Origin of the sequence: Variovorax sp. OV084 (genome assembly GCF_900111625.1) — a bacterium.
Classification (GTDB): Bacteria; Pseudomonadota; Gammaproteobacteria; order Burkholderiales; family Burkholderiaceae_C; genus Variovorax.
Genome location: NZ_FOII01000016.1, coordinates 1 through 113,665 on the forward strand (window position 1 = coordinate 1; position 113,665 = coordinate 113,665).

The window sequence follows — 113,665 nt, forward strand, 5'->3', positions numbered from 1 at the left end:
GTGGCGCGCTCGACGCGAACCGCAAGGCCACAGGCCAGGGCGGCACGCTGGACAATCTGAGCGCAGACATCCAGTCGCTGGGCAACATGTCCATCTCGATGGCGCAGGTCAACAACCGCGACGTGCATATTCAGTTGGGCACGCCCACCTCGGTCTCGAGCGTATTGGTCGGCGTGGCACCGGTCACGCTCGTCGGTAGCGGCATCGGCCGGACAACCCAATACACGCTCGACGAAGTCAACCTCGATCCGGTCAACGGTTTCGTCTACCGCAAGGACACGGGCGAACTCGTAGGCATCGGCGGCTACGGTGTCTGGACCAACAACATCACCACGGTCACGGACACCGCGATCAACGCCGATCCGGCGCATCTGATCGCGGGCGGAAACATGACGGTCAACGGTCGGCTATACAACCAGGACAGCCAGGTGCTCGCGGGGGGAACGATCACCGCTAACGACTACCAGTCCAGCCAGCTCACCGGCTCGGTCACTGTGTCGGGCCTGGCGAGCGTGGTGAACAACCAGGGGCAGGTGCAGGCCGTCAACGTTCCTTTGGTGGTCCCTCCACGTAGCATCGCACTGGGCGCCTACAAGTACCAACCGAATCTCAATGCAACCACGGGCTACAACGCCGGCACCGCGACCAAAGGGTCCGGCAATGCGACCGGTGGCGGGGCCAGTGGTGCAAGCGGCGGTTCAGGCTCGGGAACCATCGTGGAGGTTGCGGCCAACGTGGGCACGGTCATCGGCACGGGCGGCTCCGGGGCTGGTGCATCTGTCGGCACCAGTGCCGGAAGTACCCGGACCGTCCCGACGGTGGTGCGCACCAGCACGCCAAACCTGAACGTGCCGCAGGCGAGCCTGTTCCGGACGCAGGCTGGCGGCAACTACCTGATCGAGACCGACCCACGGTTTGCGAACTATCGGAACTGGCTCAGCAGCGACTATCTGCTCAACAGCTTCGGGCTTGATCCGAACAACACCCTCAAGCGCCTGGGCGACGGTTTCTATGAACAGAAACTCATCCGCGAGCAAGTCGCTCAGCTGACGGGCTACCGGTATCTGGACGGGTTCAACAACGACGAAGATCAGTACACCGCCCTGATGAATGCGGGCGTGACCTTTGCGAAGGAGTACGGACTTCGTCCAGGAGTTGCACTGACTGCCGCGCAGATGGCACAACTCACCAGCGATATTGTCTGGCTGGTCGAGCAGACCGTCACTTTGCCCGACGGAACGACACAGCAGGTGCTCGTGCCGCAGGTGTACGTGCGGGTGCTGCCGGGAGACATCGACGGTTCGGGGGCGCTGCTCTCTGCCAACGCCGTGAACATCACCGGCAAAGGCAACGATCTCTTGAACACCGGCACCATCGCAGGCCGCAAGTCGGTGACCATCGATGCCAACACCGTCAACAACCTGGGTGGCCGAATCAGCGGGGGCACCGTCGCGATCACCGCGGCCGGGGACATCAACAACATCGGTGGAACGATGGATGCCCGCGACCGGCTGACACTCGAAGCGGCACGCGACATCAACGTTCGGACCACGACGTCCGCCGGGACTCCGGGCAATCAGATCATCGACCGCGTGGCCGGCCTTTATGTGACCAACCCTCGCGGAGTTCTGACGGCCAGCGCGGGCAACGATATCAATCTCGTTGGAGCAATCATTTCCAACGCGGGTACCGGCAAGACCTCGTTCACTGCCGGCAACGACATCAATCTGGGCACGGTCACGACCGCAACGACCGTGACAGCCATCGGCAAGAATGTCTCTGGTATTGCGGTCAATACTGCGGAAGTTGGCACTCGTCTGAGCGGCGCGGGAGATGTGTCGCTCGACGCGCGGCACGACGTGACAGCCCGCGCGGCAACAGTCAGCGCGGGCGGCGAACTGAATGTGCACGCCGGCAACGACATCCTGATCGAATCTGGGCGCGAGACATCGGCTCTTGCCTTCACGGCAATCTCGAATCGGCGCTCGGGGTTGAGCTCCACACGCACCACCACGAATGGCCTCCTGCAGACGGATGCGACCGTGGCCAGCACCTTCAGCGGAAACACCGTCAAGCTGGATGGTGGGCGCGACGTGAACATCGTCGGTAGCGACATCACTGCTCCTGGCGACATTACCGTGAAGGCGGGGCGCAACGTCAACATCGTTTCCTCCGTGGATACCCGACAGGCCGACGTCGAGCAAACCCGCGAGAAGAAGATGAGCGGCCTGGGCGCCGTGGTCAACCTGGGCGTGGCGACGGCCTTCTCGGGAGCCTCCATGCCGGGCGTTGACGGCAAGGGAAATCTTTCCACTTCCGGGGCCAATCAAGCCAGCCTCTATGCGAGCACAGAACGAGCCAGCAACATCAAGAGCACGGGCGGCAACGTTAACGTCACGGGCAAGGAACAGGTCAACGTCTACGCGAGCAACCTGAGTGCTGCCGGCGATCTGAACGTGAATGGCGGCAGCGTGACCGTGATGAGTGGCCTGAATCAGACCAGCGCCGGTACGGGCTCACAGACGCGAACCCAGTCGATAGCGCCCAATCAAATGCCGCACTCGCTTGCGAGCGGATTGAACACCCGCAGCAATGTCACGAACCGTGTAGACCAAACCAGTCTGGCTTCAGCCACTTTGGAGGGGCGCAACGTCAACATCACGGCCAATACGGGCGACCTGAACCTCATTGCTCCGACGATCAACGCAGGGCAAGGTGTGACGTTGAGTGCCCCGGAGGGCAATCTCAACTTCGGCATAGTCAACACGACCACCGAGGTCAGCCAGTCCCGGGGGCAACGCAGCTTGGCGTACCAGCGAACGGCTGACACCGGTGCACATGTCGAAGCGGCCAACTACACCCAGATCAACAGTCCGAATCTGAGCGTCGACGCCAAACAGATCAACGTGCAGGTCGGTCAGAACGCGACCCCCGTATCGGGCCCGAATGGTCAACCGTCGATGTATCTGCCGCAGCAAAGCCTGCAGCAAGCCCTTGCGCAGGTGATCGGAAGCAATCAGCCGGGGACCGAATGGGTCAAGCAGTTGAGCAATGACCGCTCGCTGGACGGCAAGATCAATTGGGAAGGCGTGCCAGTCGCGCAGCGCCAGTGGGCCGAGCATCAGGGCGGCTTGACACAGACGGGCGCGGCCGTGGTGACGGTTGTTGCTTCGGTGTTGTCTTGGGGCTACGGCGCTGAACTTGTCGGCGCGGCGCAAGGCTCAGCAGCCGGAGCGGCGGCCAATGCCGGCCTGTCCGCGTTGGCCAGCAACGCGGCGGTGAGCTTGATCAATAACAACGGGGATATTGGTGCCACATTACGCGAGTTGGGCTCCAGCCGCACGATCAAGGACATCCTGGCGGCCATGGCCACGGCGGGAGCCGTGCAAGGATGGAATATCGGTCTGGGAATACAGGGCTGGAATGCTTCTGGTGCAGCGGCAGGCACTGCGACATGGTCACAGGTTCTTGCGCGCAACCTGCTCAATGGTGCAACCGCGGGAATCGTCGGTGCGGCGATCAACGGCACCAGCGTGGAGGACGCAATCAAGAACGGCCTGCTCAACGGCCTCTTGAACACTGCGGCGTCAGGAAGTGCACAGTGGATTGGTGGAAATGTGCAAGGCTTCTCCAACGCTGTGGCTCACGCGATCGCGGGTTGTCTGGTGGGGGCAGGCAGAGCAGGCGCGGGATACGGTGGCAGCGCGGGTGATGGTTGCTCGGCAGGGGCCATCGGTGCGACGGTCGGTCACTTGACGGGGCAGTTCTACAACCCGACGGATAACCCTGACCTCGCAGCCCAGACCATTCAGTTCGGACAACTGATGGCTGGTATTGCAGGCGCACTGGTAGGGGGCAACCAAGCAAGCGCAGACATCGCTGCTGCGGCCGGCGGCAATGCGGTGGAAAACAATCAACTCGGACAGGTGGCGAGAGCTGTCGGAACAACGTGCGCCAAGTTCCCCCGCTTGTGTATCGGTACGGTGGGCGCCGCGGCTATCCAAGCTCAAATGTCCGCGCGGGTATCCGAGCTTCAGGCCGCAAATCCTGGCCTTAGCGTTGACGGCGCACTGACGGTGGCGCAATCCGAAATCGTTGCGCGCGCTGTTGTCACGGGAGTGATCAGCGCATGGGATGCATTCGTGGGCAATGCCCCTTCTGCGGCTGATTACGGAACAGGGGGGTACGGAGCCGGAGGCTTGCCCAACTATGGATTATCAAATACGGGAAATACAACAACACTTCCCGACTATGGAAATAATACCGGCGGCAACCAGACGATCAATCTCGACTCCACCGGTCACGTGATTGGTGGAGGCTACGGCGCAGGAGATATTCCGTATTACGGCGGCCCAACCATCACACCCAACGATGGACTTATCGGCGCAACGCTTGCGTTGGCGCAAGCCAAAAATATTTGGAACTTGCGGCCGACAGATCGAGGTATTTTGATCGAAGCCAATCTCGCACAAACCGAGTACAAGGATTGGTTCAATATCGGACAGCTGAACAACGGAAAATTTCCGTTGGTTGATTTTCAAAATGGCAATACGTTGGTCAGCTTAAAATCTGTAGACACAAGAGGGGCAACTTGGGTCGAGCGCATGGAACAACACATCTATGAACTCGGCTCAAATGGGGCAACGGTTAATGGAAATCCTGCGAATATGGTTCTCGATATACGCGTTCAACCAGGAGGCGCTTCAGCGGCACAGTCCCTGATTCAATATGGCAGGCAAAACAATGTCACTGTCATTATTAAAGAATATCAGTAAAGGCTTCAAATGGAAAAGCTAAGCATCATTTTTAAGCTGCGACATGTCGCCTCCGTCGAGTCCTTTAAGGGGAAAGGGCTGATTCGAGAGGCTCAAGACGCCACAGTGAAGGATGTGGAGGTGTTCCGTATTATTGCGGCCAAATTGAGGGAACTCAAAATCCCGGATCGTTTTACTACTGCCTCCGGCCTGAGCGACTCTCGGCAGGTGGAAGCGGAAATAGCATCAACGGGAAAATGGAGTCATACCCTAAAGACCGAAAGTCTTGCATTTCGCTTCGGCCACGTCAGCTCGATGGAGCATAGTTTTGTTCTCATCGAGGAATTGACCAATGGTGCTGCAGCAACTTCTTGGGATGACTGGGTGCAGCCTTTCTTAGGGTTTGGAGAGTTTGTGCAAGCGTGGATTTCCGATGTGGAATATGATTTTTGGCAAAATGCATCAGATCCGCTGCAATATCAAGCCGCCGAAAGGACGTACTCTCATCTAAAGCTGATCTCCAACAACTTGCCTCCCCCATTGGAGCAGAAGATCATTGATATCAGCAAAAATCCTGGTCGCTGGTCACTAAGGCAAGGGTATGTTGAGGCGATAGGAAGCACGATGTGGCTTGGGGACGCTTTCTGGGAACGTGTCGGCGAGGATCGGAGAAATCGTGTGAAGGCATCAAAGAGCTTGAATTTCTCTCTTCTCGAAAATGGAATCGTTCGATTGCAGGCGGCGAAAGATTGCTTCAATGATGAGGAGTCAAAAAGGCTTCAAGAAGAATTAAGAGCCATTCTGTACGAATGACTTAATTAAGAAAGCTACCTGGCAAAGCTTGCAGCTTGCTGGGGATGCACTCTACCTTTTGATTAAATTCTCTATGCGCATCAGCTTCTTTGCTTCTCTTCTTGCGTTCAGCGCGTTGGTCGGCTGTGCCCGATCTCCCGTCGCACCTGCGCAGCCGGAGCCGGTGACACGCATCATGGTGATCCCCGTAGCTCCAATCGCCAAGATGTACACCGAGAACAAGAGCATCCCGCTCGGCGTCTTGTGGCAGTCACTGGCCGACCGCATCAAGAGCTCGGACTTCGACAAGCGCATGGAAGCAGTGCGTAAAGACATGGGGCCCAAGCTGACGGCTGCGCTGGTGCGTGAACTGACCGCTCAGGGTTATGACGTGCAGGCGCTCGAAGGGGTTGTGAGACCTGCGGACTCGCCGGACAGCATCGACTATTCGCGCTTGCCGACGAACGATCCCGTCTTGCACATCTATCTCAACGAGGTCGGCATGTATTCCGCTCGTTTCTCGCTGGACTACGTCCCGCGCGTCAACCTGAGCGCTTTCCTCTTGCACCCATCGAGCGGGGATGAGATTTATGGCGAGGACATTCGCTATGGCGCTGACGCGGATGGAAGCACGTCGGGCAGCATTCCGGCAGACCCTCGTCATCACTGGTCGAGTTTCAACGAACTGTATGACCGTCCGCAGCAGGTTGCGCAGAGCTACGACGTCGCGGTCGATGCTTTGGCAGCAAAGATCGCTGCAAACATTAGAGAAAAAACTACGCCGGTGCCCAAGGCCGCGGTCACCGTCCGTTGACTACGTGAGTCTTGGCCATCAACTTGGTCAAGTAGAGAGGGAGTTTGATTTGAAGCGCAACACGTTGGCTGCTGTCATGGCGGCCGGTCCACTGCTAGCCTTGGCCCAGCAGTCTCCTACCACGCCGCAACCCTTCGTCGAACAGCAGCGCCAACAAGAGCGCGAGCGTGCGCTGCGCGAGCAGAACGAGCGCACCGTCGACCAGCGCCCGCAGGCCGCTCCGCCAGCGCCGGTGCAACGCATCCCTGAGACCGAGTCTCCATGCTTCCGCATTGACCGCGTGCTGTTGCTTGGTGAACAGTCCGAATCCTTCCAATGGGCCGTTGCCGATCTGTCAGGCCCCGAGGGCAATAATTCGCCAGTTGGCCGCTGCCTCGGTACGACTGGTGTCAATGTGGTCCTCGCGCGCGCGCAGCAAGCCGTCATCGCACGCGGTTTCGTCACCACCCGCGTTCTCGCTGCGCCGCAGGATCTCTCTGCTGGCACGCTGACCCTCTCGCTGGTGCCCGGCCGCATTGCAGCCATTCGGACAACGCCCGACTCTTCGTCCACGCTGCTCGGCAACTCCGCCTTGCTGGCCACAGCCATTCCCGCACGCCCCGGCGATCTGCTGAACCTGCGCGACATCGAGCAAGGCCTGGAGAACCTCAAGCGCGCCCCCACCGCCGAAGCCGACATCCAGATCGAGCCCTCGACTGCCCCCAACGCCAAACCCGGCGACAGCGACCTCGTCGTCAAGTACGTCCAATCCAAGAAGTGGCGTATTGCACTGAGCCTCGACGACAGCGGCACCGAAGCCACAGGCCGCTACCAGGCCGGCGCCACCCTGTCGCTGGACAATCCCTTCGGCCTGAACGACCTGTTCTACGTCAGCGCCAACCACAACATCAACAACCGCGTCTTCGGCGACCCGGCCAAGGGCACCGAAGGCCAGACCGTTCACTACTCGCTGCCTTACGGCTACTGGCTCCTGGGCTTCACCGCCTCCAATAGCCAGTACCACCAGAGCGTGGCCGGCCTGAATCAGGACTACGTCTACGCCGGCAAGTCAAACAACGCCGAGGTCAAGCTCTCGCGCCTGCTCTACCGCGACCAGAGCCGCAAGACGACGGTGGCGGTCAAGGGCTGGCGCCGCGAGTCGCGCAACTTCGTGGACGACACCGAGGTCGAGGTGCAGCACCGCGTGGTCGGTGGCTGGGAGTTCAGCCTGAACCACAAGGAGTTCATCGGCGAGGCGACGCTCGAAGGCACGCTGGCCTACAAGCGCGGCACCGGTGGCTTCGGTTCGCGCGCTGCGCCGGAAGAAGAGTTCGGTGAGGGCACTTCGCGTCTGAAGCTGTACACGGCCGATGTCACTCTCAACGCGCCGTTCAAGCTCGGCGAGCAGAAGATGCGCTACTCCGGCCTGATCCGCGCCCAGTGGAACCGCACGCCGTTGACGCCGCAAGACCGCTTCGCTATCGGCGGGCGCTACACGGTGCGCGGCTTCGATGGCGAGACGAGCCTGATGGGCGAACGCGGCTGGCTCATCCGCAACGACATCGGGTGGGCCATGGGGCAGAGCGGGGCGGAGCTGTATGCAGGCATGGACTACGGCCATGTTGGCGGACGGTCGACGATTGATCTTCTGGGCCGCAGCCTTGCCGGCGCAGTCATCGGCGTGCGCGGCCAGTGGAGCAAGCTGAGCTACGACTTCTTCGTCGGTGCGCCGATCAGCAAGCCCGAGGGATATCGCACTGCGAAGGTGACGCTCGGCTTCAATCTGAACGCAAGTTTTTAACTAGGGGAATTTCAGTGAGAGCAACGAAGGAAGAGGCGCGCGTGAAAGTTGTTGCCACGCGATTCGCAGGGCTGGGCATTGCGCTCCTGTTGTCCGCATGCGTGACTCAACCACCGCTCAACGCGAGCCAGCCAGGCGAAGCGGCCGCCTCGGCGCCCGCCCTGAGCAGCTATGCGGCGCCCGATGGCATCGTGCCTGTGGGCAAAACGCAGGTGCGTTTGCGTGGCAAGTCCTATCCCGAAGACTTCGAGCCGTTGCGAGTGGTGCGCCGCGATCACACGGGCAATGCCGTTGCCGCGCAGGTGGCGCTTCGCGTCGGTGTCTCGGCCATCGTGGGGAGACCTGTGATCGGTACGGTGCAGGGCTTCTCCAAGGATGATCTGGTCGGTGACCCGGTTCCGGAACTCGTGGGCCAACCATGGGCCACCAACCCGGGCTTGAAGGATTTGCCTGAAGTGCTCGGTGAGGTCGCCACCCGCGTGTATGCAGCCCGGGCGTGGGCTGAATTGGAGCGCGGCCGTCGCGAAAGCGGATGGACGCGTGAAGACATGGAGTCTGCGGCGCAGTTGCCGGCCGAGGCCGATGCACCGATCAATCCTGGCGTGTGGCGACTGGTCTATGAGAATCTGTCGGGCACCGACGAGTTGTATCGCCTGCAGTTCAGCGCCGGGCTGGCCTTGGCGAGCCTGCGGTTCGGCCTTCCGCCAATTCCAGCCAATTGCTCCTATCGTTCCGAGCCGGCAGATTGGGCCGCCTGGCGGGCCGACAATTGGCAGCGCATTCGCGAGGAACGCGCCAAGGCTTTGGCGCAGTGTGTCGATACGCTTGTGCAAACCAAAGCAAGGCTGTGGTGACGGACGCTTCTTCGCACTCCTGCGAGTTTTCGAGGTGTGCTCCGTTTAGTGGGCGGTAGCCGTTGTCATCCGCCGCAGCAGCGGCTGCCTCGCCAACACCTCCTCGCACGGCCCATGGTCAATTGCACGTCCAGCCTCCATCAGCACCACAGTGTCGAACCGCTCGAGCAAACTCAGCCGGTGGACCGACGCGATCAGGCAGGCATCCGGAAACGCATCGGCAATGCGCCCGAGCACGCGGGCTTCTGTGCTGGCATCAAGCGCACTGGTCGGCTCGTCGAGCAGCAGCAGCGAGCTGCCTTGCGCCGCGAGCACGCCGCGCGCAAGGCACAGCCGCTGTCTCTGCCCGCCTGAAAGATTGAAGCCTCGCTCCGACACGGCGGTGTCGAGGTCGCCGTGGTTCGCCTTCAGCACTTCGTCAAAAGTGCTTGTGTGCAGCGCGGCCTGCAGGAGCGTGTCGTCGCGCGGTTGGCCGAAGGCGAGGTTCTCGCGCACGCTGGCTTCGAACAGTTCTGTTTCCTGCGGGATCAGCGTGGCGAGCCGGCGCAGTTGTGCCCAATCGACGGGCTGACCGTCGAGCAGCAGCGTGCCGCTGTCGGGCGGATAGAGCCCGGCCAGCACGCGCAGCAGGGTGCTCTTGCCGCCTCCGCTCGGGCCGACGAGGGCGACGCGTTCGCCGCGGCGCAGTGTCAGCGCCACGTTGTGCAGGCCACTCCGCACGGGCTCGGCAACCCCGGGTTCTTCTTCGGCCGAAGCGCCGCGTGGCGCATAGCGCCATTGCAGCGCCTGGATGCTCAACTGCCGCCACGGCGCATCGGCCTCTATCCGCTCTCGCTCGGGCACCTGCTCGGGCGGCGTGGCCATCGCTTCGTTTCCCGATGGCGCCTGCCAGATCGGCTCGGCGCTGCTGTAGTCCGTGTGCATGCGCGCGAAGAAGCTGAAGTTGGCTGCGACCGAAGTCACGACGCCGGCGGCCTGCTGCGCGTATTGATAAATCATGAACACCGCACCCAGCATCACGGCCTGTCCGGGCGCGCGCGCCTGCCACACATAGATGACCACCAGCCCCCAGGTCAGCGCCAGCCCCATGAGGTCGACGGCGAACCACTTGCCTTCGTTGAGAACCACGGTGCGCTTCAGCGGCAGCGAGATCGCGGCCATGCGTCGCCGCAACAGCAGCCGCGAAGCACCCTGCAGGCGCAGGCCGATCACGGTCGAGGCATTGCCCAGGAAGTCGAGCAGCACAGCCACATAGCGCCGGTCGGCATCGTTCTCGGCGCGCGCGAGCTTCATCAGCGCGCGGTCGATGCGCACGATGACGAGGCCGATCAGCACATACCCCGCGAGCGCTGTCACGCCACTGGTGCGCGACAGCAGCGCCAGCGCGACCAGCGGGCCGACGAAGTTGACGGCGTTGGTGAGCCAGATGAACTGGTTTTGCGCGAAGTCCGACAGCGCGCGGCCGGCTTGATGCACGCGGTGTTGCAGCTCGCCGGAGTGGTGGTCATCGTGCCAGGCGAGAGGTGCGGCTGCGATGCGTGCGTACAGCTGGTCGGCGAGTGTCTCGCGCACCTTCACGCCGACGTTGCGTTCGAGAATGCGGCCCGGGCCGTGCAGCACCCATGCGCCAACGGCCACCCCGACCAGTGCCGCGATCCAGTGGCCGGCTGTGTTCAGCTCGCCGCGCTGCAGTGCGTTGATGGCCTGCCCCGCGAGGTACGGCAGCGTGAGGCGGATCAGCTGCGAAGCTGCAAGCAGCGCAGTGGCCGCCAGCAGCTGTCCGCGCGCGCCTTCCGCAAAGTGCCACAGGGCGGCATAGAGCTCGCGGATGGCGTTGCCGGGGCCGGTCTTCTTGTTCGTCTTGTCGCTGGCCTGCATGCGTGTCAGCCCGCCTTGCGGAATGTGAGGTTGATGCGCGTCGCGCCCAGCAATGGGTGCGGCTCGTCTTTCAGGGGCAGCACGCCGTGGTAGCGCAGCCGGTCTTCGCCACCCCAGGCCACGACGTCGCCGTGCACCAGCGGTACGCGCACCGTCTTGTCGCTGCGCGCATGCCCGCCGAACAGAAAGACGGCGGGCATGCCGAGCGACACCGAGACGATGGGCGCGCCGTAGTCGTGCTCGTCCTTGTCCTGGTGCAGCGACAGCCGCGCGCCCGGCGCGTAACGGTTGATCAGGCAGGCATCGGGTGCGAAGCCGTCGAAGCCGGCCGTCGAGGCTGCCTCGCGCGCCAGTCGCGTGAACGGCTCGGGCATGGCGGGCCAGGGCTTGCCGCTATCGGGGTCGGTGGCGCTGTAGCGGTAGCCGCGCCGGTCGCTGGTCCAGCCGAGCGCACCGCAGTTGGTCAGCGCGACGGACATGGTGAAGCCGCCCGGTGTGACGAGGTGGCGGAAGGGCGCGCGTTCCGCCAGCGTTTCGATGGCCGGCAGGAGCGCGTCGGCGAAGGGCAGGGCGAAACCGGGCAGCACGAAGGCGCCGGGGCCGAGCCGTTCAAGCGCCTCGCGCGGCGGGTCGTCGAACAGTGAAAGGGTGGGGGATCCGCCGCTACGGGAGTTTCGGGAGCTCGTCGTTGAGTTCATGCCCCTCGATCTTTGCCGAAAAGCCGCCTCGGCCCCAATTCGCCGGAGCTCCCATGTTCGGGTGATGTCGTTTGGCGGTGTTGCACTTAGCCTCGGCTCCCCAGTCATAAGTAGTGCTTAGGGTTTCAATTCTTGAAACTGCGCAATAAAAGGAATACGGTGTGCTCATCATGGACAGCGCTCGACTTCCCCTCAGCGTTCCAGAAGGCTGGACGGGTTGGTTCGAACTCATGCGCACGCCGAGCGGCACCTATGCCGGCATTTGCGAGTTGAGTCTGCGCGGCATTCCGCGCTGCGCCCTGGTGATTACCCAGCAGCTGACATGGGACGCGGCGATCGAGCGGGCAACGCTGCGGGCGGACCATTTCGTCAGGCAATGGGGGCCGGCGCGCGAGCATTGAACTGAACGCGTGCGGCGGCACAGCAAGGTCGGCAGGCGCGTGGTAGAAACCGCGAGCCTTTCGATCCACGCTCCAACCCACGCCTCGTCGTTCCAATGCCGAACTCTCCTTGTCGGGCTGCTGACAGACCGCGCGCCCGGTGGCTGTCGTGGCTGCTGCTCGGCATCGTCGCGCTGTGCATGGCCGGCTGCGCCGGACTGCCCGTCGACGTGCAGCGCAAACCCTCCGTCGCAATCAATGACGGCTCGGATACCACGCTCGGCCGCCTTGTGAAGGCGGCTTCTCCGCCCGGCGAGCCGCTGAGCGGGTTCAGGCTGCTGCCGATGCCGCAGTTCTCGCTGCACGCGCGCATCGAGCTTGCGCGTCGCGCGCAGCGCTCCATCGACGTGCAGTACTACCTCGTGCAGAACGACGAGACCGGCCGCTACCTGCTGCGCGCCCTGCGCGACGCGGCCGACCGCGGCGTGCGCGTGCGGCTGCTGGTGGACGACCTTTACACCGCCGGCGCCGACCCGCTCTTCGCCAGCTTCGCCTCGCATCCGAACGTCGAGGTGCGGCTCTTCAACCCGTTCCCCGCGGGGCGCGACCGCTTCGGCACGCGCTGGGCCTGGTCGATCCTCGACTTCGACCGCGTGCACCGCCGCATGCACAACAAGCTCTACGTGGTGGACAACACCATTGGCGTGATGGGCGGGCGCAACATGGCCAACGAGTACTTCCTGCGCGACGGGGGCTCGAACTTCATCGACATCGACACGCTGGTGGCCGGCGCCGTGGTGCCCAAGCTGTCGTCGCTGTTCGACATGTACTGGAACAGCCCTTATGTGTACCCCATCGAGTCGCTGGTGCCGCCCACCGGCGAAACCCCGCGGCAGCTGCGCGAGCGCTTCGACCGGCTGACCTCCGGCCCCGACCAGCTGCACCCCGAAGAGCCCGACTCCACCGACCTGCTGGGCAACAATCCGCTGGCCAAGGACCTGGACGCGGGCGCGCTGAAGCTGGTGTGGGCCCGCGCCGAGGCATACGCCGACCCGCCTGCCAAGGCGCTCGGGCCGACCGAAGAAGCGCGTGGCCTGCCCGCCGACGAGTCGAAGGACAGCGTGCTCTACAACGTGCGGCGCTACGTGCGCGGCGCCGAGAACGAGGTCATGCAGACCACGCCCTACCTGATTCCGGGCCGCGGCGGCATGGAGACGATCCGCCTCGTGCGCGGCAACGGCGTGCCCTACACCATCGTCACCAATTCGCTGGCGGCCACCGATGAGTCGCTGGTGCACATCGGCTACCGCCGCTACCGCCCCGAAATGCTGCGCCTGGGCGTGGAGCTGTACGAGCTGAGCCCCAAGCGGGTGGAGCAGACCAAACGCTTCGGCATGTACGGCTCGGCCAGCGGGCGGCTGCATGGCAAGTCGGCGGTGGTCGATCGCAAGATCGTGTTCATCGGCTCGATGAACTTCGACCCGCGCTCGATGCTGCACAACACCGAGGTCGGCATCTTCATCTTCAGCCCGCAGATTGCGCAGCAGCTCACCAGCCTGATCGGTTTTCTCCGGCTGGACGGCGCCTACCAGCTGCAACTGGGGCCGACGGGCGCCATCGAGTGGGTGAGCCCGGCCTCGGGGGACGCGGCCGACACCATCCTGCACCAGGAGCCCGAAACGGACTTCTGGTCGCGCTGGAAGCTGGAACTGCTGGCGCCGCTGGTACCCGAGAGCCTGCTCTAGCCAGCATCGGCCCGCATCCTCAAAACAGAGGATGGTGAGGAAGGGAGGGGCACAGAAGAATCGCAACGCTCGTGTTACGAGTTGATTCTTTTGTTTGCCCTTTCACCTGAAAAACCATCCATGAAAACAAACTTCGCGACCGCCGAGGCTTCCAGCCCGCTTTTCTTCAAGACGACGCGTTCCGCATGCGCAGTGGCGCTCCTGATCTCGCTCGCAGCCTGCGGCGGGGGTGGGGGCGGCGGTGGCGGCGGGTTCGCCGGCTTCCCGGCCGCGGGCGGCGGCAACCCGCCGGCCAGCGATCCGCCGGCCGCATCCACGCCGGTTACGTTTTCGGGCACCGCAGCCTCCGGCCTGCCTCTGGTGGGTACCGTCACCGTCAAGGACGCCAAGGGCGTTACCAAGACCGTGGCACTGGTCGACGGCAACTACAACATCGACGTGAGCGGCATGACGGCGCCTTTCGTCTTTCGCGCCGAAGGCACGGTGGGCGGCGAGCGCACGGTGATCCATTCGGCCGCGACCGCCGCGGATGCCAACGGCACCATCAACATCACGCCGCTGACCGACCTCGTGGTGGCCAATATCGCCGGCCGGCTGGCCGAGCAGTATTTCGACGGCGGCGAGTTCGCCTCGCTCACGGCCGACGAACTCAAGGCCGAATCCGACGGCCTGAAGGCCAAGCTGCTGCCGGTGCTGCTGGCGCTGGGTGTGGATGCCAGCATCGACCTGTTGCGCACCGCCTTCACGCCGCTGTCGAGCGCGTTGGACAAGGCGCTCGACGTGCTGCGCGTGAGCGTGGACCCGGCCACCAACGTGGCAACCATCACCAACATCGTCACGCAGCAGCAGATTGCCGACGACCTGGCAGTGAAGGCTGCGGCCGAGACCTCCACGACGCCGCTGAGCGGCGACGGCATGGGCACGGCGGCGGACGACATCACGCTGATCCGCAAGGTGCTGTCGGACTTCGTGGGCAAGTTCGCGAACGGGCTGCCCGCGCCGGCCGAATTGCTGCCCCTCATGACCGACGGCAGCAATCCCGCCACCGGAACCTACGGCTTCCGGTCCTCCGACCTGAACGCGGCGCAGTTCGCCGGCGACGCGGCGTCGGACCCCAGCCTCGTGGGCGCGAGCTTCACGGACGTGGTCATCCAGCGGATCAACTACACCATCGACGCGAACAACACGAGCCCGCGCGCGTATGTCGAATTCACGCACAAGGACAAGAACGGCGTCGCCTTCAGCAACAACCAGGGCATGCAGATTGTCAAGGGCACTGACGGCACGTGGCGCCTGCGCGGCGACGGGCGCGTGCTGGACATCAACCCGCACATCCACTCCACCAAGGAGAAGGCGACGGGTTGCGTGAGCAGTTCGCTGCAGTTCGCGATTCAGGACACGAACACCGGCAACAGCGGCAACGTCGCCTCGGTTGTCGTTACCGGGCCGGGGCTGCCCGCGGGCGGCTTGCGCCACATGCGTCCTTCGGGCGGCGGCGATTGGCCGATCCAGGGCTCCCCCAACAACAACTATTACTACCTGACGTCGAACTGCAGCGGCCTGTCGACCGCCGGCCTGAGCGACAGCGCGATCGCGGCGATTTCCGCCACGCCCGAGTACACCTTCACGGCCTACGAAAGCGACGGCTCGACGGTGGCCAAGTTCAGTGGTTTCGACATCGTCTACAAGCATCGCTTCCATGGCCGGCCGATGACGCTGGCGGAGGCGGCAGCCGCAACTTACCCGGGCTTCTCGACCACGCCAGCCCTCGCGTCCTACGCAGGAGGCAGCGACTTCGCCGTCAGCGCCACGGACCTGAACCCCGGCTTCGCCGCGGAGTTCTTCCTGAATCTGGCGTCCGGCCCTTCTGCCGGTGCGCAGGACCGGGCCGACGTCGCGCCGTCGGCTGCGGGTACGGCTTCGAAGACTTTCAATCTGCCGGCGCAGGGTTCCGTCGTCTTCAGGAACATGTACGTCAGTACGTACGACGCCAACTGGCGCGAACTGGCGCTTCGCGACCAGAACTGAGGCCCCGGGGCACCCCTCAAAGCCGAAAGCCCCCGTGAGGGGGCTTTTTCATGGGCACGGCGCCAGCAGGCGGGCTGCTGCGCGGAGGCTACTGCTGCAGCCGTCCGCTGAGGTACGGCTCGGGGTCGACGGCCGTGCCGTTCTTGCGGATCTCGAAGCGCAGCTTCACGCGGTCGGCATTGCTGCGGCCCATTTCGGCGATCTTGTCGCCCTGGCGCACCACCGCGTTTTCCTTCACGAGGATGGTCTGCACGTGCGCGTAAGCGGTAAGGAAGGTCTCGTTGTGTTTCACGATGACCATGTTGCCGTAGGCCGGCAGTTCGCCGCCCACGTACACCACGCGGCCATCGGCCGAAGCGACGACCGGGTCGCCGAGGTTGCCGGCGATGTCGATGCCCTTGATGCGGTCGCCGTCGAAGCGGGCGATGGTTGCGCCGTTCGCGGGGCGGATGAACAGGGCTGCCGGGCGTTGCTGGACCGGTGGCGGCTTGACCGCCGGGGCCGGCCACGGGGTGTTGAGGTCGACCGTGGAGCAGGCCGCGAGGCTCGCGGCAAGCAACGCTGCGGCGCCGGTACGTAAAACAAAAGTCTGAAGGTGCATGGCGCTCTGTTGGAACGGGTTCGTTGCGGAGGGTTCCTGCGGTCTGGCTCGCCGGGCGGGCCAAGCGGCAGATGCTAGCAAACTCATGCGTCGGCGCTCGAAGAGCAACCCGGCGCGAAGTGGCCATTGAAGGCCGGCCGAGGCTATTTCAGCGGGATCGGCGTACCGCGGTCGATGGGCACCGCCGTCACGCTGTTCTTGGGCGAACCGTCGATCAGCAGGTCGGAGTAGGTGAGGTAGACCAGCGTGTTGCGCTTTGCATCGACCATGCGCACCACACGCAGGCGCTTGAAGAGTACCGACAGCCGTTCGCTGTAGACCTCTTCGCGCTTGGGCAGCGGCTGCGTGATGCTCACGGGGCCGACCTGGCGGCAGGCAATGGAGGCCTCCGACTTGTCCTCGGCCACGCCGAAGGCACCGGCCAGCCCGCCGGTCTTGGCGCGCGAGACATAGCAGGTAACGCCAGTGACCTTGGGGTCGTCGTAGGCCTCGATCACGATCTTGTGGTCGGGCCCGATGAGCTTGAATGCGGTGTCGACGTCGCCCACCGTCTCCGCGTGTGCCGTCGCGGCCAGGATGAACCCGAAGCCGAGCGCGGCGCGAAGCAGGGTGGAGCGAAGCGTCATGGGTGTGTGCGGTTTTTTCAAACGATGTCGATCGTGTGGACGCGGTCGAAGCTGCCTCGCCGCCGGTCCTCGAAGTAGTGCTCGAGCGTTTCGCGCACGGTGCGAAAGGCGATCTCGTCCCAGGGAATTTCTTCTTCGGTGAAGAGCTTCGCCTCGATGGTCTCGTGGCCCGGATCGAACTTGTCGTCGAGCAGGCGGGCGCGATAGAACAGGTGCACCTGGCCCACGCGCACCACGCTGATGACGGAGAACAGCCCCTCCATCACGTAGTTGGCACCGGCCTCTTCGTCGGTCTCGCGAGCCGCGCCCTGGGCGGTGGTTTCCTCGAGTTCCATGAAGCCGGCCGGCAGCGTCCACTTGCCCCAGCGCGGCTCGATGTTGCGCTTGCACAGCAACACCTTGTCGCCCAGGACCGGAATGGTGCCGACCACGTTCAACGGGTTCTCGTAGTGGATGGTGTGGCAGGCCGGGCAGACGGCGCGCTGCTTGGTGTCGCCGTCGTCCGGCACGCGGTAGACCACCGCGGTGCCACAGTTCTTGCAGTGCTTGATGGGTACGCGCAGGAGCATGAAACCGGCCGCCGTCTTCAGACGACCTTGACGGTCAACGTCGGCAGGCCCGCGACTTCGCCCACGAGCGTGTCGCCTGCCACCACGGCGGCCACGCCTTCGGGCGTGCCCGTGAAGATCAGGTCGCCGGGCTGCAGCTCCCACGCGGCTGACAGGTGCTCGATGGTTTCGGCTACGTTCCAGATCAGCTTGCTCACGTTGCTGCGCTGGCGGTCGGTGCCGTTCACCTGCAGCGAGATCTCGGCCTTTTCGGCGTCGCCGGCCTGCGCCACGGGCACGATCGGCCCGATGGGCGCGCTCTGCTCGAAGCTCTTGCCGATGTCCCAGGGGCGGCCCTGTTTCTTCATGTCGTTCTGCAGGTCGCGGCGCGTCATGTCGAGGCCGACCGCGTAGCCGTAGATGTGCTTGTGCGCATCGGCGGCCGCAATGTTCTTGCCGCCGGTGCCGATGGCAACCACGAGTTCGATCTCGTGGTGCAGGTTCTTCGTGAGCGTGGGGTAGGCCATGGTGCCGGTCTGGCCCGCATCGACCGCCACCAGCGCATCGGCCGGCTTCATGAAGAAGAAGGGCGGCTCGCGGCCGGTGAAGCCCATTTCCTTGGCGTGATCTTCGTAGTTGCGGCCCACGCAGTAGATGCGGTGCACCGGAAAGCGGGCGGGCTGGCCGGCCACCGACACCGAAACGGTGGCGGGCGGGGCGAAGACAAACTCGGAAGCCATTTCGACGTGTCCTTTTTCAGCGAAACCTAAGCGGGAGACCGGCAGTGTGCCAGAGGCGGGAGGCTCACAATAGGCGCCTGTCTTGTCTTATCTCCCCCGTGCCTTCCCGCATCCGTTCATTTCGACCATGCCCATCCGAATCGGCAAAGCCGGCAAAGCCAACGCCCTCAACGAACTCGGCCGCCAGCGCGACGAGGAGGGCGACCAGGACGGCGCGCTGCAAGCCTATGCCCAGGCCAGCGCCGTGCATCCGTACTGGTCGGCCCCCTGGTACAACGCCGGCCTCATCCACAAGTACCGCGGCGACTGGGCCGCCTCGCTGCAGGCCAACGCCCGGGCCGTGCAATGCGAGCCGCGCAACGAAGGCGCGATATGGAACCTGGGCATCGCCGCCACGGCGTTGGGCGACTGGGCGACGGCGCGCAGCGCCTGGCGGCAGTACGGCATCGAGGTGGCGGACGGCGAAGGCCCGGTCGATCTTTTCATCGGACTCACGCCCATTCGCGTGCACGGCGACGAGGCCAGCGAAGTGGTGTGGGCCGACCGCATCGATCCGGCTCGCGCCATCCTGCGCAACGTGCCCACGCCGGACTGCGGCCACCGCTACGGCGACCTCGTGCTGCACGACGGCGCGGCCAACGGCTACCGCCTGCGCGGCGACCGCGAGGTGCCGGTGTTCGACGCGCTCGAACTGATTGCGCCGTCGGACTATTCGACCTACGAGGCCACCGTCGAGGACGCGACCAGGGAAGACATCGACGCGCTCGTCCAGCGCTTCGAGGCCGCCGGCGCCAGCGCCGAGAACTGGACCACCAGCATGCAGATGCTCTGCCGCGCCTGCTCCGAAGGCCGCCCCTTCGGCGAGGGCCAGCACAACCACGCGGCCGGCGAGGAGCCGGGCACGCTGGGGCCATGGCGCATCGGCATCGCCGCGCGCGAGGAGGCGGCCGCGCGCCGCATCCTCGACGAATGGCGCAACGCCATCTCCACCACATCACCCAAGGCCACGCTGCACGACTTCCGCTGCGTGCTTGCGGCCACGCCCCGCTCCTGAGGGAGCGCTATGCTTGAGAAATCATGAAGCTGCATAACTATTTCCGCTCCTCCGCCTCGTTCCGCGTGCGCATCGCCCTCAACCTGAAGGGCCTCGATTTCGATTACGTTCCCGTGCACATCGCGCGCGGCGACCATCGCACCGGTCCTTATTCCGCCATCTCGGCCGACAGGCTGGTGCCGCTGCTCGAAGACGAGGGCGAGCGCTTCTCGCAATCGATGGCCATCATGGAATACCTCGACGAAGTGCACCCCGAGCCGGCGCTGCTGCCGAGCGACCCGGTGGGCCGCGCCCACGTGCGCGCACTGTCGCAGTCGATCGCCTGCGAGATCCACCCGCTCAACAACCTGCGCGTGCTCAAGTACCTGGTGAAAGACCTGAAGCTCGACGACGAGGCCAAGAACGCCTGGTACCGCCACTGGGTGCGCGACGGCATGCTGGCCTTCGAACGCCAGCTTGCGCAGTACCCCGCCGGCATCTACTGCTGGGGCAACACGCCCACCATGGCCGACTGCTGCCTGGTCCCGCAGATCTTCAACGGCCGCCGCTTCGACTGCGACTTCAGCGGCCTGCCGCGCACCATGGCCGCCTTCGAGGCCTGCATGGAGCTCGACGCCTTCCAGCGCGCGCAGCCCTCGCAGGCGCCCGACGCGGAGGCCTGAGCCTCATGAACGAGCGCTGGCTCGTGCCCGACTGGCCTGCGCCGCCGAACGTGCGGGCCGTGTGCACCACGCGTGACGGCGGGGTTTCGCGGGGGCGCTATGAGAGCCTGAATCTCGGTGATCACGTGGGCGATGAACTCGCGCTCGTGGCAGAGAACCGGAACCGTTTGCGCATGGCCATCGGCGCGCGCCCCGTATTCCTGCAGCAGGTGCACGGCACTGGCGTCGTCGCACTCGATGCCGCACAGGACGTGGTACGCGACGGTACTGCTGCCGATGCCTGCACGGCTACGGCGGCCGGTCTGGCCTGCACGATCATGGTGGCCGACTGCCTACCCGTGCTCTTCACCGATGAAGAAGGCCGCCGCGTGGCGGCTGCGCACGCCGGGTGGCGCGGGCTTGCGGGCGGGGTGCTCGAACAGACCGCCAAGGCTTTCAAGGTGGATGGCGCGGCCCGGGTCATTGCCTGGCTGGGCCCCTGCATCGGCCCCAAGGCGTTCGAGGTCGGCCCGGAGGTCAAGGCAGTCTTTGAAGCGCATGCGCCCGAAGCGGCATCCTGCTTCAGGCCTGCGCCGGCGACCGGCAAATGGCTGGCCGACCTGCCCGCATTGGCACGCCAGCGGCTGCGCGCGGTGGGCATCGAAGCCGTTCACGGCAACGACGGCAGCGACGGCTGGTGCACCGTCGGCAACCCGTCACGGTTCTTTTCGCACCGGCGCGACGGCGTCAGCGGCCGCTTCGCTGCCCTGGTCTGGAAGGTCTGAGCCCGCGCCTTGCGATGCGGCCTCTTCGGCCGCGGCACGCCGGGCGGCTTCCTGCGCTTCGACCTCGCGCTGTTTGATCGCGCGGCGCCGCGCAGGCGTGCCCATCAGGTAAACCACCAGTGCCACCGGCGCCAATCCGTACAAAAGAAATGTGAAGATGGCGCCCAGCACCGTGCCGTTGGTGTTGGTGGCTTCGGCCACCGCCATCATCACGGCGACATACAACCAACCGATGACGATCAGATGGATAAACACGAGAAGTTTCAGTTGGTAAGCAAAGGGGGCGGCGTTGTGAGTGCCTTGTGAATGCAGGATACTCAAAACACGCAAGCCATCCGTATCGTTTCAGGCGAGGACCAGGAGACATGATGAAGCAACAAGCCACGGGGGCCGATGCGTTCGCGCCCTTTCAGCAGGCACTTTCAGAGGGATGGAGCAAGGCGCTGGAGTCGTTCCAGCAGTCCGTCGCACAGGGCACCGTACCGGGGGCTTCGGCCTTCAACGTCGGCGGGACGCCGCTATGGCAATTGCCGCAGGGCGCAAAGATGCCCGAGCTGCCCAAGTTCTCCATCGACCCCGAAAAACTCCAGTCCATCCAGCAGCAGTACCTGGCGGAAGCCACAGAACTCTGGCGCCAGGGCTTCGCCGCCAAGCCTGAAGGCGACAAGCGCTTTGCCGGCGATGCCTGGGGCAACAACCCGCTGTCGGCCTTCTCGGCGGCCGTCTACCTGCTCAACGGCCGCACCATGCTCGGCATGGCAGAGGCCATCGACGCCGACGAAAAGACCAAGGCGCGCATGCGCTTCGCAGTCGAGCAATGGATGGCCGCCTCGGCGCCCAGCAACTCGCTGGCCTTCAATGCCGAAGCGCAGAAGAAGGCCATCGACACGCAGGGCGAGAGCATTGCAAAGGGCATCCAGAACCTGCTGCACGACGTGAAGCAGGGCCACCTCAGCATGACCGACGAGAGCGCCTTCGAAGTTGGGCGCAACGTGGCCACCACCGAAGGCGCCGTGGTGTTCGAGAACGAGTTCTTCCAGCTGCTCGAATACAAGCCGCTCACGCCCAAGGTGTACGAGCGGCCGTTCCTGCTGGTGCCGCCGTGCATCAACAAGTTCTACATCCTCGACCTGCAGCCCGAGAACTCGCTGATCCGCTATGCGAACGACCAGGGCCATCGCGTGTTCGTGGTGAGCTGGCGCAACCCTGATGAATCGATGGACAAGGCCACCTGGGACGACTACATCGAGAACGCCGCCATCAAGGCGATCCACACGGTGCAGGAGATCAGCGGCAGCAAGCAGATCAACACGCTCGGCTTCTGCGTGGGCGGCACCATCCTGAGCACCGCGCTCGCGGTGCTTGCGGCGCGCGGCGAGAAGCCGGCCGCGTCGGTCACGCTGCTGACCACCTTCCTCGACTTCAGCGACACCGGCATCCTCGACATCTTCGTGGACGAGACGATGGTGGCGTACCGCGAAATGCAGCTCGGCAAGGGTGGCCTGCTTCCGGGCGGCGACCTGGCCTCGACCTTCAGCTTCCTGCGGCCCAACGATCTTGTGTGGAACTACGTGGTCGGCAACTACCTCAAGGGCGAGACGCCGCCCCCCTTCGACCTGCTGTACTGGAACAGCGACGCCACCAACCTGCCGGGTCCGTTCTACGCCTGGTACCTGCGCAACACGTACCACGAGAACAAGCTCGCCAAGCCGAATGCACTCACCGTATGTGGCGAGAAGATCGACCTGGGCAACATCGACATTCCGGCCTACATCTACGGCTCGCGCGAGGACCACATCGTGCCCATTGGCGGCGCGTATGCCTCCACGCAACTGCTGCCGGGCAAGAAGCGCTTCGTCATGGGCGCGTCGGGCCACATCGCCGGCGTGATCAACCCGCCGGTCAAGAACAAGCGCAGCCATTGGATCCGCGACGACGGCAAGTTCCCGAAGACGCAGGCCGAATGGCTTGTCGGCGCGCAGGAGCATCCCGGCAGCTGGTGGACCGACTGGGCACAATGGCTCAAGGGGCACGCGGGCAAACAGGTCCCCGCGCCCAAGGCGTACGGCAACGGCAAGGCTTACAAAGCCATCGAACCGGCGCCGGGACGCTACGTCAAGGCTCGCGCCTGACCTTCGCTTCGCTACACCTCGATTTCAAATCACTTCAACGGAGAACCTCATGGAAGACATCGTCATCGTTTCGGCAGCACGCACGGCGGTCGGCAAGTTCGGCGGCTCGCTCGCCGGCATCTCGGCCACGGAGCTGGGTGCGATCGTGATCAAGGAAGTGATTGCACGCGCCAACCTCACGGCCGAGCAGGTCGGCGAGGCCATCATGGGCCAGGTGCTCGCGGCCGGCGCGGGCCAGAACCCCGCGCGCCAGGCATGGCTCAAGAGCGGCGGCGCCAAGGAAACCCCGGCGCTCACCATCAACGCCGTGTGCGGCTCGGGCCTGAAGGCAGTGATGCTGGCGGCGCAGGCCGTTGCCACGGGCGACAGCGAAATCGTCATTGCCGGCGGCCAGGAAAACATGAGCGCCGCGCCGCACGTGCTGCCCAACTCGCGCAACGGCCAGCGCATGGGCGACTGGAAGCTGGTCGACACCATGATCGTGGACGGCCTGTGGGACGTCTACAACCAGTACCACATGGGCATCACCGCCGAGAACGTGGCCAAGAAGTTCGGCATCGACCGTGCCGCACAAGACGAACTGGCACTCGGCAGCCAGACCAAGGCCGCCGCCGCGCAGGACGCTGGCAAGTTCAAGGACGAGATCGTCGGCGTGAGCATTCCGCAGAAGAAGGGCGACCCCATCGTCTTCAACCAGGACGAGTTCATCAACCGCAAGACCAGCGCCGAAGGCCTGGCCGGCCTGCGCCCCGCCTTCGACAAGGCTGGCGGCGTGACGGCGGGCAATGCCTCGGGCCTGAACGACGGCGCAGCAGCCGTGATGGTGATGACGGCCAAGAAGGCCGCCGCCCTCGGCCTGAAGCCGCTGGGCCGCATCGCCAGCTACGCCACCGCCGGCCTCGACCCCGCCATCATGGGCATGGGCCCGGTGCCCGCATCGACCAAGGCGCTGCAGCGCGCCGGCTGGAAGGCCGCCGACCTCGACCTGCTCGAGATCAACGAAGCCTTCGCAGCACAGGCCTGTGCCGTGAACCGCGAAATGGGCTGGGACGTGAACAAGGTGAACGTCAACGGCGGCGCCATCGCCATCGGCCACCCGATCGGCGCGTCGGGCTGTCGCATCCTGGTGACGCTGCTGCACGAAATGCAGCGCCAGAACGCCAAGAAGGGCATTGCCTCGCTGTGCATCGGCGGCGGCATGGGCGTTGCGCTGACCATCGAGCGCTGAGAAGGCGCGAATAAACCTGCTGCGCACCCCGATCTCGCATCTGCGGTCCTCACCGTACCTGGGTACGGCTCCGGTCCTCGACGCGACCTCAGGGCGCTCGCGACGGTTTCTTCACACCTTCTCTGCCGACGGGCCCCACGGCCCGTCGCTCAGCGCGACATCGACGGCCGCTGCGCCATCGCCGCGCGCCAGCGCAGCAACTCGGGGTGCTGTTCCCCGGGCTTGACCCGCACCACGCGGGCGAAGTCCACCGCCACCACGGCGGTGATGTCGGCAATGCTGAACTGGTCGGCGGCGATGAAGTCGCGACCGGCCAGCCGCTCATTCAGCGTCTCGAAGAACTGATGCACCCGTGCCAATCCGCGCTGCGCCAGTTCGGGAATCTGGGCGTAGTTCACCGGCCCGGGCAGCGCCCGATCGGCCATGGCCGGCGAGCCGTTGCGCAGCGTCTCGGCAATGGCCAGCAGGCCTTCGAATTCGATGCGCCAGTTCCAGCTGGCGATCTCGGCTTTTTCCTTTGGCGTGCTGCCCATCAGCGGCGGCTGCGGGTAACGGGCCTCCAGCCAGGCAGCGATGGCGGCGTTATCGGTCAGCAGCAGACCGTCATCGTCATCGGTGCGTAGTGCCGGCACGGTGCATTGCGGGTTGATCGCGCGGTAGGCATCGCCCATTTGCTCACCACGGGCGAGGTCTACCTGCACGGTCTCATGGGCAATGCCCTTCTCGGCAAGCAGGATGCGCGCGCGCCGCGGGCTGGGTGCGGTAGCGCAGTCGTAGAGAATGATCATCGTCCGTCCAACTCCTGGAACTCATCGCATGAATGGCACGACAGCCTACACGCCGCCCACCGTCTGGTCCTGGAACAAGGAAAGCGGCGGCCGCTTCGCGAACATCAATCGCCCGATCGCGGGTGCCACCCATGAGAAGGACCTGCCGGTGGGGAAGCATCCGCTGCAACTCTATTCGCTGGCCACGCCCAACGGCGTGAAGGTCACGGTGATGCTGGAAGAACTGCTGGCGCTGGGCCATACCGGCGCTGAATACGACGCCTGGCTGATCCGCATCAGCGATGGCGACCAGTTCGGCAGCGGCTTCGTGGCGGTGAACCCGAACTCCAAGATTCCCGCGCTGATGGACCGCAGCGGCGACACGCCCATTCGCGTGTTCGAGTCGGGTGCGATCCTGCAGTACCTGGCCGAGAAGTTTGGCGGCGCCTTCCTGCCGACCGAGCGCGCGGCCCGCGCCGAATGCCTGTCGTGGCTGTTCTGGCAGATGGGCAGCGCGCCATACCTCGGCGGCGGCTTCGGGCACTTCTATGCCTACGCGCCCACGAAGATCGAATACGCGATCGACCGCTTCGCCATGGAGACCAAGCGCCAGCTCGACGTGCTCGACCGCCGGCTGGCCGAGAGCCGCTACCTGGCGGGCAACGACTACACCATCGCCGACATGGCTGTCTGGCCCTGGTACGGCGCGCTCGCCAAGGGGCAGCTCTACGAATCGGGCGAGTTCCTGCAGGTGAGCGAGTACAAGAACGTGCTGCGCTGGGCCGATGAAATCGCGAAGCGTCCGGCAGTGCAGCGCGGCCGCATGGTCAATCGCGCATGGGGCCAGCCGAACAGCCAGCTGCACGAGCGCCACGACGCCAGCGACTTCGAGACCCGCACCCAGGACAAGCTCGAAACGCCAACCTGAGCGCAGGAGCAACAACGATGAGCGACAAGATCCTGGTCTTCTACGGCTCGTACCGCTCCGATCGCATGGGCGTGCGCCTGGCGGACTACATCGTCGCCGGGCTTCGCGCGCGTGGCGACGATGCGGAGCTGATCGACGCGAAGGCTGTCGACCTGCCCATGCTCGACCGCATGTACAAGGAATACCCGAAGGGCACCGCGCCCGCGGCCATGGAAGCCCTGGCCGAAAAGATCCGCACGGCAGACGCCTTCGTCTTCGTCACCGGCGAATACAACTGGGGCCCGCAACCCGGCTTGAAGAACCTGACCGACCACTTCCTCGAAGAGTGGTTCTGGCGGCCCGCGGCCGTCGCGAGCTATTCGGCAGGGCGCTTCTCCGGCGTGCGCTCGGGCACGGTGTGGCATTCGATCCTGTCGGAGATGGGCATGGTCGTGGTGTCGAGCACGCTCGCGGTCGGGCCGATCTCGCAGACGCTGGATGCAGCAGGCAAGCCGACGGGGCCTGCGGGCGAATCGCTGGAGCGCTCGTTCGGCCGGTTCGCGGACGACCTGGCGTGGTGGACCGAGGCCGCGCGGGCGCAGCGGGCGCGCAAGGCGCCGCCGTACTAATGTTCATGAGCGTGCGCTGGCAACTCGTTGCCGTTCTTGCATTTCTGCTGTCGGGTTGCGTTTCCTTCCCGACGCGGTATGCCACGCTCCAATGCAGTTGCCGCGCAGATACGGTGCCGGTGCACCGGATTTCATTGAATGTACCAACCGGGACCTGGGCGATCTCGGGCCATAGCGGCTTCCTCTACGGGGAAGTCGCGTGGTTGTCGATCCGGTTGCCCGAAAAGCCAATCGTCCCTGCGCGCTACGAAGCTGGGCAGATTGTTGTCATCGATGAGAGTCCATATCCCTCAGTCACCGTGTTGGTCACGGGCGGCGATGTGCGGGTCGATCCGCAGCAAAGGGAAGTGACGGTCTCGCTTCAGACCGCCGCCGGCGCGTTTTGGGCGAACGGGGTCTACCCCCTTCGCTAGCGGATTTCTGCGGAACCGTCCGTGGCTGGCGCTCGCCCCCGGACCATCTTGTTCACCGCTGAAATTTTGGGCAAAGTGTGGAATCTCATTATAAAACAACAGCTTGCATACCTTTTACAAGGCTCCGCATGAGTTACCCCCAAAGTTGTGCACAGAAAATGGGGACGACATCAGACTTTTCGCAATCGCGTGCAAGTTGCTGATTCAATGACGTTTTCTGCCCACCGGAAATCGCGAAAAAGTTCTCTTCGCAGCCACTTTCGGGCCCATGTGGGCTGTTTTGCCCGCCAAGGTTGTTCACCGCCCAAATTTTGAGCAAACTAAGGAATACCCTTGTAAAACAATGACTTAAATCTGTTTTACAAGGCTCCTCATGAGTTACCCCCAAAGTTGTCCACGGAAAATGGGGACTGGATCGACTTGTTCAGCAAACGCATGCAAGTCGATGTTTTTGGGCACCGCGCTCAGTTCTCTTCGGCCAGTTGCCCGGCGTAGTGCCGGCACAAGGTTTCGACCAGCGCCTGCGCATAAATGGGCAGTGCCGCCCGGTCTCGCACCAGCAGATACCGCTCCCGCACGCACCACGCATCGCTGAGGTCGATCAGCGCGAGCTGCATGCTTTCCTGGTTGCGCCGCGCAGCCGATTCCGGCACCACGCCGATGCCCACGCCGCTGCCGATCATCCGGCACATGGCGTCGAAGCTGCCGAGCTGGATGCGCAGCTTCTGCCGCTTGCCGAGGTTGTCGGTGATCTGCGCCAGGAAGGTCTGCAGCGTGCTGCCCTGCTGCATGCCGATGGCGTCTTCGTCGAGCGTCTCGGCGAATGAAATCTTCCGGCGCCTGGCGAAGCGGTGCTTGCGCGAGGTGACGAGCACCAGCCGGTCGGTGCTGAAGTGGATGGCCTCCAGCCCCAGCGTGTCGACGCGGCCGGCGACGATGCCGATGTCGGCGCGGCCGTCGAGCACGCCGCGCGGGATCTGAGCATTCGGTTTTTCCTGAAGGTCGACGTTGATGCGCGGGTTGTGCGCCAGGAAGCCCGGCAGGATCTCGGGCAGGAAGTCGGTCACCGCCGTGGTGTTGGCGAACACGCGCAGATGGCCGCGCAGGCCGCCGCCGTATTCGAGCAAATCGTCGCGCAGTTGCTCCGTTTGATGCAGCACGAGGCGAGCGTGATGCAGGAAGGCTTCTCCCGGAGGCAGCAGCCGTACGCCGCGGGCCTCGCGCTGCAGCAACTGCAGGCCGGCCTGCGTTTCCAGCGCCTTGATGCGCGCGCTGGCGGCAGCCAGCGACAGGTGCTGGCGCTCGGCGGCCCGCGTGAGGTTGCCGAGTTCGGCCGTGGCCACGAACAGCCGCAGGTCGGTGAGGTCGAAAAGCATCGAGCGATGCTAGACCCTCCCAGGCCCCAAGCCTTCGGAATTCCAGAAGGCTGGGTTCCGAAATCGCAGATTGCGCGCAGGGGGAGGGCGAACGACCATGCGGCCATGGAGACACAACACATCATGAGATTTCGCACCTTCGCACTGCTGGCGTTCGCAGCCGCCGCCGCGGCACTGGTCCAGGCCGGCCCGGCACGCGCCGAGGCTTATCCCTCGCGCCCCGTCACGCTGGTGGTGCCGCAAGCCGCCGGCGGCACCAACGACATCGTCGGTCGCCTCGTGGGCCAGAAGCTCGGCGAAGTAATGAACAACGCCAGCGTGGTGGTCGACAACCGGCCCGGCGCTGGCGGCAACATCGGCACGCAGCTGGTGGCCAAGGGGCCGAAGGACGGGTACACGCTGCTCATGACCATCAGCAGCAGCCAGGCCATCAACCCGGCGCTGTACAAGAACCCGGGCTTCGACCCGGTGAAAGACTTCAAGCCCGTCGGCCTCGTCGGCGCGGTGCCCAATGTGCTGCTGGTCAACCCCACGTTCCCGGCGAAGAACTTCGCCGAGTTCCTGAAGCTCGCGCGGCAGAAGGGCGCCAACTACCAGTACGCCTCGGCCGGCAACGGCACGCTCAACCACCTGCTGGGCGAAATGCTCAACAGCATGGCGGGCATCTCGCTGCAGCACGTGCCGTACAAGGGTGTCGCACCAGCGCTCAACGACGTGCTGGGCGGGCAACTGCCGATCGTGTTCGCGAGCCTGCCTTCGGCTCTTTCGCACATCAAGGCCGGCAAGCTGCGCGCGCTGGCTGTGAGCGGCGACAAGCGCTCGGCCGTGCTGCCCGACGTGCCCACCATCGCCGAGGAGGTGCCCGGCTACAACGGCACGCTGTGGATCGGCCTGTTTGCGCCCGCGGGCGTGCCGGCCGATGTGCTGGCGACATTGCAGGACGCCACGCGCAAGGCGCTGGCCTCGAAGGACCTGCGCGACAAGCTCGACCAGCAGGGCGTCGAAATTGCAGCGCCCACCACGCCCGATCAATTTTCGAAACTGCTGCAGGACGACCTCGCCAAGTGGGCGCGCATCGTCAAGGCCTCCGGTGCCGCAGTCGATTGAATGAAGCAAGACATGCCCAACGAAACTCCCACGACACCCTCCGTGATCGACAGCGAAGCACTGGCGAAGCTGCAAGCCTGGCAAGGCCGCAGCGAGACGCTGGCCGACGACATCACCGCCGCGCCCGTGCGCGCTCTCTCCGCCACGCTCGATCGCGACGATGCCCTGCCCGAAGCCGGCACGCGCCTGCCCGAGCTGTGGCATTGGCTCTACTTCCTGCCGCACCACCGCCAGTCCGAAATCGGCGAAGACGGCCACGCTAGGCGAGGCGGCTTCCTGCCGCCCGTGCCGTTGCCGCGCCGCATGTGGGCCGGGGGGCGGCTTGCCTGGGAGCCCGGCAACCCGCTGCAGGTCGGCGACAGGATCGAGCGCACCTCGACCATCGCATCGGTCACGCACAAGGCGGGCCGTACCGGCGAACTGGTCTTCGTGCTCGTGCGCCACGAGGTGCGCAACGAGCGCGGCCTCGCGCTGACCGAGGAGCACGACATCGTCTACCGCGCCGCCGCGCAGCCAGGTGAAGCGGGCCCGCCACCCACGCCCGCGCCGAAGGACGCCGCCTTCAGCCGCGACATCGTGCCCGACGACGTGCTGCTGTTCCGTTATTCAGCGCTCACCTTCAACGGTCACCGCATCCACTACGACCGCCGCTACGTGACGCAGGTCGAGGGCTATCCGGGCCTGATCGTGCACGGCCCGCTGATAGCGACGCTGCTGGTCGATCTGCTGCGCCGCAACGTGCCGGGCGCGCAGCTCGCGCGCTTCGAGTTTCGCGCGGTGCGCCCGACTTTCGACATCGCGCCGTTCCGCGTGCACGGCAAGCCCGGTGCCGACGGAAAGACATTCAGCCTTTGGGGCGAAGACGCCGACGGCTGGCTCACGATGCAGGCCACGGCCGTGCTGGCCTGAGGGGAGAACCGACACATGACAAGACCCCTGGACGGCATCACCGTCATCTCGCTCGAGCACGCGATTGCCGCGCCGTTCTGCACCCGCCAGCTGGCCGACCTCGGCGCGCGCGTCATCAAGGTGGAGCGCCCCGAGGTGGGCGACTTCGCGCGGGCCTACGACGCCCGCGTGCACGGCGAGGCCTCGCACTTCGTGTGGGTGAACCGCTCGAAGGAAAGCCTCACGCTGGACCTGAAGCAACCCGCCGCGCTCGCCGTGCTGCAGGAGCTGGTGGCCGATGCCGACGTGCTGGTGCAGAACCTCGCGCCCGGCGCCGCCGCGCGCATGGGGCTCGGTGCGCAGGTGCTGCAGGCGAAGCACCCGCGGCTCATCGTCTGCGACATCTCGGGCTACGGCGAAGACGGACCGTACCGCGACAAGAAGGCCTACGACCTGCTGATCCAGAGCGAGGCGGGCTTTCTGTCGGTCACGGGCACGCCGGACGATCCGTGCAAGTCGGGCAATTCCATCGCAGACATTGCGGCGGGCATGTACGCATACACCGGCATCCTCGCGGCGCTGCTCCAGCGCGGCAAGACCGGCAAGGGCTCGCACATCGATGTGTCGATGCTCGAATCGCTCGCGGAGTGGATGGGCTACCCGATGTACTACGCCTACGAAGGCGCGCCGCCGCCGCCGCGCAGCGCCGCTTCGCACGCGACCATTTATCCCTACGGGCCGTTCCCCGCCGGCGATGGCGGCACCGTGATGCTGGGCCTGCAGAACGAGCGCGAGTGGCGCACCTTCTGCGAGAAGGTGCTGCTGCAGGCAGGGCTTGCGACCGACGCCCGCTTCGACAGCAACGCACGGCGCAATGAAAACCGCGAGGCCCTGCGCGCGATCATCGTCGAGACCTTCGGCGCGTTGAGCACGGCACAGGTGCTGGAGCGGCTCGACACGGCGCAGATCGCCAACGCCCGCATGAACGACATGGCTGGCCTGTGGGCGCATCCGCAGTTGCAGGCGCGCGAGCGCTGGCGGCAGGTGGGTTCGCCAGCGGGCGAGATTCCGGCCTTGCTGCCGGCTGGTCGGCAGAGTGCGTTCGACTACCGCATGGACCCGATTCCGGCGGTCGGTGAGCACACCGAGGCGATCCTGCGCGGCCTCGGGCGCAGCGAGGCGGACATTGCGGCGCTGCGCGAGGCGAGGGCGGTGTGAGCGCGCTCGCCCTGGCACGCGCCTTTCTCTTCGTGCCTGCCGACCGGCCCGAGCGCCATGCGCGCGCGCTGGCCACCGGGGCGGGCGGCGTGATCGTCGATCTGGAGGATGCGGTGGCGCCCGAACGCAAGGCGGCGGCGCGCGAGGCGCTCGCCACCTCGTTCGCCGCGCTGCCCGTCGCCGACCGGCAACGCCTGCTGGTGCGCGTCAATGCCGCCGGCACACCGTGGCATGACGATGACTGCGCGCAAGTCGGCGCGCTGGTGGCACAAGGCCTGATTGCGGGCGTCGTGCTGCCCAAGGCGGAGCGAGCGGCCGACCTGTCCCGGTTGGCCGGGGCCGTCGGTCCGCAGGGCGTGCTGGTGCCGCTGATCGAATCGGCCGCGGGCCTGGCGGCAGTCGATGAAATCGCGGCTGGCCTGCAGGTGCTGCGGCTCGCGTTCGGCAATCTCGATTTCCAGGCCGATATCGGCTTGGCCTGCGACGCGGACGAAGCCGAACTCGTGCCAGTGCGCCTCGCATTGCTGCTCGCCTCGCGCCGCGCCAACCTTCCCGCGCCCATCGACGGCGTGACGCCCGACTGGCGCGACGCCCAGCGGCTGGCCGCCGACACCGCACGCGCCCGGCGCGGCGGCTTCGGCGCCAAGCTGTGCATTCACCCCGATCAGGTTGCGCCGGTGCATGCCGCGCTGGGCCCCAGCGCTGATGAACTGGCGTGGGCCCGTCGCGTGGTCGACGCCATTCGAGCATCGGGCGGCGGCGTGGTCAGCCTCGACGGGCGGATGGTCGACGCGCCCGTGGTGCGCCTGGCCGAACGCCTGCTGGCGCTCGAAGACCAGCCGGCGCCCTGACAGAACACCCATAACCATAGGAGACAAAGAAGTGACAGCAACAAAGACGACGAAAACGAAGACCTGGAAATTCAAGACCCTGCTCGCGGCCTCGGCCGGCGCCTGCCTGTTCGCCCTGCAATCGCCCGCCATCGCGCAAGCCGCGTGGCCCGACAAGCCCATCACCATGGTCGTGCCGTACTCCGCCGGCGGCCCGACCGACGTGGTGGCGCGCATGCTGGCCATTCCCATGGGCAAGTCGCTGGGCCAGACCGTGATCGTCGAGAACACCGTGGGCGCGGGCGGCACCATCGCACCCACGCGGGTGGCCAGGGCGGCGCCCAACGGCTACACCATCCTCATCCACCACATGGGCATGGCCACCGCGCCCGCGCTCTACAAGAAGCTCAACTACGACCCGCTGAAAGACTTCGAGTACATCGGCCAGGTGCTGGACGTGCCGATGACGCTGCTGTCGCGCAAGGACTTCCCGGCCAACAACTACCAGGAACTGCTGGCCTACGTGAAGGCCAACAAGGACAAGGTCACGCTGGCCAACGCGGGCGTGGGCGCGGTGTCGCAGCTGTGCGGCCTGCTGTTCATGAACCAGATCGGCGTGCAGCTGACGACCGTGCCGTACAAGGGCGCCGGCCCGGCGCTCAACGATCTCATGGGCGGGCAGGTCGACCTGCTGTGCGACCAGACCACGCAGACCGCGCCGGTCATCAAGGACGGCAACCGCGTGAAGGTGTTCGGCGTGACCACGCCGCAGCGCCTGTCGAGCATGCCCAACATCCCGACGCTGGACGAGCAGGGCCTCAAGGGCTTCGACGTGCGGGTGTGGCACGGCATGTATGCGCCCAAGGGCACGCCACCCGCCGTGATCGAGAAGCTCAACGTTGCCTTGCGCGCCGCGCTGCAGGACGACATGGTCAAGCACCGGCTTGCCGAACTCAGCTCCGAAATCGTGCCGCTGGACAAGCAGACGCCGGAAAGCCTGCGCACGCACCTCGCGGCAGAGGTTGCGAAGTGGGGCAAGGTGATCCGCGCCGCGGGTGTCCAGGCGGATTGATTGTTCAGGCGGGCGGCGGCTCCGGCTGAGCCCGCAGCGTCTCGTCGAACAGCGCGAGCAGGTGCCGCGCGAACACGTCCATGTTCGCCCGCCGGTCGGTGTCGCCGGTTTCGATGGTGCGGCTCACCGTGACCGCGCCGACCACGGCGATGCACACGTGCCCCGGGGCATCGCCGTACGGGCTGCCTGACGGGCCGGCCGCGCCGCTTTCGGCGATGCCCCAGGTGGTGTGGTGGGTGTCGCGCATCCGGCCGGCGACGAGCAGGGCGTAGGGCTCGGTTTCGCCGCGCATGCCGGTCATGTCTTCCGCGGTCAGGCCCAGCAGCGCCCGGCCGGCGCGCCGCGAATAGACGACGGCGCCGCCGCGGAAGTAGGCCGATGCGCCCGGAATGGCGAGCAGCGCAGCCGACACGAGGCCGCCTGCGGAAGACTCGACGACCGAGACCGTCTGGCCCCGTGCGCGCAGCGTTTCGCCGATACGCGCGGCGAGCACCGGTAGCGGTTCGGGAAGCGAGGGTGCGGTCATGGCGCCTGGAAACGGGAGCCGGGCCGTTTCACGTACGCCGGCGCGCGCTCATGGCTCGCCGTGTCTCCGTAGATCGTGTCCGCCGGGTAGTACTCGGCCTGCAGCTGCACCCGGGCCGCGGCTTCCTCGCCCGCGGTGTGGGCGATGAAGGCCAGCATCAGGTCGGTACCGGCCGATACCCCGGCCGATGTCCAGACGTTGCCGTCACGCACGAAGCGCTGCTCGACCACCTTCACGTCGCCCAGCGCGCGCAGGCGGTCCAGCGATCCCCAGTGCGTGGTCGCGGTCTTGCCCGAGAGCAGCCCGGCCGCGTGCAGCACGAAAGCGCCGGTGCACACCGACATCAGCGTCTGGCAGCCCGGTGCCTGGTCGGCCAGGAAGCGCGTCATGGCGGGGTTGTCGACCTCGCGGCGCGTGCCCATGCCGCCGGGCACGAGCAGGCAGTCGAGAGGCGGGCAATCGGCAAAGGACACGTGCGGGTTGATGGACAGGCCCTTGGCGCAGACCACCGGTTCGCGCTTTTCGGCCACGATCAGGCAGTGCTCGGGACCGGCGGCCAGCTTGCTCCACATGGTGAGCATTTCCCAAGGGCCGACGAAGTCGAGTTCCTCGACGTCGGGGAAGACGATGATCCCGAAATTCATACTTTCGAACTCCTTGGGTGTTTCCGCTTGCACGGGCTTGCACAAGAACAGACAGTGCGAGGATAGAGGCTGGGCACGAAGGCCGCTCTTCGTGACAGCTGGTTGCAAGCTTGGCTCAGTGTTTTCCTCAGAGGACGCGGGCTTGAAACTCGCTAGAGTGAAGGCGGCCGTTCAGGCTTTTGCTACGTACACAAAGGAAATCTTATGAGCAAGAAAGTTGCATATGTCACCGGGGGCATGGGTGGCATCGGAACAGCCATCTGCCAGCGTCTGCACAAGGACGGGTTCACCGTGATCGCCGGTTGCGGCCCCACGCGCGACTACGCCAAGTGGCTGGCCGAACAGAAAGCCGAAGGCTTCGAGTTCCACGCGTCGGTCGGCAATGTCGGCGACTGGCAATCCACCGTCGAGGCCTTCTCTGCCGCCAAGGCAGCGCATGGTGCCATCGATGTGCTGGTCAACAACGCCGGCATCACGCGGGACCGCATGTTCCTGAAGATGACGCCCGAAGACTGGAGCGCGGTGATCGAGACCAACCTCAACAGCATGTTCAACGTCACCAAGCAGGTGGTGGGCGACATGGTTGAAAAGGGCTGGGGCCGCATCATCAACATCAGCTCGGTCAATGGCGCCAAGGGCCAGGCGGGCCAGACCAACTACTCGGCGGCCAAGGCCGGCATGCACGGCTTCACCATGGCGCTGGCGCAGGAGCTGGCCAACAAGGGCGTGACGGTCAACACCGTGAGCCCGGGTTACATCGGCACCGACATGGTCAAGGCCATCCGCCAGGAAGTGCTCGACAAGATCGTGGCCACCATCCCGGTCAAGCGCCTGGGCGAGCCGAGCGAAATCGCCTCGATCATCGCGTGGCTCGCCACCGACGAAGGCGGCTACAGCACCGGGGCCGACTTCTCGGTCAACGGCGGCCTGCACATGCATTAAGCATGCTGACCTGCACCTGATCGACAAAACCCGCTTCGGCGGGTTTTTTCATTTGATCGATGCGGGTTCCACGGATAGAAAGCCGCCAACACGCGTCCTACAGTGTCCAACCCTCCGGAGGCAAAAATGGAAAACACAACAAGCACACCCGCCAGAAAGCTCCCGCTCTACCGTTCGCTCTACGTGCAGGTGATCACCGCGGTGATCATCGGCGTGCTGCTCGGCCACTTCTATCCCGCGGCCGGCGAGGCGATGAAGCCGCTGGGCGACGGCTTCATCAAGCTGATCAAGATGATCATCGCGCCGATCATCTTCTGCACGGTGGTGGTGGGCATCGCCGGCATGGAAGACATGAAGAAGGTCGGCAAGACCGGCGGCCTGGCGCTGCTGTACTTCGAGGTCGTCAGCAGCATCGCGCTCATCGTCGGGCTGGTGCTGGTCAACGTGCTCAAGCCCGGCGCGGGCATGAACGTCGACCCGGCCACTCTCGACACCAAGTCGATCGCCTCCTACACCGGCCCCGGCAAGATGACCGGCACGGTCGACTTCATCCTGAACATCATCCCCAACACGCTCGTCGACGCGTTCGCCAAGGGCGAGATCCTGCAGGTGCTGCTGATCGCGGTGCTGTTCGGCTTTGCGCTGCACCGCTTCGGCGGCCGCGGCACGCTGGTGTTCGACGTGATCGAGAAGGGCTCGCACGTGCTCTTCGGCATCGTCAACTACATCATGAAGCTGGCACCCATCGGTGCCTTCGGCGCGATGGCATTCACCATCGGCAAGTACGGCCTGGGCAGCCTGTTCTCGCTCGGCAAGCTGATGGGCACGTTCTACCTGACCTGCCTGCTGTTCATCTTCGTGGTGCTGGGGCTCATTGCAAGGTTCCACGGCTTCAGCATCTGGAAGTTCATCAAGTACATCAAGGAAGAACTGCTGATCGTGCTGGGCACCTCGTCGAGCGAGTCGGTGCTGCCGCGCATGATGGAGAAGATGGAGAACCTGGGCGCGAACAAGACCTGCGTGGGCCTCGTGATTCCCACGGGCTATTCGTTCAACCTCGACGGCACCTCGATCTACCTGACGATGGCGGCCGTGTTCATCGCCCAGGCGACCAACACGCCGATGACGCTCACGCAGGAGATCACGCTGCTGGCCGTGCTGCTGCTCACATCGAAGGGCGCGGCGGGCGTCACGGGCAGCGGCTTCATCGTGCTGGCGGCCACGCTGTCGGCGGTGGGCCACGTGCCGGTGGCGGGGCTTGCACTGATCCTGGGCATCGACCGCTTCATGTCGGAGGCGCGCGCGCTCACCAACCTGATCGGCAATGGCGTCGCCACCATCGTGGTTGCCAAGTGGACCAACGAGCTTGACGAGACGCGGCTGCAGGCGGGGCTCAACAACGAGACTTGGGTAGAGGCGCAAGAGCCTGAGACGTTGGAGGCTGCTCGCACCAGCAAGATGGCCGGCTGATCGCTCGGCACGACAGCCGGGCCCTGGACAAGATGGCCGTGTGAAATAAAAGGGCAGACATCGTTCCTGCAAAATGGAGCGATGCCCCACAGCGTTTCCCTCATCAACACGATTGCCGCCGGCTTGGGGCTGGCGCTGGTGTTCGGATTCCTGGCAGCCAAGCTGCGGCTGCCCGCGCTGGTCGGCTACCTGTTGGCGGGCGTGATCATCGGCCCGTTCACACCGGGCTTCGTGGCCGACGCGGAAATCGCCGCCCAGCTTGCCGAAATCGGCGTCATGTTGCTGATGTTCGGCGTAGGCCTTCATTTTTCCCTCGACGACCTGCTAGCCGTACGCAAGATCGCACTGCCCGGCGCGATCGCGCAGATCGGCGTGGCCACGCTGCTCGGCGGTGGGCTGGCCCTGTGGTGGGGCTGGAGCCCCGGCGCAGCGCTCGTGTTCGGGCTCGCGCTGTCGGTGGCGAGCACGGTCGTGCTGCTGCGTGCGCTCGAAAGCCTGGGCATCCTCGATTCGTTCACTGGCCGCATCGCCGTCGGCTGGCTCGTGGTCGAAGACCTGGCGATGGTGCTGGTGCTCGTGCTGTTGCCGCCGTTGGCGGGCACGTTGGGCGGAAAAAGTGAACACGCCGGGCCGGCCGATCCGCTGTGGCAGACGCTGGGCCTCACGCTGCTGCAAGTCGGCGGCTTCGTGGCGCTGATGCTGGTGGTGGGGCGGCGCGTGTTCCCGTGGATCCTCTGGCAGGTCACGCGGACCGGCTCGCGCGAGCTGTTCACGCTGTGCGTGGTGGCCGCTGCCGTGAGCATCGCTTTTGCCTCGGCGGCGCTGTTCGGCGTGTCGTTTGCGCTGGGCGCCTTCTTCGCCGGCATGGTCATGCGCGAGTCGCAGTTTGCCCACCGCGCCGCGCAAGAGTCGCTGCCGTTGCGCGACGCCTTCGCGGTGCTGTTCTTCGTGTCGGTCGGCATGCTGTTCGACCCCTCGGTGCTGATCGAGCGGCCGCTGCAGGTACTGGCGGTGGTGCTGGTCATCGTGCTGGGCAAGTCGCTTGCGGCCTGCGCGCTGGTGCTGGTGTTCCGCTACCCGCTGGGCACGGCGCTCACGGTGAGCGCCAGCCTGGCGCAGATCGGCGAGTTCTCGTTCATCCTGGCCGGGCTGGGCGTGTCGCTGGGCCTGCTGCCGGTGGAGGGCCAGAGCCTGGTGCTGGCGGGTGCGCTGATTTCCATTGCCACCAACCCGTTGTGGTTCAGCCTGATAGGGCCGATGCAGAAGTGGCTCCATGCCCGTTCGTCCTTCGCGCGCGGGCTCGAATCGCGCGACGACCCGCTGGCCGAACTGCCCATGACCACCGAGGCCAAGTACCTCTCGCGGCAAGTGGTGCTGGTGGGCTACGGCCGCGTGGGGCGCCGCATTGCGGCCGAACTCGACGCGCACGACATTCCCTACGTGGTGGCCGAGCAGAACCGCGAGCTTGTCGAAAAGCTGCGCGAGGCCGGCACGCCGGCCGTGTGGGGCGACGCGGCCGACCCGGCGGTGCTGATCCAGGCCCACATCGCGCGCGCCCGCGTGCTGGTGGTGGCCACGCCCGACGCCATGAACGTGCGCCAGATGATGGAGACGGCGCGCACACTCAACCCTACCATCCAGACCGTGATCCGCAGCCACAACGAGCAGGAGGCCCGGCTGCTCACGCAGGAAACCTCTGCCACCGTGTTCCTTGGCGAGCACGAACTCGCCCAGGCCATGGCCCGTGATGTAGTCCAGCGCGCCGTGTCGATGGCCGTGCCGGCTTGAAGACGCCCGCTTTCCTCTTCTTCTCAGAGGTCTTCGATGACCAGTGTGCGGTAGCGCTGGGCGATGGAATAGGGCACGGTGCGCACCAGTTCCATCAGGCGTTCGGCGGCAGCGCCGTCTCTTGTCCTCACCAGCAGGCCCGTGTGGCCGTCGCGCGCCAACTCGGTATAGGCGCGTACCGTCGCGGCGTCGGTGCCGGCGGAGGGCAGGGGGTTGTCGGATGTCTTCGCGGTCGGGGCGATTTCGGCCAGCACCGTTTGCGCGGGCAGCAGATAGACCTCGTCGCCACTCATGCCTTTTTCGATCAGGCGGTGGCCGATGCGGTCGGCGTCTTCCGCACTCGGAAACATCACCATCGAGTAGCCGGTCGGGTAAAAGGCCCCGCCGATGCTCGATCGCATGCCCGGTTCAAGAGTGAAATGCTTCATGCTGCCTCCTGTTCTTGGAAAGGCTTCTGAAAGGTCCCTGACTACAACATTAGGTCGCACCGGCACCGGGCTCTGTAGGAGAAACCCGAAAGCACTGTCAACCGCGTGCGTACCCCGCCCATTCAAAAAAAGAACCGACAACCTTGTCAGCCACTCTTACCTCCATGCCCTCATCGAGAAACATCGCGCTCACCGTCCATGAACTGGAGGCGGGCGAGTTCTATTGGGTGCTGATGGAGGCGGTCGACGACACGCCTGGCGAGACCTCCCACGTCTATGTGCCGCTGGAGGCAGCCCACGATCCCTATGCCACCTATTCGAACGCGCTGGTGGCGGGCGTGGCCGTGATGCGGCGGCTGTTCGGACCCGACGGAAGGCCTGCCTGAGGCCCATCAGAGGCCTTCGGCGGAAGGCCTCTCCCTATAATCCCGCCGTTCTGGTGCGTTAATTCTTATTAATCCCGCCAGGCAACACGGTTCGAAGGTGCCCCGCACGCCATCTCATGGCCACGGGGTTAAACGGGAAGCAGGTGCGCCGCGTCGTTCATTCTTGATTGATTGACGCTGCAACTCCTGCGCTGCCCCCGCAACGGTCAGCGGATCTGGAAACCCTCACGCTCATGCCTCCCAGACGGCACGGGCAGCCACTGCGCTTCGGCGTGGGAAGGCGAGGGTTTCGGCCGCGGTGTGCATCCATTCATTGATTGATTGGCACGCCGCGGCGCTCCGCAAGCCCGGATACCGGCCTTCGCAACCGCCTTCGGACGCTGCGGGAGTGCGTGTCCGGGCCTGCCACCGCTTCGCGCTCGCGCGTACCGTCGCAGTCCCTTCGCCTCTTCCGCCGCGTCCTCTATCGGTCAGGAGCCTGCGGGGACGCAGGCCGGAGGAGAAGTCACATGGGTCATGCATCGCCAGCGCGCGATCGCACGGGTGCGCCGCTGCGTTGGACGCGCCTTTCGGGTCTTTCACTGGGTCTGGGGTTGGTTTTCGGGCCTTCCGCGGTCTTCGCGCAGTCGTCGGGTGAAGCAGCCAGCAGCAACAGCCAGAGCCTTAAGCCGGTGCAGGTCGAGGCCGAACGGCATACCCCGCTCGCCATCGACGAACCCTCGCACACCGGTAGCCGCCTGGGCCTCACGCCGCTGGAAACGCCGGCCAGCATCGAGGTGCTGACGGGCGACACCATCCGTGCACGCGGCGACGTCTCGGTGATCGATGCCGCCACCCGCGCCACTGGCATCACCGGCACGCCCGGCCCCGGCAACGGCGGCACCGCGATGGCGGCGCGCGGCTTCTCGGGCCACGGCTCGGTGATGCAGCTGTTCGACGGCACGCGCCTCTACGCGGGCGCGGGCACCGTCACCTTCCCGTTCGACACCTGGTCTGTCGACCGCATCGAGGTGCTGCGCGGCGCGGCCTCGGTGATGTACGGCGAGGGTGCCATCGGCGGCGCCATCAACGTGGTGCCCAAGAAGCCGACGCGCGGCCCGATCCAGAACGAGGCGCTGGTCACGGTGGGCTCCGACGCCACCCGCCAGGTGGCCTTTGGCAGCGGCGGGGCGATCAACGACAAGCTCTCCTACCGCTTCGACATCAGCCACCGCCAGACCGACGGCTTCATGCAGCGCGGGCAGGCCGAGAGCCTGGCCGTGGGCGCGGCCGTGCGGCTCGACGTGTCGCCGCAGCTGCAGTTCACGCTGTCGCACGACGAGGGCCGGCAGTCGCCGCAGCGCTACTTCGGCGTGCCGCTGATCGACGGCCGCCTCAGCAGCCAGACGCTGCGCCAGAACTACAACGTCGACGATTCGGAAATCAAGTACCGCGACAAGTGGACCCGGCTCGACGCCCAGTGGACGCCCAACAGCGCCGTCACCGTGCGCAACCAGCTCTACCGGCTGGAGAGCAAGCGCCACTGGCGCGACAGCGAGACCTACACCTACAACGCCACCACGCGGCGCGTGACGCGCGGCGACTACCTGGAAATCGGCCACGACCAGGAGCAGATCGGCAACCGCACCGACGCCACCTTCAAGCACGGCCTGTTCGGCCTGGCCAACCAGGTGCTGGTGGGTTTCGACGCGAATCACATCAACTTCCAGCACAGCAACGATTCACCGTACGGCGGGCGCTCGGTGGTCGACCCCTTCGCCTTCAACCCCGGCTACTACGTGTCGCCCGTGGCCTACACGCCGCGCTACCGGACCAAGACCGACACCTACGCCTTCTTCACCGAAGACAAGCTGGCCTTCAACGAGCAGTGGTCGGTGGTGGGCAGCCTGCGCTGGGACCATGCCAAGGTGGCGCGCACCGACCTGCAGAACGCGGCCAACAACCTCGGCAAGACCTTCGAGTACGCCACCGGCCGCCTCGGCGTGGTGTATGCGCCCGATGTGTCGCAGTCGTTCTATGCGCAGGTGGCGCGCGCGGCCGACCCGCTGACCTCGCTCATCTCCACCTCGGCCACGCAGGTGCCGTTCGAGCTCAGCACCGGCCGGCAGGTCGAGGTTGGCTACAAGCGCCAGCTGGCCGACAACCGCGGGGCCTGGACCGTGGCGGCCTATCGCATCGAGAAGACCAAGCTGCTCTCGCGCGACGCGACCGATCCGACCATCACCCAGCAGATCGGCAAGCAGTCGTCCGAAGGCATCGAGGCCACGCTCGACCTGGCGCTCACCTCGACGCTGCGGCTCGAAGCCAACGTGGCCAAGCTGCGCGCGCGCTACGACGACTTCAACGAAGTCGTCAGCGGGCGCCTCGTCTCGCGCGCGGGCAACACGCCCACTGGCGTGCCCGAAGAGGCCGCGAATCTCTGGCTCAACTGGCGCTTCCTGCCGCAGTGGGAGGCTGACTTCGGCGTGCGCTACGTCGGACCGCGCCAGGTCGATACGGCCAACTCGCGCAAGATCGGCTCCTACACCGTGGCCGATGCGGGCGTGAGCTGGCAGGCGAATCCTTCGCTGAAGCTTGCGCTGCGCGCCTACAACCTGGCCGATCGCCGCTATGCGGTGTCGTTCTCGAACGGCGGCAACCAGTGGTTGCTGGGCCGCCCGCGTTCGTTCGAGCTGTCGGCTCTGGTCAACTTCTGAGCGGCGCTCCCATGACTTCCGCATGGCGCCGCGCCTGGCCGATCATCCGGCACTGGCTCTACTGGACGCACCGGTGGCTGGGCATCGGCGGCTGCCTGCTGTTCGTCATGTGGTTCGTCTCGGGCGTCGTGATGATGTACGTGGGGTATCCCAACCTCACGGACGAAGAGCGACTTGCGGGGCTGGCGCCGCTGCGTTTCGAGCAGGCGGCGGTGTCGCCAACCGCTGCACTCGACGCGCTGCCGCAGGCGGCCCGCGTGCAGCCGCGGCGCATGGTGCTGGAGATGCAGGGCGGCATCAACGCCGAGCCCGTATGGCGCATCGTCGATGCGAGCGGAGGCCGGCACACGGTCTCGGCGCGCGACGGCCATGTGCCCGGCCCGGTCGATGCCGCGCAGGCCGAGGCCATCGCGCGGGCCTTCTCGGGCCATGCGAGTGCGCACTGGGCCGAGACGCTGGAGCGTGATCAGTGGACCGTGCCGCAGGGCCTGAACCCGCTGCGCCCGCTGCACCGCGTCGAAGTCGGCGACGCGGCCGGCACGGAGCTGTACGTGTCTTCGCGCAACGGCGAAGTGGTGCGCGACACCACACGCGCGGAGCGCTTCTGGAACTGGCTGGGCTCCGTGCCGCACTGGATCTACTTCACGCCACTGCGCGCCGATCCGCCGCTGTGGCACGACGTGGTGGTGTGGCTGTCGGCGGCATGCATCGTCTCGGCCGTGACGGGCATCGTCATCGGCATCCTGCGGGTGCGCCTGCGGCGCAGGTTCCGCAATGGCGCGGTCACGCCGTACAACGGATGGATGGCCTGGCACCACATCGCGGGGCTGCTCGGCGGGTTCTTCGTGCTGACGTGGATCATCAGCGGCTGGCTGTCGATGAACCCCAATGGCTGGTTCCAGCGCGGGCCGGGCGACGCGGCTGCGATGGCGCGCTACACGGGTGCCGGTAAGTCGCCGTTCCCCTGGCCGCCAGCGGTGTTGCCGTCAGGCGAGGGCGAGGCCGCACCGCGCGAGGCCGTGCTGCTGTGGTTCGACGGCAAGCCGCTGCTGCAGCTGCGCGACGCGAAGGCGCGCGTGCGGGTTGTCGATGCGGCCACGGGTGGCCCCGCCGTCATCGGCAAGAGCGACATCCTGCGCGCCGCCGCCCGCCTGCGGCCCGGCGCCATCACCCAGGCCACGCTGCAGGCCCGCGAAGACTTCCACTGGTACGGCCACCACCGCGAGCGCACCGTGCCCGTGTGGCGGCTGCAGTTCGACGACCCCGCGCACAGCTGGATCTACATCGACCCGGCCAGCGGGCAGGTCGCCGGCAGCAACGACAGCAATTCGAGGCTGCGACGCTGGCTCTTCAATGCGGCGCACAGCCTCGACTTTCCCTGGCTCATCCAGTACCGGCCGGCCTGGGACCTCGTGGTGTGGCTGCTTTCCATCGTCGGCACCGTGGCCTCGGCCAGCGGCGTCGTGATCGGCTGGCGACGGCTGCGGCGCAAGCCTCGACCATTGGTCATATCGAAGGGGCTTGCGCAAGCAGGCCCATGAACCAACAATCAACTTTCGCACTGCGGTGCATTTCAGGAGGTGCTCGATGCACATCGAACCAGGTCTCGTCGACGGATCCAAGATCTTCCTCAGCTACGCCACGGCGGCAGCTGCTCTCGCCTACACAGGCAAGGTGGCCTTCGATACGGCCGTGAAGGACGGCCTTGCCGCCCTGGCGCTGCGCTCGGCCATTGCCGTTGCGCTGGTGTTCTGCTTCTTCGAGGTGTTGCCGCATCACCCGGTGGGCGTGTCCGAGGTGCACCTGATTCTGGGCACGACCCTGCTGCTGGTGTTCGGCCTGGCGCCTGCGGCCATTGGCCTGGCGGGCGGGTTGCTCATCCAGGGCCTGTTCTTCGAACCGCAGGATGTGCCGCAGTTCGGCATGAACGTCACCACCTTGCTGGTGCCCCTGTTCGCGACTGCCGCGCTGGCACGGCGGATCATTCCCCAGAACGTGGCCTACGTGGACATCAGCTACCAGCAGGCATTCAAGCTGTCGGTGGCCTACCAGGGCGGCATCGTGGTCTGGGTCGGCTTCTGGGCGCTCTACGGACGCGGCACCGGGCTCGAGAACCTGAGCCAGATCGCCAGCTTCGGCGCTGCCTACATGACAGTCGTGTTTGTCGAGCCGCTGGTCGACCTGGGTGTGTTGGCCGCTGCAAAGGCCTGGCGTCGTCTGCAGGGCACGGCCTTCGTCGAGCGCCGCCTGTACAGCGCCATCTGATTCAACCAATGCATCGCCGCGCTCACGAGGTGCTGCCTCGGGGAGCGGCACGGGCGCTTGCGCGCCTGAAAGAACATATCCCATGACACAAGCAAGCAACGCCAAGATCCCCGTCACCATCGTCACGGGCTTCCTCGGCAGCGGCAAGACCACGCTGCTGCGCCACATCCTCGGCAATGCCGAAGGCCGCCGCATCGCGGTGATCGTCAATGAGTTCGGCGAACTCGGCATCGACGGCGAGATTCTTCGTGGCTGCGGCATCGGCTGCGACGACGAGGGCAACGAGCGCGAAGGCGCGCTGTACGAGCTGGCCAACGGCTGCGTCTGTTGCACCGTGCAGGAAGAGTTCCTGCCCGTGATGCTTCAACTGGCCGAGCGCCGCGGCGACATCGATGCCGTGATCATCGAAACCTCGGGCCTCGCGCTGCCCAAGCCGCTGGTGCAGGCCTTCCAGTGGCCGGACATCGCCAACATCTTCACCGTGGATTCCGTGGTCACGGTGGTCGACGGCCCGGCCGCCGCCTCGGGCCAGTTCGCCGAGAACCCCGAGGCTGTCGACGAAGCCCGCCGCGCCGACCCCAACCTCGACCACGAGTCGCCGCTGCACGAGCTGTTCGAAGACCAGCTCTCGGCCGCCGACCTCGTGGTGCTCAACAAGACCGACCTGATGGACGACGCCGCGCGAGCGAAGGTCGAGGCGCTGGTGCGCGAAGAGCTGCCGCCCGAAGTCAAGATCGTGGCTGCCACCGAAGGCAGGCTGCCGCTCGCGCTGCTGCTGGGCCAGGGCCGCGCGGCCGAGGCCACCATTCACCTGCGCGAAAGCCACCACGACCACGAGGAAGACCACGACCACGACGAGTTCGACTCGCTCGTGATCGAGCTGCCGCCCGTGGACCGCGACGGCCTGCTCGCCGTGCTCGGCAGGCTGGTCGAGCAGCACACCATCTACCGTGTGAAGGGCTTCGTCGCCATTCCGGGCAAGCCGATGCGCCTGCTGGTGCAGGGCGTGGGTCGCCGCTTCGACCATCACTTCGACCGCCGCTGGCGCGATGGCGAGGCGCAGCGCACGCGGCTCGTGTTCATCGGCGAAGACCTCGACGAGGCGGTGCTGCGCAAGGCGCTGGAAGAGGTGAGCGCGGTCGCAGCCTGACGGCCTGAACGCATGCATCTGCTGAGCACCCAGCCCGGACGCTTCGTCGAAGACGACAGCGTCGTCACCCGGCTCGACCAGACGCCGGGCGACATCGTGGTGCTCAGCTCGGCCGACACCACGCTGGCGCTGCTCGCGGCGGCGCGCACGGCGCTGGCGGTCACCGACCCCGGCTATCCGTCGCTGCGGCTGGCCAACCTGATGCACCTGCGCCAGCCTGCGTCGCTCGACCTGTACATCGACGAAGTGCTGCAGCATGCGCGCGTGGTGGTGGTCGATCACCTGGGTGCGGAATCGGCCTGGGCCTACGGGCTCCAGCAGCTCGAAAAGCTCGCGAAGCGCAAGGGCCAGCAGCTCGCCATGTTCTCCGGCGACCTGCAGGAAGACGAAGACCTGCTTGCGCGCAGCACGGCGCCGCGCGCGGTGAGCCGCCAGCTCTGGCAGTACATGCGCAGCGGCGGGGCGGGCAATGCGATGCAGTTTTTGCGCGCGGTGGCCTTCCATGGGCTGGGCCACGGCGAAGCGCCGCTGCCGCCGCGCAGCCTGCCGCAGGTTGCGCTGCATGTGCCGCGCGGCATTGACGCTGCGCACACCGTGGCCGGCATCGACGATTTGCGCGCCGGGTGGCATGCGGGCGCGCCGGTGGTGGCGCTGGTGTTCTATCGCTCGCATCTGCTGTCGGGCAACACGGTGGCTTTCGATGCGCTCGCTGCCGCACTGAGCGCAGAAGGGCTGAACCCGTTGCCGGTCGCGCTCGATTCGCTCAAAGACCCGCTGTGCCTGTCCACACTGCGCGAGCTGTGCACCGAGCATGACGTGCAGCTCGTGCTCAACACCACGGCTTTCGCCGCGTTGGGGCAGGGCGCGCAGAACGAAGAGGGCGAAGGCATCGCGCTGGCCGGCGACGCACCCGTGCTGCAGGTGATCGTGAGCGGCGGCAACCGCGAGGACTGGCTGGCCGACAGCCAGGGCCTGCGCCCGCGCGACATCGCCATGCAGATCGCGCTGCCCGAGATGGACGGCCGCATCATCACGCGCGCCGTGAGCTTCAAGGGCCTGTCGCACCGCTGCGAACTTACGCAGACCGAGGTGGTGAACTACCAGCCCGAGCCTGATCGCATAGCTTTCGTCGCCGAGCTGGCGCGCCGCTGGTGCAGGCTGCGCAGCCTGCGTGCCGGCGACAAGCGCATCGCGCTGATCCTCGCGAACTACCCGGGCAGCGAGGGGCGCATCGGCAGCGGCGTGGGGCTCGACACGCCTGCCTCGGTGATGGCGATCCTGCGCGCGATGGCGGCCGAAGGCTATGCGCTGGGCGAGCCCGGCGCAATGCCCGCTGATGGCGATGCGCTGATGCGCAGGCTGCAGGAAGGCATCGCGAACGACCCCGCGCAATGGGCCGCGCGGCCGGCGTGGCAGAGCTACGGGCTGGCCGAGTACCGCGCATGCCTGGCAAAGCTGCCCGATGGCATGGCGGCGGCCATCGACGCGCGCTGGGGGCCGCCCGAACAAGACCCGATGGTGCGAAATAGCCGCTTCATGATCGCCGGCCTGCGGCTGGGCCGCGTGTTTGTCGGCATCCAGCCTGCGCGCGCACTGGGCACGCTGGGCGCAGCCGACTACGCGAGCTATCACGACGCGGAGCTGGTGCCGCCGCACAGCTATCTCGCTTTCTATTTCTGGCTGCGCGAGGCCTTTGCCATCGACGCGGTGGTGCATGTCGGCAAGCACGGCAACCTCGAATGGCTGCCGGGCAAGAGCATCGCGCTGTCGCAGACTTGCTGGCCCGACGCCATCCTCGGACCGCTGCCCAACGTGTACCCGTTCATCGTCAACGACCCGGGCGAGGGTGCGCAGGCCAAGCGGCGCACGCAGGCGGTCATCGTCGACCACCTGATGCCGCCACTCACGCGCGCCGAGAACCACGGCCCGATGCAGGACCTGGAACGGCAGGTCGACGAGTACTACGACGCACTGCTGGTCGATGCGCGCCGCGCCAAGGTGCTGCGCGCGCAGATCCTCGCGGCGGTGCGGGCGCAGCATCTGGTCGAGGAACTGGGCATGCCCGGCGCGGAAGACGATGCGGTGCTCGCACGCGTGGATGCCTACCTGTGCGAGCTGAAGGAAACGCAGATCCGCGACGGGCTGCATGTGTTCGGCGCATCGCCGCGCGAGCGGCTGCGGCGCGACACGTTGCTGGCGCTGGCACGCTATCCGGCTGCCGATGGTGCGGGCGCGAATGCCGGACTGCTCGGCGCGCTGTCGCAAGACCTGCTGCCGGGCGATGCCTTCGACCCGCTCGACATCGACGCGGCCCGGCCGTGGCAGGGCGCGCGCCCCGCGCTGCTGCAATCGGTGAGCACTGAAGCGTGGCGGCATCAGGGCGACACGCGCGAGCGGCTGGAACTGCTGGCGCAGCGTCTGCTGGAAGAGGGCGCATGCCCGCCCGAACTGCCGAAGGCCGCCGCCGTGATGGGCCGCATCGCGCAAAGCCTGGCGCCCGCGCTCGATGCCTGCGGTGCGCAAGAGCTGCTGCAACTCTCCCGCGCCCTGCAGGGCCGCTTTGTGCCGCCGGGCCCGAGCGGTTCGCCTTCGCGCGGCCGGCCCGACGTGCTGCCTACCGGCCGCAACTTTTACGCTGTCGATACGCGCGCCATTCCCACTCCCACCGCCTGGATGCTCGGCCTCAAGTCAGCCGCGCAATTGGTCGAGCGGCACATGCAGGAGCACGGCGACTATCCGGTGGCCATGGGCCTGTCGGTCTGGGGCACGGCCACCATGCGCACCGGCGGCGACGATCTGGCGCAGGCCTTCGCGCTCATCGGCGTGCGGCCCAAGTGGGCGCCGGGCAGCCAGCGCGTGGTCGATTTCGAGGTGCTGCCCACGGTCGGCATCGGCCGTCCGCGCATCGACGTCACGCTGCGCATCTCCGGCTTCTTCCGCGACGCCTTTCCCAATGCCGTGCAGATGTTCGATGCAGCCGTGCAGGCCGTCGCCGCACAGGAAGACGAAGACGCCGAGCGCAACCCGATTCGCGCACGCATCCTCCGCGAGGCCGCCGCGCTGGAGGCGCAAGGTGCTTCTCCGGAAGAAGCGCGCCAGCAGGCCGGCTGGCGCGTGTTCGGCTCCGCGCCCGGCAGCTACGGCTCGGGCCTGCAACCGCTGTTCGACCATGGCGACTGGCAGACCGACGACGACCTGTCGAAGGCCTACGTCGGCGGCAGCGCCCACGCCTACGGCCAGGGCAGCGACGGCGTGCCCGCCGCCGACGCGCTGGTTCGCCGCCTGCGCGCCATGAACGTCGTCATGCAGAACCAGGACAGCCGCGAGCACGACCTGCTCGACTCCAACGACTACTACCAGTTCCAGGGCGGCATGGTCGCCGCCGTGCGCCATTTGAGCGGCCGGCAGCCGGCGATGTACCACGGTGACCATGGCAACCCGCAGGCGCCGCGCGTGCGCACGCTGAAGGAAGAAATCAGCCGCGTCATCCGCTCGCGCGTGGTCAATCCGAAGTGGATCGACGGCGTGAAGCGGCATGGCTACAAAGGCGCCTTCGAGATGGCCGCGACGGTCGACTACCTGTTCGGCTTCGATGCCACCGCGCGCGTGGTCGGCGACCACCAGTACGCGATGGTGGCCGACGCCTATGTGCTCGACGAAGCCACGCGTGACTTCGTGAGCGAACACAATCCGCGCGCGCTGCACGACATGCTCAGCCGCCTGCTCGAAGCCATGCAGCGCGGCCTGTGGCAGTCGCCCGGCAACTACAAGAACCAATTGGAAAACCTGCTGCTCGACCACGAGCAGCAGATGGAAGGAAGCCTGCGATGACCACTGCCGCCCCGATGCCGGTGCCTTTTCCCTTTGCTGCGATAGCGGGCCAGCCGCATCTGCGCCAGGCGCTGCTGCTGGCTGCTGTCGACCCGGGCCTGGGCGGTGTGCTGATCGAAGGGCCGCGCGGCACTGCCAAGACCACGGCTGCCCGCGCGCTGGCCGAGCTGTTGCCGGGTGCCCCCTTCGTCACGCTGCCGCTGGGCGCGAGCCTCGAAAGCCTCGTCGGTACGCTGGACCTCGGGCAGGCGCTGGCCGGCCATGAGCTCAAGTTCGCGCCCGGCCTGCTGGCGCGCGCGCATGGCGGCGTGCTGTACGTGGACGAAATCAACCTGCTGCCCGATGCGCTGATCGACTCGCTGCTCGACGCGGCGGCCAGCGGCGTCAACGTGGTGGAGCGCGACGGAATCTCGCATCGGCACGCCGCGCGCTTCGTGCTGGTCGGCACCATGAACCCGGAAGAGGGCACGCTGCGCCCGCAACTGCTCGACCGCTTCGGCCTGTGCGTGCAACTGCGCAACATCGGGGACGCGGCTGAGCGGCAGGCCATCGTGCGTGCGCGGCTGGCCTTCGATGCCGATCCGCAGGGCTTTCGTGCGAAGCACGCACAGGAAGAGGCCGAACTGGCTGCTGCGCTGGTTCGCGCACGGGCGCTCGTGGGAGATGCAGCGGCGCTGCCGTACGGCGATGCGGTGCACGAGGCGGTCGGTGCGCTGTGTATCGAGGCCGGCGTCGATGGCTTGCGAGCCGATCTCGTGATGCTGCGCTCGGCCCGGGCACTTGCAGCATGGGAGGGCTCGGCTGCCATCACCACCGACCACGTGCAGCGCGTGGCAGAGGCCGTGCTGCTGCATCGGCGCAAGCCTGAAGCCGAGGCTGCGGCGCCGGCCCCCGCGCCCCGAGCCGCAAAGCCCGATGGGAGCAGTAACGGCAAAGATGAAGCAAACAGCGCAGGCGACGAAGACTGGGGCGCCATGCCCCCTGAACCCGTCGGCATCGAGCGCGTGAAGCCGCTGCGCCCGCTGATCGACCGCACGCAGGCCGCCCCAAAAAAAGCCTGAGCCTCCGGGACGCCGCACCCGCTGGCGCACGCCAGGGTGACCGGAGGCAGGGTTCGCAGAGGGACGCATGGCAGGGCCGCTCGCCGCAGGGCGCAGCCTTCGACTGGCCGCGCACCCTTGTGGCACGCGGCGCCGACCGGCTGCGCGCCGGGCACCTGCGCCATCGCTCGCAAGAAGCGCGCAGTGGCGCACTCCATTGCTTCCTGCTCGACTGCTCGGCCTCGATGCGCAACGACGGCAACCTCGCACGCGCCAAGGGCCTGCTGCTCGCGCTGATGCAGGAGGCCTACCAGCGCCGCGACCACGTCGCGCTGCTGTGCTTTGCCGGCGAGGTGGTCGAGCTGCGTCTGCCGCCACGCCGCGCCAGCGCCTGGAACGACGACTGGATCGCGCCTATTGCTGCCGGTGGTGGCACGCCGCTAGCGCTGGGCGTGCAGCGTGCCGGCCAGTTGCTCGCGAAGAGCGAAACGCGGCAACGCTGGCTGTGGCTGCTGACCGACGGCCGCAGCAGCGAAAGCCCTGCGCGGCCCGAGGCCGCCGATGTTGCGTGCGTGGTCGATTTCGAGGCGGCACGAGTGCCGCTGCATCGCGCCAAGCAGCTCGCCGCGCGGTGGGACGCGCGCTACCTCACCGTGTAGGGCTGATCGGCGGTTTTTGCACCGCCGTTGCGTTACCGTGCGGCATGAGCGTCAAAACCTGCTTCCTGGCCCTTGCGTTGAGCGTGACGCTGCCTGCTTTCGCACAACCCGCGGTGCCGCCGGATGGCGCGACTTGCCAGGCGGAGGAGGCATTGCTCGAACGCGACATCGATCTTGCGCGTTCCCGGGGCCAGATGTTGCGGCGGCGAGAGCTTGCCGAGGCATTGAGCGCGCTGCAGCTGCGTTGCAGCAAGACTGCGCCGCCGGCCGAGAGCCGCGCAGCTCGCATCGACAGGCTGGAGCAGGAGGCTCGGGCGCTTCGGCTGGAACTCGATCGCACCGAGGAGCAACTGCGCAAGCTGAAGAACGAGTCGCCCTGACGCCGATGCCGGGGCGCTTACGGAGCGGACGTCTCGGTTTCTTCAGGCGCCAGCATCGTCCCCCGACAGCCCGGCGAGCCGCAATGGCAGGGGTACTTCGACGGCGGTGAGCCGTCGTCCGCCGTCAGCGAGTAGTCGATGAACAACTCGTCGCCCGCGTCCACCGCCACCAGCGTCTGGAACTTGAGCACCAGCTCGCCGCCTTCGTCGTATTCCTCCACCGCTTCGCAGTTCGGCTCGCACGAGTGGTTCAGGTGGCGCGTGGCGTTGCCGCCCTTGGAGCCGTCGATGGTCTCGTGGTTCGTCAGTGTGAACAGGTAGGTGAGCTGGTCGTCCCAGACCTTGGTGGCGATTTCGGCCTTGGTATAGCGGCGGCCTTCGTACAGGCCGAGAAAGGCTTCGGCCGGCAGGTCGCGCGTGGCAAAGGCGCCGAGGCCGTGCACGCCGCTGGGGCCCACCCGGACGAAAGGGGTGGACGAGGTTTGCTTGCGATGCTTCATGGGGGAAAGAAGGAAATGGGGGGCGTCGAGATATCAAGTGATCGGCAGCTTCGCCACGAAACAGGTGCCTTCGTCCGCACAGGACGTGACCTCCAGCGTGCCGCCATGGGCCGAGGCGATTTCCGAGCAGATGTAGAGGCCGAGTCCCAGTCCGCCGCCGGGCTTGCTGTTCTCGGGGCGCCAGTAGGGCTGGAAGATCTTCGCGATGTCGCAGGGAGGAATGGGGTCGCCGCCGTTCGTCACCGACAGCACGAGCTGGCCGTTGCGCACGTCGGCGCGAACCACGATCGGCTGGTCCGGCGCGCCGTGCGCGACCGCGTTGCCGAGCAGGTTGGACAGCACCTGCTGGATGCGGCCCTGGTCGCAGCGCACCACGCCGCTGACCGAGAGTTCGTCGCGGATGTCGAGCGCGGGATGGGCGGCGCGCACTTCGTCGATCACGTCGTTGAGTCCCGAGGCCAGGAATTCGGTTTCGCGGATTGCGAGGCCCATGCCCGAGCCGAGCCGCACGCGCGCGAAGTCGAGCACGTCGTCGATCAGCGCCGACATGCGGCGCGTGCTGGCCTTGAGCCGGGCTCCGAGCTTGACGAGGTCGGGCTCCGCCTGCCGCCGGATCAACAGTTCGGCCGCGACGCCCACCGATGACAGCGGGTTGCGCAGGTCGTGCCCCAGCACGGCGATGAACTGCTCGCGCAGTTCGGCTGCGTCCTGCGCCGACTGCAGGGCCGTTTCGGTGCGCTCCTGCCGGGCTTCGGTTTCGAGCTGGCGCGCGATCAGGTCAGCAAAGGCGGTGAACATCGTCACCACCCGGGCATCGGACACCATGGCTGGGCGCGGGTCGATGGCGCAGAGGTTGCCGAAGTAGTCGCCGTTGCTGTGGATGATGGGCACCGAGATGTAGCTCTCGATGTTGTACAGGCGCGGTGTGTGATGGTTGGCGTAGACCGGGTCGGTGCTGGCGTGGTCGATCACCACGGGCTGGCGGGCCATGCGCGATTCGCTGCACAGCGTGGTCTCCACCTTGAGCTGGCCGCCGGGCTCCAGGCCGAACTGGATGGTGTCTTCCACCGCGCAGGCGGTCCAGGTGCCGTCGGTCACGCGGGCCACGGCGGCAAAGCCCATGCCGGTGTTCTGGCAGATGATCTTCAGCAGCGAGGGCACGGCGCTGATGCGGCCGATGGCGGCCACGTCCCGCGCGATGGCCTCGTCGCTGTCGACGTCGGCGGCAGGCGCGAAGAGGGCGGCAGGCGTGTTCAAGGTGCTGGAATGGTACGCCAGGGCCCGCGAAGTCAAGGCTTGGGCTCGCCCAGCGAGGCCAGGCAGCCAACGATCGCATCGGCCGCTTCGTCCAGCCGCGGGCCGGGGCGCATCATCAGGTCGAAGCGCGCCGACGCAAAGCTGCACACGCGCCCGCGCTGGATGGCCGACATGGCCGACCAGCCGGGCCGCGAAGCCATGGCCGAGATTTCGCCGAGGGCCGAGACCATCAGCACGTCGGGGTTGGCGCGCACCACGAACTCGGGGCTCATCTTCGGGAACGGGCCGAGCGTACCGGGCACGGCGTTGCCGAGCCCGAGGCGGGCCAGCGTCTCGCCGATGAAGGAGCTTTCGCTGGCCGCGGCCATGCCGCCGTGCACTTCGAAATACACGCGCCGGCCCTGCCAGCCGGCGGGCACGCGCGCCTTGGCTGCGTCCAAGCCCGCGTCGAGCTTGCGCCAGAAGGCTTCGCCCGCACCGGGACGGCCGGTGGCGCGGGCCACGGTTTCCATCACGCGGCGCATGTCGGCATGGGTCTTGGCGTCCAGCGCCAGCACCTTGATGCCCAGGCGCTCCAGCGGCTCGGCGGCGCGGCTGCGCGGGCGCAGCAGCACCAGGTCGGGCTTGAGCGCGACGATGCGCTCGATGTTCGCGTCATCGATGCCGCCCACCTGCGGCAGCCCTTTGACCGACGCCGGCCAGTTGGCGTGGCGGTCGATGCCCACCAGCCGGTCGCAGGCGTCGAGCGCGCAGACGGTTTCGGTCAGCGAGGGCATCAGCGACACGATGCGTTTGGCCGGCGCCTGCAGTTCGAGCGTGATGCCGCGGTCGTCCTCGAGGCGGATGCCGGCTGCGTGCGCGTGCATCGCCGCCGGGCCGAGGCCCAGGGCCACGAAGGCCGCGGCCTTGGCGATCCGTCGCGCGGTGGTGGTGGAAAGGGGCGGGCGCGGGGCGGAAGAGTTCATCTGGCGGGCATCGTGAGCCCGCTATTGTCGCGGCGTCTGCATGCGCAGGCGCCGCGCCGCTTCTTCCTCGCGTGCGTCGTCCACCTCGCGCAGCACGTTGCGCAGGTCGACCGGGCCGGTCTCGTGCACGAACGCGCCCGTCAGCTCCGTCTCGGGGCGCAGCAGGCCGCGTTCGTAGAGGTGCCAGATCTCGTCGCCGTAGTGCGTACGCAGCAGCGCGGGCGCGAACTGGCCGAAGAAGTCGCGCAGGTTCCCGACGTCGCGCAGCAGCATGCGCCGCGCGTGGTTGTTGCCCGCGGCGTCCACCGCCTGCGGCAGGTCGATGATCACGGGGCCGTCTTCGGCCAGCAGCACGTTGAACTCCGAGAGGTCGCCGTGCACGATGCCGGCGCACAGCATGCGCATCACTTCCTTCAGCAGGCTGGCGTGGTGGCGTATCGCGTCTTCGGGCGAGAAGGCCACATCGTTCAGGCGCGGGGCGGCATCGCCGTTGGCGTCGGTCACCAGGTCCATCAGCAGAACGCCTTCGAGGAAGTTGTGCGGCGTGGGCACGCGTACGCCCGCGGCGGCCAGGCGGTAGAGCGCATCGACCTCGGCGCTCTGCCAGATGGCCTCGGTCACCTGCCGGCCGAAGCGCGTGCCCTTGGCCATGGCGCGCGCCTCGCGGGTGTTCTTGACGCGGCGGTTCTCGGTGTAGTCGACGGCCTGGCGGAAGCTGCGCTTGTCGGCCTCCTTGTAGACCTTGGCGCAGCGCGTCTCGTCGCCGCAGCGCACGACGTAGACCATGGCTTCCTTGCCGCTCATGAGCTGGCGCACCACGGTGTCGATCAGGCCTTCGTCGATCAGTGCCTGCAGTCGCTGGGGTGCTTTCATGAACGTGTCTCCTGGAGGAAGGTTCTCAGGCTTTCCGTGCCGATCTGGTAGAGCCCATCATGCCTGTGCGCGGCATAGCCGAGCCGGTGGTTGATGGAGAGCATGGGCTCGTTGACCTCGGCGTTGTGGGTAAAGGCCATCGCGACCTCGGGATGGTGCTCGCGCACGAGCTGCAGCATGGCGGCCTTCACGCCCTTGGCCAGGCCCTTGCCACGCCAGCGCCGCGCCACGGCTGTGAGCCGCTGGTGCATGCGGTCGGGGAAGCGCTGGTTCCAGGCGGCGTCGCACACCGCGACCACTTCGTCGCCGTCGAGCAGCAGCACGAGAAAGTGATCGCCGCCTCGGCGGTCCATGTCGGCGTACCAGGGAGGGAAGTCTTCGAGGTCGTAGCGCATCGGTGGCCGTTCGAGATTGGTGGTGGGCGCGTCGTTCAGCAGCGCGGATAGCGGCGCCATCAGCGTCGCGAGCCGTTCGAAGGGCACGCGGCCGGCGTGCACCTCGGCGCGCAGACCGTGGGCGGGTGCGAAGCCTTCGGCACGCCAGCGCGCGAGCGCCTGCCAGTCGAGGCCGGCGAAGGCCATGCGGTTCTCGACGATGCGGTGCTTCTCGACAGCGCCGATAACCTGCAGGAAGGCGTGGCCTTCGGGCAGGTGCGCCTTGATCGTCGCAACGGACTTGCCGTGCGCCTCCATCAGCGCCAGCAATGTGCGAAGCAGTGCGCTTGCCACGCCGCGGCGCCGGTGGGGACGCAGCACGCCGCCCCAGGTTTCGAGGAACGGCACGAACGCCTCGTACTCCGGCGTGCCTTCGCGGCGAAAACTCGCGCTCAGGCTGCCGATGAATTCGCCGTGCTCGCCGACGGCCAGCATGCGATGAACGACATACAGCGGGTTGGGCCGCTGCACGTTGTACCGGGTGTCGGCATCGGGAGCGATGGGGTCGCCGGGAAAGTCTTCTTCGGCGCGCAGGCGCCAGTACGCGAGGAAGTTGCCCCAGTCGGCTTCGCTCGCGCACTGGGGATCGAAAACAGTGGTCACGGTATGCCGCGCGGATGCGGCACGGGTTTCGAGCATGGTCGTTGGCCTTGATTCGACAAATGAACGGGGCGCCGCCGGCACATGCGTGCCGGTGGCGGCGTTTGAATCGGGGCGGCTTGGGGGCGTCGCGACGGCCGGAGGCCGCGCGGGGCAGACTGGCTACGCGATAGACGCGTGAACGATCAGCTGTTCAGATGAGGCCCGACAAACCGCACGTGCATGGGGGCATGAATTACAGCGTCTTCCATCGCGCACCTCCGCTTTCTGTGTGGTTGTCGAAGGAGCGAATGTAGCGGGCTTGCCGCGTGCTGTGAAGTGGCGTGTGGTTTTGGCGCATGCAACGCGTCAGTTCTTCATGCCGTGCACGATCGACGCTAGCAACGAAGACACGAAGACGGCCGCGATGAAGCGCAGCCAGCCGGGCTTGCGCTGCACGAAGTTGCTGATCGCCACGCCGCCCGTCAGCAGCCAGATCAGCGGGCTGGTGCCCGCGAGGAAGACGCTGACAACGTAGAGGGCTTGCAGCATCACGCTGAAGATCCAGCCGAGTTGGGAGGCGAGGCTTGGCACCTGCGCGGCGGCTTGCCCGGATGGGGGCGATGCCGCAGTGGTCGTGCGTGCCGTTGCAGGTGCTGTGGGCTTGGCCGGCTGGGGCCGTGCCGCTTCGCGCTGGGCCTTCTTTTCTTCCGCCAGTTGCTCGGCGGTTTTCTCCAGCACCGGTGCGGGCGCCTCCGTCGGCTGCCACCATGCGGGCCAGGGCGCCTTGCCTGCGGCGGATTGCTTGCGGAACTCACCTGCAGGGAGCTTGCGTTGAGAGGCCTGCGGGACTGCAGGTGTCGCTGTACCGCTTCGTTGGTGCTTGGCAGCCAGCGCACGCACGCGCTGCAGGTACGGCTCGCCACGCGCCGGGTCGGTCATCGCGATGAAGTTCGCGTAGCCGCGCAGCGCGCCGATCACGTCGCTGTTGCCGTTCCATTGCAGGCCCTGCGGTCCGTGCCGCTCCGCCTGGTGCAGTACGGCGCGAAAACGCCGCAGGGTGTCGCGGTCGATCGAGAGCTTGTCGTTCACCACGATGCCCGTCACATGCTGCTGCTGGTGCTTGCGCATGACCTGCTGCTTGTCCGGGTGCACCGTGAGGCCTTCGCTGGCCACGATCTGCTTCACGCGCCATAGCAGCTTGCCGGTGTCGCGGCTGTGCTCGGGGCCGGCCGAGAAGCTCAGGTCATCCGCATAGCGTGTGTAGCGAAAGCCCAGCTTGGCAGCGCTCGCGGCGAGCCGCGCGTCGAGGCGGCGGCACAGCAGGTTGGTCAGCATCGGGCTGGTTGGGGCGCCCTGCGGCAGCACGCGTTCGCCGCGCGCGACGAAGTAGCGCCGGCCGTCGAGCTGCACTTCGTCGGTCGGCGCCTCGGTGCACACCAGCGCCAGCAGGCTCGCCACCTGCGACGAATAGCCGAGCTGGCGGAACACGCCGCGTACGCGGCGCATGCCGATGGAGGGAAAGAAGTCTTTCAGGTCGAGGTTGATCACCACGTCCTGGCCCACGTGCGGCGCGGCATTGGTGAGGATCGAGCGACCCGGCAGAAAGCCGTGCACGGCCTCGTGAACCGGCATCTTCGCGAGGATGTTGTCGAGCACCCAGTACTGCGCACGCTTCATGCGCGGCATGGGCGCGGAGATGTGGCGCTCGCCACCGCTCTTCTTGGCGATGGTGAAGCGCTGGTAGTGGCTCACGCTCGCCACGTCGCGGTGCCAGGCGAGAAAGCGCAGCTCGCCGAGGCCGATGCCCATCGCCTGCGCCAAATCGCCTGCGTGGTCCAGCGCGGGCAGGGCGTTGCGGGCCAGTGCCTGGCTGTCGCTGTGCGCTTCGTTGAGACCGCCCGAAACGCCGTCGCCCACGTAGAGCAGCTCGCGCTGACGCCGCTCGTGCCACGCCACGGCTCGCGCATGGCGGCCTTGTGCGAGGCGCTGGCGGGTTTCCTCGCGGCGTTCGCGGGCCTTGGCCATGCGCTCTTGGCGCATCGTCTTCAGGGCCCTGTCACGGTCCTCGATGCCGCGCAGTTCGTCGCCGAGCTTGGAGAGCGCCGTCTGCAGTTCGCTTTCGCGGCGGATCAACTGGGCTTCGACCATCGGCTGCGCCGCGTCCTGCGGCCAGAAGCCGAGGCGCTGCATTTCCTCGAGAACGACTTCCTGCTTGGAGCCCTTGCGGATGCGCTCGTACAGCTCCTCGCGCGTGAGTGCCGAGTCGGGAATGGAAGAAGAGGAGGCGAGAGACTGCATGGTCATGGCGCTGCGCCACTGGCCGATGCACTGCTGATGATGAATCAGAAAAATTGCGAACGAAGCGGGAATCTCGTCGAAGAGCCTCGGGACTGGAGGGCTCCACTCGACGCCGTATGGCCATGGTGACGCCGATGAGCTTCGAGGAAGCCGCACTGTTATCGCGTCACCATGGCCATACGGCACAGTGAAGAGACGTCCAGTGACGCTTGGGAAGTGCTGTGTACGAGGACGGCGATACGCCGTCCGGATTGCAAGAGCCTTCCCGCTCCGTTCGCAAAAACAGTGTATCAGCCGATGTGTGCGGTGGTCCTTTCCTGATCGGTCGATGTTGCTGCCGGATTGGCCGACAAGCGCAGCGCGAGCATGTGCTCGCACGGGCCCTTGGTCATGCGGTGGCGGATGAAGTGGGAGCACTGGCAGTCGCCCGAGGCCACGCGCTGGTCGGCGTCGAGCTGCAGGCTCATGAGGTATTCGCGCTGCCCCGAAGCGCCCTTGCACTTGCCGCTCAGCGTGAGGCCGCCGTCGGGGCGAGCCAGCGTCTTCACGTTGGCGATGCGGCGCGCCTGCACCAGTTCGGCCGCTGCCTCTTCTTCGGGGCTGGCGTAGCGCAGCTTGTCCATGGGCAGCGGCTCGCGGCTCAGCTCGCGCAGCCGCCACACGCCGTGCGCAAGGTCGTACACCACGCGCCCGGCCTGCACATAACCGCCGAGGGCTGCATCGACCGTGAGGGTCGACAGGCCGGTGGCCGCTGCGAGCTCGGCCGTAGTGGCGCGCCAGCGTTCGCCCAGCGCCGCGAACACGCGCAGTTGGCTGTCCTGGTCGACCGTGTGGCGCGGCTGCAGCAGCTCGAAGTGGCCGTTGCGCGACCAGTCGTTGGCGGTCCAGCCCGAGAGGCCGAGCGTGAATTCCATATCGGGCAGTTGCGCTACCCAGAAGCTCGGCATGCCCGTGCCCAGCAGGTGCACCGTGAAGCCCTGCGCCACCGGCACGAGGCGTTCGAGCTGCAGCAGGCGGCGCCGGCCCCACACGCGGATGTCGATGTCGGAGGTGGCACTGTGCGTGGAGCGCGGGCACACCAGCTCGTGGCCCCAGGGCTCGAACAGGATGCGCACCGGCTGCCCCGGCCGCAGGATGAAGCGCAGCGAGCGCGGGCCCACGCGCTCCTTGCGCCGGCGCAGCACGAGGCAGATGTTGTGCACGTCCATCGGGTGCAGCTGCAGCCGCTGCGCGGGCAGCAGCATCGCGCTGCTCACTTGCAGGAAGCCGCGCACCCAGCTGTCGGGCACGTCGATCTTCGGCTCGTGGAAGGCCGGGTCGTTGTCGCTCTGCACCTGGAAGCCGCCGGGGTCGATGGCCAGGCGCGTGGTCTTGTAGTCGCGGATCTTCTGGAACTCGTCGTAGAGCGATTCGGAGTAGTCGACGTTGGTGGTGCCGAAGGCGTGGTCGCTCACGCGGTCGAAGATGTCGTGGCTGCACGAGAACATGCCGTAGCTCGACTCGTCCTGGCTGAAGCACTCGAAGAACACGCGGTCGGGGTGCACCGTGATCACCGGGTCGAGCACGAACCAGGCTTCGCGGTTGACCTGGTAGATGTGGTCGAAGTAGCGCTGCTGCGCGCTCATGAAGGGCTGCAGCACGGCCCGCTTGCTCTTGCGCAGCTCGGCCAGCTCGTTGCTGATGGGCGCCATCTGCGCTTTCAGCTGGTCGCTGCGCGCCATGAACTGCGCGAGCAATTCGTTCTCTTGCCCGGCCAGCCATTCGAGGTACGCGCTCTTGTCGCGCGGCTTGAAGCGCAGGTCGCCGACCACCACGTCGTGCAGCGCCGACATGCCTTCGCGAAACGGCAGGTGCCGGTTGATGTCGGCGACGAAGTGAACCGGCGCGCGCAGCGTGTCGGGCGCGAACTGCAGCGCCGTGCTGTTCGCGGTGTGCTGTGCGCCCGAGTGGCCGAAGTAGCGGTACTGGAATCTCATGCGGCGGGCCCTCCTGTGGAGGCTGCGGGCGGTGCGCGGCGCGGCGCGACGCTGCGCACCGATGCGGTCTGCAAGGGGTTGTCCAGCTCGGGGAAGGCGGCCTGGATGCTGCGCAGGCCGGCCACGTACTGGGCGCGCTCGGTGATGGCGCCAGTGACAGCCTGCCGTGCGAACACGCGCGCGACGATGCGTGCGATGTCTTCCGAATGCATCGCCTGCGCGGCCAGGAACTGCATGACTCGTGCCTTGGCCAAGCGGCCCCGGTTGGCCTGCGACAGCACGCTCAGGAAGTAGGGCTCCAGCCGCGCGAACACGTCGGGCTTCTGGCTCGCGGCCGAGGCCAGCCAGTTGGTAACGAACAACTGCATGCCGGGCGAGGGATGCTGGCTCAACTGCAGCATGTAGGTGGTGACGTCGGTCACGTCGAAATGCGTTGTGAGCAGCTCGCGGCCGAGGCGCTGGGCGCCAGCGTCCTTGTGATCGCACAGGCGTACCAGCAGCGCCGGCGTCCACTGGCTCGCGCCGCTTTGCGCGCCGAACCATTGGCGGGCCCAGTCGCGCGCGTCGTCCCAGCGGCTGTCGAACATGCGCAGGGCATCGCCTAGCTGCGCCAGCGTGCGTTCAGGGTTCGCGGCCAGCTGGTCCATGGCCCAGCGGCGTGCGGCGGCGGTGTCGACGAGGCCGAGGCTGGCGGTCTGCAGTACGTCGAAGCCTTGTGGGTCTTGCTGAGGAAGCAGCCATGCGCCGAGGCGCTGTGCGCCCTTGCTGCGCGCTTCGAGCAGGCGCAGCGTGACGGCGGGCTCGCCGCGGCGCGTGTGCTCGGCCAGCGGGCCGCACAGCCATTGCAGCAGCGCATCGAACACGCCCTCGGCGGCTTCGGCGCGGAACAGTTCGTCGCGCAGCAACGGCATCAGCGCGGCACCGAAGTCCGGGTGCGTGGGCAGCAACTGCGCGAGCCGAGGCGCGACAGCTGCGCGCACGGCCGGCATCGGGCTGCTGCAGAAGGCGGCGAACAGCTCGGGCTGGGTAACCAGCGTGGCGTCGGGCAGGGCCGTGAACAGCCGCACGCCGGCACCGCGCAAACGCTCGTCGTCGGACTGCAGCAGGCGCGTGAGCACGCCCACTGGCAGGCCCTGAACCGACGCCGGGTGCAGCAGCAGCCATTCGGCCGCGGTGCGCACCACGTCAGGGCTCGCATGGTCGAAGAGCGCGAGCAGTTCGGGCAAGGGCGCCTTGGCGGCCGCGGTGCGCAACAGGCCTTGCAGGGCCCACTGCAGGTTCTCGCAGATGGCGTCGAGCTCGGGTTGCCCGGCATCGCAGGCCGAAAGCCATGCGAGCAGGCTGCCGCACAGGGCATCGAGCGTTGACGGGTTCGGGGCGGCGGCCTGCAGAAGCAGGCGCGACGCGCGGCGCACTTCGGCATCGGCCGAGGTCAGCAGCATCAGCAGAAGGTCGACCTGCTGGCTGTAGAGGCCCGGGTCCTGCGTGATGCATTCGAGTGCAAGGGCGCGCGCCTCGGCCAATGGCGAGCTCAGCAGCGCAGGCAGCCAGGGCAGGGCCGGCGCACCCGCCGCGATGCGCTGGTGCGCGATGGCAAGGGCGAAGCGCGCGGTGTCATCCCAGCTGCTGCCCAGCAGGCGCCAGACGGCGGGCGCCTCGAGCGCCTCGCAGAAGGGCTTGTTGTCCTGCAGCGCGCGCGCCGCAAAGGCATGCACTGCGCCGCAGCGGCCTTGCTGCATCAACTGCAGCAGGGCCCGTGGATGGCGGTCCCAGCGCTCGGGCCAGGCTTCGGTGCGGTTCAGGCGCTGCGCGGGCAGCGGTGTGTTGCGGCGCCAGCGCAGCCCGCCGCGCTGGGCTTCCCATTCGGCGTCATGGCGGTGCAGCAGCTGCATCAGCACCAGCCAGCGGCTGTAGGGGCCGGTGTGCCAGCTGAGGGGCTCGGGTGTCCAGCGGGTTTCGCGCTGCTGGCCGGCGGTGCCGGCTTCGGCATCGTCGGCCGCGAGCAGCACGCCCATGGCCAGCTGCAGCCAGCTTGCCTCGTCGGCCGTGCCGGCCAGAGCCAGCCGGCGCAGGCTGCGCCAGGTGCGGCGGCGCAGGTAGTCGCGTGTGCGCTGGCTGTAGGCGAGGCGGCTGTCGGGCCGCACGATTTCCTTCGCGATCTCGACATAGCGGCCATTGACCTGCGCCCAGCGGCCACCCGTGCGGAAGGCCGCACGCTGCGTTTCGAGGCGCTGGTGCAGCACGCCGAGCAGGGCGTAGTCGCCCGCGAACTCCGCGCCCTTGTACAGCCGGCGCCATGCGCGGAAGCTGCCGGCTGCGAGCTGCAGTGTTGGCGCAATTTCCATCAGGGCTGTGCGCGCGAGCCCGTCGGCTGCCGGGCTTTCGAGCAGCGCGAGATCGAACAGCTGCTCGACCCAGGCCGCGTACTTCAGACCATTCCAGAGCGCGGGGTCGGCCAGGTGCTGCCGAAGCAGCGGCATGGCTTGTTCAACGGGCAGCTCGCTCATGGTGGCCCAGGCGCGGCGCAGCGGCGCGGGCCAGTCGTCCACGATGCGCGCCGTTTCGGCCGCGCGCTGTTCGGCAGGCCAAAGGTTCAGCGCGGCCCAGCGCGCAGCGCGGGCGACTACGGGCGTGCGGCCGCGCCGGGAGAGTTCGCGCATCGCCTCGAACGCACCGCCGTCGCCGCAGCGGCCGATGGCCCAGGCGATGCAGTAGTCGAGCAGCGGCTCGCCGGTTTCGATGTGGTCGATAAGTTGCGGCACGGCTGCAGCCAGCCGGCGCTCGCCGATGCGCCACACCACGCGGCTTCTGCGCACCGGGGCCAGCAGGCGCCATGCATCGGGGCGGATGCTGGCCAGCAGCACGGCGTCGCCGGGGTGTGCGAGCACGGCGGTTGCAGTGGTAGTGATGACGGCCTCGGCGACCGCCCCTTCGATCGCATAGCCCTGCGCGATCTGCGCTGCCACGGCGCGTTCGAAGGCGGCGTTGGCGGCCTCCAGTGGCAGCGGCGACGGCGTGTAGACCGTTTCCTTCCACTGCAGCCCGTCGCGGCTGGTGCTCACGTGCACCACGTGGCCCGGCGCTTCCGGCAGGGCGAACAGTTCCACGGTGCTGAAGCCCGCGGCGCCTGTCGCGCCCGGCTTCGTGCGGATCAATTTCTCGGAGCGAATGCGCTTCACGCGGAGGCCTCCCTGCCTTCGGTTGGGTGCTTGTGCTTTTTGTTTCGCTGCGCATCTTAGCGGCCATGCGTGCCAATTTGCGCGTGTGTAGCATCGCGGCCTGAGATTCACCCCAGACATCTTTCCCATGCCGAATGCAGAACAGACCCCTCAGTCGAGCTTTCTCTACTTCACGGGCCAGGGCTCGGACAAGGTCTACCAGGTGCACCTGCGCCTCAAGGACGACGGTTGGGTGGTCGACTACGGCAACGGCCGGCGAGGCGGCACGCTCTCAACCGGCACCAAGACCAGCAGCCCGGTCGCCTACGAGGCGGCGCTGAAGATCTACGACAAGGTCGTGAAGGAAAAGACGTCGAAAGGCTACACGCCCGACCAGTCCGGCGCGCTCTACACCTCGACCGACCTGGCCGGCCGCATGAGCGGCGAGCTGCCGCAACTGCCCACGCTGATCCTCGAAGAGCAGGCCGCGCGCTACTTCGACGACCCGGGCTGGGGCCTGCAGGAAAAGGCCGATGGCGAGAACCGCATCCTGCTGATCGAGGGCGAGGCGGTGCGCGGCACCAACCGGCGCGGACTGTTCGTCGATATTCCGCAGGCCTGGGTCGGCGTTGCGGATGCGCCGGCGGGGCGCACCGTGATTGCCGGCGAGCACGTGGGCGATGCCTTCATGGCCTTCGATCTGCTGGAACTTGGCGGGCAAGACCTGCGCGCCGCGCCGTTCATCGAGCGCTTCGGGCATCTGCGCAAGGTCGCTGAGCTTGTTTCGTGGATGACCGTGCTCGAACTCGAACTCACCGCCGAGGGCAAGCGCCGCCGCGCCGCCGAGTTGCTGGCCGCGCATGGCGAAGGCTATGTGCTCAAGGCGCTCGACGCGCCGTTCTCCGCAGGCCGCAGCAGCACCAGCCTGAAGTTCAAGTTCAACCAGAGCGCGACCTGTGAGGTGATCCGCGTCAACGCTCAGCGCTCGGTGGCCGTGGGGCTGCGCGACGAGGCGGGCGTGATGATCGACCTGGGCAACGTGACCGTGCCGCCCAACGAGGCGCTGCCGGCCGTGGGCATGCTGGTCGAGGTGCGCTATCTCTACCGCTATGCGGGCGGCAAGTTCGAGCAGCCCGTCTACAAGGGCCAGCGGCCGGACATGACGCCTGCAGACGCAGTGCTGTCGCAGGTCACGCGCATCAAGGATCGAAGCGCGGTCCTCGACGACGAAACGGCCTGAGCGCCAGTCAACCCGAAGAACCGAAAGCCGCGCGCAGCTTCGCCGCGAGCCGGTTCGCTTCAGCGGCGGTGGCGATGTTGGTGAAGCCCATCAGCAGGCCCTGGTCGGCAGGCCCCGCAACGCCGCGTGCCGACAGCGGCTGGCAGTTCAGCCCCGCCTGCTGTGCGCGGCGGGCCAGCGCCACATCGCCTTCACGGCGCCCGTCGAATCGCGCGATCAGGTGCATGCCGCCACTGCGCAGGTCGACGCGCACCGTGTCGCCGAAGGCCTTCAGCAAGCCGGCCACGAGCATTGCGCGCCGCCGTGCATAGAGCAGGCGCATCTTCTTCAGGTGGCGCGAGAAGTGCCCCTCGCGCATGAAATCCGCCACCACGGCCTGCGTGATCTGCGGACTGCCGTTCGACCATGTGCGCGCGGCCTCCTCGAAGCGCGCGCGCAGCGATTCGGGAACGACCAGGTAGCCCAGCGCCAGCCCGGGGTAGAGCACCTTCGAGAAGCTGCCCGCGTACAGCACGCGGTCGTGGCCGTCGAGGCTCTTGAGCGCCGGCAGCGGCGCTCCGGCATAGCGGTACTCGCCGTCGTAATCGTCCTCGACGATCCATGCGTTCGCCTGCGAGGCCCATTCGAGCAGCTGCAGCCGGCGCGCGAGCGTCATCGACACGCCCAGCGGCGCCTGGTGCGAGGGCGTGACGACGGCCATGCGAGCCTTCGGTGCCTTGCGCAGGCCGCGCGCGACGACGAGGCCGTCTTCGTCCACCGGCACGGGCACCGTGCGCTGGCTGGCGGCGCGTAGCACTTCCTGCGTCGGCGGAAAGCCCGGGTCTTCGATCCACACGCGGTCGTCTTTCTTCAGCAGCGTGCGCGCGACGAGCGCGAGCGATGCGCGGTAGCCGCCCGTCACCAGCACCTGCGAGGCGTGGCACGACACGCCGCGCGACACCAGCAGATAGGCCGCGATGGCTTCGCGCAGCGGGGGGTAGCCGCAAGGGTCGCCGTAGAACATGTCGGCCGCGTTCGTAGCCCGCGCACGGCGGGCCGTGAGGCGCGACCACAGCTTGCGCGGGAACGCGTCGAGCGCCGGAATGCCCAGCTGCATGGGCGGTGGTTTGCCCGGCTGCTTGAGCGCATCGCCGGAAGCCCGCGTATCGGTGCGCCGTGGTTCCCGCCGCGTGGGCCGATGCAGCGGCAGCGACGGCGAAACCACGGTACCCGCCTGCCCGCGCGAAGAAAAATAGCCTTCGCCCATCAGCTGGTTGTAGGCCGTCTCGACGGTGCCGCGAGCCACGCCGAGCTCACCGGCCAGGCTGCGCGCCGATGCCACGCGGTCGCCGGGGCGCAGCGTGCCTTGTTCGATGGCGCTTCGGTAGCGCTCGTAGATCTGGCGGAACAGCGGCGTTTCTTTTGCGCGGTCGAGCTTTGGCGTCATGGCCTGGTCATTTTCAAGATTCTTGGCTCTTTTCGATGGGGCATCGTAAATCCATGATCGACTTTCCAAACAGCCTGGAAGGAAGAAGCGCAATGAGCGAGAAGGTATTTTTGGCAGGTGCCACCGGAGCGGTCGGCGCCGCGCTGGTTCCATTGCTTATCGAAGCGGGCTATACCGTGCATGGCAGCACGCGTCGCGCTGACCGTGCGGGCGTGCTGGAGGCGCAGGGCGTGCATCCGGTCGTCGTCGACGTGTTCGATGCGGCGGCGCTGCGGGCCGCGCTGGTGCGCATCGCGCCGTGGGGAGTGATCCATCAGCTCACCGACCTGCCCAAAGACCTGGATCCGAGCCGCATGGCCACGGCTGTGGTGCTCAATGCGCGTGTGCGCACCGAGGGCACACGCAACCTCGTGGCCGCCGCGCAGGCTTCGGGTGCGAAGCGGCTGGTGGCGCAGAGCATCGCCTGGGCCTATGCGCCCGGCCCCAAGCCATTTACGGAAGAGCAGCCGCTCGATACGGAGGCGGAAGGTGCGCGCCGCATCAGCGTCGACGGCGTGGTTGCGCTGGAGAAATGCGTGATGGCTGCGCAGGGCATGACCGCCACTGTGCTGCGCTATGGGCAGCTCTACGGTCCGAACACTTCGACCGATACACCCAAAGGCCCGAGCCCGTTGCACGTCGCGGCCGCGGCGCGGGCTGCGTTGCTGGCATTGCAGCGTTCGACCGGCGGCATCTTCAACATCGCCGAAGACGGCGCCGAGGTCAGCACCGAGAAGGCGAAGCGCACGCTGGGCTGGCGTGCCGATGCGCGACTGTCTCAAGGAGCCATGCCATGAACGCGATGCCTCTCTTCCTGCGCCACCGTGCGCGCGCCGGGCTTGCGGCGCTGACTGTTGCAGCCATGGGTTGGGCATTGCTGCCGCACGCGAGCAGGCAATCGACCGTGCAGTTCATCGACGACATCTGCAGCGCCGTGAGCCGACCGATGTTCGCATCGGCGCCGGCCCCCGAAGGCTCAGCCGCCGCGGCACGGCCGCAGACCTCGACCAAGGTGATCTCCTGCGAGGCGCTGCCCAACGTGCCGGGCAAGTCAGTCACCACCGTCCTCGTCGACTTTCCGCCGATGGCCTATTCGCCGGCTCACAGGCATCCGGGTTCGGTGACCGCCATCATTCTGGAAGGCACTGTGCGCTCGCAGCTGGCCGGCGGTCCGGTAGGCGACTACAGGCCCGGCGAGACCTTCTTCGAGCCGCCGCGCACGCTGCATCTGTTCGCGGAGAACCCCGATCCGGTGAAACCTGCGAAGCTGGTGGCGGTGTTCGTGGCGGAAGAGAACTGCGGGCCGCTGCTGCTGCCACCCTGAGCTACCGCACCCGGTCTCCGTCGCGAACCGACTCCACCGCGCCGTTGTAGAAGCGAACGATGCCCAGGAAGTTGCCCTGGCCGCGGTGGTAGACCCAGTCTTCCATCGGCACGCACTGCTGCGTTATCACTTGCTGCGCGGGGCCACCGGGGTAGGGCGACAGCACCCACGCCACCTGCGGGCGGGGCACACAGACGAACTCCTTCGACATCGGCTCGCCGCACTTCTGCACCACAGAGAACTTGGAGTCGCCGACGCCGGAGAGCGAGCCGTTGCAGCTCAGCGATTGGGCCGATGCGACGCCGGTGTGCATGACGGCGGCAAGTGGGAGGAGTGCGATCGCGGCGAGTGCGCGCATGGTGTCGATGGGCTCCTTGAGCAGCCTGGGACTGCGGTGGGCCCCGATAGTTTCTCTTGCCGTCATCACGACCGCGGGCCACGCAGCTTGGCGACGCCGAAGCCCAGCGCCAGAGCCGCGCAGAGAAAAACCAGCAACGCGAGCCAGACCGATCGCGTGAACGCATAGGTGCCCAGCGTGGCGCCCGCGGCGAGCGCCACGGCCAGCCATTCGAGCACCGGGTCGATCCAGCTCCTGGGCTTGCTGCTGCGTTGCGCGGCCAATGAGCGTTCGTGCTTTTCGATCTGTTGCTGGGTTTGCGGCTTTCGCGGCTTCCGTTGCCTTGGGTCGGGGAAGAGAGCTCTCAGCGCCGGCGTGGGCCATGCGTCGTCCGGCGATGCGCCGATGCCCGCCAGTTGCCAGACCGCGTCCGCATCGCGGCGTGAGAGATCCGACATGAGGCCATCGAGCACCTTCTTGTCGTTCAAGCGGTCGATGGAGGCTAGCTCGGCGCGCAGCCACGGCTCTGCATCGGCGGCATCAGGCAGCCCCTGGGTCCGCAGCAGGATGTGACTCTCGAAGCCGCGTGCGGTCCAGGCTTCGAAGCCTTCGTAGAGAGGTCGGTAGCGCTCGCCGATGGCCGCGATCACGGCTTCGCGCCGCGATGCGAGCCGCCGCAGCGCGGAGGTTTTGTCGGTGACGAGGTACGGGTAGGCGGCGTCGGCGCCGAATTCTTCCAGGCATTCCTCGCGCTCGATAGCGCTTTCTTCATCATCGATGTCGTATGCGTCGACGAAGCGTGCGTGGCGGATGTCGCTCTCGCTGAAAAGCGCTCGCCAGAACAGCGGGAAGAAGGCATTGGCCTCGAGCTCCCCGCCGTGGCCGAAGAAGCCGCGCCATTCGTTGCGGCTGCCTTCGGGCATGCGGGGCAGGGTCGAGCTGGACAGGTAGACGGGGTGGGACATCTTCTTCGCTCCGGGCAAGGGGCGGGCGTCATCTTACGGGCGCGGGCGCAGATTGCTTTCTTGTAATCCGCGTGTCAGGCGATGGCCGGATGGGCTTTCCAGAATCCAGCGCGTGCAGTTCTCATCACTCGCCATTCATCATCCCAAGGAACACCATTCATGAAACGCGCATTCCTCACCACCACCGCTTTCGCCACGTTGCTCGCCGCATCTGTCACAGGCGCCGCCGCATCGGGCACGCACGACAACGCTATCGGCAAACCCGGCGTGGCCGCCAAGGCGACTCGCACGGTCCAGGTCGACATGACCGATGGCATGCGCTTCACGCCAGCCGACATCAGCGTCAAGCAGGGCGAGACCGTGCGCTTCGTGGTCAGAAACTCCGGCAAGCTGAAGCACGAGTTGGTACTTGGCACCCAGCAGGACCTGAAGGCGCACTACGCTTCCATGATGAAGAACCCCGAGATGGAACACGCTGAGCCGAACATGGTGACGCTCGCGCCAGGCAAGACCGGCGAGGTCGTCTGGCAGTTCACCAAGGCGGGCAAGGTCGACTTCGGATGCCTGCAGGCGGGGCACTACGACGCCGGGATGAAGGGCGTGGTGAACGTGGCCAGTGCCGCGGGCAAATAGGCCTGGGCGCGGCGCGATTGTTTCCATCACATGAACGCCGCGGTTCCTTTTGCTGCGGGTTTTTACCTACTCATCGGCTCACAATTCATCTCACAGACCAGCCCACAAGCGAATCTGGATGAACAGGCCCCGAGCGAGGTGGCCGCCCCCCGAAGGGACGGTGACCCACCCAAGACCGGTTCGAAACCATCCCGTATGCAAAGAACTGAATTGAAGGAAATCTAAATGACCGCCTCGAAGCTCCTCTCCGCCATCTCCATCGCACTGCTGGCTGCTGCCGGTGCCGCTCATGCCGAAAGCTATGACGGTGTGCATCAACTGACCTCGGCCACCAGCCGCGCCGACGTCGCCAGCCAGGCCTTGGTGGCCGCACGCAGCGGCAACCCCTATGCCGACGGCGCCAACTCGGGCCCCGTGCAACTGATCGCCTCGACGACCAGCCGCGCTGCAGTCCGTGCTGAAGCGGTGGCTGCCGCCCACAGCGAGAACCCGTATGCCGAAGGCGTGACCTCGCGTGTCGCTCCGGTGCTGGCAAGCGGTGTCGATCGTTCCACCGTGCGTGCCGCAGCCCGCGCTGCTGCTCGTGGTGACGCTCTGCCGCTGTAATCGACAACGGCAACGCGCATAAATAAAAGCCGGGCCCTGCGAAAGCGGGGCCCGGCTTTTTGTTTGTTTGTCCAGGGGGCGAGCTAGTAGACGCGCTCTTCGATCGGCCCCACGCGGTCCGGATAGAACGCCACGTAGTCCTTGATCTGCGAGACATGCTCGTACGGCGACTCGTAGGTCCACACCGCATTCACCGAGCGCTCGCCGCCGGCCGGAATGCTGTAGTAGTTGCACTCGCCCTTGTACGGGCAGTAGGTTGCATGAGACGTGCGCTCGAGCAGCGACATCTTCACGTCCTTGCGGGGTATGTAGTGCACGGTTCCGAAGTGCGCCTCGCGCAGCGTCAGCGCTTCGCGCGTATCGGCGACGACGCAGCCATCGACCGACACCACCACGCGAAGCGGGTTGGGTGCAATGGTGATCGGATGGTCGGGGCCGGGGGTCTTGATGGTGCGTTCTGCGGTAGCGAACATGAGAAAGCTCCTTCGGGCAATCGGGGTGACGCAAGAATCGGCGGATGCGCATCTTGCCGCGATGCCGTGGCGATTAGAAGTAGCCAGAAAATCGACCCATTCGCGACATGGTTAAAGACCGCGAATTCATTTGAATGGCTCTGGGAGCCTTTCGGATTGTGATTCAGCATGTAAGGAATACTGAAGTTCCATATCTTCGGTGCGCAGGTTGCGTGTGGTCACGAATGTGTGTGCTTCACGCATCAGCCTTCGATGAGTCGAAGGCCCACGGTACCGCCGATTACCAGCGCGATGCATGCCATTCGCGGTGCGGAAAGGGCCTCGCCGAAGAACAAAACGCCCATCAGCACCACGCCCACCGAGCCGATGCCGGTCCAGATTGCGTAGGCCGGGCCCAGCGGCAGGTAGCGCAGCGCCCTGGCCAGCAGGTAGATGCTGAGCAGCGCGGTCGACACGCCCACGACCGACGACACGAGCCGTGTCCAGTCTTCCGATCGCTTGAGTGCGGCGGCCATCGCGATCTCGACGAGACCTGCCGCCAGTAGAAATATCCAACCCATGAAAAAACTCCTTCGATGCTGTTGCGGGTAGAGCCGAACCGGATAATTCCGGGCCGGGCACCGATCAACAAGTACGCACCTTTTGGTAACCATGGGAAATTCAAAGACGCCATCGAAGAAGTCCGAGCCTGTGGAAGAAGCCGAGGCGGCACCCGCCGATGTGTGGAATGCCGACTGCCCTTCGCGCCGCGTGCTGGAGCTCATTGCCAACAAGTGGGCGCTGCTGGTCATTCCGCTGCTGCGCGGCAAGCCGCAGCGCAACAACGAACTGCTGCGCAAGGTTGGCGGCATCTCGCAGAAGATGCTCACGCAGACCCTGCGCGACCTCGAGCTCAACGGGCTGGTGCTGCGCGAAGACCACCAGACGGTGCCGCCGCACGTCGAGTACAGGCTCAGCCCGCTCGGCCTGTCATTGAGCAAGACGCTGATCGCCGTAGACCGCTGGGCCGAGGCGAACCATGCACAGATCGACGCGGCGCGGCACCGTCAGTGATACCTTCGCCCGACCTCGAGCGATCCATCGAAGGACCGAAGTGAAGAAGAACAAACTCGCCACGCTGTTGCTCGCTGGCCTATTGGCCGCCAGCGCCTGGGCCCAGGACTGGCCCGCCAAGCCCGTGCGCGTGATCGTGCCCGCGCCGGCCGGCAGCTCGCTCGACCTGATCGTGCGCACGCTGGCCGACCGCCTGCGCGTGATGTGGAAGCAGCCCGTGGTGGTCGAGACCAAGGCAGGCGCGGGCGGCCTGATCGGCATGGACACGGTGGCCAAAGCACCGCACGACGGCTACACGCTCGGCATCGGCTTCAACGGCCCGATTGCCTTCGGCCCCTACATGTACGCACGCATGCCCTATGCGCCCGCGCGCGACCTTGTGCCCATCGTGCTCACGACCTCGCAGCCCAACGTGCTGGCGGTGCAGGCGGGCAACCCCGCGAACACGCTGCCCGAGTTCGTCGAATGGGCGAAGAAGCGTGGCAACAAGTTCAGCTATGCGTCGGTGGGCGCGGGCAGTTCGTCGCATCTCACGATGGAGTTGTTTCGCAGCGCGGCGCATATCGAGGCGGTGCACGTGCCGTACTCGGGCTCGCCGCCCGCGGGGCTGTCTCTGGCGGCCGGCGACACGCAGGCGCTGTTCACGGTGGCGCCCGCGCTGCTGCCGCTGATCCAGGGTCAGCGCGTGAAGCTCATTGCCGTGACCAGCGCCAGGCGCTCTGAACTCATGAAAGACCTGCCCACCGTGGCCGAGTCGGGCTACCCGGGTTTCGAGTCGCTGGCCTGGAACGGCTTGTTCACCGCCAGCGGCACGCCGCCCGAGGTGGTGCGCCGCATCAATGCCGACGTCAACGCCGTGCTGCAGGAGCCGGCGGTGCGCGAACTGCTGGCCAACCAGGGGCTGGTGGCGGGTGGCGGCTCGCCGGAAGAATTCAAGGCCTTCATCGACAGCGAAGGCCGCAAATGGGGTGCGATCATTGCCAAGGTTGGCATCCGCCTCGACCAATAACACTCCCACACTCCCGACAACCCACGACAGAAGACTCCAGGAAGAGAAAGAACATGGAACAGCAGTTTCCCCGCGACATCTACACGGAACCCGAGCCCGATCCGCACACGCTCGCCAACCTGGGCCCGCTCACGGGCCTGGCGGGCCTGTGGATCGGCAAGGCCGGCCACGACGTGAGCCCGAAGGAAGACGGCCCCGAGGCCGAGGCCTACATCGAGCATGCGGAGTTCCAGCCCATCGACGCGCAGACCAACGGGCCGCAGATCTTCTACGGGCTGCGCTACCACCTGCGCATCGTCAAGCCCGACGACGTGGAAACCTTTCATGACCAAGTCGGCTACTGGCTGTGGGAGCCCGCCACGGGCGCGCTGATCCAGACGCTGTCGATCCCGCGCGGGCTCACGGCCATGGCCACGGGGCACGCGAAGGCCGAAGACCGCAGCTTCAGGCTCGAAGCTGTGCGCGGCGGCGAGACCAACGGCATCGTGGCCAACCCGTTCCTGGAGCATGCGTTCAAGACGCTGCGCTACAGCATCGAAGTGACCATCCACGACGACGGCAGCTGGTCGTACGAGCTTGAAACGGTGCTCAGCGTGCTCGGAAAGCCCGAGCCCTTCAGCCACACCGACCGCAACACGCTGCGCAAGATCGGCGAGCCCACGCCGAACCCGACTGCACAGGCTGCAATGGCGGCAAACGCCGCAGCCTGAGGCGCTACTTCGCGAGTGCCGCTTCCACGTCCGCCTGGAACTTGGCCGAGCACCACTCGGTCGCGCCGAAGTACAGCGACGCTTGCGCACCGCTCGCGAGCGTCGATTGCGCAGACACGCCGAGCGCGAAGTCTTCGTCGAGCGCACCCCAGAACGATTCGACGTTCTTGCGCCAGTAGTTCACCGACTTCTCGGTCTTCGGCAGCCCGGGAACGAGCGTGCTCGCGATCACGCGCGAGCGCCCCGGCGATTCGGGCAGCACGGTGAACGCGTTGGCGTGGTCGCCCTCGTGCAGGATGAAAGTCGCCGGGAAGAAGTAGTAAATGATGTTCGAGTGCGGCCCCACCTGCCATGCCTGCGTGGGCGTGCCGCGCAGGCTTTCGATGCTGCGCTTGGGCAGGAACAGGCGCTGGTGCTGCCGGTCGTGGTCGGCCATCAGCAGGTTGTCGTAGAACAGCGCGGCGATGCTGTTGCGGTGCGCGTACTGGAAGTGATACGTCTCCAGGTTCGCCTCGAAAGGGATCTTCCAGTTGGCCGCGTTGTCGAAGGCGTGCTGGTGAAACGGCACCCAGCTGTCGTAGCCCCATGAGCGCAGGTCGGCGCCGAATCGGCCCAGCCAGTTGTCGATGTCGATCCTGGCGCTTTCGCCGTTCGCCACTACACGGGGGATGGCCCAGACGAAGCCCAGCGCTTCGGCAACCGGCACGCGCGCCAGGCCGCAATCCGATGCTGGCGCATGCGGAAAATCTTCCACCGACGGGCGCCCGCGCAGCGTGCCATCGAGCCCGTAGGTCCAGCTGTGGTACGGGCAGATCAGGGCGCGTTGATTCGATGCGCCGGGCGGCTTCAACCGCGCGCCGCGGTGGCGGCAGGCATTGACGAAGCCGTTGAGTTCTCCTTCTTGCCCGCGCACAAACATCAGCGGCATGCCGGCCACGTCGATGGCGAACGAATCGCCGGCATTCGGGAGAGACGCCGAAGGGCACAGCGCCAGCGGATAGCGCCTGAAGATGCGCTCGACCTCCCGTTCATGGCGTTCAGGATCGAGATAGCGCGTCACCGGACTGACGCCCGGCTCACCGCGCTCGCTGCCGCCGGTCTCGATCAGCGCGAGAGCGCGCCGGATCAGTGCAATCTGTTCTTCATGCTGCATGCGCGCGATTCTGGCGAGCGAGTCGTGCGGCGGCTTGCTTCAACTGGTCGTGTTTCTCTGCCCGGATAGAACAAACACGCATAGCTCATAACCGGTTATATCGATAGCCTCAGGGCATGGACCTGAAACAGCTGGAGTACTTCATCCGCGTGGCCGAACTCGGCAGCTTCACCCGCGCGTCGGACGTCATCGACATCGCGCAGCCCGCATTGAGCCGCCAGGTGCGCCAGCTGGAAGTGGAGCTGCGGCAGAACCTGCTGGTGCGCAACGGCCGCGGCGTGGTGACCACGGATGCCGGCAAGCGCCTGCTGGAGCATGGCCGCGGCATCCTCCACCAGGTCGAGCGGGCAAGGGAAGACATGAGCCTCATGCGGGATGCGCTGGCCGGTCGGGTCGCCGTCGGCCTGCCGCCTAGCGTGGCCGGTGTGCTGACGGTGCCGCTGGTGCGGGCCGTGCGTGAGCGGCTGCCCGATGCGGCGCTGTCGATCACCGAGAACCTATCGACGGCAATGCAGGAATCGCTGCTCACCGGCCGGCTCGACATTGCGCTGCTCTACAACCCGCAGCCTTCGCCCGACGTGGACAGCGAGACGGTGCTGGAGGAGGACCTGTTCCTGGTCAGCGCGACCAAGGGCACTGGGCCGGCGCGGCGTGGCGCGCCACTGGCCTTGCATCAGCTGGCCGAGCAGCAACTGGTGATCCCGACCCGGCCCAATGCGATCCGCATGCTGGTCGAGGCGGAGCTTGCCGCCATCGGCCGGCGGCCGCAGATCGCGCTGGAGATCGACGGCGTTCCGGCCATCCTCGCGCTGGTGGCCGATGGCGCCGGCCACGCCGTGCTGTCGCGCAATGCGGTCACCCTCGCGGGACGGTCGCAGCGCTATGCGATCAGGCCAATCGTCAAGCCCGGCCTGCGCAGCCGGCTGGCGCTGGCGACCAGTTCGCAGCGGCCAGTCACGCGCACGCAGCGGGCCATGGGGGAACTGCTGCGCGAGCTCGTGCAGCAGCACCTCGGTGCCAATGCAATGGCCGATGCGGCTCAGAAGCGGTGACGCACGCCCACACCCACGCTGCCGCTGTTTCGAAAACCGGTCAGCCGGTCTTGCATGTAGACCGCGTACAGGTCGGTCCGCTTTGACAGAAAGTGGTCATAGCCGGCCGTCCAGGTGGTGCGGTGTGTTTCGGCGGCGCCCGTCACCTTGCGCTCGGTGCGCGCCACCGAGGCGAGGAAACGCCCTGCACCCACCGGAACCGCCGCGCCCAGCTGCGCGGTATTGGCGGTGGTACGAATGTCGGGCGTGCGGGTGCGCTGCAGCTGGCCGTACAACTGCACGGCCTTGAAGTCGTAGGAGGCGCCGATCAGCGCGGCATCCTGCCGGCCGATGGTCGTGGTGAAGCCGGGGCCCGTCTTGGCCTGCTGCACAGACACCACGGCGGCAAAGGGCCCGGCCGCGTAGTTGAGGGTCAGGTTCAGGTTGCGGATGCCTTCGCGGTCCTGCACTTCGCCCATGCCGTAGAGCAGGCTGGCGCGCAGCCCGGCGAAGGTAGGCGAGGTGTACTGGATGGCATTGCTCCACACGCTGTCGCCGAGCACGGCGCGGTTGTACGTGGGCTGCCATGTGTGGAGCATGACGGGCGAGAACTGCAGCGACACGCCGAACGGATTGAAGGCACCGCTGGCCACGAACATCGGATTGGTCTGCCGGCCGAGCGACAGCTGGCCGAAGCCGCCGGCCAGGCCCACCCACGCGTTCCGCGAGAAGTACGGGTCGGTGCTGTTGCGCCCGAAGGTGCCGGAGTCGGTCTGGAAGAAGCTTTCCAGTGCGAACTGCGCCTGCAGCCCATCGCCGAGGCTCTCGCTGCCTCGTACGCCCCAGTAAGCCGTCGTCATGCCGCCGCTGCCGAGCACCTTGGTGCGGCCGGGCTCGTCGCTGCGCTGCATCGATCCGACGAAGGCATCGAGCAAGCCGTAGATCTGCACGCTGGCCCCAGGGTCTGCGGCAGTCTGTGCCCACGGGGAATGCGTGGTGGTGCACAGAGCCAGCACCGGCAGGGCGCGTAGCGAAAGTGCCTGAAGGCGGGAAAGTCTTCTCATGTCGTCTGTCTCCTCGTTGTGATTCGTAGCCTGCAAGGGCGCAGGCGCGCGCATCCGCACGCCACGGTCGTGCCGTGGCGTGGGGGCGGTGTCAGTGGTGTGTACGAAGCGCGGCGGCGGCGCTCAGTCGTACCAGTACAGGCGGGTCGGGTTGTCGACCAGCAGCTTGCGAAGCTGCGCCGGGTCGTCGCTGAACAGCGGCAGCAGGTCGACCAGCTTGCCGTCGTCGGGCATTTCGCGCACGTTGGGGTGCGGCCAGTCGGTGCCCCACAGCACGCGATCAGGCGCGGCCTCTATCAGCCGGCGCGCGAAGGGCACGGCGTCTGCATAGGGCTGGCCCTGGGTCGAGAGGGTCTGCGAGATGCGCTCGGCGCCGCTCACCTTGACCCACGCGCGCTCGTCGCGCATCAGCTCCAGCATCATCTCGCAGGCCTTCTGGCCGAGGCCGTGCTCGACCATCGTGCGGCCCATGTGGTCGATGACGAAGGGCACCGGCAGCGTGTCGAGGAATGCGCGGTAGGTGACAAGGTCATCTGCGTCCAGGTGCAGCACCAGGTGCCAGCCCAGCGGCCGGATGCGCTCGGCCATGCGCAGCACCGTGGGCAGGTCGGGTGCGCCGCCCAGGTGCTGCACGAAGTTGAAGCGCACCGAGCGCACGCCGGCCTTGTGCAGCGCGGCGAGTTCGGCATCGGTGATGCCCGCGCCCACCATGGCTACGCCGCGGTAGGTGTCGGGCGATTGCGCGATGGCGTCGAGCATGGCGCGGTTGTCATGGCCATGCACGCTGGCCTGTACCAGCACCACGCGTTCGATGCCCAGCAGTTCGTGCAGGGCGCGCAGCTTTGCGGCGGGCGCATCGGGCGGCGTGTAGCGGCGGTTGTCCGAATACGGAAACACGTCGCCGGGGCCGAACACATGGCAGTGCGCGTCGCAGGCGCCAGCGGGCAGGCCGAACGTGGGGCGGCTCGGGTTTGGATGGGGCGGGGCGATGGTTTTCATCAAGGCTGGTTCACTGCTTACTGCTTGGGAATGCCGGCGCGCTGGATCACGGCCGACCAACGTTGGATCTCGCTGTCGAGCAGCCGCGCCTGTTCCTGCGGTGTGCTGCCGCGCGGCTCCACGCCGAGGCTCTGCAGGCGCTTCTTGACTTCGGGCGAAGCCAGCGCCGCACGGGCCTCCTGGTTCAGGCGGGCGATCACGTCGGGCGGTGTCTTGGCGGGCGCGGCCAGCGCGTTCCACGATGCGACCTGGAAGCCTGGCGTCCCGCTTTCCGCAACGGTCGGCACGTCCGGCAGGCTGGGCGAGCGCTTGTCGCCCATGACCGCCAGCGCGCGCATGGCCTTGCCTTCGATCTGCGAGAGAACGGGCGAGAGGATTTCCACCGCCACGTCGACCTGCCCGCCACGCAGCGCCGTGACCACGGCCGGCGTGCCGTTGAAGGGCACGACCTGCGCATCGATGCCGAGTGAACTCTTCAGCAGCTCTCCTGCCAGGTTCTGCGTACTGCCGACGTTGATGGTGCCGATGTTGAGCTGGCCTGGATGGGCCTTGGCGTGAGCCACCAGGTCGGTGAATGTCTTGAACTTGCTGTTGCTCGCGGCGAGTACCGCCATGTCGAAGTAGCCGAGCGTGGAGATCGGCGTGAAATCTTTCACCGTGTCGTAGGGCAGCGACTTGAACAGGCCCACGCTCACGGCATTGCCGTTGGACATCAGCAGCAGCGTGTGGCCGTCCGGCGGCGCCTTGGCTACCGTGTCGGAAGCCACCACGCCACCCGCGCCGGGCTTGTTGTCGACCACGATGCTCTGGCCCATCGATTCGGACATCTTCTGGGCCACGCTGCGCGCGACCAGGTCCGCCACGCCGCCGGCACCGAAGGGCACGACCAGGCGGATCGGACGCGAAGACAGGGGGGCGGCCAGCGCGGGCGATGCGCGCAAACCGGCGGCCAGGGTCAGCATCAGGCCGACGAAGCCGCGACGGGAATGTCTCATGTGTCTCCTTGTTGAACTTGTGTGCGGCCTTGCGCGCCGCCGACCCGAACTATTGCCCGTGGGTCATCCCCCGGCAAGATCGCGTTCGCACTGGGAGATATAGTTTTTCGGCATGGCTGGGCGCTCGCGTGGCGCTCAGCGTCAATCCAGCCGCAGCGACCCCAGCCGCGCGACGATCAGGTCGTGCAGCGTCTGCGCAGCCACCGACAGGCTGCCTTCGCGCCGCTGCACCATGTAGAGCGTTCGCGTGAGGGAAGGCAGGGGCAGCGGCCGCGTCACCAGCGTCTCGCGCTGGAAGTGGAACAGCGTGAGCGCGGGCACCACGCTGATGCCCAGCCCAGCCTCGACCAGCCCCATCACGGTGGCCAGGTGCTCCACTTCGAACACCGCATTCAGCCTTTGCGGATGCAGCGCCGCGTCGAGCGCCTGCCGCACGCTGCTGTTGCGCGCCATCTGGATGAAGGGGTGGGGCGCGATCTTCTTCACCGTGAGGCGCGGCTCGCGCGCCAGCGGATGGTCGGCGCGGCACACGAGGTGGAAGCGGTCGGTGCAGAGCTTGCGCGCACGCAGGTCGCTGTCTGCCGTGCCTCCGGCGCCCGAGGCGGCGAGCGCGAAGTCGGCCTGGCCGTTGCGCACCAGCGCGATGCAGGCGTCGGACAACGCATCGTCCAGGTCGATGCGGATGCCCGGCCAGGCTTGCATGAATTCTGCGAACACCGTGGGCAGCCAGCCGGCCGCGAGTGAGGGCAGGGCGGCCACGCGCACGCGGCCCTTGCGGCGCTCCACATGATCGGCGAGGTCGCCCATGGCGCTGCCCATGTCGTCGAGCAGCCGGCGCGCGGAGCCCTCGAACAGCCGGCCCTCGGGCGTGAGCTGCACGCTGCGAGTGTCGCGGTCGAAAAGGCGGGTGCCGATTGCGTCTTCGAGCGTGCGGATCAGCGCGCTGAACGCGGGCTGCGAGAGATGGCTGCTCTGCGCCGCGCGCGTGAAGTTGCGGTGCTCTGCCAGCGCGAGAAAGGCGCGCAGCTGCCGCGTGGAGAGGTCGGGCGTCTTTCTCATAATGTCTCTCTTGTTATTTGAAAAGCGGATCAATCGATCCGTATTTTCGATTTTACGGATGACCAGCCGCTGCCTACAGTGCACGGCAATGAACTCCATTGATCCGCCCACGCTGCTGATAGGTTGCGCCGCCGGCTTCTCGGGCGACCGCACCGACGCCGCCGGGCCGGTGGTCGACACGCTGATCGCGCGGTTGGCAAGCGGCCCCAAGGGGCAGCGCGCCTTCCTCATCTTCGAGACACTGGCTGAGCGCACGCTCGCGCTGGCCCAACTGCGCCGCCGCGACAACCCTGAAGCGGGCTACGAGCCGCTGCTCGACCACATGCTGCGCCCCGTGCTCGCGCGTTGCCTGGCGCATGGCATCCGCATCGTGAGCAACTTCGGCGCCGCCAACCCGCGCGCCGCCGCCCGACATATCGCCCGGATGGCGCGCGAACTGGGTGCGAGCGCGCCGCGCATCGCGGTGGTGGAGGGCGACGACCTGTCGGGGCCCGAACACCGCGCGCTGCTGAACGAAGCGCTCGGCGCGCAGATGGAAGGGCTGCGCATGGTCAGCGCCAATGCCTACATCGGCGCCGAGCCGATTGCCGCCGCGCTCGACGCGGGCGCGCAGATCGTGGTGTGCGGCCGCGTGGCCGACCCGTCGCTCACCGTTGGCCCGGCCATGTCGCACTTCGGCTGGCGCGCCGACGACTGGGACCGGCTGGGCCGAGCGACCATGGCGGGGCATCTGCTCGAATGCGGTGCGCAGGTGTGCGGCGGCTACTTCGCCGACCCTGGCTACAAGAACGTGCCGGGGCTGGAAGCGGTGGGCTTCCCCATCGCAGAGATCGACGCCGACGGCCGCTGCACCATCGGCAAGGCCGACGGCACAGGCGGCCTCGTAAGCGAAGCCACGGTGAAGGAACAGCTGCTCTACGAAGTGCACGACCCTGCGGCCTACTTGACGCCCGACGTGGTCGCCGATATTGCCGACGCCGAAGTGCACGCGCTGCCCGGCGTGGATCGCGTTGCGCTCTCCGGCGTGCGCGGCCATGCGCGGCCGGGCCGCTACAAGGTCAACGTCTGCCATGAAGGCGGCTGGCTGGCCGAGGGCGAAATCTCCTATGCGGGGCCGCGCGCCGAGGCCCGTGCGCGGCTCGCGGCGGACGTGCTGCGCAAGCGCCTGGCCGGACTCGCGTTGCGCGTGGACCTGATCGGCGCGCTGAGCATCCTGGGCGACGACGCGGGCCGTGCGCTGGCGGATACACCCGACGCCGGCCTGCGCGACGTGCGCCTGCGCGTCGCGGCCACGCATGCCGATCGCGCGCAGGCCGAGCGACTGGCGCGCGAGGTCATGGCGCTCTACACCTGCGGCCCGGCAGGCGGCGGCGGCGTGCGCACCGCGCTCACGCCGCGGCTCAACACGCTGTCGTGCCTGCTGCCGCGCGAGGCGGTGCCGGTGCGCTTCGAACTGCTCGGCGAGGAGGCCCTGGCATGAACACCACTACCGACACCGTCGAAGTGCCGCTGTACCGCGCCGCGCACGGCCGCACCGGCGACAAGGGAGATCGCTCCAACATCAGTGTCATCGCCTGGCACGCCGAGCTCTATCCCTTGCTGGTCGAGCAACTCACGACCGAGCGCGTCGCCGCGCAGTTCCACCACCGCGCACCGTCGCAGGTGCAGCGCTTCGTGTTGCCGAAGCTGCACGCGATGAACTTCGTGCTCGACGCGGTGCTGGACGGGGGCGTCAACGACGCGCTGAACCTCGACGCACATGGCAAGGCGCTGTCCTTCCTGCTGCTCGACATGCCTGTCCGCGTACCTCGCGCGCTTGTGCCCTTGCTGGCCGGACCATAGCCGCAGCTCTTTTCTTTTCCCCTAGCCATTCCATCCGGAGACAAAACAATGAAACGATTTCCCCTCACCGTGCTGACCGCCGCACTGGCCCTGATGCCACTGCTGAGCCATGCGCAGGCCTTCCCCGAGAAGGCCATCACCTTCGTCGTGCCCTTCGCGGCCGGCACCGCCACCGACCAGATCGCACGCGCGCTCGGCAACCAGATCGCGGCGGAGACGAAGCAGGCCGTCATCATCGACAACAAGGCCGGCGCCAGCGGCTTCATCGCCTCGCAGAACGTCGCCAAGGCGCCCGCTGACGGCTACACGGTGCTCATCACCACTAACACCACGCACGCGGCCAACGAGCACCTGTTCAAGAAGCTGCCCTACGACCCGGTGAAAGACTTCGCGCCCATCGCGGTGCTCGGCAAGGGCGGGCAGATCATGGTGGTGAATCCCTCGTTCCCTGCGAAGAACGTGGCCGAGTTCATCGCGCTCGCGAAGAAGGATCCGGGCAAGTACAGCTTCGGCAGCGGCAGCTCGTCCAGCCGCATGGCGGGCGAGCTGCTGCAGCAGATGGCCGACATCAAGCTGCTGCACGTACCCTACAAGAGCAACACGCTCGCAGTGACCGACCTGCTGGGCAGCCAGATCAACATGATGATCACCGACACGGCCACCGGCCTGCCGCAGGTCAAGGCCGGCAAGCTGCGCGCGCTGGGCATCTCCAGCTCGGCACGCTCGCCGCTCGCGCCCGACGTGCCCACCATCTCCGAGGCCGGTGTGAAGGGCTACGAGATGGGCTACTGGTTCGCGGCCTATGCACCCGCGAAGACGCCGCCCGCAGTGGTCAAGCGGCTCAACGAATTGCTGGTGAAAGCCGCGAAGAGCGAGGCTGCGAAGACCGCGTTCTACGAGCCGACCGGCACCGAGGTGTTCACGACCTCGCCCGAAGAGCTTGCGAAGTTCCAGGCCAACGAGTCCCAGAAGTGGGGTCGCATCGTGAAGTCGGCCGGCATCGAGGCCGAGTAGCCCGCGCGCCGTAGCGGGGACCGGCGCCGCAACGCGACAAGACACACAACGAAGGAGACAAACCATGAAACGCTGGAGCCTTTGGGCTGCCACGGTGGCTTCGGCCGCCCTTTTTCTGAGCGCATGCGGTGGAAGCGGCGGAGGAGGTGGTGGCGTGCTGCTGCCACCGCCCACCACCACGACACCCACCACACCGCCCGTGACTGCCACCGCGCCCAAGTACAAGCTCGCCATCACGGCGACCGAAGACGTGCCCGGCACATTCGGCAGCGTGGGCGCCTACGAGAAGATCACCGGCACCTTCACCGGCGAGGTCGATCCGAAGGACGCTCGCAACGCCATCATCCAGGACCTGTCGCTCGCGCCGCTTAATGCGAACGGCAAGGTCGAGTACACGTCGGACTTCGTGCTCTTCAAGCCGAAGGACATGACCAAGGCCAGCGGCGTGCTGCGCTACGACGCGCCGAACCGCGGCAACATCGTGAGCCTCGATCCGTACTTCGCCTCGCGCGGCTACGTGTTCCTGACGGCCGCCTGGCAGGGCGATGTGCCGGCCGGGCCCGGCAAGCTCACGCTGAAGGTGCCGGTCGCGAAGAACGCCGATGGCAGCAGCATCACCGGCACCTACCGCGCCGAGTTGCTGCCTACCGCAGCGAACAACGATTCGCTGCCCTTGCCAGGCGGCCCGTTCAATGCGGCGATGCAGGCCTATGCCACCGCGAGCCTCGACAACACGAAGCCCGGCTATGTGCTCACTCGCCGCATCAACGAAGGCGACGCGCGCCAGCTCATTCCCGCGAGCGAGTGGAAGTTTGCGAAGTGCAGCGCCGCCACGCCGTTCCCCGGTACGCCCGACGAGACGAACGTCTGCCTCAAGGACAAATGGGACCCGGCCTACTTGTACGAACTGGTCTACATCGCGAGAGACCCGAAGGTCATGGGCCTGGGCCTCGCGGCGCTGCGCGACATGATCAGCTTCTTCCACCGCGACGCGAGCGATGCGGCGGGCACGGTCAACCCGGTGGCTGCTGCCATCAAGAACACCATTGCCTCGGGCGTCTCGCAGTGCGGCAACTTCATGAAGACCTTCGTGCACTTGGGCTTCAACGAGGACCGTGCGGGCCAGAAGGTGTTCGACGGCGTGTTCGCGCAGATCGCGGCGCGGCAGACCAACATCAACATGCGCTTCTCCATTCCTGGCGGCGGCGGTGGCGTGCGCGCCGACCACACGGCCTTCGGCCAGGCCGGCACGCGCGGCCTTTCGAAGGACTACGTGGACGACGTGGCGCAGCGGCGCGGCGGCATCCTGTCGCGCTGCGAGGCGAGCGGCACCTGTCCCAAGCTCTTCATCGGCTTCAGCGGCACCGAGTTCTGGACCCTGCAGGGCTCGCCGCTGCTGACCGATGCCTGGGGCACGACCGACCTCGTGCAGCCCGGCGACGCGCGCATCTACTACTACGCGAGCACGCACCATCTGCTGGGCCTCCCGTCGCTGCCGGGTGCAAGCGCAGGGGCGCTGTATGCGACCAACGGCAATGCCGGCGTGATTCCGGTCGTGCGCGCGCTGTACCAGAACCTGGAAGACTGGGTCGTCAAGGGCACGACACCGCCCGACAGCCAGGTGCCGAAGCTGGCAGACACCACGCTGGTGCGGCCGCAGCAGGTCAAGTTCCCGGCGATTCCGGGCGTGAGCTACACGGGGCTGGTCAACACCTATTCGCTGCTGGACTGGGGCCCCAACTACAGGCCGCAGGACGAGAGCGGCATCGCCACGCAGGTGCCGCCGGCCTACCTGGGCCGCGACTACGCGATCCTGGTGCCGCAGGTGGATGCGGACGGCAACGACATCGCGGGCATCCGCAGCCTGGACGTCACCGTGCCGCTGGGCACGAACACCGGTTGGAACTACACCAACCAGCCGGGCAGGATCGACCAGGCGGGCCTGTTCGGGTCGTACTTTGCGTTTGCCAAGACGGCGGCGCTGCGCGGAAGTGATCCGCGCCCGTCGCTGCAGGAGCGCTATGTGGATCAGGCGGGCTACATCGCGGCCTTGACTGCGGCCGCCAATGATCTGGTGGCGAAGCGCTTCATGCTGCGTGTGGATGCCGACGCGGCGATTGCCAATGCGCTCGCCAATCCGGTGCTTCCTTAAGCCGAGTGCACCCCAAAGCCCGTCTTGCCCGGCGCGATGTCTTCGCGCAGGGTGAGCGCGGGAATCTCGTAGTCGCCGGCGTTCTGCCGGCGGAACGGGATCGGGTCTGTGGTGAACAGCGTGTCGAGCCGCTGACCCAATTCCTCGGTGATGCGTGCGTAGGCTGCCTCGTCGACCTTGTGCGTGCGATGCACCACGTACGGCGGCAGCACGTCGAATCCGGGGTAGTAGAGGATGCCGTGGTGGATGGGAAACAGCAGGTCGTCCATCGGCCCGTTGATGCCGCGCGGCGCGTAGTGCGATGCCCAGCCGCCGGTCGTCACCACCAGCATCGCGCGCTTGCCGGCCATCACGCCTTCGCCGAAGCGGTCGCCCCAGTGCGTGTCCGAATGCTCGCCGAGGCCGTAGGCAAAGCCATAGGCGTAGATGCGCTCGACCCACCCCTTGAGGATGGCGGGCATCGAGTACCACCACAGCGGAAATTGCAGGACGACCGCGTCGGCCCACAGCAGCTTTTCTTGTTCGGCGGCGATGTCCGCGGTTTGCGTGCCGGCCTCGAATGCGTGAAGTGAATCGAGCACGGGGTCGAAGCGCGCGGCGGTGTCGCGCGCGGGGAAGTCGTCGGCGTCGAGCGCGGGCTTCCAGCGCATGGCGTACAGGTCGGACACCTGCACTGAATGGCCCGCAGCCGTCAGGCGTTCGAGCATGAAGCGATGGAGCGCGCCATTGAGCGAGGCGGCTTCGGGGTGGGCAAGTACCAGAAGGATGTTCACGGTTTCACAAGGGTTCGAATGAAGATGCCCTCAGGTTAGGCTTCGTAGCGATATATTGGAAATGAATAGTCTGAATTCCAGGAATTGCCATGAACAATTTCAGCCGCCTTGACCTCAACCTGCTGGTCACGCTCGACACGCTGCTGGCCGAGCGCAATGTCACGCGTGCGGCCGAGCGGTTGAACCTGTCGCAGCCCTCGGTGAGCGTGCAGCTCGCCAAGCTGCGCGAAGCGTTCGACGACCCGCTGCTGGTGCCCGCGCAGCGCGGCATGCGGCCCACCGCGCGCGCCGATGAACTGCGCGAGCCTCTGCGCGAGGCGCTTGAATCGCTGGGCCGTGCAGTGGCGCCAACTCGGCCTTTCGATCCGGCCGAGGCGACCACCACCTGGCGCGTTGCCGCGGCCGACTATGCCGAGTCGGCCATCCTGCTGCCGGCGCTGGCCGGGCTGCGTGCCGCGGCGCCGCACACGCGGCTGGCCGTGGTGGAGGCCGTGCCTTCGCGCATGGCGCGGCAGCTGGAGAGCGGTGAGGTCGACCTGTTCTTTCACACCAGCGTGGGCGCGCCGCGTGGCCTGCATGCGCGGGTACTTTTCCACGAACGCTACGTGCTGGCTGGGCGGGCAGGGCATCCGCGCCTGAAGCGCCGGCCGACGCTCGCGCAGTTCTGCGCGCTGGAGCATGTGGTGGTGTCGCTCGCCGGCGGAGGCTTCGCCGGGCCAACGGACGAGGCGCTGGCCGAAAAGGGTTTGACGCGGCGCGTGGCGCTGTCGGTGCCGCACTTCCTCTTCATGATGTCGGTGCTGGCCAGCACAGACATGGTCGCGATGCTGCCCGAGCGGCTGGCGCGCGGCGCGGCCGGGCTGCGGATGGTGGAGGCGCCGCTCGAAGTGCCCGGCTACGAGATGGCGATGCTCTGGCACGAGCGTCGGCACCGCGACCCGGCGCACAAGTGGCTGCGCGAGCAGATCGTTGCGAGCCTCTGAGCCGGGCTCGGAAGGCGGGCTCAGAAGGCGCTGATGGCCTTGTCGGTTTCCGCCTTGCGGTGCAGCGGCAGCCACAGCGTGAAGCGCGTCCCGGTGCTGCCGGACTGCCAGCTCACCGTGCCACCGATCACCTGCGCGCGCCGCTGCTGGTTGCGCAGCCCCCGTCCGCTTCGGCGCAGGGCCTCTTCCACGTCGAAGCCTTCGCCGTTGTCTTCGATCACCACGTTCACGCCTTCATCGACCGTCGCGGTGCTCACGCAGATGACGGTGGCCCGCGTGTGGCGCAGCACGTTGGCGACGCATTCCTGCACGATGCGCAGGATGTGCAGCGCGCCGTCCGGGTCCAGCCAGGGCAGCGAGGGCACGGGTTGCACTTCCCATTGCAGCGTGATGCCGGCGCTCTCGATGCGCGGCGCGAGGCGAAAGCGCATGGTTGCCAGCAGGAGCAGCAGGTCGGCTTCCACGTTTTCCATGGAGTCGATCACCAGCCTCAGGTCTTCCATGCAGCCCTTGAGCACGCGGGAAATCTCGGCCTCGCTCATGGCGCCTCGCTCCACCGAGCGGATGGCGCTGATCAGCGAAGAGCCCAGCCCGTCGTGCATGTCCTGCATGAGGCGGCGGCGCTCGGCATTGAGCATGTGCTGGTTCTCGATCACGCGCAGCCGCTGGTAGCTTTGCTCCAGCTCGGCTTCGCGCGCCTGCAGGCGCTGGGCCAGTCCCTTGTTCAGCCGGGCCACTTCGGCGAACGCGCCTGTGTAGCGCTGGAACATGATGTACGAGAAGACGAAGAACAGGCTGATGATGGCGTAGGGAGAGGTGTACACGGCCTCCGGGCTGACCAGGTTGTTCTGCAGAAGCCCGTCATAGGAAGTGAATGCGACGGCGAAGACAGTCCAGCCCGCCACCAGTCGTCCCTCGGGCAGTTGCGCGCGCAGCGCCTTGCGCAGGTTCACCGCAAAGATCGTCACCGCGACGGGCAGCACCATCAGGTTGAGCAGGGGCGTGAACAGGTAGAGACTGACGATATCCGTCGACACATGGGGCAGCGTTGCGATATTGCAGGCCAGCGCCAGGGTCACCGACACACGGGTCAGCCAGGGTGATGGCTGCTGGTGAAGGCGCTGCAAGAACAGGTGGATGAGGACGATCAGCCAGAGCAGGCTGGCCACTGTCATCCATTCGAACCAGTCGTCCGAAATCGGGATGAAGCTGCCGCCCGCGTAGTAGTGAAGCGTGCGCAGGAAGGCGAGCGCCGAGATGGCAAAGAACAGCAGGTAGAGCGATTCGCGCCTCTTGAACAGCCACACCGCGAACGCGAATGCGCCAACCGCCAGGAACGCGGCGCTGCCCATGAAGGGCAACTGCACCTGCAGCAATTGGCGGATCTGGTAGCGCCAGCTCAGCGATTCCTCGTCGCCCACCCACAGGGTCGAAAAGCCGCTGCCGCTGTTGCGCAGGCGGTCGACGCGAATCAGCACAGATGCCGGGGCGGGCGTATTGGCGGTCGCGTTCAACGGCAGCAGGAGCGGATGGTTGTAGCCGTTGTGGATGGGGCTGCCATGCGACTGGTAGAGCAGCACGCCGTCGCCGTACACCGCGATGTTGCCCAGGGTTTTCCAGCGCGGGAGGTAGAGAAGCTGCTGCTGCGTCTTCGGCGTCAGCCCGGACAGTTCGATGCGGTACCAGTCGGTGACGGTTCGCTCGCCGCTCGACGCATTGGGCACCAGTTCGCGCCGGGCTGTGTGGGGGAGGCTGACAGTCTTCCAGCCATCGGTTGGCAGCGCGGCGTCCACGATATGCCGCGGAGGTGCGGAATAGCCTGTGCCGGAAACCGAGAGCAACTCGGCCTGCGTGATGTGGACAGGGCCGTCGTGCTGCGGCACCGCATCCGCCGGGAGTTCATCGGCGTACGCAAAAGACAGGAAGGCCAGCGGCAGGGCCAGCCAAAGCCTTGCGATCCACCGGCTGATTCGCCAACAGCCTTTGCTGCCTAGCCTCATAGATCGCTTCTGCCTCGGAAATCACTTTTCGCGTGCTGTGGATGCGCCGGACGATTGCCGGCACCGTGCTGTAGCCATCTTTTGACGAGCCCAGACTCCCGCTCACGCGGGCGGGCGCAATTATGTCCTCGCCCAGCCTTTCCGGCCAAACCAGGCAACTTGCCGCAAATTCTTGAATGGCATAGGCCGTCCGTCGAATGCACAGCGGCGGCCTCGCGCCCTAGCATGGAGCGCGTCGCCGCTCTTGCCGCACTCTGCCCGATGCACCGATGAAAACGCTCGCGTTCCTGGCCAGCCTCGCCGGCATGGCATTGCTTTCGCTCGCCACGGGCGCCGCCGAGCCCGCCAAGGACCACCCGCTGGTTGGCCGCTACGAGGGCGCGGTGCTCGACGGCTACAAGGCCGCCGCCTACGACGAGGTCGGCCTCATCAAGGAGCCGTTCCAGAACTGGGCCGGCGGCAAGCCCGACCTGCTCAAGGTCGAGGGCAAGGTGACGCTCTACCTCTACAGGCTGCCGAAGGACCGTTCGCTCCTCGAAGTGCAGCGCAACTACGAGTCCAGCCTGAAGGCCAAGGGCTTCGAGGTGCTCTTTACCTGCGGCACGGCCAATGCCTCCTGCTACAAGCCGCGGCCAGGCAGCGTGGACACCAATACGCCCTACGACTTTGCGCTGGCCTTCGACGACCCCGAGTGGCCGCGCCTGGGCAGCCGCGGCGACTACGCGCGCAACTATTTTTCGGTGAGCGGCCGCTACCTGCTGGCGAAGAAGGCCGGGCCCACGGGCACCGTCTACGCCAGCATCGCGCTGGCCGAACACAACGCCGATGTCGGCAACCACGCCTTCGTGCGCGTGGTCGAGAGCAAGGCGATGGAAGACAACAAGATCGTGTTCGTCGACGCGACGGCCATGCAGAAGAGCCTGGCGGAGACGGGGCGCGTCAATCTCTACGGCATCCTGTTCGACCTGGACAAGGACATCATCCGCCCCGAGTCGCAGCCCACGCTCGACGAGATGACCAAGCTGATGCGCAGCAACCCGCCGCTGAAGCTGTCGGTGGTGGGGCACACCGATGCGCAGGGCGAGGCGAAGCACAACGACGACCTGTCGAAGCGCCGCGCGCTGGCGGTGATCGCGGTGCTGGTGAAGGCTGGGGTGGATCCGCGCCGCTTCACCACGCGCGGTGCGGGCGCGTCAGAGCCGGTGGCGCCCAACGACAACGAGGCGGGGCGGGCGAAGAACCGGCGGGTGGAACTGATCCGCCTATGAAGGAGCTCGCTCGCGCCCTCAAATGACCGGCACGCTGGTTTCCTTCAGCACGCGCAGCACGAAGTGCGACTTGCTGTGCCGGATGCCCGGGATCTTGTAGAGCTTTTCGCGCAGCAGCCGCTCGTAGTCGCGCGTGTCGCGCACGGCGATGCGGATGTAGTAGTCGTAGTCGCCCGACACCAGGTAGGCCTCCTGTATCTCGGGAATGGTCGCGAGTACGCGGCCGAAGTCGTACAGGGTCTCGTCGGTGTGGCTTTCGAGCGTGACCTGCACGATCACCGAGTCGTGATAGCCGAGCTTGGCCGGATCCACGTCGACCGTGTAGCGCTTGATGACGCCAGAGGCTTCGAGCTTCTTGATGCGCGTCCAGCAACTGGTGGGCGACAGGCCGACCTCGTTGCCGATCTCCTGCAGGGTCTTGCGCGAGTCGAGCAGCAGCACGCGCAGGATCGCCAGGTCGGTCTTGTCAAAAGATCCTTCGTTGTCGCCGGGTGTTTGCCGATTGGTTTTCATTAATCGAGCTTAAAGAGCCAAAAGAAAGAAGCATATTTTGCTCCCGAACCGGAAGAATTGACGGCATGCGACTGCTCGACCTACCCCTCACGCCCTCCCTCTCTCTTCACCCGGAAACGCCAGCGCGCATTCGCAACGGCGCCGAAGCCCTGCTCGACACGCTGGTCGAGTGTGGCGTGGACACCATCTTCGGCTACCCCGGCGGCGCGGCGCTGCCGCTGTACGACGCGCTGCACGGCGAGCCGCGGCTGCGCCATGTGCTGGTGCGCCACGAGCAGGCGGCCGTGCATGCGGCCGAAGGCTATGCGCGCAGCACCGGCCGCGTGGGCGTGGTGCTGGTCACTTCGGGGCCGGGCGTGGGCAACACCATCACCGGGCTGCTCGATGCCATGAGCGATTCGGTGCCGGTGCTTTGCATCAGCGGGCAGGTGGCAACGGCCGTCATCGGTACGCAGGCGTTCCAGGAGAGCGATGCGCTGGGCATGTCGCGTTCGGTGACCAAGTGGAACCGGCAGGTGCGCTCGGCCGACGACGTGCCCTCGCTGGTGCGCCGCGCGCTGGAGATCGCTACCACCGGCCGCCCTGGGCCAGTGCTGCTCGACGTGCCGAAGGACATCCAGCTCGACCGCCTGGGCCAGGCCCCCGAGCCAGCGCCGCTGCGGGCCCTGCGCACGAGCCGCATGGCGCTGCCGCCCAAGGCCATGATGCAGCGCGCCGCCGACCTGCTCTCGACCGCGCGCCGGCCCGTCATCTACGGCGGCGGCGGGCTGGTCAATTCGGGGCCTGCCGCGTGCGGGGCCTTTGCGAAGCTCGTGAACCTGCTGCACGCACCGTGCACGCTCACGCTGATGGGGCTGGGCGCGTTCCCCGCGTCCGACCCGAAGTTCATCGGCATGTTGGGCATGCACGGCATGCTCGAAGCCAATCTTGCAATGCACGAGGCCGACCTCGTGGTGTGCGTCGGCGCGCGCTTCGACGACCGCGTGACCGGCAAGCTCGACGAGTTCTGTCCGCATGCACGCAAGATCCACATCGACATCGACCCTGGCAGCATCAACAAGGTGGTGCGCGTGGACGTGCCGATGGTGGGCGACTGCGAGGTGATCCTCGAAGGCCTGCTGGCGCTGCTGCCAGCGGAGGGCTTCGCGCCAGAGCGCCTTGCACCGTGGTGGGCGCGCATCGAGCGCTGGCGCGCGGAAGACTGCCTGGCCTTCGAAGCGCGCGAGGACTCGATCCTGCCGCAGCAGCTGATGTCGTCGCTGCAGAGCGCCATCGGCGGTCGCAATGCCATCGTGTCGACCGACGTGGGCCAGCACCAGATGTGGGCCGCGCAGTACCTGCGCTTCGACAGCCCGCGCCACTGGCTCACCTCCGGCGGGGCCGGAACCATGGGCTATGGCCTGCCCGCCGCCATCGGCGCGCAGATCGGCCACCCTGAAGCGCTGACCGTGTGCGTGAGCGGCGATGCCTCGGTGCTGATGAACATCCAGGAGCTCTCCACTGCCGTGCAGCATCGCGTGCCGGTGAAGCTGGTGCTGTGCAACAACGGCTACATGGGCATGGTGCGGCAATGGCAGGAGCTGAACCACGGCAACCGCCTGAGCCACAGCTGGAACGAGGCATTGCCCGATTTCGTGGCGCTGGCCAAGGCCTTCGGCTGGGGCGCGCGGCGGGTGTCGGACCCGGCCGAGCTGGAAGACGCGCTGGCCGAATGCCTGGCGAGCCAGGGGCCGTTCTTTCTCGACGTGCAGGTGGCGGCGCAGGAGAACTGCTTTCCGATGATGCCCTCGGGGCATGGGCACCACCGGGTGATGCTGGCGAAGGACAGGTGGTACGAGGAATCCTGAGCGCAGGGTTCTAGACGCTCTGCAGGCGCACGTCGTTCGCAGGAATGGCGTTGAGCTCGGCCCAGTCCATCTCTTCTTCCAGCTGGTGGTAGGCGTCGTCCTCGATCTGCCCGCTGTGGCGCAGTGCTTCGAGCGCCTGCCGTTGCGCGCGGATCGCCACGGCGCGCAGCCGGTCGTGCGCCGTCTTCGCCTGCGGCTGGCGCTCGTCTTGCGCCAGCACGCGCGCCGCGCGGTATTCGTCGCGCACGGCGTCGGCCTCGCGGCTTTCTTCGGCTTCGAGGGCCGACAGCGCCGCATCCATCATCGCGGTGCGCGCGAGCGACACCTCCTTGTCGAGCGATGCGTCGGGCTCGATCTTCAATGCCCTGATCAGCGGCCCGATGGTGAAGCCCTGGATCACCAGCGTGCCCAGCACGACTGCGAATGCGCTGAGCACGATGAGGTCGCGCCCCGGAAAATCCGCCGGCAGCGCGAAGGCCGTGGCCATCGTCACCAGCCCGCGCATGCCCGACCAGCCGACCAGCAACCCGATGCGCCTGGACGGCACCGGAATGTCGTGCCCCTGGGCGATCAGGCGCAGCTTGTACGTGCGCATCGCGGCCCCGTAGATCTGCACCCAGACCACCCGCACCGCGATGACCAGCACCAGCACGAGGCCGGCGAACTGCAGGGCATGCACCAGCTGCGGTCCTGACAGCCTTTCGAGGATGCTGCGCGCTTGCAGCCCCATCAGGAAGAAGGCCAGCACGTTGAGCGTGAACACCACCGCGCCCCACACCGCGTAGGAGTGCACGCGGTCGCGCGGCGCATGGTGCTTTGGCGCGAACTGCCCCAGCGTCATGCCGAAGGCAACCACCGAGATGATCGGCGACAGGTGCAGCCGCTCGGCCACGATCCACGCGCCGAAGGTCATCACGAACTGGAAGATGATGGCTGAGCGCGTGCCCGCGAAGAGCGGCGAGCCGAAGTGGATGTTGAGCTTGGCGAACGCGAAGCCGACCAGCGCACCGCCCGGCACCGCGACCAGCAGCATCGGCAGCGAACTCGTCATGGACACGTGCGCGGCGCCGGCTGCCGACACCGCCACGCCGAATACCAGCAGCGCCACTGCGTCGTTGAGCAGGCTCTCGCCGTTGATGATCGAAAGCGTGCGCCGCGGAATGCGGAACTGCTGCATCACCGCAGCCGCGGCCACAGCGTCGGGCGGCGCGACGATGGCGCCGAGCGTGATCGCGGCCGCCAGCGGCAGGCCCGCGAAAGCCCAGCCGGCCCATGCGACCACCGCCGTGGTCAGCAGCACCGCCACCAGCACCAGCGAGATCAGCGGCATCCAGTTGCGCCGCAGCTCGCGTGGAGAGATGTCGAAGGCTGAATCGAGGAGGGCAGGCGCGATGAATAGCGCCAGCGCCAAGTGCGGGTCGAGGCTGATGTGCGGCACCCAGGGCATCGCGCCCAGGCACACGCCGGCCAGCGCCAGCATCGACGGATAGGGCAGTGCGAGGCGCCGCGAGAGCTGCAACAGCAGGCAGGCGGCGATCAGCATGACCAGCACGTTTTCGAAGATGTCCATCGAGGCCCTCGGTCTGGGTGTTGTTTTCCCCGAATACTAAGAGGTGGATCCATCTACGCCCGATGAAAAGAAAAGGGGCCCGGTTGCGGGCCCCTTTTCATCAGGCTGTCGGGACTATCAGGATTTCACGAACGCCAGCAGGTCGGCGTTGAACTTGTCCTTGTGCGTATCGGTCAGGCCGTGCGGTGCGCCGGGGTAGACGATCAGCTTGTTGTTCTTCACCAGCTTGGCCGAGGCCAGGCCGGCAGCGCCGATCGGCACGATCTGGTCGTCGTCGCCGTGAACGATGAGCGTGGGCACGTCGAACTTCTTCAGGTCTTCGGTGAAGTCGGTTTCCGAGAACGCCTTGATCGAGTCGTAGGTGTTCTTGTGGCCGCCCGCCATGCCTTGCACCCACCACGAGTCGATGAGGCCCTGCGACACCTTGGCGCCGGGGCGGTTGAAGCCGAAGAAGGGGCCCGAGGGCACGTCCTTGTAGAACTGCGAGCGGTTCGCGAGTTGCGCGGCGCGCAGGCCGTCGAACACTTCGATCGGCAGGCCGCCGGGGTTGGCGGCGGTCTTCAGCATCAGGGGCGGCACGGCCGAGATCAGCGCAGCCTTGGCCACCCGCTTGGTGCCGTGGCGGCCGATGTAGCGCGCCACTTCGCCGCCGCCGGTCGAGAAGCCGACCAGGATCACGTTCTTCAGGTCCAGCGTCTCGATGACGGTGGCGAGGTCGTCGGCGTAGGTGTCCATGTCGTTGCCGTTCCAGGGCTGGCTGGAGCGGCCATGGCCGCGGCGGTCATGCGCCACGGTGCGATAGCCCTGCGATGCGAGGAACAGCATCTGCGATTCCCAGCTGTCGGAGTTCAGTGGCCAGCCGTGGCTGAACACGACGGGCTGGCCGGAACCCCAGTCCTTGAAATACAGCTGCGTGCCGTCCTTGGTGACGATGGTGTTGCTCATGGTGCGTGTTCCTTTCAAAGAACGATGGATGGCGCCTTGGTTCGGCGCAGAAGTGGAGGCGGCGGACGCCGCCTGGGAAAAGCCGGTCCCCACGAGGGCCCCGGCTGCGACGGAAGCGCCACCGACCAGCAGGCTGCGGCGGGTCGGGGTGGCGGTGGGGTTCTTGCTGTTTGCGGACATGGTGCGCTCCTTGAGTGACGTGGTTGAGATGAGTTTTGTATCGTATGAATTAATATCGCATGCGATGTAATTGGCCTGAAAAAACAGGAACGGCGAAGCGGCAGCGCATCACGCGTTCCTGTCGAGGCTGGCGCGCAGACCCAGCAACTGGGTGCGCAGCGCGCCGATCTGGTCGGGAGACAACTCCATGGCCTGCGCGACGCAACCCGGCAGCCCCTGCGCCTTGGCGCGCAGCGCACGGCCACCGGCCGTGAGCGACACGATGACCTGGCGCTCGTCCCTGGGCGAACGCACGCGCTGGATCAGTCCGCGGGCTTCGAGCCGCTTGAGCAGCGGGGTGAGGGTGGTGGTCTCGAGCGACAGGCGGGTGCAGATTTCGGAGACGTTGATCTCGTCCTTTTCCCACAGCACCAGCATGACAAGGTATTGCAGGTAGGTGAGATCCAGGTCGCGCAGCAGGCCGCGGTACACCTTGTTGAGGCTCAACATCGTCGAGTAGACGGCGAAGCAGAGCTGTTCGTCCAATACCAGTGAATTGCTCGCAGGGGCGTCGACGGGTTGGGCGGTGGAGCGCTTGGCAGGCATGGGCGAATATTAAATCGCATGCGATCTAATGGCAAGCAATATTTCTCCGGCCGCGCGAACCCTTCAGTCCGGCGATCGGCGATAGGCCCCGGGCGGCGTTCCGAACTGGCTCCTGAAGCAGCGGCTGAAATGGCTCGCATCGCCAAAGCCGTTGCGATAGGCGATCTCCGAAACGCTCAGGTGGTCGAGCCGCCGGTTCTGCAGTTCGTCCTTCGCGCGCTCCAGGCGGCGCACCTTGAGGTACGTGCCGTACTGCGTGCGCTGCATCTCGAACAGGCGGTGCGTGAGCCGCTTCGAAATGCCAAGCTCCTTCGAGACCGCATCGACCGACAGCTCCGCATCGCCGAGGTGCGCCTCGATGAACGCTACCAGCCGCTGCCAGCGGTCGCGCTCGCGGCGCTTGCCGTCGGCCGCGTCTTCGGCGACCGATTCGCCCATCGATTCGCAATAGGTCGCGGCCAGCAGCGAGACGAGCGACTGCTCCGAAAAATACGCCAGCGCCGGCGCAGCCTGTGCCGTACCGGGAAACACATGCCCCATGTGCGCGCGGGCGGCCTCGGCCAGGCGCGAGTCGGCCTGCGCGATCGAGGGCACGAAGCGGTCGTGCAGGTCGGCATAGATGCCGAAGAACCGGTCGGAGGGCAAGCGCAGCATCACCAGCTTGCCGGGCGAGGTCAGTGTGCAGGTGGAGGGAAGCCGGGTGGTGCGGAAGGTGATGTCGCCCTTGCGGAAGGGCATGCGCCGGCCGCCCTGGTCGATGGTGCCTTCGCCTTCGACGGCAATCATCGCGAGCACGTCGCCCGTGCCGCCCATACCTCCGGTGGAGGCCAGCGCCGTGTCATGGCGAACCGCCAGCGGCGTCGAGGCGAAGCTGATGGCCAGCCCGCCACCCACGAGGCGGCAGGCTTCGAGGCTCATGCGCGGGTTGCTGTCCTGCACGCTCAGTTCGCCGGGGTAGACCAGCGAATCGAGTGCGTTCGAGTAGCCCTGCACGTCGCCCGGATAGAACGGGCGGAAGCAGGGCGCGAAGCTCAGGCCGGATGCTGCTGTGTCGTGGTGCATGGGTGGGGCTCCTGCCGTTGGCCCGCACGCTTCGTGCCAAGCAGGTGCAGTCGGATGCAGTCTAGGCGGCCATCCGTTGGGCAGGACTTAAGACTTTCCACTAGTTGGCACGCTGGATCAACCCGCGTGCGCCCACGCGCAAGAGCAAACCGCACACCGCTTCTTACATTGGCCGCACCCCGCCGATGCAAAGGAGCCACAGCGTGAACGATACGAGCCCAGGAACCCACGACACCCCCGCGCCGTCTCTCGACGGCCTCAGCTACGGCAACTGGAGCGAGGCCGAAAAGCTCGCGCTCAGCTGCCGCATCCTCGCCAAGGAAGGGCACTCCGAAACCCTGGCCGGACAGGTCACCGTGCGCCAGCCCGACGGCACCTTCCTGACGACACCTCTCGCGCATGCCTTCGCCGAGATCCGCCCGCAGTCGGTCATGCGCATCGACGATTCGCTGCGCGTGCTCGAAGGCCGCGGCGTGCCCAACCCCGCGGTGCGCTTCCACCTGTGGGTCTACAGGCGCAGGCCCGACGTGAACTGCGTGATCCACACGCACCCGCCGTACGTCTCGGCGCTGTCGATGACGGGCGAGCCGCTGCAGATCGCACACATGGACGCCACGCCTTTCTTCGACGACTGCGCGTTCCTGCCCGAGTGGCCCGGCCTGCCGATTGCCGACGTCGAGGGCGAGATCATCTCCGCAGCCCTGGGCAAGAAGCGCTGCGTGCTCCTGGCCAACCACGGCTTCCTGGCCGCCACGGCGACCATCGAGGAGTCTCTCTACATGTCGGTGCTCATCGAGCGCGCGGCGCGCAACCAGTTGATCGCGCAGTCGGCCTATGGGCGGCTCAAGCTGGTGGATCCTGTGCTGGCGAAGGAGTCGCACGACTTCCTTCTGCAGCGCAGCATCGTCAACGCCAGTTTCGCGATGTTCGCGCGACAGATCACGCAGGAGCAGCCATGAACAGCATCGCCTCGCCATTGCAGGCACAAGCGGCTACCACCGTGGAGAGAAAGCACCAGAGCGTGTGGAAGATCGGCGCCGCCACCATGGTCGGCACGGCCATCGAGGCCTTCGACTTCCTTGCCTACGGCACGGCCGCGGCGCTGGTGTTCAACAAGCTCTTCTTTCCCAACTTCGACCCCACCGTCGGCACGCTGGCGGCCTTCGGCACCTTTGCGAGCGGCATGCTCGCCCGGCCGCTGGGCGGCATCATCTTCGGGCACTACGGCGACCGGCTGGGCCGCAAGTCGATGCTCACGCTGAGCCTGCTGCTGATGGGTATCTGCACCGTGCTGATAGGCCTTTTGCCGACCTACGAATCGATCGGCCTGTGGGCCGCGGTGCTGCTGGTGCTGCTGCGCATCGGGCAGGGCCTGTCGTTCGGCGGCGAGCTCGGCGGCGCGATGCTGATGGCCGTGGAGCATGCGCCGCCCAAATGGAAATCGCTTGTCGGCAGCATGCCGCAGATGGGCGCACCCATCGGCGTGCTGCTGTCGTCAGGCGCCTTCGCGCTGGTCACTCAGTTGCCCGAGGCCAGCTTCCTGAGCTGGGGCTGGCGGCTGCCGTTTCTTGCGAGCGCGGTGCTGATCGTGCTGGGCGTGTTCATCCGCATGAAGGTGCAGGAGTCGCCCGAGTTCATGCAGGTCAAGGTTCAACAGAAGACGGCGGCGCTGCCGGCGCGCGAGGTCGTGGTGGCGCACCTGAAGCCCTTGCTGCTGACCATCGGCGGCAAGCTGGCCGAGGTGACGCTGATCTACACCATTCTTGTGTTCTCGATCTCGTATGCGACCAGCCGCCTGGGCTTCTCGCGCTCCGATGCGCTGCACGCGCTGATCGCCGGCTCGACCGTGATGGTCTTCACCATTCCGGCCAGCGGCTGGCTTGCCGACAAGGTCGGCGCGCGGCGGCTCTACGTGTTCGGCGGGCTGCTGCTGGCGGTCATGGCGGTGCCGCTGTTCCAGGCCATTGGCAGCGGATCGCTCACGGCGTACACCGTGGCCATGGTGGTGGCACTGTCGATCAACTACCCGCTGATGTTCGCGCCGCAGTCGAACCTGTATGCGGCGCAATTTCCGGCCGAGCTGCGCTATTCGGGCATCTCGATCGGCATCCAGTTCGCGGCGGCCATCGGCGGCGGGCTTGCGCCGATCATCGCGGCCACGCTGGTGGCGAAGTATTCGAGCATCGTGCCGGTGGGCATCTATGTCGCGGTGCTCGGTGTGGTGGCCGCCGTCTCTGCCTGGCTGATGCGCCCGACCGCGAACGAATGAGCGAAGTGACCGTCGTCAGGAGTGCCCGTCCACCCGCATCTGGAAAAGGAAGTAGGGCGGTATGCACGCGCCGCGCCCTTCGGGCTGGCCCTCGGCCTGCGCGCAGATGTAGTCGTCGCGGCAGGGCTGCTGCACCGAGCAGCTGCGCAGGTTGCCGGGCCGCGTGTGCTTCGCCAGGCATTCGCCGAAGGGCTTCTTCGCGGCGAGGCAGCTGTTGAAGTCGCTGAGGATCGCGATGCCGCCGCAGGTGCCGTTCTTGTCGCCCGGATCGCAGGGGCCCGAGCACATGCCGCCCGGAAAGCCGACCGAGGTTTTCTCGCACACGGAGAGCATGCCTTCGCAGGAGATGCGCGGCAGCTTCTCGGCACGGTCCAGCCATGGATTGGCGGATGCGGTGATGCGGGTGGGTTCGCAGCGCGCGCCGACCGTCGGCTTCTCGGCCACGGCGTTCGCATCGTCGGGCTCGGCCAGCGGGCGGAACGGATCGGGCCGCGGCGTCGACAGCGAGGCCCGCACATAGGTGCCGCGACGTGCCAGTTCGTCTTGCACATGCGGCGAGTGCGGCACCGCCAGCGCGTTGCCCGTGGTGAAGGTCCGCGATGCACCGCGCCGGTCTACTCCGAGCAGGTGAAAGCCCGCGACTGCGCGGCTCTGGTGGCAGCCCGCGCAACTCAGGTCGTCGAGGCGGCGCAGCACTGCCTGCGGTGATTGCAGCGTTCGGCTGCCCTGAACGGCCTGCCATTCGCCTGGCGCGAAGAGCTGCTCGAAGGGGCGGTTCGCCAGCCGTTCGAGCCCACGCGGCGCGACCGAGACGGCTTCGGTCGCGAGGAATTTCTCGGGAATCTGCAAGGTAGCTTCGTCCAGCGCGCGCAAATTGGCGGGCTGCTGCAGCCATTGCTGCAGTTCCCTGCGCAGAGGGGCGCTGGCCTTGAGCTTCGCGATGTCGGGTGTGTTTTCCAGCGGTGCAACGTCGAAGCGCTTCGCGCCTGCATTCCAGCGGAAGGCGCGCAGCATGTATTCGGCATGGCCGCCCAGATCGGGCCGCACCGCCGAGGGCCAGCGAACGCTCTGCAGGTTGGTCGTGACCTGCGCGATGCGCGCGAGCGCCAGGCGCTGCGGCGCTAGCGGACCATTGGCCGACACCAGCCAACGGCCCGTTGCCTCGTCGGTCATCGACGCTTGCGGCGGCTGCCAGCGCTTCGCTGTGCTCGCGCAACTGCCATCGGCATCGGGCGCATCGCCGCGCAGCTCGACGTTGACCATCATCGGCAGCCGCGACTGCATCGCGGCGGTGCGATAGGCCAGGCGGTACACCAGCCGCGTCTCACCGCATGCGTTGCTCTGGAAGGGCCGCCGGTCCATGCGGTTGGCGACGCCCACCAGTTCGAAGAAGGCATCGGGGCTCGCAAGCCAGCGCGCATCGAACAGCCGGTGCGGATATTTGGAGATACCGACGCCGGCCTGCCTGTCGCGCCGCTGGAGGCTGGAGAGGCTCGCGCTCAGCGGCTCGGCGATGGAGCGCCAGGCGGGCGAGCGCATCAGGGCCTGGTTGGTGGCGATGCCGTCGCTACCCGGCGCTTCGCCGGTCCAGTGCGCAAAACCTGCGCCGGACTTTTCCGCGGCCTGCAAGACGGCGGGCGACGTGACGAGTAGCACCGGCTCGGCCGCGGCACCAAGGGCGAACGCCAGCGCGAGGCCGGCAGTCAGGCTGTGTTTGAAGGTCGGCACGCGGGCGATTGTGCCGCGATGAGCCGCTCCGCTTGCGACCGCCGCCTCAACGGCGCGGCGAGATATTCAGCGTCTTGCAGAAGTCGTAGAAGGCTTCGAGCTGCAGTGATTTGTCGAACACCGCATCCACGCCCGCGGACAGCGCGCCTTCGCGCACCTCGGAGGTTGCGTAGTTCATGAGAACCACCGTGCGCTGCGCCGGCGACTTGTGCTCCTGCAGGTACTGCGCCACGGTGAGCCCGTTGCCTTCGGCCAGGAAGATGTCGATGACGGCCGCGTCCCAGCCTTCGGGGTTTTTCTTGAGCCAGTCGATGGCGGCGCCGGAGGTGGTGGCGGTGCCGATCACATTGCATTCGGAAAATTCTTGCAGCCCGTCGGTCAGCGTGGTGGCGATCAGGGGGTTGTCTTCAATCAGATAGATACGGGTCATCGGGGTCATCGTGCGGAGCCGGGAGCTTCTCGTTGTGTTCGTTCGGCTTGTCTCGGCCGAGGCGGTCATTGTGTCTGCCGACGGGGTGGGGCGAGTCGGACAACACCGTCATCTGTCGTAGCGGGATCACTGGCGTACAAGACGCGGCGGTGTATGCGGCCATATCGTGCGGCGGTCTTGAACTTGTCCACATCCGATGCCGCAATCTTTTACGCCTCCTTTCACATCCTCCGGCCGCAGCGCGCTTGTGCAGGCACCGCCCTGGCACTACGCCGGCTGGCTCGTCAACGTAGCCTTCGAATTCGATGCCGCGCTTGGTGCGGCGCTGGTGCCGGCCGAGCTCGGCACGGCCACCGGCAAGGGCTGCGTCCACTTCGCCGACTGGCAGGCCTGTGGTGACGATGGCCGCGAGCTGCTCGACCCCGTGTACGCGCAGTACCGCGAGACCATCGTTGTGCTCGAAATCGCGGCAAAGCCGGGCGTTGGCGATGCGCGCTTGTGCTTCTATTGCCCGCTGATCTACGTGGACCAGGACATCTCGCTGCTGCGCGGCTGGCTCCAGGGCTGGCCCAAGAAGATCGGCCAGACCTGGCTCACGCGCAGCATGCCGCTGATCCATCCGGCGGCTGCGCCGTTGTCGGCCGGCAGCCAATTGGGCGCGAGTCTCAGCGTGAAGGAGCGACGGCTCGTCGACGCTTCGGTCACGCTGTCGGGCGAGAAGGCCGGGCGCCTGGGTTTTCTGGCGGCACCGACCATCGGCGCCATCGGCTGGCCCGACCTGACGCAGCCGGGCAGCGTGGCTGTGCCGCGCTATCTGCGCGCCGACATCATCGACCGCGTCGAGTCGGGTTGGGCCGGTGGCAGTGCGACGCTGCGGTTCCACGATCACCCGGTCGAAGAGCTGGCGCTGCTCGGACCTGTGGACGCCACGACCGCCAGCGCCGGCTGGATGGGCATCACGGTGCGGGGGGCGCTACCCTTGGAGGGATGAACCCGCGTACAAGCTCACCCGCCTCGCATGTGATCGGCCTGCCGATGGAAGACGGCGCGCAGGTCGAGGCGATGTTCGCGGCCGACCCCAAGGCGCGCTTCGAGTTGCATTGGCATGCAGAGTGGAGCGTTGGCGCAATCCTTGAAGGCCGCTGCGAATTCACCTGCGCCGGCGAGCGGCAGGTGGCGCAGGCGGGCGACCTGGTGCTGATGGCGCCCTTCATGCTTCACACCGCCGGCGTGAGCGCGCAGGGCTTTCGCATGGTGATGCTGTATGTGCCGCACGTCTGGGTTGGCGCGCGCTTCGGATGGCCGCAGGGCCAGCGGGGTGTGCTGCGCCGGAGCGTCTGGCAAGACGCGGCCATGGTCGATGCACTGGCTGTCACAGCGCTGGCGGAAGACGGTGCGCAGGTCGGCCGGCTCCTGGAGCAGGTTCTTGGAGCGCAGACCAGCGGCGAACTGGTGGCGGTCGAACGGCATGCGGGCGACGCGCGCGTGGAGGCCGTCTGCGACGCGCTGGCGACCGAGGATGCCTGCCGCATCGATCCGGGCGCGCTGGCCCGGCGGCTGGGCATGTCGCGCGAGCACTTTCATCGCCTGTTCCGCGTGGCCGTCGGCGTGACGCCGGCGCACTATGCGCGGCTCGCGCGCATCGGCAGGGCCAAGGCGCTGCTGCGCGAGGGGTGCGCGGCGGCCGACGTGGCGGCGCAATGCGGCTTCACGGACCAGGCTCATTTCTCGCGCTGGTTCCGCCGCTGCTTCGGCGTGACGCCGGGCAACTACATGGCACGTACATAGCGCCCCGGCGGCATCCCGACATACCGGGTGAACGCGACGTTGAATGTGCTTGCGGAGCTGTACCCCACGCGCTGCGCAACTTCGGCAATGCCAGCTTCCTTGCGCCGCAGCAGGTTCTTTGCCATGGCCATTCGCCAGGCAAGGAGGTATTCCATCGGCGCGACACCCACTGTGCGGCTGAAGCGCTCGAAGAACGTCGAGCGCGAGAGGGCCGCCTCTTTCGCCAGCTGCGCAACTGTCCAGGGCCGGGTCGGGCTTTCGTGCATCTGCCGGATTGCAACCGCGAGGCGCGGATCGGCAAGCCCGCGAACGAGGCCTGGCGATGCCGCAGTTCCCGCAGTGGACCGGAGGGCTTCGATGAAAAGCACTTCGAGAAGGCGCGACAGGATGACGTCGCGCGCGGGCCGCTGCTCGCGGGACTCTCCCACCACCAATTGCACGAGGGCAGCCAGCCGGCTCTCGTCGCGAACATGGATGAGTTCCGGCAGGAGCGTTACCAGCAGGGCCGCATCCGGCGAGCCGAAGACGCAATAGCCCACCAGCAAGCGAACGTCGGGCGGACCGCCTGGATTGCCATGGCGCGTTTCACCCTCGAGGAAGGAGACGGTCGACGGATCGATCCCTTCGGATGTCGTCGGCGCCTCGAGGCTCGACATCGTGAAGCCATGCGCCGAGGGGATCAGTACAAAGTCTTTCTCCTGGAGGGTGATCGGCTCCTGGCCGTCGACCTCGAGGCGGCACGACCCCTCGACGATCACGCAGTAGAAGGGCCGCCCGGCTTCCGAACGCCGGACGGTCCAGGAGCCCGCGCCGCTGACGATCTTGGAGAGCTGGGCACCCGGTTGAAGCAGCGAGACCACCTCAGTGAGCGGATCGATCATGGTCGGACTATTGAACGATAAATGCGGACGATGGATTGTAGAAAGTCCGGCCTGCGAAGCCTAATCTTCTCGGTATTGCAACCACTGATGGAGTCCCCATTGAAGACCGTTCTGATCACCGGATGCTCGTCCGGCTTCGGCCTCGAGACCGCCAAGTACTTCCTCGAGCGCGACTGGAATGTCGTCGCCACGATGCGCACGCCACGCGAAGACGTTTTGCCCCGTTCCGATCGCCTGCGCGTGCTCGCGCTCGACGTCACCGACCCTGAAAGCATTCGCCAGGCCGTGGAGGCCGCGGGGCCAATCGACGTGCTGGTCAACAACGCAGGCATCGGATTGCTGGGCGTTCTCGAAGGCAGCTCGATGGAGCTTGCCCGCGAAATCTTCGAGACGAACACGATGGGCACGCTGATGTTGACCCAGGCGGTGCTGCCTCAGTTCAGGCAACGCAGGGCAGGTGTCATCGTGAATGTATCGTCGAGCACCACGCTGAAGCCGCTCCCGATGCTTTCCGTGTACACCGCGAGCAAGGCGGCGGTCAACGCATTCAGCGAGTCGCTCGCGCTTGAACTCCGGCAGTTCAATGTGCGGGTGAACCTGGTCCTGCCCGGGCGGTCTCCCGAGACTCCCTTCAGCAAGAACGCACAGCCCCGGATGCAGGCGGGAATTCCGCAGGCGTACGCCGAGTTTGCGCAGGGCGTATTCACGGCAATGGGGCAATCGCCAGGGCCGGTCACGCACGCGCTGGATGTGGCGCAAGCTGTATGGCGCGCGGCGAATGACCCGTCGTGCCCGATCCGGATTCCCGCCGGCGCAGACGCCGTGGCGCTGGCCGAGGCGTTGACCTGACATCGGACGCTCGCGTTGGCAGCGCAACCCGCCCGCGAGTGCCAATAAAAAACCAACACCGGCACCGATTTCAATCGGCAGGCAAGCAACGCTGCGGATCGATAAACGCGCCCGAAAACAGCAGCATCGTTACCAGCTGTTGTTCGTGAGCCTGTCGAACACATCTTGAGACCTGCCTGTGGGCATCGGCGCAAGCCGGGCGCTCGAAATGGCGCCGCCCTCGAATCTCCTGAGAACCTGAACAACGCACTGCGCCGGTCAGCCGGATCGGCCCTGCGTTGTCAATCTCCTTCACTCTAGAACCAATGTAGGAATCTGCCCCGATTCAGCGGCCGAACTGAATGGGAAGTTCGCACATCTTGTTTCTCACGGAAGCAGAACGGATTGCGGTTTAGACGTACTTTTATTGCACTGCAGCATCAAAAAAACGGGCCTCCGGGCTCGTGGTTCGACAGGGTTCTTCGGTCAAGTCCCTTTCATCAATGGGCGATGTGCCGGCACGGTTGCCGGTGCGCGCCGTCGACGTTTCAAGAGGTGGCTATGCGTGCGTCCAAACCGATTTCGTATCTGCTCTTTCGTCGCCCGGCGCGCATTGCCGGCACCATCGACCGCCGCGCCCGATCGCGGCCCGGTCGAAGTCGGCAGAGGGGTTCATTCGTTCCCAAGCTGGCGGCCTACGCGCTGCTGGCTTTCGTGCTGTGGCTCATGATCGCGACCTTGATCCAGCCGCTGCTGTCCGCGCAGGCGACGCGGGCCGTCCTGGAGGCGCCCGTGGGACTGGTCACCTCGCCGATCAACGGCGTGGTGACGCAGATGGCGGTGCATACGCGCGACGCGGTGGTGCCGGGCTCCCTGGTGGCCACGGTGCGCAATCCCACGGTCAGCCAGGAGATCCTCACCACGCTGACAACGCAGCGTCTTGCCTTGCAAAGCCAGCTGTCGCAGCTGGGCAATCAGTTCAAGGCCGACAGCCAGGAGATGAGGTCCGTCGGGCAAGAGGCCCAGGTTCACCGCCAGGCTTCCCTAGCCCAGACATGGGACGCATGGCAGATCGCCCAGCGGCAGCGCGACGTGGCGCACAGCGTGGTGGCCGAGCAGGAGAACAAGGTCCGCACCAACGAGGCATTGCTGAAAGAGGGCGCCATCAGCGAGCAGGTGATGAACGCGGCCGAGGCCCAGCTGAGCACAGCGCGCGCCAACGCGGCGGTGGCCGAGCAGGCCTTTGCCGGGCAGGCGCAGACCGTGGTGAGCGCGGGGCAGGGCGCCTTCGTGGGCACCGGGGGCAGCAACCTGTTCCAGACGCTCTCGAGCCGGCGCGAAGCATTGCGCAACAGCATCGACCGCGCCCAGCAGGACGGCACTGCCATCTTCAAGCAGCTCAAGCAGATCACACAGCTTGAAGACGATGAGCGCCGCCGCGTCGAGAAGCTCGCCGCGTACCAGGTCACGGCCACCCAGCCTGGCCTGGTGCACACCGTGCTGGCGCCCGAGGGCGCGTACGTCACTGCCGGTGCCTCGCTGGTGCGCGTCACCGATTGCAGCCGGATCGGCGTCGTCGCGGTGTTTCCCGCGCGGCTGGCCAAGCGGTTGAGCATCGGCTCCATGCTCGACGTGAAGATCGGCGAGAACAGCACCGCGTTGCCTGCACGTGTCGAGCAATTGCTGCCCGAGGCTTCCGAGGCGCTGCAGAGCACGTACAGCGTGCCCTTCCCCTATGCCGAGCAGGGCTCCATCTATGCCGTGGCACGCATCGAGGACAGCGGGGTGCAACAGGCCGAATCCCGCAGGCAGAGTCTCTGCGTGCCGGGCAAGGTGGTCTCCGCAAGCCTCAAGACCTGAGCACGGGCACGTTGCGCTTCTTCTTCAAGAGAACGACATGCCGATCTCTGTTTTTTCCCGCGCATGGATGCGGTGCATGCGGTGCGCCGTCGCATCGATGGCGCTGGCCTGCGCGGCAGCGGCGACTTCGGCGGCCCAGCCCGGCGCCACGCAGCAGGCGCTCGCACGTGACAGCTGCGACGGGTTGCGGCGCGCGGTCGCGCACGACCAGGCGGGCGTCGCGTCGGGGCCGTTGTTCCTCAACAGCTACAGGCCGACGGACGCCGGACAGGGCGAGCCGCCGTTCGAGTCCGCGCTGGCGGGCGCTGCCTTCACCTACGACAACGCATTGGCCGGCATCGCACTGCTGGCCTGCGGCGACCGTGCCGCCGCCAGGCGCATCGGCGATGCCGTGGTGCGCGCCGTTGCGCACGACCAGAACTTCACCGACGGGCGCGTGCGCAACGCCTATCGCGCCGGGCCTGTCACCGAAGAAAAGCCCGCGCTGCCCGGCCGCTGGGACGCAGGCCGCAAGCAGTGGATTGCCGACGCCTACCAGGTGAGCACCGCCACCGGCAACGTGGCCTGGGCCGCGTTGCTCATGCTGAACCTGTTCCAGGTCGAGCCGTCGCCGGCCTATCTGGCGACCGCACGCAAGCTGCTGGCCTGGACCGAGCAGAACACGCGCGCCACGAACGGCGTGGATGGCTACAACGGCGGGCGTTACGGTTGGGACAACGCGCAGCGCGCCCAGACCTGGAAGTCCACCGAGCACAACATCGACATCGCCATGGCGGCCGCCTGGGCTGCGCGTGCCGCCGGCCAGCAGGGCGGGCCGGAGCAACGACAGGCGCGCACAGCGCTCGACTTCGTGGGACGCATGTGGAATCCGTCGGAGCAGCGTTTCAACATCGGCACCAAGGAAGACGGCGCGACCATCTCCACCGAGAGCTCGGGCCTGGATGCGCAACTGTGGCCACTGCTGGCAGCGCCCGAGGGTTCCTGTGCCTGGGCCCGCGGGCTCGAATGGATGGAGAAGCACCATCGCTTCGAGGTGGGCTACGGCTTCTCGCGCAATCCCGACGGCATCTGGACCGAAGGCAGCGCGCAGGCCGCCGCCACGCTGGTGGCGCGCACAGGCTCGGCGCCCGAGGCGCTGTGGCAATTGCTCGCATCGCAACGCGCCGGCAACGGCCTGTACTACGCAACGCCGAGTTCGCGCATTTCCACCGGCCTGGCCATCGGCCCCGACTCGGCCGGCGCGGACTTCTACTACTACCGCTGGCCGCACCTGGGGGCCACTGCGTGGATCGCCCTGGCTGCCACGGGTTTCAACCCCTTCACCGGCAAGACCGCCGCACCGGGAGTCATTCCATCATGTCCAGCCTGATCGCCACACCGGAATTCCAGCTCAACGCACTCGTCGCGGGGCTCGCGTTGCTCCTGATGACCTGGGCCAGGGTCGATCGCATCACCCATCGCGCGCTGTTCGGCGCGCTGACCGCGCTGCTGCTGCTGCGGTACGCAGCCTGGCGCGTGGTCGCCACCATGCCGCCTTCGGACCTCGGCTTCGAAACACTGTTCGCCTGGGTGTTCCTTTGCTTCGAGATGACCGCCATCGTCTACACGCTGATGTCCATCCACATGCTGGTGAAGCGTCGCGACAACCAGTCATTGGCCGACCGGGGAGAGGCCCTGCTGCGTGCTCGCGGCGGGCAGGTGCCAGCGGTGGACGTCTTCATCTGCACGTACAACGAAGAGCTGGCCGTGCTGGAGAAGACCATCATTGCCGCCCAGGCCATCGACTACCCGCAGCTGAAGGTCTGGGTGCTCGACGACACCCGGCGCGACTGGCTGCGCGACTATTGCGAGCGCCGCGGCGTGCACTATGCGCGGCGGCCCGACAACAGCCACGCCAAGGCCGGCAACCTGAACAACGGGCTGCGCCTGTCGGCGGACGTGACCAATGCGCCCTACATCCTTGTGCTCGACGCAGACTTCGCGCCGCAGCGCGAGATCGTCTACCGCATGCTCGGGCTGTTCGGGGACCGCCGTGTCGGGCTGGTGCAGACGCCGCAGTTCTACTACAACGCCGATCCCATCCAGCACAACCTGCGCGCCACCGACAGCTGGGTCGACGAGCAGCGCGTGTTCTTCGACGTGCTGCAGCCGGCGAAGGACGCGGCGGATTCCGCCTTCTGCGTGGGCACGTCGTTCATCGTGCGGCGCGACCTGATCACTGCCGCGGGCGGCTTTCCGGTCGGCAGCGTGTGCGAAGACATCCACACCACCTACCTGCTGCTGCGGCACGGCCACGTCACGCGCTGGCTGGGCGAGCGGCTGTCGAACGGGTTGTCGGCCGAGAGCATCGTCGACTACATCAACCAGCGCAGCCGCTGGTGCCTGGGCACGGTGCAGCTCGCGTTGCTGCCCGAAGGGCCGTTGCGCGGCAGCGGCTACAGCCTCTCGGCGCGGCTGCATTTTCTGCACGGGGTGCTGCATTGGCTCGGCAAGCCTTTCATGGCGTTGATCGTGCTGGCGCCGGTGCTGTACTGGTATGCCGGCGTCTCGGTCTTTCACGCCACGCCGCAGGCCTTCGCCGCCTACGGGCTGCCGCCGCTCATGATGTTCTGGGCCTACAGCTACTGGATCAGCCAGCGGCGCTGTCTGCCCGTGTTCAGCGAGGTGAGCCAGCTCGTGGCGGCGATGGCCGTCACCGGCACGCTGGCCAGCGCGATGCTGCGGCCCTTCGGTCGCCCGTTCAAGGTGACGGCCAAGGGGCTCGATCGCACCAGGACCGTCGTGCACTGGAAGCTGGTCGCCGTGTTCGGCGGGCTGCTGGTTGCGCTGCAGGGCGGGGGCGCATCGGCTGTGATGCGCGGTGCGGCGCTCACGCCCGGCGACGAGCTCAATCTCGTGTGGACCGGCATTGCGCTGATCCTCTGCCTGGGTGCGCTCATCGCCTGCATCGACCTGCCCCGGCCGGAGCAGGAGGAGCGCTTCCCCTGGCGCGCTCGCACCCGTATCCGCACCGCGGCGGGAGAGGGCGATTCGCGCTTCGTCAACATCGCTTCGGACGGCGCACTGATGGAGGGGGGGGGCTTGTTCAAGCGCCTGCACATCGGACAGCTGCTGGAGGTCTACATCGACCCCGTCGGCTGGCTACCGGCCCGCCTTGCTGGCCGCAGCCGTGCCGGCGCCGAACTGCGGTTTGCCGGCACCGAGGCGCAGCGCGAGCACCTGGTGAGCCACGTGTTCAATGTGCCTCCGAGCCACGTTGCCGTTCAGGTGCGGCCATGGCGGGCCGCGTCGGCGCTGCTCGCGAGCGCGGGCTTCCGGTCGCCCGAAGCAGGGTTCGTGCGCCTGAGCCTGCGGCTGTTCCTGCTGGTGCTGGCGGTGTGCATCCTGCTGGTGGTGAGCGGATGCAATTTCACGCCGCCGCTCAAGCAGCCCGACCTGTCGATGCCTTCGCAATGGCCGGCCGGCGCGACGCGGCCGGCCGCGGATCCCGTGGACTGGCGCGGCTTCGTGCAGGACGACGAGCTGCGGGGGCTGATAGCAACCGCGCTGGATCGCAACCGCGACCTGCGCGTCTATGCCGCGAAGGCACGCGAAGCGCGGGCCGTGTATGCCGGAAGCCGCGCCTCGCTGTTCCCGCCACTGGGACTGTCGGCCCATGCCCAGCGGGCGCAGACCACGCCGCAGGGCTCGCTCAGCCCGGTCGGCAACCTGCCGTCCGACGGGAGCGTTTCCAACAGCTTCGACATCCAGGCCGGCGTGACCTCGTACGAGCTCGACTTCTTCGGCCGCCAGCAGAGCAGCGCGCAGCAAAGCGGCTCCCTGGCCGAGGCCGGCGACAAGGACTACGCGGCAGCGCGCATGAACCTGGTGGGCGAGGTGTCGAATGCCTACCTCACGTTGCGCGCAGACCGCGCCTTGCTGAGTCTGGCCGATACCAACGAGGCCGCGCTGAACGCCAATGCCGACATGATCGGACGCGCCAAGGCGGTCGGCGGTGCTGCGCAGCTGGACGTCTATCGTGCGCAATCGCTGTTGCAGAACGCCCGCGTGCGGCAGGAAGAGTTCCGCATGCGCGTCGCCCAGGATCTGCAGGGGCTGAACGTGCTGGTAGGCCAACCCGTGCCGCCGGACACGGGCGCCGCCCGGCCCTGGCCGCAGCGTTCCACCGCGCAGGTCGCGCCCGGGTTGCCCTCCAGCCTGCTGCAGCGTCGGCCCGACCTGCTGGCGGCCTATGCGCGCGTCGAAGCCGCCAATTCGGGCGTGGGCGCGGCCAAGGCCGCCATGCTGCCGACCATCTCGCTGACGGCCCTCACGGGCGGCGTCAGCCGGGAGCTGTCGACGCTGCTGAATGGCAGCAACAGCAGCTGGGCCGGTGTGCTGGGCGTGTCGTTGCCCCTGTTCGACTGGGGGAGCCGGTCGGCCAACGTCAAGGGCAACGAAGCGCGGCTCGCGGCAGCAATGGCCTCTTACGAATCCGCGGCGCAAGTGGCTTTTCGCGAAACTGCCAACGCCCTGATTGCCGACGACCATCTGCTCCCGCAACTCGAGGCGCAGCAGGCACGCGTGCAGGCGCTCGAGAAGGTGGCCAGCATTTCGCGCACGCGCTTTCGCAGCGGCATGGAGGACTACTTCTCCAGCCAGGACGCGCAGCGCGAACTCTATGCCGAGCAGCAGCAGCTGATCGAACTGCAACTCAAGGCGGCCGTGAACACGGTCAATCTGTACAAGGCCCTTGGAGGCGGATGGGGCAGTGCTGCTTAGGCGGGGGCTTGGCCGGGGGCGTCAGTAAGCCGCCCCGCCGCCCAGCAAGGCTCGCCGGGCGAGCAGGAAGGTCGCGGCATTCCAGCTCTGCCCGGCCATGCCCATGGGCGCCAGCGTCCGGCCGTGGAACCACTCGGTGAAACGCCAGTCGTCGAGCGCGTTGACCTGCGCCAGCTGAACGAGCTCGGACCAGGCCTGTTCATGCAAGCCCAGCCTGGCGAGCGCCATCACCCAGAAGCCGCCCACGAAGGGCCAGATGCCACCGTTGTGGTACTGGTGCACGATGTTCTGCTGATGGCGCCCCATGTAGGCCCGCCACAGCGGGTGCTGGCGCGACAGCGGATGCAGCACCACGCGCACGGGGTAGGGCTCGCCGGCATGCGCCTGCGTGATGGTGTCGACGATGCGATGTGCCATGGCCGGATCGGCCAGCCCGCTTTGAATGGCCAGCACGTTGCCGAACACGTCCCCTTCGTCGCCGACCACGGCCAGGTTGACGAAGCTGAGGTACAGGCCCGGGTCGCGCCGGCCGCGGCGCGCATAGTGCTGCAGCAGCCGGGCCCGGTGGTATTCGGGCAGGTCGCGCTGGAACGGATTGAACAGGTGGTTGAAATGGTGCTGCGTCTCCTCGGCATGATCGAGCGCATAGCGGCGCTTGACCTCATACCAGAGCGCGTTGCTGTACAGCACGTAGCCCGAGCGCGGCATGATGTCGGCCCAGTCGCTGGCTTCGTTCTGCTGCAGCAGCCGGAAGTGCTGGTGCTCCTGCGCCAGCAGCCAGTCGACCGCGCGGCTCACCTCGCGGGCCCAGTGCGACGGGCCGACCTGCCCATGGCGGCGCACGTGGTCCACGGCAATCAGCCACCACAGGGTGGCGTCGATGCAGCCCAGGTACCAGAAGTCGGCATCGCGCCCTTCGGGGTCGACGTATTTGGGAATCTGCCCGTTGGCCGCCTGTTGCGCCGCGAGCGCGTCGAGGCTGGCCACCGCACCTTGTTCCAGCGCGGGCACGCCGCTGCCGCACATCGCGATCACGCATATCGCAGCGTCGCGTCCGAAGATTCGCGTGTAGCGCCGGGCCTCGGCGGCCTCGGTCCGAAGCGCCGCGAGGATGCCGTGCGGCGTCAGGTTTCGTTCGAGAAGCGCGAGAGAAGCCTGCGAGCAGGTGTCGAGCAATGCGAGCGCGGGGGCATCAAGGTCGGTCATGAACACACATCGTGGCCTGGGGCTGTCTTTTTATCACCCGCCGGCGTGCGCACCGGCGGGCGACTCGGGCAACTCTCCGACACGGCGAGGCGGCGCAGACCGTAACCGCGGCGTGCCGCACGCCTGCAAATTGGCACAGGCCATGCGAGAACCGAAGTCGGTCTTCGAACAACAGTTCCGCAGGCCTTCAACAGGAGCGCCGGTGCAGTCGAACCATTCACTCCAGAGCGAGCGAGACGCTTATCTTTTCCGCGAGGGAACCCACTCCCGCCTGTACGACCTGCTGGGTTGCCACCCTCTGGAAGAGGGCGGCGCCCGGTTCGCGGTGTGGGCGCCGAACGCGGAGTCCGTCTCGGTGGTCGGCGACTGGAACTACTGGTCCGGCGACGCCGACCCGCTGGCACCGAGTCCCGACGGCACGGGCATATGGCAAGGGCAGGTTTCCCATGCCGCGATCGGCCAGGCGTACAAGTACCGCATCCGTTCCCGCCATGGCAGCTACACGGTCGACAAGGCCGACCCTGTCGCCTTCAGCGCGGAGCCGCCGCCCGCCACTGCATCGCGCATCTGCGAACTTTCTTACGAATGGGGTGACGCCGAGTGGATGGCCACGCGCGGGCCGCGCAATGCGCTGGACGCCCCCATGTCGGTCTACGAGGTGCACCTGGGCTCGTGGCGGCGCCGCGATGGCCTGTTTCTCGACTATCGCGAGATGGCGCACCAGCTTGCCGCCTACGTGAACGAGATGGGCTTCACGCACGTGGAGCTCATGCCCGTGACCGAGCATCCCTTCTACGGTTCGTGGGGCTACCAGACCACCGGCTACTTCGCGCCCACCGCGCGTTTCGGGTCGCCGCAGGACTTCATGTACCTCGTCGACCACCTGCACCAGCAGGGCATTGGCGTGTTGCTCGACTGGGTGCCTTCGCACTTTCCGACCGACGAGCACGGGCTCGGGTACTTCGACGGCACGCACCTCTACGAACACGCCGATCCGCGCCAGGGCTTTCACCCGGAGTGGAACTCCAGCATCTTCAACTACGGCCGGCCCGAGGTGCGCAGCTTCCTGGTGTCGTCGGGGCTGTTCTGGCTGAACGTGTACCACCTCGACGGGCTGCGCGTGGACGCCGTCGCGTCGATGCTGTACCTCGACTACGCGCGAGAGCACGGCGAGTGGATTCCCAACCGCCACGGCGGCCGCGAGAACCTGGAGGCCATCGACTTCCTCCAGACGCTGAACCGTGCCGTGTACCGCGAGCACCCCGACACGATCACGGTGGCCGAGGAATCGACCGCGTGGCCGCGCGTGTCACGGCCCACCGACATGGACGGCCTGGGCTTCGGCGAGAAATGGAACATGGGCTGGATGCACGACGTGCTGGCCTACATGAAGCAGGAGCCGGTCCACCGCAAGTACCACCATCACAAGCTGACCTTTGCGCTGGTGTACGCCTTCCACGAGAACTTCGTGCTGCCGCTCTCGCACGACGAGGTGGTGCATGGCAAGGGCTCGCTGCTCAACAAGATGCCC

At 66.7% G+C, this 113,665-nt stretch carries 99 protein-coding genes and 1 riboswitch (1 of these 100 cut by a window edge); of the genes, 58 read left to right on the plus strand and 41 right to left on the minus strand.

Annotated elements, in window-relative coordinates:
- Positions 1–86: 86 nt before the first annotated feature.
- From BMW87_RS27340 to BMW87_RS27360, 5 genes are all read left to right on the plus strand, one after another.
- The gene (locus tag BMW87_RS27340; protein WP_218149782.1) at positions 87–4,775 is read left to right on the plus strand and encodes a DUF637 domain-containing protein; all 4,689 of its coding nucleotides are present in this window, start codon (positions 87–89) and stop codon (positions 4,773–4,775) included.
- 9 nt (positions 4,776–4,784) lie between these two features.
- Positions 4,785–5,567, plus strand: coding sequence for a hypothetical protein (locus BMW87_RS27345; RefSeq protein WP_093080253.1), 783 nt, complete (start codon positions 4,785–4,787; stop codon positions 5,565–5,567).
- A gap of 73 nt (positions 5,568–5,640) precedes the next feature.
- Positions 5,641–6,360: a hypothetical protein gene (locus tag BMW87_RS27350; RefSeq protein WP_256216935.1), complete on the plus strand. Its 720-nt coding sequence runs from the start codon at positions 5,641–5,643 to the stop codon at positions 6,358–6,360.
- 76 nt (positions 6,361–6,436) lie between these two features.
- On the plus strand, positions 6,437–8,140 hold the full coding sequence (locus BMW87_RS27355) for a ShlB/FhaC/HecB family hemolysin secretion/activation protein (protein WP_093080459.1): 1,704 nt from the start codon (positions 6,437–6,439) through the stop codon (positions 8,138–8,140).
- Between the two features lie 41 nt (positions 8,141–8,181).
- Positions 8,182–8,994 carry a hypothetical protein gene (locus BMW87_RS27360; RefSeq protein ID WP_093080255.1) on the plus strand — a complete coding sequence of 271 codons (813 nt, stop codon included), beginning with the start codon at positions 8,182–8,184 and terminating at the stop codon, positions 8,992–8,994.
- A gap of 45 nt (positions 8,995–9,039) precedes the next feature.
- On the opposite strand, the gene BMW87_RS27365 is transcribed toward BMW87_RS27360, so the two are convergent.
- Both BMW87_RS27365 and alkB read right to left on the minus strand, forming a co-directional pair.
- Positions 9,040–10,872: an ABC transporter ATP-binding protein gene (locus BMW87_RS27365; RefSeq protein ID WP_093080258.1), complete on the minus strand. Its 1,833-nt coding sequence runs from the start codon at positions 10,870–10,872 to the stop codon at positions 9,040–9,042.
- 5 nt (positions 10,873–10,877) lie between these two features.
- Positions 10,878–11,570 (minus strand): DNA oxidative demethylase AlkB, encoded by a 693-nt coding sequence (alkB, locus tag BMW87_RS27370; RefSeq protein WP_093080260.1) that lies wholly within the window; start codon positions 11,568–11,570, stop codon positions 10,878–10,880.
- Between the two features lie 170 nt (positions 11,571–11,740).
- Here alkB and BMW87_RS27375 point away from each other — a divergent pair, with 170 nt between their 5' ends.
- From BMW87_RS27375 to BMW87_RS27385, 3 genes are all read left to right on the plus strand, one after another.
- Entirely contained in the window at positions 11,741–11,971 is a 231-nt protein-coding gene (locus BMW87_RS27375) for a hypothetical protein (RefSeq protein WP_093080462.1), read from the plus strand.
- 95 nt (positions 11,972–12,066) lie between these two features.
- On the plus strand, positions 12,067–13,695 hold the full coding sequence (locus BMW87_RS27380; RefSeq protein WP_093080263.1) for a phospholipase D family protein: 1,629 nt from the start codon (positions 12,067–12,069) through the stop codon (positions 13,693–13,695).
- Between the two features lie 120 nt (positions 13,696–13,815).
- Positions 13,816–15,723, plus strand: coding sequence for a hypothetical protein (locus BMW87_RS27385; protein ID WP_093080265.1), 1,908 nt, complete (start codon positions 13,816–13,818; stop codon positions 15,721–15,723).
- An 88-nt stretch (positions 15,724–15,811) separates the two neighbouring features.
- Here BMW87_RS27385 and BMW87_RS27390 read toward each other — a convergent pair whose 3' ends face one another.
- The 4 genes from BMW87_RS27390 to BMW87_RS27405 all read right to left on the minus strand — a co-directional run bounded on the left by BMW87_RS27390 (position 15,812) and on the right by BMW87_RS27405 (position 18,238).
- A complete protein-coding gene (locus BMW87_RS27390; RefSeq protein WP_093080268.1) occupies positions 15,812–16,324 on the minus strand; it encodes a murein hydrolase activator EnvC family protein in 513 nt (170 codons plus the stop codon).
- 143 nt (positions 16,325–16,467) lie between these two features.
- Entirely contained in the window at positions 16,468–16,950 is a 483-nt protein-coding gene (locus tag BMW87_RS27395; protein WP_093052660.1) for a CreA family protein, read from the minus strand.
- Between the two features lie 17 nt (positions 16,951–16,967).
- On the minus strand, positions 16,968–17,519 hold the full coding sequence (locus BMW87_RS27400) for an NUDIX hydrolase (protein WP_093052657.1): 552 nt from the start codon (positions 17,517–17,519) through the stop codon (positions 16,968–16,970).
- Between the two features lie 17 nt (positions 17,520–17,536).
- The gene (locus BMW87_RS27405) at positions 17,537–18,238 is read right to left on the minus strand and encodes a fumarylacetoacetate hydrolase family protein (RefSeq protein WP_093080270.1); all 702 of its coding nucleotides are present in this window, start codon (positions 18,236–18,238) and stop codon (positions 17,537–17,539) included.
- A gap of 127 nt (positions 18,239–18,365) precedes the next feature.
- On the opposite strand from BMW87_RS27405, the gene BMW87_RS27410 reads away from it, so the two are divergent.
- Genes BMW87_RS27410 through pgeF form a run of 3 tightly spaced genes read left to right on the plus strand, consistent with a single transcriptional unit; the run spans position 18,366 to position 20,718 of the window.
- Positions 18,366–19,292, plus strand: coding sequence for a tetratricopeptide repeat protein (locus BMW87_RS27410; protein ID WP_093052649.1), 927 nt, complete (start codon positions 18,366–18,368; stop codon positions 19,290–19,292).
- Between the two features lie 23 nt (positions 19,293–19,315).
- Entirely contained in the window at positions 19,316–19,954 is a 639-nt protein-coding gene (maiA, locus tag BMW87_RS27415) for a maleylacetoacetate isomerase (RefSeq protein WP_093080273.1), read from the plus strand.
- Positions 19,955–19,959: 5 nt separating this feature from the next.
- The gene (gene pgeF / locus BMW87_RS27420; RefSeq protein ID WP_093080275.1) at positions 19,960–20,718 is read left to right on the plus strand and encodes a peptidoglycan editing factor PgeF; all 759 of its coding nucleotides are present in this window, start codon (positions 19,960–19,962) and stop codon (positions 20,716–20,718) included.
- Here the strand turns inward: pgeF and BMW87_RS27425 are convergent.
- Positions 20,650–20,973, minus strand: a complete 324-nt coding sequence (locus BMW87_RS27425) for a hypothetical protein (protein ID WP_093080278.1) — start codon at positions 20,971–20,973, stop codon at positions 20,650–20,652. The genes pgeF and BMW87_RS27425 overlap by 69 nt on opposite strands.
- A gap of 113 nt (positions 20,974–21,086) precedes the next feature.
- Between BMW87_RS27425 and phaC the strand changes: the two genes are divergently transcribed.
- Together phaC and BMW87_RS27435 are read left to right on the plus strand one after the other, a co-directional pair.
- Positions 21,087–22,850 (plus strand): class I poly(R)-hydroxyalkanoic acid synthase, encoded by a 1,764-nt coding sequence (gene phaC, locus BMW87_RS27430; protein WP_093053196.1) that lies wholly within the window; start codon positions 21,087–21,089, stop codon positions 22,848–22,850.
- A 49-nt stretch (positions 22,851–22,899) separates the two neighbouring features.
- Positions 22,900–24,078: an acetyl-CoA C-acetyltransferase gene (locus BMW87_RS27435; RefSeq protein WP_093052636.1), complete on the plus strand. Its 1,179-nt coding sequence runs from the start codon at positions 22,900–22,902 to the stop codon at positions 24,076–24,078.
- A gap of 149 nt (positions 24,079–24,227) precedes the next feature.
- Here the strand turns inward: BMW87_RS27435 and BMW87_RS27440 are convergent, their stop codons facing one another.
- Entirely contained in the window at positions 24,228–24,866 is a 639-nt protein-coding gene (locus tag BMW87_RS27440; RefSeq protein WP_093080281.1) for a glutathione S-transferase family protein, read from the minus strand.
- A gap of 28 nt (positions 24,867–24,894) precedes the next feature.
- Here BMW87_RS27440 and yghU point away from each other — a divergent pair, with 28 nt between their 5' ends.
- From yghU to BMW87_RS27455, 3 genes are read left to right on the plus strand one after another with little or no spacing between them, the layout of a single operon-like run.
- Entirely contained in the window at positions 24,895–25,773 is an 879-nt protein-coding gene (yghU, locus tag BMW87_RS27445; RefSeq protein WP_093052630.1) for a glutathione-dependent disulfide-bond oxidoreductase, read from the plus strand.
- A gap of 17 nt (positions 25,774–25,790) precedes the next feature.
- Positions 25,791–26,381 (plus strand): NADPH-dependent FMN reductase, encoded by a 591-nt coding sequence (locus tag BMW87_RS27450; protein WP_093080283.1) that lies wholly within the window; start codon positions 25,791–25,793, stop codon positions 26,379–26,381.
- A complete protein-coding gene (locus tag BMW87_RS27455) occupies positions 26,381–26,794 on the plus strand; it encodes a hypothetical protein (protein ID WP_093080286.1) in 414 nt (137 codons plus the stop codon). Before BMW87_RS27450 ends, BMW87_RS27455 begins: the two co-directional genes overlap by 1 nt.
- A 464-nt stretch (positions 26,795–27,258) precedes the next feature.
- On the opposite strand, the gene BMW87_RS27460 is transcribed toward BMW87_RS27455, so the two are convergent.
- Positions 27,259–28,170 (minus strand): LysR family transcriptional regulator, encoded by a 912-nt coding sequence (locus BMW87_RS27460; RefSeq protein WP_093080289.1) that lies wholly within the window; start codon positions 28,168–28,170, stop codon positions 27,259–27,261.
- 123 nt (positions 28,171–28,293) lie between these two features.
- Here BMW87_RS27460 and BMW87_RS27465 point away from each other — a divergent pair, with 123 nt between their 5' ends.
- Genes BMW87_RS27465 through BMW87_RS27485 form a run of 5 tightly spaced genes read left to right on the plus strand, consistent with a single transcriptional unit; the run spans position 28,294 to position 33,285 of the window.
- Entirely contained in the window at positions 28,294–29,277 is a 984-nt protein-coding gene (locus BMW87_RS27465; protein ID WP_093080291.1) for a tripartite tricarboxylate transporter substrate binding protein, read from the plus strand.
- A gap of 12 nt (positions 29,278–29,289) precedes the next feature.
- The gene (locus BMW87_RS27470) at positions 29,290–30,186 is read left to right on the plus strand and encodes an HTD2 family dehydratase (protein ID WP_093080464.1); all 897 of its coding nucleotides are present in this window, start codon (positions 29,290–29,292) and stop codon (positions 30,184–30,186) included.
- Between the two features lie 15 nt (positions 30,187–30,201).
- Complete coding sequence (locus BMW87_RS27475; RefSeq protein ID WP_093080294.1) at positions 30,202–31,383, plus strand: CaiB/BaiF CoA transferase family protein; 1,182 nt, start codon at positions 30,202–30,204, stop codon at positions 31,381–31,383.
- Complete coding sequence (locus BMW87_RS27480; RefSeq protein WP_093052615.1) at positions 31,380–32,234, plus strand: HpcH/HpaI aldolase/citrate lyase family protein; 855 nt, start codon at positions 31,380–31,382, stop codon at positions 32,232–32,234. Before BMW87_RS27475 ends, BMW87_RS27480 begins: the two co-directional genes overlap by 4 nt.
- A 31-nt stretch (positions 32,235–32,265) precedes the next feature.
- Positions 32,266–33,285: a tripartite tricarboxylate transporter substrate binding protein BugD gene (locus tag BMW87_RS27485; protein ID WP_093080297.1), complete on the plus strand. Its 1,020-nt coding sequence runs from the start codon at positions 32,266–32,268 to the stop codon at positions 33,283–33,285.
- 4 nt (positions 33,286–33,289) lie between these two features.
- Here BMW87_RS27485 and BMW87_RS27490 read toward each other — a convergent pair whose 3' ends face one another.
- Together BMW87_RS27490 and BMW87_RS27495 are read right to left on the minus strand one after the other, a co-directional pair.
- Complete coding sequence (locus tag BMW87_RS27490) at positions 33,290–33,811, minus strand: CinA family protein (RefSeq protein ID WP_093080299.1); 522 nt, start codon at positions 33,809–33,811, stop codon at positions 33,290–33,292.
- Positions 33,808–34,455 (minus strand): DJ-1/PfpI family protein, encoded by a 648-nt coding sequence (locus BMW87_RS27495; protein WP_093080302.1) that lies wholly within the window; start codon positions 34,453–34,455, stop codon positions 33,808–33,810. Before BMW87_RS27495 ends, BMW87_RS27490 begins: the two co-directional genes overlap by 4 nt.
- A gap of 204 nt (positions 34,456–34,659) precedes the next feature.
- Between BMW87_RS27495 and phbB the strand changes: the two genes are divergently transcribed.
- The 3 genes from phbB (at position 34,660) to ybaL (ending at position 38,655) form a co-directional block, all read left to right on the plus strand.
- Positions 34,660–35,397 carry an acetoacetyl-CoA reductase gene (gene phbB / locus BMW87_RS27500; protein ID WP_093052606.1) on the plus strand — a complete coding sequence of 246 codons (738 nt, stop codon included), beginning with the start codon at positions 34,660–34,662 and terminating at the stop codon, positions 35,395–35,397.
- 126 nt (positions 35,398–35,523) lie between these two features.
- A complete protein-coding gene (locus tag BMW87_RS27505) occupies positions 35,524–36,867 on the plus strand; it encodes a dicarboxylate/amino acid:cation symporter (protein ID WP_093080304.1) in 1,344 nt (447 codons plus the stop codon).
- Positions 36,868–36,948: 81 nt separating this feature from the next.
- A complete protein-coding gene (gene ybaL / locus BMW87_RS27510) occupies positions 36,949–38,655 on the plus strand; it encodes a cation:proton antiporter domain-containing protein (RefSeq protein ID WP_093080307.1) in 1,707 nt (568 codons plus the stop codon).
- A gap of 23 nt (positions 38,656–38,678) precedes the next feature.
- On the opposite strand, the gene BMW87_RS27515 is transcribed toward ybaL, so the two are convergent.
- Positions 38,679–39,083 carry a hypothetical protein gene (locus tag BMW87_RS27515; RefSeq protein ID WP_093052597.1) on the minus strand — a complete coding sequence of 135 codons (405 nt, stop codon included), beginning with the start codon at positions 39,081–39,083 and terminating at the stop codon, positions 38,679–38,681.
- A gap of 164 nt (positions 39,084–39,247) precedes the next feature.
- Between BMW87_RS27515 and BMW87_RS27520 the strand changes: the two genes are divergently transcribed.
- The 9 genes from BMW87_RS27520 (at position 39,248) to BMW87_RS27560 (ending at position 51,490) form a co-directional block, all read left to right on the plus strand.
- Positions 39,248–39,469 (plus strand): hypothetical protein, encoded by a 222-nt coding sequence (locus BMW87_RS27520; protein ID WP_093052594.1) that lies wholly within the window; start codon positions 39,248–39,250, stop codon positions 39,467–39,469.
- A 78-nt stretch (positions 39,470–39,547) separates the two neighbouring features.
- Positions 39,548–39,847: riboswitch (cobalamin riboswitch) on the plus strand.
- A gap of 131 nt (positions 39,848–39,978) precedes the next feature.
- Complete coding sequence (locus tag BMW87_RS27525) at positions 39,979–42,165, plus strand: TonB-dependent receptor (RefSeq protein WP_093080309.1); 2,187 nt, start codon at positions 39,979–39,981, stop codon at positions 42,163–42,165.
- A gap of 11 nt (positions 42,166–42,176) precedes the next feature.
- On the plus strand, positions 42,177–43,706 hold the full coding sequence (locus BMW87_RS27530) for a PepSY domain-containing protein (protein WP_093080312.1): 1,530 nt from the start codon (positions 42,177–42,179) through the stop codon (positions 43,704–43,706).
- Positions 43,707–43,752: 46 nt separating this feature from the next.
- On the plus strand, positions 43,753–44,430 hold the full coding sequence (locus BMW87_RS27535) for an energy-coupling factor ABC transporter permease (protein WP_093080314.1): 678 nt from the start codon (positions 43,753–43,755) through the stop codon (positions 44,428–44,430).
- A gap of 82 nt (positions 44,431–44,512) precedes the next feature.
- The gene (gene cobW / locus BMW87_RS27540; RefSeq protein WP_093080317.1) at positions 44,513–45,580 is read left to right on the plus strand and encodes a cobalamin biosynthesis protein CobW; all 1,068 of its coding nucleotides are present in this window, start codon (positions 44,513–44,515) and stop codon (positions 45,578–45,580) included.
- A gap of 12 nt (positions 45,581–45,592) precedes the next feature.
- Positions 45,593–49,411: a cobaltochelatase subunit CobN gene (gene cobN, locus BMW87_RS27545; RefSeq protein WP_093080320.1), complete on the plus strand. Its 3,819-nt coding sequence runs from the start codon at positions 45,593–45,595 to the stop codon at positions 49,409–49,411.
- Positions 49,408–50,472, plus strand: a complete 1,065-nt coding sequence (locus tag BMW87_RS27550; protein ID WP_093080322.1) for a magnesium chelatase ATPase subunit I — start codon at positions 49,408–49,410, stop codon at positions 50,470–50,472. The genes cobN and BMW87_RS27550 overlap by 4 nt, the downstream gene beginning before the upstream one ends.
- Before the next feature lie 119 nt (positions 50,473–50,591).
- Positions 50,592–51,110, plus strand: a complete 519-nt coding sequence (locus BMW87_RS27555) for a vWA domain-containing protein (protein ID WP_256216936.1) — start codon at positions 50,592–50,594, stop codon at positions 51,108–51,110.
- A gap of 44 nt (positions 51,111–51,154) precedes the next feature.
- Positions 51,155–51,490 (plus strand): DUF1090 family protein, encoded by a 336-nt coding sequence (locus BMW87_RS27560; protein ID WP_093080326.1) that lies wholly within the window; start codon positions 51,155–51,157, stop codon positions 51,488–51,490.
- Positions 51,491–51,507: 17 nt separating this feature from the next.
- Here the strand turns inward: BMW87_RS27560 and BMW87_RS27565 are convergent, their stop codons facing one another.
- The 8 genes from BMW87_RS27565 to BMW87_RS27600 all read right to left on the minus strand — a co-directional run bounded on the left by BMW87_RS27565 (position 51,508) and on the right by BMW87_RS27600 (position 63,554).
- Positions 51,508–51,990, minus strand: coding sequence for an SET domain-containing protein (locus BMW87_RS27565; protein WP_093080329.1), 483 nt, complete (start codon positions 51,988–51,990; stop codon positions 51,508–51,510).
- Positions 51,991–52,023: 33 nt separating this feature from the next.
- A complete protein-coding gene (locus tag BMW87_RS27570) occupies positions 52,024–53,247 on the minus strand; it encodes a GAF domain-containing sensor histidine kinase (protein ID WP_093080331.1) in 1,224 nt (407 codons plus the stop codon).
- Between the two features lie 32 nt (positions 53,248–53,279).
- A complete protein-coding gene (locus tag BMW87_RS27575; RefSeq protein WP_093052562.1) occupies positions 53,280–54,212 on the minus strand; it encodes an ABC transporter substrate-binding protein in 933 nt (310 codons plus the stop codon).
- Between the two features lie 21 nt (positions 54,213–54,233).
- Positions 54,234–55,085, minus strand: a complete 852-nt coding sequence (locus BMW87_RS27580) for a PA4780 family RIO1-like protein kinase (RefSeq protein ID WP_093052559.1) — start codon at positions 55,083–55,085, stop codon at positions 54,234–54,236.
- Positions 55,082–56,158 (minus strand): GNAT family N-acetyltransferase, encoded by a 1,077-nt coding sequence (locus BMW87_RS27585; protein ID WP_093080334.1) that lies wholly within the window; start codon positions 56,156–56,158, stop codon positions 55,082–55,084. Before BMW87_RS27585 ends, BMW87_RS27580 begins: the two co-directional genes overlap by 4 nt.
- A gap of 309 nt (positions 56,159–56,467) precedes the next feature.
- Positions 56,468–58,405, minus strand: coding sequence for a reverse transcriptase family protein (locus tag BMW87_RS27590; protein ID WP_093080337.1), 1,938 nt, complete (start codon positions 58,403–58,405; stop codon positions 56,468–56,470).
- Between the two features lie 284 nt (positions 58,406–58,689).
- Positions 58,690–60,375, minus strand: coding sequence for a hypothetical protein (locus BMW87_RS27595; RefSeq protein ID WP_093080339.1), 1,686 nt, complete (start codon positions 60,373–60,375; stop codon positions 58,690–58,692).
- Entirely contained in the window at positions 60,372–63,554 is a 3,183-nt protein-coding gene (locus BMW87_RS27600) for a hypothetical protein (RefSeq protein ID WP_093080341.1), read from the minus strand. The genes BMW87_RS27595 and BMW87_RS27600 overlap by 4 nt, the downstream gene beginning before the upstream one ends.
- A gap of 127 nt (positions 63,555–63,681) precedes the next feature.
- On the opposite strand from BMW87_RS27600, the gene BMW87_RS27605 reads away from it, so the two are divergent.
- Positions 63,682–64,773 carry a hypothetical protein gene (locus tag BMW87_RS27605; RefSeq protein ID WP_093080344.1) on the plus strand — a complete coding sequence of 364 codons (1,092 nt, stop codon included), beginning with the start codon at positions 63,682–63,684 and terminating at the stop codon, positions 64,771–64,773.
- Positions 64,774–64,780: 7 nt separating this feature from the next.
- On the opposite strand, the gene BMW87_RS27610 is transcribed toward BMW87_RS27605, so the two are convergent.
- Positions 64,781–66,199 carry a MocR-like pyridoxine biosynthesis transcription factor PdxR gene (locus tag BMW87_RS27610; RefSeq protein ID WP_093080346.1) on the minus strand — a complete coding sequence of 473 codons (1,419 nt, stop codon included), beginning with the start codon at positions 66,197–66,199 and terminating at the stop codon, positions 64,781–64,783.
- Positions 66,200–66,291: 92 nt separating this feature from the next.
- On the opposite strand from BMW87_RS27610, the gene BMW87_RS27615 reads away from it, so the two are divergent.
- Complete coding sequence (locus BMW87_RS27615) at positions 66,292–67,035, plus strand: NAD-dependent epimerase/dehydratase family protein (protein WP_093080349.1); 744 nt, start codon at positions 66,292–66,294, stop codon at positions 67,033–67,035.
- A complete protein-coding gene (locus BMW87_RS27620) occupies positions 67,032–67,562 on the plus strand; it encodes a cupin domain-containing protein (protein ID WP_371258863.1) in 531 nt (176 codons plus the stop codon). The genes BMW87_RS27615 and BMW87_RS27620 overlap by 4 nt, the downstream gene beginning before the upstream one ends.
- A 1-nt stretch (position 67,563) precedes the next feature.
- On the opposite strand, the gene BMW87_RS27625 is transcribed toward BMW87_RS27620, so the two are convergent.
- Both BMW87_RS27625 and BMW87_RS27630 read right to left on the minus strand, forming a co-directional pair.
- Positions 67,564–67,920: a DUF2845 domain-containing protein gene (locus BMW87_RS27625; RefSeq protein ID WP_093080351.1), complete on the minus strand. Its 357-nt coding sequence runs from the start codon at positions 67,918–67,920 to the stop codon at positions 67,564–67,566.
- A gap of 65 nt (positions 67,921–67,985) precedes the next feature.
- Positions 67,986–68,864 carry a hypothetical protein gene (locus tag BMW87_RS27630; RefSeq protein WP_093080354.1) on the minus strand — a complete coding sequence of 293 codons (879 nt, stop codon included), beginning with the start codon at positions 68,862–68,864 and terminating at the stop codon, positions 67,986–67,988.
- A 159-nt stretch (positions 68,865–69,023) separates the two neighbouring features.
- Between BMW87_RS27630 and BMW87_RS27635 the strand changes: the two genes are divergently transcribed.
- Positions 69,024–69,497 carry a cupredoxin domain-containing protein gene (locus BMW87_RS27635; protein ID WP_093080355.1) on the plus strand — a complete coding sequence of 158 codons (474 nt, stop codon included), beginning with the start codon at positions 69,024–69,026 and terminating at the stop codon, positions 69,495–69,497.
- Between the two features lie 225 nt (positions 69,498–69,722).
- The gene (locus tag BMW87_RS27640; RefSeq protein WP_093080358.1) at positions 69,723–70,103 is read left to right on the plus strand and encodes a helicase SNF2; all 381 of its coding nucleotides are present in this window, start codon (positions 69,723–69,725) and stop codon (positions 70,101–70,103) included.
- 83 nt (positions 70,104–70,186) lie between these two features.
- Here the strand turns inward: BMW87_RS27640 and BMW87_RS27645 are convergent, their stop codons facing one another.
- Positions 70,187–70,576: a DUF427 domain-containing protein gene (locus BMW87_RS27645; RefSeq protein ID WP_093052527.1), complete on the minus strand. Its 390-nt coding sequence runs from the start codon at positions 70,574–70,576 to the stop codon at positions 70,187–70,189.
- A 242-nt stretch (positions 70,577–70,818) separates the two neighbouring features.
- Positions 70,819–71,136, minus strand: a complete 318-nt coding sequence (locus BMW87_RS27650) for a DMT family transporter (protein WP_093080360.1) — start codon at positions 71,134–71,136, stop codon at positions 70,819–70,821.
- 91 nt (positions 71,137–71,227) lie between these two features.
- On the opposite strand from BMW87_RS27650, the gene BMW87_RS27655 reads away from it, so the two are divergent.
- The 3 genes from BMW87_RS27655 to BMW87_RS27665 are packed head-to-tail and all read left to right on the plus strand — an operon-like array spanning position 71,228 to position 73,348.
- Entirely contained in the window at positions 71,228–71,629 is a 402-nt protein-coding gene (locus BMW87_RS27655; RefSeq protein WP_093080363.1) for a winged helix-turn-helix transcriptional regulator, read from the plus strand.
- 40 nt (positions 71,630–71,669) lie between these two features.
- On the plus strand, positions 71,670–72,638 hold the full coding sequence (locus tag BMW87_RS27660; protein WP_093080366.1) for a Bug family tripartite tricarboxylate transporter substrate binding protein: 969 nt from the start codon (positions 71,670–71,672) through the stop codon (positions 72,636–72,638).
- Positions 72,639–72,691: 53 nt separating this feature from the next.
- Positions 72,692–73,348, plus strand: a complete 657-nt coding sequence (locus tag BMW87_RS27665; RefSeq protein ID WP_093080369.1) for an FABP family protein — start codon at positions 72,692–72,694, stop codon at positions 73,346–73,348.
- 4 nt (positions 73,349–73,352) lie between these two features.
- Here the strand turns inward: BMW87_RS27665 and BMW87_RS27670 are convergent, their stop codons facing one another.
- A complete protein-coding gene (locus BMW87_RS27670; protein ID WP_093080371.1) occupies positions 73,353–74,501 on the minus strand; it encodes an aromatic ring-hydroxylating oxygenase subunit alpha in 1,149 nt (382 codons plus the stop codon).
- A 116-nt stretch (positions 74,502–74,617) separates the two neighbouring features.
- Between BMW87_RS27670 and BMW87_RS27675 the strand changes: the two genes are divergently transcribed.
- Complete coding sequence (locus BMW87_RS27675) at positions 74,618–75,553, plus strand: LysR substrate-binding domain-containing protein (RefSeq protein WP_093080374.1); 936 nt, start codon at positions 74,618–74,620, stop codon at positions 75,551–75,553.
- Here the strand turns inward: BMW87_RS27675 and BMW87_RS27680 are convergent.
- The 4 genes from BMW87_RS27680 to BMW87_RS27695 all read right to left on the minus strand — a co-directional run bounded on the left by BMW87_RS27680 (position 75,541) and on the right by BMW87_RS27695 (position 79,649).
- The gene (locus tag BMW87_RS27680; RefSeq protein ID WP_177192854.1) at positions 75,541–76,596 is read right to left on the minus strand and encodes a porin; all 1,056 of its coding nucleotides are present in this window, start codon (positions 76,594–76,596) and stop codon (positions 75,541–75,543) included. The genes BMW87_RS27675 and BMW87_RS27680 overlap by 13 nt on opposite strands.
- Positions 76,597–76,719: 123 nt before the next feature.
- Entirely contained in the window at positions 76,720–77,595 is an 876-nt protein-coding gene (locus BMW87_RS27685; RefSeq protein ID WP_093080378.1) for an amidohydrolase family protein, read from the minus strand.
- 17 nt (positions 77,596–77,612) lie between these two features.
- Entirely contained in the window at positions 77,613–78,590 is a 978-nt protein-coding gene (locus BMW87_RS27690; protein WP_093080380.1) for a Bug family tripartite tricarboxylate transporter substrate binding protein, read from the minus strand.
- Positions 78,591–78,731: 141 nt separating this feature from the next.
- Positions 78,732–79,649, minus strand: a complete 918-nt coding sequence (locus tag BMW87_RS27695; protein ID WP_093080383.1) for a LysR family transcriptional regulator — start codon at positions 79,647–79,649, stop codon at positions 78,732–78,734.
- Positions 79,650–79,737: 88 nt separating this feature from the next.
- Between BMW87_RS27695 and BMW87_RS27700 the strand changes: the two genes are divergently transcribed.
- The 4 genes from BMW87_RS27700 to BMW87_RS27715 all read left to right on the plus strand — a co-directional run bounded on the left by BMW87_RS27700 (position 79,738) and on the right by BMW87_RS27715 (position 84,657).
- The gene (locus BMW87_RS27700) at positions 79,738–81,129 is read left to right on the plus strand and encodes an acyclic terpene utilization AtuA family protein (RefSeq protein ID WP_093080386.1); all 1,392 of its coding nucleotides are present in this window, start codon (positions 79,738–79,740) and stop codon (positions 81,127–81,129) included.
- The gene (locus BMW87_RS27705; protein ID WP_093080388.1) at positions 81,126–81,491 is read left to right on the plus strand and encodes an AtuA-related protein; all 366 of its coding nucleotides are present in this window, start codon (positions 81,126–81,128) and stop codon (positions 81,489–81,491) included. Before BMW87_RS27700 ends, BMW87_RS27705 begins: the two co-directional genes overlap by 4 nt.
- Positions 81,492–81,539: 48 nt before the next feature.
- On the plus strand, positions 81,540–82,505 hold the full coding sequence (locus BMW87_RS27710; protein ID WP_093080391.1) for a Bug family tripartite tricarboxylate transporter substrate binding protein: 966 nt from the start codon (positions 81,540–81,542) through the stop codon (positions 82,503–82,505).
- Between the two features lie 64 nt (positions 82,506–82,569).
- Complete coding sequence (locus BMW87_RS27715; RefSeq protein ID WP_093080393.1) at positions 82,570–84,657, plus strand: alpha/beta hydrolase domain-containing protein; 2,088 nt, start codon at positions 82,570–82,572, stop codon at positions 84,655–84,657.
- On the opposite strand, the gene BMW87_RS27720 is transcribed toward BMW87_RS27715, so the two are convergent.
- Complete coding sequence (locus BMW87_RS27720) at positions 84,654–85,430, minus strand: NAD(P)H-dependent oxidoreductase (protein WP_093080396.1); 777 nt, start codon at positions 85,428–85,430, stop codon at positions 84,654–84,656. The two genes, BMW87_RS27715 and BMW87_RS27720, sit on opposite strands and share 4 nt — an antisense overlap.
- An 89-nt stretch (positions 85,431–85,519) precedes the next feature.
- Here BMW87_RS27720 and BMW87_RS27725 point away from each other — a divergent pair, with 89 nt between their 5' ends.
- The gene (locus BMW87_RS27725) at positions 85,520–86,413 is read left to right on the plus strand and encodes a LysR family transcriptional regulator (RefSeq protein WP_093052481.1); all 894 of its coding nucleotides are present in this window, start codon (positions 85,520–85,522) and stop codon (positions 86,411–86,413) included.
- A 20-nt stretch (positions 86,414–86,433) separates the two neighbouring features.
- On the opposite strand, the gene BMW87_RS27730 is transcribed toward BMW87_RS27725, so the two are convergent.
- Positions 86,434–88,413 (minus strand): sensor histidine kinase, encoded by a 1,980-nt coding sequence (locus BMW87_RS27730; RefSeq protein WP_093080399.1) that lies wholly within the window; start codon positions 88,411–88,413, stop codon positions 86,434–86,436.
- A gap of 269 nt (positions 88,414–88,682) precedes the next feature.
- On the opposite strand from BMW87_RS27730, the gene BMW87_RS27735 reads away from it, so the two are divergent.
- On the plus strand, positions 88,683–89,681 hold the full coding sequence (locus BMW87_RS27735) for an OmpA family protein (RefSeq protein ID WP_093080401.1): 999 nt from the start codon (positions 88,683–88,685) through the stop codon (positions 89,679–89,681).
- Positions 89,682–89,699: 18 nt separating this feature from the next.
- Here BMW87_RS27735 and BMW87_RS27740 read toward each other — a convergent pair whose 3' ends face one another.
- Complete coding sequence (locus BMW87_RS27740; RefSeq protein ID WP_177142350.1) at positions 89,700–90,194, minus strand: Lrp/AsnC family transcriptional regulator; 495 nt, start codon at positions 90,192–90,194, stop codon at positions 89,700–89,702.
- Between the two features lie 65 nt (positions 90,195–90,259).
- Here BMW87_RS27740 and ilvB point away from each other — a divergent pair, with 65 nt between their 5' ends.
- Positions 90,260–92,041, plus strand: a complete 1,782-nt coding sequence (gene ilvB / locus BMW87_RS27745) for a biosynthetic-type acetolactate synthase large subunit (protein WP_093080404.1) — start codon at positions 90,260–90,262, stop codon at positions 92,039–92,041.
- A gap of 10 nt (positions 92,042–92,051) precedes the next feature.
- On the opposite strand, the gene BMW87_RS27750 is transcribed toward ilvB, so the two are convergent.
- The 4 genes from BMW87_RS27750 to BMW87_RS27770 form a co-directional block, all read right to left on the minus strand.
- Entirely contained in the window at positions 92,052–93,611 is a 1,560-nt protein-coding gene (locus BMW87_RS27750) for a cation:proton antiporter (protein ID WP_093080407.1), read from the minus strand.
- A 117-nt stretch (positions 93,612–93,728) separates the two neighbouring features.
- Complete coding sequence (locus tag BMW87_RS27755; RefSeq protein ID WP_093052466.1) at positions 93,729–94,556, minus strand: alpha/beta fold hydrolase; 828 nt, start codon at positions 94,554–94,556, stop codon at positions 93,729–93,731.
- 288 nt (positions 94,557–94,844) lie between these two features.
- Positions 94,845–95,321: a MarR family winged helix-turn-helix transcriptional regulator gene (locus tag BMW87_RS27765; RefSeq protein ID WP_093080409.1), complete on the minus strand. Its 477-nt coding sequence runs from the start codon at positions 95,319–95,321 to the stop codon at positions 94,845–94,847.
- A 63-nt stretch (positions 95,322–95,384) separates the two neighbouring features.
- Positions 95,385–96,383, minus strand: a complete 999-nt coding sequence (locus BMW87_RS27770; protein ID WP_093080412.1) for an AraC family transcriptional regulator — start codon at positions 96,381–96,383, stop codon at positions 95,385–95,387.
- A 203-nt stretch (positions 96,384–96,586) separates the two neighbouring features.
- On the opposite strand from BMW87_RS27770, the gene BMW87_RS27775 reads away from it, so the two are divergent.
- Together BMW87_RS27775 and BMW87_RS27780 are read left to right on the plus strand one after the other, a co-directional pair.
- A complete protein-coding gene (locus tag BMW87_RS27775; RefSeq protein WP_256216937.1) occupies positions 96,587–97,342 on the plus strand; it encodes an aldolase in 756 nt (251 codons plus the stop codon).
- 86 nt (positions 97,343–97,428) lie between these two features.
- Positions 97,429–98,652, plus strand: coding sequence for an MFS transporter (locus BMW87_RS27780; protein WP_371258864.1), 1,224 nt, complete (start codon positions 97,429–97,431; stop codon positions 98,650–98,652).
- A gap of 15 nt (positions 98,653–98,667) precedes the next feature.
- On the opposite strand, the gene BMW87_RS27785 is transcribed toward BMW87_RS27780, so the two are convergent.
- Together BMW87_RS27785 and BMW87_RS27790 are read right to left on the minus strand one after the other, a co-directional pair.
- Entirely contained in the window at positions 98,668–100,380 is a 1,713-nt protein-coding gene (locus tag BMW87_RS27785) for a hypothetical protein (RefSeq protein ID WP_256216938.1), read from the minus strand.
- Positions 100,381–100,426: 46 nt separating this feature from the next.
- Positions 100,427–100,810 (minus strand): response regulator, encoded by a 384-nt coding sequence (locus BMW87_RS27790; protein WP_093052451.1) that lies wholly within the window; start codon positions 100,808–100,810, stop codon positions 100,427–100,429.
- Positions 100,811–101,006: 196 nt separating this feature from the next.
- Here BMW87_RS27790 and BMW87_RS27795 point away from each other — a divergent pair, with 196 nt between their 5' ends.
- Both BMW87_RS27795 and BMW87_RS27800 read left to right on the plus strand, forming a co-directional pair.
- Complete coding sequence (locus tag BMW87_RS27795; RefSeq protein WP_093080419.1) at positions 101,007–101,801, plus strand: acetoacetate decarboxylase family protein; 795 nt, start codon at positions 101,007–101,009, stop codon at positions 101,799–101,801.
- On the plus strand, positions 101,798–102,598 hold the full coding sequence (locus BMW87_RS27800) for a helix-turn-helix transcriptional regulator (RefSeq protein ID WP_093080422.1): 801 nt from the start codon (positions 101,798–101,800) through the stop codon (positions 102,596–102,598). The genes BMW87_RS27795 and BMW87_RS27800 overlap by 4 nt, the downstream gene beginning before the upstream one ends.
- Here the strand turns inward: BMW87_RS27800 and BMW87_RS27805 are convergent.
- Positions 102,580–103,479, minus strand: a complete 900-nt coding sequence (locus BMW87_RS27805) for an AraC family transcriptional regulator (protein WP_093080425.1) — start codon at positions 103,477–103,479, stop codon at positions 102,580–102,582. The two genes, BMW87_RS27800 and BMW87_RS27805, sit on opposite strands and share 19 nt — an antisense overlap.
- A 99-nt stretch (positions 103,480–103,578) precedes the next feature.
- On the opposite strand from BMW87_RS27805, the gene BMW87_RS27810 reads away from it, so the two are divergent.
- From BMW87_RS27810 to BMW87_RS27825, 4 genes are all read left to right on the plus strand, one after another.
- Positions 103,579–104,328: an SDR family oxidoreductase gene (locus tag BMW87_RS27810; protein WP_093080428.1), complete on the plus strand. Its 750-nt coding sequence runs from the start codon at positions 103,579–103,581 to the stop codon at positions 104,326–104,328.
- Positions 104,329–104,868: 540 nt separating this feature from the next.
- Positions 104,869–106,167 carry an HlyD family secretion protein gene (locus tag BMW87_RS27815; protein WP_093052436.1) on the plus strand — a complete coding sequence of 433 codons (1,299 nt, stop codon included), beginning with the start codon at positions 104,869–104,871 and terminating at the stop codon, positions 106,165–106,167.
- Between the two features lie 37 nt (positions 106,168–106,204).
- Positions 106,205–107,536: a hypothetical protein gene (locus BMW87_RS27820; protein WP_093080430.1), complete on the plus strand. Its 1,332-nt coding sequence runs from the start codon at positions 106,205–106,207 to the stop codon at positions 107,534–107,536.
- Positions 107,524–110,928 carry an efflux transporter outer membrane subunit gene (locus BMW87_RS27825; protein ID WP_093080433.1) on the plus strand — a complete coding sequence of 1,135 codons (3,405 nt, stop codon included), beginning with the start codon at positions 107,524–107,526 and terminating at the stop codon, positions 110,926–110,928. The genes BMW87_RS27820 and BMW87_RS27825 overlap by 13 nt, the downstream gene beginning before the upstream one ends.
- A 21-nt stretch (positions 110,929–110,949) precedes the next feature.
- Here the strand turns inward: BMW87_RS27825 and BMW87_RS27830 are convergent, their stop codons facing one another.
- Positions 110,950–112,134 carry an amylo-alpha-1,6-glucosidase gene (locus BMW87_RS27830; protein WP_093080435.1) on the minus strand — a complete coding sequence of 395 codons (1,185 nt, stop codon included), beginning with the start codon at positions 112,132–112,134 and terminating at the stop codon, positions 110,950–110,952.
- Between the two features lie 202 nt (positions 112,135–112,336).
- On the opposite strand from BMW87_RS27830, the gene glgB reads away from it, so the two are divergent.
- On the plus strand, positions 112,337–113,665 hold the 5' portion of the coding sequence (glgB, locus tag BMW87_RS27835; protein WP_093080438.1) for a 1,4-alpha-glucan branching protein GlgB. 561 nt of this gene lie beyond the right edge of the window; 1,329 of the gene's 1,890 nt are visible here — the first part of the coding sequence; the start codon lies at positions 112,337–112,339; its stop codon lies beyond the right edge, outside the window.

Bases quoted from the DNA above. Each gene is read 5' to 3' on its own strand.
- BMW87_RS27630 (WP_093080354.1), bottom strand. From the start codon at position 68,864: ATGTCCCACCCCGTCTACCTGTCCAGCTCGACCCTGCCCCGCATGCCC.
- BMW87_RS27815 (WP_093052436.1), top strand. From the start codon at position 104,869: ATGCGTGCGTCCAAACCGATTTCGTATCTGCTCTTTCGTCGCCCGGCG.
- pgeF (WP_093080275.1), top strand. From the start codon at position 19,960: ATGAACGAGCGCTGGCTCGTGCCCGACTGGCCTGCGCCGCCGAACGTG.
- BMW87_RS27610 (WP_093080346.1), bottom strand. From the start codon at position 66,199: ATGACGCCAAAGCTCGACCGCGCAAAAGAAACGCCGCTGTTCCGCCAG.
- cobW (WP_093080317.1), top strand. From the start codon at position 44,513: ATGACACAAGCAAGCAACGCCAAGATCCCCGTCACCATCGTCACGGGC.
- BMW87_RS27475 (WP_093080294.1), top strand. From the start codon at position 30,202: ATGACAAGACCCCTGGACGGCATCACCGTCATCTCGCTCGAGCACGCG.
- BMW87_RS27465 (WP_093080291.1), top strand. From the start codon at position 28,294: ATGAGATTTCGCACCTTCGCACTGCTGGCGTTCGCAGCCGCCGCCGCG.
- ilvB (WP_093080404.1), top strand. From the start codon at position 90,260: ATGCGACTGCTCGACCTACCCCTCACGCCCTCCCTCTCTCTTCACCCG.
- maiA (WP_093080273.1), top strand. From the start codon at position 19,316: ATGAAGCTGCATAACTATTTCCGCTCCTCCGCCTCGTTCCGCGTGCGC.
- phbB (WP_093052606.1), top strand. From the start codon at position 34,660: ATGAGCAAGAAAGTTGCATATGTCACCGGGGGCATGGGTGGCATCGGA.
- BMW87_RS27395 (WP_093052660.1), bottom strand. From the start codon at position 16,950: ATGACGCTTCGCTCCACCCTGCTTCGCGCCGCGCTCGGCTTCGGGTTC.
- BMW87_RS27805 (WP_093080425.1), bottom strand. From the start codon at position 103,479: ATGATCGATCCGCTCACTGAGGTGGTCTCGCTGCTTCAACCGGGTGCC.
- BMW87_RS27435 (WP_093052636.1), top strand. From the start codon at position 22,900: ATGGAAGACATCGTCATCGTTTCGGCAGCACGCACGGCGGTCGGCAAG.
- BMW87_RS27450 (WP_093080283.1), top strand. From the start codon at position 25,791: ATGAGCGACAAGATCCTGGTCTTCTACGGCTCGTACCGCTCCGATCGC.
- BMW87_RS27565 (WP_093080329.1), bottom strand. From the start codon at position 51,990: ATGAAGCATCGCAAGCAAACCTCGTCCACCCCTTTCGTCCGGGTGGGC.
- BMW87_RS27705 (WP_093080388.1), top strand. From the start codon at position 81,126: ATGAACACCACTACCGACACCGTCGAAGTGCCGCTGTACCGCGCCGCG.
- BMW87_RS27790 (WP_093052451.1), bottom strand. From the start codon at position 100,810: ATGACCCGTATCTATCTGATTGAAGACAACCCCCTGATCGCCACCACG.
- BMW87_RS27550 (WP_093080322.1), top strand. From the start codon at position 49,408: ATGACCACTGCCGCCCCGATGCCGGTGCCTTTTCCCTTTGCTGCGATA.
- BMW87_RS27390 (WP_093080268.1), bottom strand. From the start codon at position 16,324: ATGCACCTTCAGACTTTTGTTTTACGTACCGGCGCCGCAGCGTTGCTT.
- BMW87_RS27560 (WP_093080326.1), top strand. From the start codon at position 51,155: ATGAGCGTCAAAACCTGCTTCCTGGCCCTTGCGTTGAGCGTGACGCTG.
- BMW87_RS27525 (WP_093080309.1), top strand. From the start codon at position 39,979: ATGGGTCATGCATCGCCAGCGCGCGATCGCACGGGTGCGCCGCTGCGT.
- BMW87_RS27725 (WP_093052481.1), top strand. From the start codon at position 85,520: ATGAACAATTTCAGCCGCCTTGACCTCAACCTGCTGGTCACGCTCGAC.
- BMW87_RS27685 (WP_093080378.1), bottom strand. From the start codon at position 77,595: ATGAAAACCATCGCCCCGCCCCATCCAAACCCGAGCCGCCCCACGTTC.
- cobN (WP_093080320.1), top strand. From the start codon at position 45,593: ATGCATCTGCTGAGCACCCAGCCCGGACGCTTCGTCGAAGACGACAGC.
- BMW87_RS27440 (WP_093080281.1), bottom strand. From the start codon at position 24,866: ATGATCATTCTCTACGACTGCGCTACCGCACCCAGCCCGCGGCGCGCG.
- BMW87_RS27710 (WP_093080391.1), top strand. From the start codon at position 81,540: ATGAAACGATTTCCCCTCACCGTGCTGACCGCCGCACTGGCCCTGATG.
- BMW87_RS27770 (WP_093080412.1), bottom strand. From the start codon at position 96,383: ATGCACCACGACACAGCAGCATCCGGCCTGAGCTTCGCGCCCTGCTTC.
- BMW87_RS27470 (WP_093080464.1), top strand. From the start codon at position 29,290: ATGCCCAACGAAACTCCCACGACACCCTCCGTGATCGACAGCGAAGCA.
- BMW87_RS27575 (WP_093052562.1), bottom strand. From the start codon at position 54,212: ATGAACTCTTCCGCCCCGCGCCCGCCCCTTTCCACCACCACCGCGCGA.
- BMW87_RS27675 (WP_093080374.1), top strand. From the start codon at position 74,618: ATGGACCTGAAACAGCTGGAGTACTTCATCCGCGTGGCCGAACTCGGC.
- BMW87_RS27650 (WP_093080360.1), bottom strand. From the start codon at position 71,136: ATGGGTTGGATATTTCTACTGGCGGCAGGTCTCGTCGAGATCGCGATG.
- BMW87_RS27635 (WP_093080355.1), top strand. From the start codon at position 69,024: ATGAAACGCGCATTCCTCACCACCACCGCTTTCGCCACGTTGCTCGCC.
- BMW87_RS27455 (WP_093080286.1), top strand. From the start codon at position 26,381: ATGTTCATGAGCGTGCGCTGGCAACTCGTTGCCGTTCTTGCATTTCTG.
- BMW87_RS27590 (WP_093080337.1), bottom strand. From the start codon at position 58,405: ATGACCATGCAGTCTCTCGCCTCCTCTTCTTCCATTCCCGACTCGGCA.
- BMW87_RS27605 (WP_093080344.1), top strand. From the start codon at position 63,682: ATGCCGAATGCAGAACAGACCCCTCAGTCGAGCTTTCTCTACTTCACG.
- BMW87_RS27460 (WP_093080289.1), bottom strand. From the start codon at position 28,170: ATGCTTTTCGACCTCACCGACCTGCGGCTGTTCGTGGCCACGGCCGAA.
- BMW87_RS27400 (WP_093052657.1), bottom strand. From the start codon at position 17,519: ATGCTCCTGCGCGTACCCATCAAGCACTGCAAGAACTGTGGCACCGCG.
- BMW87_RS27385 (WP_093080265.1), top strand. From the start codon at position 13,816: ATGAAAACAAACTTCGCGACCGCCGAGGCTTCCAGCCCGCTTTTCTTC.
- BMW87_RS27780 (WP_371258864.1), top strand. From the start codon at position 97,429: ATGGTCGGCACGGCCATCGAGGCCTTCGACTTCCTTGCCTACGGCACG.
- BMW87_RS27645 (WP_093052527.1), bottom strand. From the start codon at position 70,576: ATGTTCGCTACCGCAGAACGCACCATCAAGACCCCCGGCCCCGACCAT.
- BMW87_RS27670 (WP_093080371.1), bottom strand. From the start codon at position 74,501: ATGCAGCATGAAGAACAGATTGCACTGATCCGGCGCGCTCTCGCGCTG.
- BMW87_RS27700 (WP_093080386.1), top strand. From the start codon at position 79,738: ATGAACTCCATTGATCCGCCCACGCTGCTGATAGGTTGCGCCGCCGGC.
- BMW87_RS27505 (WP_093080304.1), top strand. From the start codon at position 35,524: ATGGAAAACACAACAAGCACACCCGCCAGAAAGCTCCCGCTCTACCGT.
- BMW87_RS27765 (WP_093080409.1), bottom strand. From the start codon at position 95,321: ATGCCTGCCAAGCGCTCCACCGCCCAACCCGTCGACGCCCCTGCGAGC.
- BMW87_RS27615 (WP_093080349.1), top strand. From the start codon at position 66,292: ATGAGCGAGAAGGTATTTTTGGCAGGTGCCACCGGAGCGGTCGGCGCC.
- BMW87_RS27825 (WP_093080433.1), top strand. From the start codon at position 107,524: ATGTCCAGCCTGATCGCCACACCGGAATTCCAGCTCAACGCACTCGTC.
- BMW87_RS27380 (WP_093080263.1), top strand. From the start codon at position 12,067: ATGCCGAACTCTCCTTGTCGGGCTGCTGACAGACCGCGCGCCCGGTGG.
- phaC (WP_093053196.1), top strand. From the start codon at position 21,087: ATGAAGCAACAAGCCACGGGGGCCGATGCGTTCGCGCCCTTTCAGCAG.
- BMW87_RS27795 (WP_093080419.1), top strand. From the start codon at position 101,007: ATGCCGCAATCTTTTACGCCTCCTTTCACATCCTCCGGCCGCAGCGCG.
- BMW87_RS27515 (WP_093052597.1), bottom strand. From the start codon at position 39,083: ATGAAGCATTTCACTCTTGAACCGGGCATGCGATCGAGCATCGGCGGG.
- ybaL (WP_093080307.1), top strand. From the start codon at position 36,949: ATGCCCCACAGCGTTTCCCTCATCAACACGATTGCCGCCGGCTTGGGG.
- yghU (WP_093052630.1), top strand. From the start codon at position 24,895: ATGAATGGCACGACAGCCTACACGCCGCCCACCGTCTGGTCCTGGAAC.
- BMW87_RS27740 (WP_177142350.1), bottom strand. From the start codon at position 90,194: ATGAAAACCAATCGGCAAACACCCGGCGACAACGAAGGATCTTTTGAC.
- BMW87_RS27680 (WP_177192854.1), bottom strand. From the start codon at position 76,596: ATGAGAAGACTTTCCCGCCTTCAGGCACTTTCGCTACGCGCCCTGCCG.
- BMW87_RS27800 (WP_093080422.1), top strand. From the start codon at position 101,798: ATGAACCCGCGTACAAGCTCACCCGCCTCGCATGTGATCGGCCTGCCG.
- BMW87_RS27695 (WP_093080383.1), bottom strand. From the start codon at position 79,649: ATGAGAAAGACGCCCGACCTCTCCACGCGGCAGCTGCGCGCCTTTCTC.
- BMW87_RS27755 (WP_093052466.1), bottom strand. From the start codon at position 94,556: ATGAGCAACACCATCGTCACCAAGGACGGCACGCAGCTGTATTTCAAG.
- BMW87_RS27520 (WP_093052594.1), top strand. From the start codon at position 39,248: ATGCCCTCATCGAGAAACATCGCGCTCACCGTCCATGAACTGGAGGCG.
- alkB (WP_093080260.1), bottom strand. From the start codon at position 11,570: ATGAACTCAACGACGAGCTCCCGAAACTCCCGTAGCGGCGGATCCCCC.
- BMW87_RS27535 (WP_093080314.1), top strand. From the start codon at position 43,753: ATGCACATCGAACCAGGTCTCGTCGACGGATCCAAGATCTTCCTCAGC.
- BMW87_RS27655 (WP_093080363.1), top strand. From the start codon at position 71,228: ATGGGAAATTCAAAGACGCCATCGAAGAAGTCCGAGCCTGTGGAAGAA.
- BMW87_RS27750 (WP_093080407.1), bottom strand. From the start codon at position 93,611: ATGGACATCTTCGAAAACGTGCTGGTCATGCTGATCGCCGCCTGCCTG.
- BMW87_RS27350 (WP_256216935.1), top strand. From the start codon at position 5,641: ATGCGCATCAGCTTCTTTGCTTCTCTTCTTGCGTTCAGCGCGTTGGTC.
- BMW87_RS27820 (WP_093080430.1), top strand. From the start codon at position 106,205: ATGCCGATCTCTGTTTTTTCCCGCGCATGGATGCGGTGCATGCGGTGC.
- BMW87_RS27355 (WP_093080459.1), top strand. From the start codon at position 6,437: ATGGCGGCCGGTCCACTGCTAGCCTTGGCCCAGCAGTCTCCTACCACG.
- BMW87_RS27595 (WP_093080339.1), bottom strand. From the start codon at position 60,375: ATGAGATTCCAGTACCGCTACTTCGGCCACTCGGGCGCACAGCACACC.
- BMW87_RS27665 (WP_093080369.1), top strand. From the start codon at position 72,692: ATGGAACAGCAGTTTCCCCGCGACATCTACACGGAACCCGAGCCCGAT.
- BMW87_RS27690 (WP_093080380.1), bottom strand. From the start codon at position 78,590: ATGAGACATTCCCGTCGCGGCTTCGTCGGCCTGATGCTGACCCTGGCC.
- BMW87_RS27830 (WP_093080435.1), bottom strand. From the start codon at position 112,134: ATGACCGACCTTGATGCCCCCGCGCTCGCATTGCTCGACACCTGCTCG.
- BMW87_RS27530 (WP_093080312.1), top strand. From the start codon at position 42,177: ATGACTTCCGCATGGCGCCGCGCCTGGCCGATCATCCGGCACTGGCTC.
- BMW87_RS27340 (WP_218149782.1), top strand. From the start codon at position 87: ATGTCCATCTCGATGGCGCAGGTCAACAACCGCGACGTGCATATTCAG.
- BMW87_RS27730 (WP_093080399.1), bottom strand. From the start codon at position 88,413: ATGAGGCTAGGCAGCAAAGGCTGTTGGCGAATCAGCCGGTGGATCGCA.
- BMW87_RS27620 (WP_371258863.1), top strand. From the start codon at position 67,032: ATGAACGCGATGCCTCTCTTCCTGCGCCACCGTGCGCGCGCCGGGCTT.
- BMW87_RS27585 (WP_093080334.1), bottom strand. From the start codon at position 56,158: ATGCTCGAAACCCGTGCCGCATCCGCGCGGCATACCGTGACCACTGTT.
- BMW87_RS27715 (WP_093080393.1), top strand. From the start codon at position 82,570: ATGAAACGCTGGAGCCTTTGGGCTGCCACGGTGGCTTCGGCCGCCCTT.
- BMW87_RS27375 (WP_093080462.1), top strand. From the start codon at position 11,741: ATGGACAGCGCTCGACTTCCCCTCAGCGTTCCAGAAGGCTGGACGGGT.
- BMW87_RS27490 (WP_093080299.1), bottom strand. From the start codon at position 33,811: ATGACCGCACCCTCGCTTCCCGAACCGCTACCGGTGCTCGCCGCGCGT.
- BMW87_RS27410 (WP_093052649.1), top strand. From the start codon at position 18,366: ATGCCCATCCGAATCGGCAAAGCCGGCAAAGCCAACGCCCTCAACGAA.
- BMW87_RS27580 (WP_093052559.1), bottom strand. From the start codon at position 55,085: ATGAAAGCACCCCAGCGACTGCAGGCACTGATCGACGAAGGCCTGATC.
- BMW87_RS27735 (WP_093080401.1), top strand. From the start codon at position 88,683: ATGAAAACGCTCGCGTTCCTGGCCAGCCTCGCCGGCATGGCATTGCTT.
- BMW87_RS27365 (WP_093080258.1), bottom strand. From the start codon at position 10,872: ATGCAGGCCAGCGACAAGACGAACAAGAAGACCGGCCCCGGCAACGCC.
- BMW87_RS27640 (WP_093080358.1), top strand. From the start codon at position 69,723: ATGACCGCCTCGAAGCTCCTCTCCGCCATCTCCATCGCACTGCTGGCT.
- BMW87_RS27405 (WP_093080270.1), bottom strand. From the start codon at position 18,238: ATGGCTTCCGAGTTTGTCTTCGCCCCGCCCGCCACCGTTTCGGTGTCG.
- BMW87_RS27345 (WP_093080253.1), top strand. From the start codon at position 4,785: ATGGAAAAGCTAAGCATCATTTTTAAGCTGCGACATGTCGCCTCCGTC.
- BMW87_RS27495 (WP_093080302.1), bottom strand. From the start codon at position 34,455: ATGAATTTCGGGATCATCGTCTTCCCCGACGTCGAGGAACTCGACTTC.
- BMW87_RS27625 (WP_093080351.1), bottom strand. From the start codon at position 67,920: ATGCGCGCACTCGCCGCGATCGCACTCCTCCCACTTGCCGCCGTCATG.